87 protein-coding genes (2 of these 87 cut by a window edge) are annotated in these 115,343 nt (G+C 33.0%); 41 read left to right on the forward strand and 46 right to left on the reverse strand.

Going from position 1 to position 115,343, the window contains the following annotated elements:
* Positions 1-645 carry the 3' portion of a cytidylate kinase-like family protein gene (locus ROY99_00440; protein ID MDT3694823.1) on the forward strand. 63 nt of this gene lie to the left of the window's left edge, so 645 of the gene's 708 nt are visible here — the last part of the coding sequence; the start codon falls outside the window, past its left edge; its stop codon occupies positions 643-645.
* Positions 646-649: 4 nt separating this feature from the next.
* On the opposite strand, the gene ROY99_00445 is transcribed toward ROY99_00440, so the two are convergent.
* The 12 genes from ROY99_00445 to ROY99_00500 form a co-directional block, all read right to left on the reverse strand.
* Positions 650-1,525: an alpha/beta hydrolase gene (locus tag ROY99_00445; protein MDT3694824.1), complete on the reverse strand. Its 876-nt coding sequence runs from the start codon at positions 1,523-1,525 to the stop codon at positions 650-652.
* Positions 1,526-1,567: 42 nt separating this feature from the next.
* Positions 1,568-2,503 (reverse strand): alpha/beta hydrolase, encoded by a 936-nt coding sequence (locus ROY99_00450; GenBank protein ID MDT3694825.1) that lies wholly within the window; start codon positions 2,501-2,503, stop codon positions 1,568-1,570.
* 10 nt (positions 2,504-2,513) lie between these two features.
* Positions 2,514-4,061, reverse strand: a complete 1,548-nt coding sequence (locus ROY99_00455) for a hypothetical protein (protein MDT3694826.1) — start codon at positions 4,059-4,061, stop codon at positions 2,514-2,516.
* A gap of 60 nt (positions 4,062-4,121) precedes the next feature.
* On the reverse strand, positions 4,122-5,051 hold the full coding sequence (locus ROY99_00460) for a hypothetical protein (protein ID MDT3694827.1): 930 nt from the start codon (positions 5,049-5,051) through the stop codon (positions 4,122-4,124).
* A gap of 13 nt (positions 5,052-5,064) precedes the next feature.
* Positions 5,065-6,603, reverse strand: coding sequence for an AMP-binding protein (locus ROY99_00465; GenBank protein MDT3694828.1), 1,539 nt, complete (start codon positions 6,601-6,603; stop codon positions 5,065-5,067).
* Entirely contained in the window at positions 6,596-8,113 is a 1,518-nt protein-coding gene (locus ROY99_00470) for a sodium:solute symporter (protein ID MDT3694829.1), read from the reverse strand. The genes ROY99_00465 and ROY99_00470 overlap by 8 nt, the downstream gene beginning before the upstream one ends.
* An 11-nt stretch (positions 8,114-8,124) precedes the next feature.
* Positions 8,125-9,117, reverse strand: a complete 993-nt coding sequence (locus tag ROY99_00475; GenBank protein ID MDT3694830.1) for a ketoacyl-ACP synthase III — start codon at positions 9,115-9,117, stop codon at positions 8,125-8,127.
* Entirely contained in the window at positions 9,114-9,857 is a 744-nt protein-coding gene (gene fabG / locus ROY99_00480) for a 3-oxoacyl-ACP reductase FabG (GenBank protein MDT3694831.1), read from the reverse strand. Before fabG ends, ROY99_00475 begins: the two co-directional genes overlap by 4 nt.
* Before the next feature lie 61 nt (positions 9,858-9,918).
* A complete protein-coding gene (locus ROY99_00485) occupies positions 9,919-10,407 on the reverse strand; it encodes a MarR family transcriptional regulator (protein MDT3694832.1) in 489 nt (162 codons plus the stop codon).
* Between the two features lie 97 nt (positions 10,408-10,504).
* Positions 10,505-11,254: a LytTR family transcriptional regulator DNA-binding domain-containing protein gene (locus ROY99_00490; GenBank protein MDT3694833.1), complete on the reverse strand. Its 750-nt coding sequence runs from the start codon at positions 11,252-11,254 to the stop codon at positions 10,505-10,507.
* A 406-nt stretch (positions 11,255-11,660) separates the two neighbouring features.
* A complete protein-coding gene (locus tag ROY99_00495; GenBank protein ID MDT3694834.1) occupies positions 11,661-12,719 on the reverse strand; it encodes a histidine kinase in 1,059 nt (352 codons plus the stop codon).
* A 9-nt stretch (positions 12,720-12,728) separates the two neighbouring features.
* On the reverse strand, positions 12,729-13,442 hold the full coding sequence (locus ROY99_00500; GenBank protein MDT3694835.1) for a LiaF-related protein: 714 nt from the start codon (positions 13,440-13,442) through the stop codon (positions 12,729-12,731).
* Positions 13,443-13,979: 537 nt separating this feature from the next.
* On the opposite strand from ROY99_00500, the gene ROY99_00505 reads away from it, so the two are divergent.
* Complete coding sequence (locus ROY99_00505) at positions 13,980-15,251, forward strand: OmpA family protein (GenBank protein ID MDT3694836.1); 1,272 nt, start codon at positions 13,980-13,982, stop codon at positions 15,249-15,251.
* A 193-nt stretch (positions 15,252-15,444) separates the two neighbouring features.
* Positions 15,445-15,615 (forward strand): hypothetical protein, encoded by a 171-nt coding sequence (locus ROY99_00510; protein ID MDT3694837.1) that lies wholly within the window; start codon positions 15,445-15,447, stop codon positions 15,613-15,615.
* Between the two features lie 24 nt (positions 15,616-15,639).
* On the opposite strand, the gene ROY99_00515 is transcribed toward ROY99_00510, so the two are convergent.
* The 6 genes from ROY99_00515 to ROY99_00540 all read right to left on the reverse strand — a co-directional run bounded on the left by ROY99_00515 (position 15,640) and on the right by ROY99_00540 (position 22,103).
* Entirely contained in the window at positions 15,640-16,107 is a 468-nt protein-coding gene (locus tag ROY99_00515) for an acyltransferase (GenBank protein MDT3694838.1), read from the reverse strand.
* 27 nt (positions 16,108-16,134) lie between these two features.
* Entirely contained in the window at positions 16,135-17,148 is a 1,014-nt protein-coding gene (locus ROY99_00520; GenBank protein MDT3694839.1) for a Gfo/Idh/MocA family oxidoreductase, read from the reverse strand.
* Positions 17,149-17,181: 33 nt separating this feature from the next.
* Positions 17,182-18,624, reverse strand: a complete 1,443-nt coding sequence (locus tag ROY99_00525; protein ID MDT3694840.1) for a sugar transferase — start codon at positions 18,622-18,624, stop codon at positions 17,182-17,184.
* A gap of 237 nt (positions 18,625-18,861) precedes the next feature.
* Complete coding sequence (locus tag ROY99_00530) at positions 18,862-19,995, reverse strand: DegT/DnrJ/EryC1/StrS family aminotransferase (protein ID MDT3694841.1); 1,134 nt, start codon at positions 19,993-19,995, stop codon at positions 18,862-18,864.
* A gap of 174 nt (positions 19,996-20,169) precedes the next feature.
* Positions 20,170-21,141, reverse strand: coding sequence for an NAD(P)-dependent oxidoreductase (locus ROY99_00535; GenBank protein ID MDT3694842.1), 972 nt, complete (start codon positions 21,139-21,141; stop codon positions 20,170-20,172).
* On the reverse strand, positions 21,105-22,103 hold the full coding sequence (locus tag ROY99_00540; GenBank protein MDT3694843.1) for an SDR family NAD(P)-dependent oxidoreductase: 999 nt from the start codon (positions 22,101-22,103) through the stop codon (positions 21,105-21,107). Before ROY99_00540 ends, ROY99_00535 begins: the two co-directional genes overlap by 37 nt.
* Positions 22,104-23,802: 1,699 nt before the next feature.
* On the opposite strand from ROY99_00540, the gene ROY99_00545 reads away from it, so the two are divergent.
* From ROY99_00545 to ROY99_00630, 18 genes are all read left to right on the forward strand, one after another.
* A complete protein-coding gene (locus ROY99_00545; protein ID MDT3694844.1) occupies positions 23,803-24,414 on the forward strand; it encodes an SLBB domain-containing protein in 612 nt (203 codons plus the stop codon).
* Positions 24,415-24,447: 33 nt separating this feature from the next.
* A complete protein-coding gene (locus ROY99_00550) occupies positions 24,448-27,018 on the forward strand; it encodes a polysaccharide biosynthesis tyrosine autokinase (GenBank protein ID MDT3694845.1) in 2,571 nt (856 codons plus the stop codon).
* Positions 27,019-27,561: 543 nt separating this feature from the next.
* The gene (locus tag ROY99_00555) at positions 27,562-27,975 is read left to right on the forward strand and encodes an acyltransferase (protein ID MDT3694846.1); all 414 of its coding nucleotides are present in this window, start codon (positions 27,562-27,564) and stop codon (positions 27,973-27,975) included.
* Positions 27,976-28,025: 50 nt separating this feature from the next.
* The gene (locus ROY99_00560) at positions 28,026-28,280 is read left to right on the forward strand and encodes an acyl carrier protein (protein ID MDT3694847.1); all 255 of its coding nucleotides are present in this window, start codon (positions 28,026-28,028) and stop codon (positions 28,278-28,280) included.
* A gap of 2 nt (positions 28,281-28,282) precedes the next feature.
* Positions 28,283-30,280, forward strand: coding sequence for an asparagine synthase (glutamine-hydrolyzing) (asnB, locus tag ROY99_00565; GenBank protein ID MDT3694848.1), 1,998 nt, complete (start codon positions 28,283-28,285; stop codon positions 30,278-30,280).
* A 352-nt stretch (positions 30,281-30,632) separates the two neighbouring features.
* Positions 30,633-31,589, forward strand: coding sequence for an NAD(+) synthase (gene nadE, locus ROY99_00570; protein MDT3694849.1), 957 nt, complete (start codon positions 30,633-30,635; stop codon positions 31,587-31,589).
* A gap of 72 nt (positions 31,590-31,661) precedes the next feature.
* Positions 31,662-32,087, forward strand: a complete 426-nt coding sequence (locus ROY99_00575) for a VOC family protein (GenBank protein MDT3694850.1) — start codon at positions 31,662-31,664, stop codon at positions 32,085-32,087.
* A gap of 15 nt (positions 32,088-32,102) precedes the next feature.
* Complete coding sequence (locus ROY99_00580; GenBank protein MDT3694851.1) at positions 32,103-33,014, forward strand: hypothetical protein; 912 nt, start codon at positions 32,103-32,105, stop codon at positions 33,012-33,014.
* A gap of 2 nt (positions 33,015-33,016) precedes the next feature.
* A complete protein-coding gene (locus tag ROY99_00585; protein MDT3694852.1) occupies positions 33,017-34,195 on the forward strand; it encodes a glycosyltransferase family 4 protein in 1,179 nt (392 codons plus the stop codon).
* A gap of 14 nt (positions 34,196-34,209) precedes the next feature.
* Complete coding sequence (locus tag ROY99_00590; GenBank protein MDT3694853.1) at positions 34,210-35,124, forward strand: glycosyltransferase family A protein; 915 nt, start codon at positions 34,210-34,212, stop codon at positions 35,122-35,124.
* Positions 35,125-35,151: 27 nt separating this feature from the next.
* A complete protein-coding gene (asnB, locus tag ROY99_00595) occupies positions 35,152-37,023 on the forward strand; it encodes an asparagine synthase (glutamine-hydrolyzing) (protein ID MDT3694854.1) in 1,872 nt (623 codons plus the stop codon).
* A gap of 99 nt (positions 37,024-37,122) precedes the next feature.
* On the forward strand, positions 37,123-37,983 hold the full coding sequence (locus ROY99_00600; GenBank protein ID MDT3694855.1) for a glycosyltransferase family 2 protein: 861 nt from the start codon (positions 37,123-37,125) through the stop codon (positions 37,981-37,983).
* Positions 37,984-37,999: 16 nt separating this feature from the next.
* Complete coding sequence (locus ROY99_00605; GenBank protein ID MDT3694856.1) at positions 38,000-39,013, forward strand: hypothetical protein; 1,014 nt, start codon at positions 38,000-38,002, stop codon at positions 39,011-39,013.
* 73 nt (positions 39,014-39,086) lie between these two features.
* Positions 39,087-40,379: an O-antigen ligase family protein gene (locus tag ROY99_00610; protein MDT3694857.1), complete on the forward strand. Its 1,293-nt coding sequence runs from the start codon at positions 39,087-39,089 to the stop codon at positions 40,377-40,379.
* A gap of 514 nt (positions 40,380-40,893) precedes the next feature.
* Positions 40,894-42,363 carry an oligosaccharide flippase family protein gene (locus ROY99_00615; GenBank protein ID MDT3694858.1) on the forward strand — a complete coding sequence of 490 codons (1,470 nt, stop codon included), beginning with the start codon at positions 40,894-40,896 and terminating at the stop codon, positions 42,361-42,363.
* An 89-nt stretch (positions 42,364-42,452) separates the two neighbouring features.
* Positions 42,453-43,625, forward strand: a complete 1,173-nt coding sequence (locus ROY99_00620; protein ID MDT3694859.1) for a glycosyltransferase — start codon at positions 42,453-42,455, stop codon at positions 43,623-43,625.
* A 110-nt stretch (positions 43,626-43,735) separates the two neighbouring features.
* Positions 43,736-44,551, forward strand: coding sequence for a polysaccharide deacetylase family protein (locus ROY99_00625; GenBank protein MDT3694860.1), 816 nt, complete (start codon positions 43,736-43,738; stop codon positions 44,549-44,551).
* 46 nt (positions 44,552-44,597) lie between these two features.
* Complete coding sequence (locus tag ROY99_00630; GenBank protein MDT3694861.1) at positions 44,598-45,605, forward strand: peptidoglycan bridge formation glycyltransferase FemA/FemB family protein; 1,008 nt, start codon at positions 44,598-44,600, stop codon at positions 45,603-45,605.
* 153 nt (positions 45,606-45,758) lie between these two features.
* On the opposite strand, the gene ROY99_00635 is transcribed toward ROY99_00630, so the two are convergent.
* Entirely contained in the window at positions 45,759-45,938 is a 180-nt protein-coding gene (locus tag ROY99_00635; GenBank protein ID MDT3694862.1) for a hypothetical protein, read from the reverse strand.
* A 485-nt stretch (positions 45,939-46,423) separates the two neighbouring features.
* Here ROY99_00635 and ROY99_00640 point away from each other — a divergent pair, with 485 nt between their 5' ends.
* The 7 genes from ROY99_00640 (at position 46,424) to ROY99_00670 (ending at position 63,485) form a co-directional block, all read left to right on the forward strand.
* Positions 46,424-48,883 (forward strand): YCF48-related protein, encoded by a 2,460-nt coding sequence (locus ROY99_00640; protein MDT3694863.1) that lies wholly within the window; start codon positions 46,424-46,426, stop codon positions 48,881-48,883.
* Between the two features lie 58 nt (positions 48,884-48,941).
* The gene (locus ROY99_00645) at positions 48,942-50,039 is read left to right on the forward strand and encodes a T9SS type A sorting domain-containing protein (protein MDT3694864.1); all 1,098 of its coding nucleotides are present in this window, start codon (positions 48,942-48,944) and stop codon (positions 50,037-50,039) included.
* A 152-nt stretch (positions 50,040-50,191) separates the two neighbouring features.
* Positions 50,192-52,036, forward strand: a complete 1,845-nt coding sequence (locus tag ROY99_00650) for a polysaccharide deacetylase family protein (GenBank protein ID MDT3694865.1) — start codon at positions 50,192-50,194, stop codon at positions 52,034-52,036.
* Between the two features lie 544 nt (positions 52,037-52,580).
* The gene (locus ROY99_00655) at positions 52,581-55,028 is read left to right on the forward strand and encodes a YCF48-related protein (protein MDT3694866.1); all 2,448 of its coding nucleotides are present in this window, start codon (positions 52,581-52,583) and stop codon (positions 55,026-55,028) included.
* Positions 55,029-55,401: 373 nt separating this feature from the next.
* Positions 55,402-56,958, forward strand: coding sequence for a hypothetical protein (locus ROY99_00660; GenBank protein MDT3694867.1), 1,557 nt, complete (start codon positions 55,402-55,404; stop codon positions 56,956-56,958).
* Between the two features lie 532 nt (positions 56,959-57,490).
* Complete coding sequence (locus ROY99_00665; GenBank protein MDT3694868.1) at positions 57,491-60,220, forward strand: discoidin domain-containing protein; 2,730 nt, start codon at positions 57,491-57,493, stop codon at positions 60,218-60,220.
* Positions 60,221-61,022: 802 nt separating this feature from the next.
* Complete coding sequence (locus tag ROY99_00670; protein MDT3694869.1) at positions 61,023-63,485, forward strand: discoidin domain-containing protein; 2,463 nt, start codon at positions 61,023-61,025, stop codon at positions 63,483-63,485.
* Positions 63,486-63,599: 114 nt separating this feature from the next.
* Here ROY99_00670 and ROY99_00675 read toward each other — a convergent pair whose 3' ends face one another.
* The 5 genes from ROY99_00675 to ROY99_00695 all read right to left on the reverse strand — a co-directional run bounded on the left by ROY99_00675 (position 63,600) and on the right by ROY99_00695 (position 70,321).
* On the reverse strand, positions 63,600-65,390 hold the full coding sequence (locus ROY99_00675; GenBank protein MDT3694870.1) for a DUF362 domain-containing protein: 1,791 nt from the start codon (positions 65,388-65,390) through the stop codon (positions 63,600-63,602).
* A 123-nt stretch (positions 65,391-65,513) separates the two neighbouring features.
* The gene (locus ROY99_00680) at positions 65,514-66,953 is read right to left on the reverse strand and encodes an AMP-binding protein (GenBank protein MDT3694871.1); all 1,440 of its coding nucleotides are present in this window, start codon (positions 66,951-66,953) and stop codon (positions 65,514-65,516) included.
* A gap of 1 nt (position 66,954) precedes the next feature.
* On the reverse strand, positions 66,955-67,413 hold the full coding sequence (locus ROY99_00685; protein MDT3694872.1) for a hypothetical protein: 459 nt from the start codon (positions 67,411-67,413) through the stop codon (positions 66,955-66,957).
* A 266-nt stretch (positions 67,414-67,679) separates the two neighbouring features.
* Positions 67,680-69,800, reverse strand: a complete 2,121-nt coding sequence (locus tag ROY99_00690) for a xanthine dehydrogenase family protein molybdopterin-binding subunit (GenBank protein MDT3694873.1) — start codon at positions 69,798-69,800, stop codon at positions 67,680-67,682.
* Positions 69,800-70,321, reverse strand: coding sequence for a (2Fe-2S)-binding protein (locus tag ROY99_00695; protein ID MDT3694874.1), 522 nt, complete (start codon positions 70,319-70,321; stop codon positions 69,800-69,802). The genes ROY99_00690 and ROY99_00695 overlap by 1 nt, the downstream gene beginning before the upstream one ends.
* 273 nt (positions 70,322-70,594) lie before the next feature.
* On the opposite strand from ROY99_00695, the gene ROY99_00700 reads away from it, so the two are divergent.
* A complete protein-coding gene (locus ROY99_00700; protein ID MDT3694875.1) occupies positions 70,595-73,582 on the forward strand; it encodes a T9SS type A sorting domain-containing protein in 2,988 nt (995 codons plus the stop codon).
* 50 nt (positions 73,583-73,632) lie between these two features.
* Here the strand turns inward: ROY99_00700 and ROY99_00705 are convergent, their stop codons facing one another.
* The 8 genes from ROY99_00705 to ROY99_00740 form a co-directional block, all read right to left on the reverse strand.
* Positions 73,633-76,314 carry a DUF5916 domain-containing protein gene (locus ROY99_00705; protein MDT3694876.1) on the reverse strand — a complete coding sequence of 894 codons (2,682 nt, stop codon included), beginning with the start codon at positions 76,312-76,314 and terminating at the stop codon, positions 73,633-73,635.
* Between the two features lie 491 nt (positions 76,315-76,805).
* Positions 76,806-77,882 carry a hypothetical protein gene (locus ROY99_00710; GenBank protein ID MDT3694877.1) on the reverse strand — a complete coding sequence of 359 codons (1,077 nt, stop codon included), beginning with the start codon at positions 77,880-77,882 and terminating at the stop codon, positions 76,806-76,808.
* A gap of 2 nt (positions 77,883-77,884) precedes the next feature.
* A complete protein-coding gene (locus ROY99_00715) occupies positions 77,885-78,817 on the reverse strand; it encodes a HEAT repeat domain-containing protein (GenBank protein MDT3694878.1) in 933 nt (310 codons plus the stop codon).
* A gap of 20 nt (positions 78,818-78,837) precedes the next feature.
* Positions 78,838-79,401 (reverse strand): RNA polymerase sigma factor, encoded by a 564-nt coding sequence (locus tag ROY99_00720; GenBank protein ID MDT3694879.1) that lies wholly within the window; start codon positions 79,399-79,401, stop codon positions 78,838-78,840.
* A gap of 145 nt (positions 79,402-79,546) precedes the next feature.
* Positions 79,547-81,958 carry an outer membrane beta-barrel family protein gene (locus ROY99_00725; protein MDT3694880.1) on the reverse strand — a complete coding sequence of 804 codons (2,412 nt, stop codon included), beginning with the start codon at positions 81,956-81,958 and terminating at the stop codon, positions 79,547-79,549.
* Between the two features lie 210 nt (positions 81,959-82,168).
* Positions 82,169-83,557: a T9SS type A sorting domain-containing protein gene (locus tag ROY99_00730; GenBank protein ID MDT3694881.1), complete on the reverse strand. Its 1,389-nt coding sequence runs from the start codon at positions 83,555-83,557 to the stop codon at positions 82,169-82,171.
* Positions 83,558-84,875: 1,318 nt separating this feature from the next.
* The gene (locus tag ROY99_00735) at positions 84,876-86,567 is read right to left on the reverse strand and encodes a CotH kinase family protein (protein ID MDT3694882.1); all 1,692 of its coding nucleotides are present in this window, start codon (positions 86,565-86,567) and stop codon (positions 84,876-84,878) included.
* A gap of 142 nt (positions 86,568-86,709) precedes the next feature.
* The gene (locus tag ROY99_00740) at positions 86,710-87,414 is read right to left on the reverse strand and encodes a GNAT family protein (GenBank protein ID MDT3694883.1); all 705 of its coding nucleotides are present in this window, start codon (positions 87,412-87,414) and stop codon (positions 86,710-86,712) included.
* Between the two features lie 555 nt (positions 87,415-87,969).
* On the opposite strand from ROY99_00740, the gene ROY99_00745 reads away from it, so the two are divergent.
* Together ROY99_00745 and porQ are read left to right on the forward strand one after the other, a co-directional pair.
* Complete coding sequence (locus ROY99_00745; protein MDT3694884.1) at positions 87,970-89,328, forward strand: T9SS type A sorting domain-containing protein; 1,359 nt, start codon at positions 87,970-87,972, stop codon at positions 89,326-89,328.
* A 228-nt stretch (positions 89,329-89,556) separates the two neighbouring features.
* The gene (gene porQ, locus ROY99_00750; GenBank protein ID MDT3694885.1) at positions 89,557-90,492 is read left to right on the forward strand and encodes a type IX secretion system protein PorQ; all 936 of its coding nucleotides are present in this window, start codon (positions 89,557-89,559) and stop codon (positions 90,490-90,492) included.
* Positions 90,493-90,630: 138 nt separating this feature from the next.
* On the opposite strand, the gene ROY99_00755 is transcribed toward porQ, so the two are convergent.
* Positions 90,631-91,767 (reverse strand): hypothetical protein, encoded by a 1,137-nt coding sequence (locus ROY99_00755; GenBank protein MDT3694886.1) that lies wholly within the window; start codon positions 91,765-91,767, stop codon positions 90,631-90,633.
* 116 nt (positions 91,768-91,883) lie between these two features.
* A complete protein-coding gene (locus tag ROY99_00760; protein ID MDT3694887.1) occupies positions 91,884-93,377 on the reverse strand; it encodes a glycine--tRNA ligase in 1,494 nt (497 codons plus the stop codon).
* 156 nt (positions 93,378-93,533) lie between these two features.
* On the opposite strand from ROY99_00760, the gene ROY99_00765 reads away from it, so the two are divergent.
* Positions 93,534-94,142 carry a DUF47 family protein gene (locus tag ROY99_00765; GenBank protein MDT3694888.1) on the forward strand — a complete coding sequence of 203 codons (609 nt, stop codon included), beginning with the start codon at positions 93,534-93,536 and terminating at the stop codon, positions 94,140-94,142.
* A 10-nt stretch (positions 94,143-94,152) separates the two neighbouring features.
* Positions 94,153-95,148 carry an inorganic phosphate transporter gene (locus ROY99_00770; protein ID MDT3694889.1) on the forward strand — a complete coding sequence of 332 codons (996 nt, stop codon included), beginning with the start codon at positions 94,153-94,155 and terminating at the stop codon, positions 95,146-95,148.
* Positions 95,149-95,248: 100 nt separating this feature from the next.
* On the opposite strand, the gene amrB is transcribed toward ROY99_00770, so the two are convergent.
* The 4 genes from amrB to ROY99_00790 all read right to left on the reverse strand — a co-directional run bounded on the left by amrB (position 95,249) and on the right by ROY99_00790 (position 99,037).
* Positions 95,249-96,064, reverse strand: a complete 816-nt coding sequence (amrB, locus tag ROY99_00775; protein ID MDT3694890.1) for an AmmeMemoRadiSam system protein B — start codon at positions 96,062-96,064, stop codon at positions 95,249-95,251.
* Positions 96,061-96,633 (reverse strand): AmmeMemoRadiSam system protein A, encoded by a 573-nt coding sequence (amrA, locus tag ROY99_00780; GenBank protein MDT3694891.1) that lies wholly within the window; start codon positions 96,631-96,633, stop codon positions 96,061-96,063. The genes amrB and amrA overlap by 4 nt, the downstream gene beginning before the upstream one ends.
* A 95-nt stretch (positions 96,634-96,728) precedes the next feature.
* Complete coding sequence (locus ROY99_00785) at positions 96,729-97,553, reverse strand: DUF4905 domain-containing protein (GenBank protein ID MDT3694892.1); 825 nt, start codon at positions 97,551-97,553, stop codon at positions 96,729-96,731.
* Positions 97,554-97,657: 104 nt separating this feature from the next.
* Complete coding sequence (locus ROY99_00790) at positions 97,658-99,037, reverse strand: tryptophanase (protein MDT3694893.1); 1,380 nt, start codon at positions 99,035-99,037, stop codon at positions 97,658-97,660.
* 156 nt (positions 99,038-99,193) lie between these two features.
* Here ROY99_00790 and ROY99_00795 point away from each other — a divergent pair, with 156 nt between their 5' ends.
* Genes ROY99_00795 through ROY99_00805 form a run of 3 tightly spaced genes read left to right on the forward strand, consistent with a single transcriptional unit; the run spans position 99,194 to position 100,148 of the window.
* Entirely contained in the window at positions 99,194-99,607 is a 414-nt protein-coding gene (locus ROY99_00795; GenBank protein MDT3694894.1) for a hypothetical protein, read from the forward strand.
* Positions 99,604-99,801, forward strand: coding sequence for a helix-turn-helix transcriptional regulator (locus ROY99_00800; GenBank protein ID MDT3694895.1), 198 nt, complete (start codon positions 99,604-99,606; stop codon positions 99,799-99,801). The genes ROY99_00795 and ROY99_00800 overlap by 4 nt, the downstream gene beginning before the upstream one ends.
* Positions 99,802-99,803: 2 nt before the next feature.
* On the forward strand, positions 99,804-100,148 hold the full coding sequence (locus ROY99_00805) for a hypothetical protein (protein ID MDT3694896.1): 345 nt from the start codon (positions 99,804-99,806) through the stop codon (positions 100,146-100,148).
* Between the two features lie 8 nt (positions 100,149-100,156).
* Here the strand turns inward: ROY99_00805 and ROY99_00810 are convergent, their stop codons facing one another.
* Together ROY99_00810 and ROY99_00815 are read right to left on the reverse strand one after the other, a co-directional pair.
* Positions 100,157-100,480: a type II toxin-antitoxin system RelE/ParE family toxin gene (locus tag ROY99_00810; protein MDT3694897.1), complete on the reverse strand. Its 324-nt coding sequence runs from the start codon at positions 100,478-100,480 to the stop codon at positions 100,157-100,159.
* A 1-nt stretch (position 100,481) separates the two neighbouring features.
* A complete protein-coding gene (locus ROY99_00815; GenBank protein ID MDT3694898.1) occupies positions 100,482-100,754 on the reverse strand; it encodes a type II toxin-antitoxin system Phd/YefM family antitoxin in 273 nt (90 codons plus the stop codon).
* A gap of 234 nt (positions 100,755-100,988) precedes the next feature.
* Here ROY99_00815 and ROY99_00820 point away from each other — a divergent pair, with 234 nt between their 5' ends.
* From ROY99_00820 to ROY99_00835, 4 genes are all read left to right on the forward strand, one after another.
* On the forward strand, positions 100,989-101,543 hold the full coding sequence (locus ROY99_00820) for a hypothetical protein (protein MDT3694899.1): 555 nt from the start codon (positions 100,989-100,991) through the stop codon (positions 101,541-101,543).
* A 23-nt stretch (positions 101,544-101,566) separates the two neighbouring features.
* Positions 101,567-102,697: a DUF4221 family protein gene (locus tag ROY99_00825; protein ID MDT3694900.1), complete on the forward strand. Its 1,131-nt coding sequence runs from the start codon at positions 101,567-101,569 to the stop codon at positions 102,695-102,697.
* Positions 102,694-103,146: a hypothetical protein gene (locus tag ROY99_00830; GenBank protein MDT3694901.1), complete on the forward strand. Its 453-nt coding sequence runs from the start codon at positions 102,694-102,696 to the stop codon at positions 103,144-103,146. Before ROY99_00825 ends, ROY99_00830 begins: the two co-directional genes overlap by 4 nt.
* A gap of 80 nt (positions 103,147-103,226) precedes the next feature.
* Positions 103,227-104,039 (forward strand): YIP1 family protein, encoded by an 813-nt coding sequence (locus ROY99_00835; GenBank protein MDT3694902.1) that lies wholly within the window; start codon positions 103,227-103,229, stop codon positions 104,037-104,039.
* 104 nt (positions 104,040-104,143) lie between these two features.
* Here ROY99_00835 and ROY99_00840 read toward each other — a convergent pair whose 3' ends face one another.
* The 6 genes from ROY99_00840 to aspA all read right to left on the reverse strand — a co-directional run bounded on the left by ROY99_00840 (position 104,144) and on the right by aspA (position 114,351).
* Positions 104,144-105,835, reverse strand: a complete 1,692-nt coding sequence (locus tag ROY99_00840; protein MDT3694903.1) for an ABC transporter substrate-binding protein — start codon at positions 105,833-105,835, stop codon at positions 104,144-104,146.
* A gap of 60 nt (positions 105,836-105,895) precedes the next feature.
* Positions 105,896-108,364 (reverse strand): primosomal protein N', encoded by a 2,469-nt coding sequence (gene priA / locus ROY99_00845; protein MDT3694904.1) that lies wholly within the window; start codon positions 108,362-108,364, stop codon positions 105,896-105,898.
* Positions 108,364-108,906 carry a hypothetical protein gene (locus tag ROY99_00850; GenBank protein MDT3694905.1) on the reverse strand — a complete coding sequence of 181 codons (543 nt, stop codon included), beginning with the start codon at positions 108,904-108,906 and terminating at the stop codon, positions 108,364-108,366. The genes priA and ROY99_00850 overlap by 1 nt, the downstream gene beginning before the upstream one ends.
* 56 nt (positions 108,907-108,962) lie before the next feature.
* A complete protein-coding gene (locus tag ROY99_00855) occupies positions 108,963-110,015 on the reverse strand; it encodes an LD-carboxypeptidase (GenBank protein ID MDT3694906.1) in 1,053 nt (350 codons plus the stop codon).
* Positions 110,016-110,104: 89 nt separating this feature from the next.
* Positions 110,105-112,162, reverse strand: a complete 2,058-nt coding sequence (locus ROY99_00860) for an acetate--CoA ligase family protein (GenBank protein MDT3694907.1) — start codon at positions 112,160-112,162, stop codon at positions 110,105-110,107.
* Positions 112,163-112,491: 329 nt separating this feature from the next.
* Positions 112,492-114,351 carry an aspartate ammonia-lyase gene (aspA, locus tag ROY99_00865; protein ID MDT3694908.1) on the reverse strand — a complete coding sequence of 620 codons (1,860 nt, stop codon included), beginning with the start codon at positions 114,349-114,351 and terminating at the stop codon, positions 112,492-112,494.
* A 252-nt stretch (positions 114,352-114,603) separates the two neighbouring features.
* Here aspA and leuS point away from each other — a divergent pair, with 252 nt between their 5' ends.
* Positions 114,604-115,343, forward strand: the 5' end (the start) of a protein-coding gene (leuS, locus tag ROY99_00870; GenBank protein ID MDT3694909.1) for a leucine--tRNA ligase. 1,726 nt of this gene lie beyond the right edge of the window; 740 of the gene's 2,466 nt are visible here — the first part of the coding sequence; it begins with the start codon at positions 114,604-114,606; the stop codon falls past the right edge of the window.

Here is a 115,343-nt window from a genome sequence, read left to right on the forward strand (position 1 = left end):
GAAGAAACCCGTGAAGTTTTTCCTTGTATTTCTATTTCACGGCAAAGCGGAGCCGGTTCTTATCAAGTTGTGAATAATCTTTTAGAATATTTACAGCAGAACACCAAACAGCCTGAAAATCCCTGGACCTATTTTAACAAAGAATTAATCTCTCAGGTTCTTGAGGATTTTAAATTACCGAAAAATTTCAGCGCATACTTTGTTGAAGATAAATATAATCATATCTCAGATGCTGTTAATGAACTTCTTGGTGTTAAACCTTCTGAATGGACAATAGTTCAGAAAACAACAGAGATTATTTTAAGACTATCCAGATTCGGTAAAACAATTATTGTAGGAAGAGGCAGTGTAGTTATTAATACTAAACTGCCAAATTGTTTTCAGATTAGATTAGTAGCTTCCTTAGATAACAGAATTAAACACATACAGGAAGTATTTAATCTTTCAAAACCTAAAGCATTGGAGTATATTACAAAAGAAGAAACTAGCAGAAAGAAATATCTGAAGTCGCATTTTTTTAAAGATACTGATGATCCGTCACTTTATCATTTAATTTTAAACACAAGCAAACTCAGTTATCAAGAGGCGGCTGAGATAGTTTTTAATTTTGTTCAAAAAAGATATCCACAGTGTTTTAATAAATAAAAGATTATTTATTACTTGCTATAAAATCAATTACAGTCGAGTTGAAAATTTCCGGAATCTCATATTGTAAAAAGTGTCCGCAATTTTCGAGCAATAAAAGTCTGCTGTTTCTTATTTGTGATGCCCCAAGTTTTGCGATTTCTTCGGTGGATGTTTTGTAATGTATGCGGTTAGGAATTAGTAAATCATTTTTACCGAAAAATATTAATGTTGGAATATTAATTTTATTTAATTGATTGAAAACCTGCTCAGCAAGCAATCCGGTTAATGAGTTTGCAACAATCTGACAATGATTAAAAAACTCCTCATCATTTTTGATCGTAATTCTGTCTGCTATCATTTCCTCTGCTTCAATCGGCATCTGATAAAAATTAGTCTTGTAATTAATTCTTATCTGCTCATCAGAGGTATTATAAGAAATTTCCGGAGAGATAATAGATTTTAACTGTTCAATTTCATTGGGTTTAAAAGTTTCAAATCCGGCAGGTGCAGCAAGTATTAGTTTCTTTATAATATCAGGAAAGTTTATTACATAAGATAAAGCAATTTGTCCGCCCATCGAGTGACCGACTAAAGTTATATTATGCAAATCGAGTATTTTAATAAACTCATTCAGAAACTCTCTGTAAAATTCTACCGTTCCATTGTGAATTTGCTTGCTTGATTTACCATAGCCTGGTAAATCTACAGCAATACATCTGAAAGAATTTTTTAAGACAGTAATATTCCTATCCCATGCTTTTAAGTAACTGCCAAGTCCGTGTATAAAAAGTAAAACATCGGATGAACTACCTTCATCAATGTAAGCAACATCGTATTCATAAACTTTAACAAAATTAGTTTTGAATTTGTAATTGATTTGATCAAAAGTCTGGCTCATACAAAAAAGAGACTTCCTTCCTGAGAAGGAAGCCGAAAAAAATTATTTTAGAAAATTGATTACTGCATTATTAAACTCATCAGCTTTTTCAATCATTATCATATGTCCTGTATTGTCAAGCTCAGTAAGTTTTAAATTGTTTATTTTTCCAATTCCATTTTTAAATACATCCTCAGTATAACCGGGGTTTAAATAAGGATTTGGAATTAACCCGTCATTCTTTCCGTAAATCACCATAGTTGAAGTTTTTACTTTATCAAGTTTATCAAAAGTTGGCTCATCAAGCATTGCATTTACACATCTAACAACTGTATAAGCAAACTCATTAAAATCAGCAGCCTTTCTCATTCTCACTCTTTCTTCAACCATCCATTCCCAGTCATCTTTCCAGGAATAAAAATTATTAGATAGATTTCTTCTTATTCCTTCTTCAGTGGTTGATTTAACTGCTTTCATTGTCATCACACTTCTTAACCAATCTCCTTCACCTCTTTGAAACTCTTCAAATCCGGCAGGAGAAGCCAGAATTAGTTTTGATAGAGTGTTCGGATAATTAATAGAAAACATAATTCCTATTTGTCCACCCATAGAATGACCAACAAGAACAACATTCTTTAAATTTAGTTCTTCAATTAGATTTTTAATTTGTTCCGCATAAAAAGATATTGAATAACTGTAATCACCTTTTTGCGATTTTCCATAACCGGGCAAATCAACAGCTATCACTCTAAAGTGCTTCGATAATTCTGGAATATTATAACGCCAGAAACCTGCATTACTTGCCAAACCATGAATCAAGATAAGTGTTTCTCCACTGCTGCCTTCATCAATATATGCAATTTTTGGATTCCCTTTTGTATAATTAACAGAGTAATCATAATCAATATCAGAAAATTCCAGAGCTGGTTTATCCCAATATAAATAGCCAGAACAGCCTGTAAATATTAATGTTATTAGAATTATTATATATTTTTTCATTGCTTTCTCCTTAAAACATTAACCAGCTTAAAGTTGTAAATAAAACCCAGGGGTCTTTTGGTCTTGTGTTAAAATAAGTAGCAGAAGGAGCATTGAAGAAATCACCAAGCGCTAAGTAACCAGCACTTACCCCAAGAGTAAGAAACACTTTAAGATTATACTTAAATTCAAGATTTACTTCGGTACCCATATAAGAACTGCCGCCGGCAGGTGTAACGTTTGATAATGCTGCTGCAAGCCCAATCTTACCGCTAAATTTATTTGGTATAAAATCTTTATAGAAATTAAAGAAAGCGGCTGTAACTCCAAGTCCCATATTAGATATATCGTGAACAACCGAATAATATCTATTAACTACCTGTGCATCGGGGAAAAGTAATAATGCACGATGTGCACTATAAATTCCAACCGGTGAACCATAAACATTACCTGTGATAACGCTATTCAATGTTCCATCGCTTATTCCATTGTCATCACCAGTAGTATATAATCCTTCTAATGAAATTTTATCATTTGCAGTCATTCCATATTTATACTGAAGACTTGCATTTGCACTTAATCCAAAAATACTTGCAGCCTTGCTTGTTACCGTTCCAACACTGTCTATTGTTCCGATATTAGCAACTAAGAATGCATCTGCCCAAAATCTATCAGCAAGAAAATCACGGTTGTAAGCCGAGTGAATTCCTACCCAGCCAACATTTGCTTCATACTTCTGATTAATGCCAGGAAATTTTATACGTGTTGCACCGTTATATTCTGCCAGAGCGCTTGTCAAGCCTTGTCCTAATACACTAATACCGCCGGCATTTTTTCCTTTATCCCAAACATACCATAAACTTCCGCCCAGTTCTAAGAGCGGATGAATTCTTGAATCAACATCAAACATCCATAAAGTTACATCATCATTTTTGCTTATTTCATTTTCCCACAGCTGAAAATAGCTTAATCTGCTTTTTGTAGTAGCTGAAAGATCAGCAAATATACTTGCACCAACAGCTTGTGTCCCCCAAAAAGAAAGTTTATATCCGCTTGTCTGCGCCATTTGAACAGAACTAATATTTGGATCACTTACATTGTCAAATAATCTTTGCAATCCAATAACAGCATTCCAATCAGAATTATCTGGTCTTATTTCAACATTAGCTAACAATGTTTGCAGATTTACCTGTCCGGCATTTATCGCACCACCGCGATTATTACCCACACCATAAGCCTGATCGCCCCAGGTATAATCAATTTTAAATAATCCCCGGAATGTTGCAAATCCATCAAGAATAGATGGTTTATATATAAACATCGGAACAAATCGCTGCTCTGCATAAATTGCAGTTTGAGGAACAGTATTAGTTGAGTTTTGACCAAACAATCTTCCTATAACCTGCCCCTGCAATAAGTCATTTGTTGGGGTAATATTTGAACCGGTCATTCTTGTAAATGAATATCCGATAAATTGAAATTCTTTTGGTACAGGATCTTTTAATCTATTATTATCCTGCGCAAGAAAATCAGCAGTTGTTAAAAATAAAAAAATGTTAATAAGTAGAAATTTTTTCATTGGTTAACCTCCAATGATTGTTAAAAAAAGACGGCAGCAAAACTGCCGTCAGTGGAAAAATTATTGATAAATAAATGTTTGTATCCAGGTAGCTCCTAAAGGGATACTATTATATTTCGTACTGCCAAAACCTTCTGCAGCAGTGGGAGCAGTAAAACCGGTAATAGCAGGTGTTGTTTGTAATACTTCATACTTTAAATCTCTGGTTGTTACTCTGTAAATTCCTGTTGATGTAACAGTAGTAGGAACAGTTTGATTTAATGTAATATTCCTTATAGATGTGCCAGTGTTTGCAGCTGTACTAAAGGTACCTGAATATGTTACATCTACATTGAAGCTGTCAGTTGCAACAACTGTATATGTATTATTGCTGTTAAAAGTAGCAACAATCTTTTTTGTTTTTAAAGTTAATACTAATCCAGGCGCAACATTAGCACCTTCAGAAACCCAGGTGCCTGTCAGCAATTCTGTTGTCGGAGTTGCTGGAACAAAGCCCTGGATCCAGGTCTCGCCAAGTGCAACATTCATATATTTAGTGCTTCCAAAACCTTCAGCAGGTACCGGTGGTGTAATACCGGTTATTTCAGGTGTTGTTTGTACAACTTCATATTTCATCATGCCTTTTGAGTCCACCTGATAAATTCCTTTTGAAGTAACTGAAGTTGGAACGGTTTGGTTTAGTATTATTGAACGGATTGATGTGCCGGTATTTTCTGAAACTGAATAAGTTCCTGAATAAGTAACTTCTGCTCCTGTACTGTCTTTTGCAATAACGGTGTATGTGTTGTTTGAATTAAATGTGGCTACAATTTTAACTGACTTTAATGTTGCAGCCAATCCGGGTGCAATCCCTGCTCCTTCTGAATACCAGGTATTGACAATTTTATCTTGTTCTGCCGGCGGTTCAACAGTATCATCCTTTTTACTTTCACATCCAACATATAAAAATGTTAATGATATGAAAAGAGCCGCTAAAAATAGACGCTTCATAACTTTCTCCTTTTTATTTTTTGTTTGATTTGTTAGTTAATTGATTCTTGTGCATTTGTAGTAATACCTTCTTATCAATTTTTCCTGCTTCGCTTTTAGGAAGCTCGGATAAGAATTCAATATATTTTGGAATTTTATATTTTGCTAGATTTCCTAAGCAAAACTCTATAATATCATTTTCATTTAGCTTTTCATTCTCTTTGATAACAATATATGCTTTACCAACTTCGCCCCATTTTTCATCATCTACACCGATTACTGCTGTTTCTTTAATTTTACTATTTGTATATAAAAAAGCTTCAACCTCTGCAGGATAAACATTTTCGCCGCCGCTTATGAACATATTCTTTTTACGATCAACAACATAGAAATAACCTTCTTCATCTTTTTTTATAAGATCTCCGGTATGAAACCATCCTTCAGTTATAGCTTCGTTTGTGGCTTTTTCATTTCTCCAATATCCAGGTGTAACAACAGGAGATTTTAACCACAACTCACCTACTTCATTAACCTTACATTCTTCCTTGCTGTCTTTCATAACCTTTGCATCAAAATAAAAATTGGGAAAACCAATAGATCCCTTTTTTCTAATCGCATCATCCTGATGAAGTGAAAAGCAGTTTGGACCTACTTCTGTTAAACCAAATCCTTGTCTGATAAAAACCCCTTTATTATGCCAGATATTAATTAATGGTATTGGCATAGTAGCACCGCCGACAATAGCATATCTTACAGATGAAAGATCTACTTTGTTAAAGTATTTAGAATCTGCCATCATCTGCAGCATTGTTGGAACCCCAAATAGTATTGTAGCTTTTTCCTTTTCCATCAATTGTAGGATCAGATCAGGATCAAACTGAGTTAATAAAGTATGTGAAGCTCCGTGATGTAGAAATGGAGTGAACAAAACATTCCATCCGCCTGTATGAAAAAAAGGAGCAAAACTTTGTGTATGGTCAGCAGAGTTCAAGTCTAATCTTAATCCTGTATTTATAGAATTCCAGAACAACATCTTGTGGGTTATGATTACTCCTTTAGATAAACCAGTAGTTCCGGCAGTATAAAGTATCATAACCGGATCATTCTCATCAATCACTACAGATACATTAAATTCAGATTTAAGATTAGTTTCCAGTAAAAACTTTGATGGTTCATTCAGGTTTTTAATAATCTTAACTTTTGATAAGGAAGACAGCTTTGGTAAATGATCAGAAAATTCTTCATCATAAAAAAATACTTTAGGCTCAGCATCATTTATTAAAATATCAAGTTCACGTGGCATTAATCTAAAATTTAACGGAACCAACAATGCTCCTATTTTAATACAAGCTAAAAACAGAATAACATGTTCAGATTTGTTTTTTGAATAGATTGCAATTCTATCGCCTTTATTTATTTTATAATGGTCTATAAGATATTGTGCTAAATAATTTGTGCGATTATTAAAATCAAGGTAACTCCACTGTACATCCCGTTGATGTTCTCTGAGAAACATTCTGTCCGGAGTATAAGCTGCCCATTTATTTAACCAGTCTGTTTGAAAACTATTCATTGACTTTCCTTCTGTTAAACAAATATATTATTGAAGCAACAATAACTGAAAGTGAAATTGCAATAGCTGCTGAAACTCCTGGATTCTGTCCAGTTGCTATACTGAACGGCACTTTAATATTTCCATAGAAAAAACTAAAGTGAACAATTATAGCAACCAGCGAAGCTGTAATAACAGCAGACTTAGGAGTATCCTTTAAAAACATTCCAAACAAGATGGGAACAAAAGCAGCAGAGAAATAAGCATATACACCGTTCTGTGCAAAAATTCCTACGCTTAAATTCGGATTAACAAGCTGGTCGTAAGATAAAATTATAGATATCAGAGCGATTGCAATAATTACTATACGATTTATAATTATCATTGATCTGACATTTTTATTTTCATCTTTTGGCAAATACTTGCCAAACAATGGTTTTATAATATCTGCAGTAATTGAAGTTGAGACTGATTGTATTAATCCTTCAAGTGTTGAAATACCGGCAGATATCAAACCCATTACTACAATCAGACCAACATAAACAGGAAATTCCTTAACAACATAAGCTGATATAACTCCATCAAGTTTTAACGGTGCACCATTAATTGTCAGATCAGGGAAATCAATTCTCGCGTATAAACCTGTTATCACAACAAGAAAGAATAATACCTGCACTATAATACCAGCCGTTAAATATTTGTTTACATCTTTATCAGTTTTAAGTAAAAGTGATTTTGTTATTATATGCGGCTGACATACAATTGCAACTCCGATTACAATCTGCGAAAATATAATTTCAAAATAATCGCGAAACAAAAAACTTGATTCATTAGTTATTTGAGTTAGTTTTGGATCTATTGCTGAGAGCTTATCTAAAAATCCATGGATGCCATCAGAAAAATGTTTGTAACCAGAGCCAAGAAGAATAAATGCAACTATAATCATTATAATTGCCTGCACTGTGTTGGTATAAACCATTGAGTTAGCCCCGCCAAACATCATATAACCAAAAATAAATACTACTATTCCAATCAAAATTGTAAGCTCACTAACATTTAAAGTTCTTGCTAATACCTGAGTTAATCCGACACATATAAGAACTATGAAAGTAATTAATAGAAGTGATAGAAAAGCAAAGAACAGCCCATAACCTTTGCTTTCATATCTGGTTCCCATCCATTGAGCCATAGTTAATGCTTTAACACTACTACCGTGTTTTCTAAATCCTTTTGTCAGCACAATTAAAGAAACCATTGCTGCAGCAGGCATTACAAATGCATAAGAAATAACACCGCTAATTCCATAGAATGCAATGAATCCGGGATTTATGATAAAAGTTGCTGCGCTTGTCATCGATGCTGCTAAAGCCAAACCAACTGCAATTGGTGAAAATGATACATTGCCGATAGCATAATCATTGATGTTTTTTATTCTGATCGCACCGCGGATAACAAAATATAAGATTACTGAACTGTATGCTATTACAAGTATCCAGCCGGCTGTTACTAATTCCTTAGAAGCAATTCCCATAAAGCTTCCTGTTAAAGTTTAAAGATTGATAATGCAAAAGCTAATCCTCCACCGGAACCAATAAATAAAACCATATCTCCCTTTTGAACTAAACCCTTTTTGCACGCATCATCAAAAGCCATTGGAATGCAAGCTGAGCCTGTGTAGCCATAGTTTTGCATTATTGTATGTCCTTTTGATCTATCAACTCCAAGATTATCAAGCGTTTCCCAAATGGAGTTGATATTTAATTGTGTGAAAAAATACTTGTCGATGTTATCAGGATAAATATTTAATTCATCACAAGCATCTTTAATCATCTTTGTCCAGGTTAAAGGATTTATTTCTTTAGGAAATTTTTTGACAAACTTAAGTAAGTGATCTTTTTCTTCAATAACTTTTTGAGTAATAGGCTTGTGTGTTCCGCCAGCGTAAATCCCCATCCAATCACAGTACTGTCCTTCAGTATGTAATCTGCTGATAATAAAGCCTTCACCTTTATTATTTGTAGAAGAAAGCAAAACTCCCGCAGCACCATCAGCAAATAGTGTAACGGTTTTCTTATCCTGCAGATTCAAATACTTACTCATTGCATAAGCACCAATAACAAGAATTTTGTTGTACTTTTTATCTGCTTGAATATATTTTGAAGCGATATCAAGTGCAGTAACAAATCCTGCACAAGCAGTATTAACATCGAAGGTACCTGCATTAACTGCATTTAGACGGAACTGAACAACTGACGAAGTTGAAGGAGAGATGTATTCTGGCGTATCAGTTGCGATTATAATCAGATCTAATTCTTCAGCAGAGGTTTTCCCATCCTCAAGAATTTTTCTTGCAGCTTCAACACAAAGATCTGCTGCTGACTGATTTTCACTACACCATCTTCTTTCCTTTATAGCAAGATTTTCAACCAGCCATGTATCAACATCTTCACCAAGTAATTCATTAAAGTATGAATTAGGAACAACTCTTTCAGGCACATACATTCCGGAAGAGATTATTTGAGCATTTCTAATCATAAGACCAAACCGCCATCAACACTAAGCACTGTTCCTGTAATATATTTTGCTTCATCACTGACTAAGAACAAATATGCATTTGCAATATCTTCAGGATCACCAAGCTTACCCAAAGGAGTTTTCTCTTTAAGCATTTCAATAACTTTCTCGGGAATAGTATTAACCATTTCTGTTGCAATGAATCCCGGAGCAACTGCATTTACATTAATTCCTTTTCTTCCAAGCTCACGTGCCCATACTTTTGTCATTCCAATAATACCTGATTTTGTAGCAACATAATTAGTTTGCCCGAAGTTTCCATACAATCCTACTACTGATGAAGTATTAACAATTCTACCGTATTTATTTTCAGCCATAATCGGAGCTATTGCTTTGGTGCAGTTAAAAACTCCGGTTAGATTAACATCAATCACTTGTTTCCATTGCTCTTCGGTCATCTTAAGAAAAGATGCGTCGCGCGTAATTCCGGCATTATTTATCAGAACATCAATTCTTTTATACTTCTGAACAATTATGTCAGCAGCATCTGTAACAGAAGCCAAGCTGGTTACATTTACTTTTTGAAATTCAATCTTTTTACTGATGTCTTTTAATTCTGCGATTGTATTATCTGCTTTTTCTTCATTAACATCCCAGATAAATACCGTTGCGTCTTCTTCAGCAAATTTTTTAACAGTAGCTTTTCCAATTCCCTGTGCGCCGCCTGTAATTACAGTAATTTTATTTTCCAATCTTTTCATTTATCAATCCTTGTTTTTATTGTTTGAAATATTTCAAACGATTAGTTGAAAAAAATTATTATCAGCCTAAAAGCTTGCTTCTCTCTTTAGTCCAGGATAAAAGAAAATTGTTATAATGATCCTCCATTAATAGATAGAATCTTTCCATCTCAATCATTCTCTTCCCAATTGATTTAAGACTCTCGCTCTTTGATGACTTAATTTCTTCTTTTAGTTGTTTTGCAATACGGGTATTATTCTTAATTAATTCCAAATTGTTTCTGAATGCATGTTCAAACACTTCCGGTTCTATCTCGTAATAATCTTTTCTGTTGTCGTTTGGCATCCAGACTTTTCGGATCAAATGCTTGTCTCTTAATCTTCTTACTATTTGACTGATTGGTCCTTTACTTCTTCCAAGTTGCTTGGTTATTTCGTCTAATGATAATGGTTCCGGAGAAAATAAAAGAAGAGCAATGATATGCCCCATTAACTTACTTAAACCAAATGCCTTGTAAGCATCTCCAAATCTTTGAATAAGTTCTTTTTTTATTTTTTCTTCTGTAGTCATCAGTTTTTACTTTTGATATTTTTCAAACGTTAAAAACTTAGCCCGAATTTCTTTTAAAGTCAAGGTCAAATGCCAGAGAAAGTCATTTTGCAGGATATTAAAGAGTTGACTTTAGTTTTGTAAGTCCTGTTTTACTTACTGGTAATTCTTTACCATTTTTTAAGACTAAGCGGTATGATTCTGTATCGGTTTGTTCGAGATGTTGAAGAAAATCAAGATTAATTATATACGAACGATGAATCCTGACAAACTGATTTTCATTTAAATGGTTTTCAAAATACTTCATCGTTTTCTGCTTTAAGAATCTTCCCTTTTCTGAATTAATCAAAACATAATCATCCTGGGCTTCAATCCATTTAATTTCTTCAACTGGAATTATTGTGATTTTCCCGCTATCCTTTATAACAATTCGTTCAAGAAACTCAATCTTTTCATCTCGCTGTTGAATAATATTTTGAATTGCTGAGTTTTGCTGATATCTATCGCCAAGCTGTGAAACAGCTTTTTGAAATGCATTTGAAAACCTTTCCTCCGAAAAGGGTTTTAAAAGATAATCAACTGCACTTACCTCAAAAGCTTTAATTGCATAATGATCATAAGCTGTTGTAAAAATAATTATCGGAGGATCCTCTAATAGTTCGAGCATTTCAAATCCATTAAGCTTCGGCATCTGAATATCCAGAAAAATCAAATCCGGCTTAAGTTCATTTATTTTTTTAATAGCATCAAATCCGTTTGAGCATTCTGCAAGTATTTCAACATCCGATCTGTTAGCAAGATAGTTTTTAGTAATCTGCCTTGCCAATGATTCGTCATCAACAATAATAATTTTAATTTTGTCTTTCATCCTTTTCCTGAGTTAGTGTGAAATTATTTTTAATTGGCTGCAAATAAGCTAAACCACTAATTAAAAGCACTAATTTTTTATGTTTAAGTAATTCTTTGCCAAAGTTAACAATAATACCTGATTAAAATTTTGAAGCTGATAAATAATTTAGAATTTGTTTACAACACACTGTTAAAATAATTTTATTAAATACTGTAATTTCTGTAAAGTACTTGGTTGGAAGAATAATTTTTCAATATCTTGTTTCAAATAACCCTTACCATGATTTCCCTGAACTCCCGTGTAGATACCGCTCTTTAATGGAATTCGTCTTTATATAATAAATCTGCAATTAAATATCAGCTGGTATTAAATTCATTTAACCTGTCTGCCGTCAGGCAGTTTACCAGTTGTAATTAACTATACTTTAATCAAAAGATTTTACGGGAATAAAAATACTCACAGTAAATTTATTATTCTCTTTCTTTACTTCCATAAGATTATCTTGATGATAGATTAATTTCAATCTATCCTCAATATTCTTAAGACCAACACCTGCCCCTTTTTTATGCGACTCGCCTTCAAAATTGTTACAAAGAGTAATCTTTAGAAAGTCATCTTGTTTTTTACAGGTTAATATAATCTTTACAGTAGTCAGTGTTTCATATACTGCATGTTTTATTGCATTTTCGAACAAAGGCTGCAATATCATACTTGGAATCTCAGCTTTTCCGCATTCCTCATAAAGTTCTTCTATATACTCAAATTTATCTTCAAATCTTATTTTTTCAATATCCAGATAAAGTCTGATATTTTTTAATTCTTCAGTAAGAGTAGTTTTCTGTCTATCATTATTTGCAAGAGTAAATCTCAAAAAGTCAGCAAGTTTTATGATCATTTGTCTTGCTCTTTTAGGATCAATTTCTGTTAAGGCGCTAATTGAATTAAGACTATTAAAAATAAAATGAGGATTAATCTGAAATTTCAGAGATCTCAATTCTGCCTCTGTTACAAGATTTTTTAATTCTGTCTCTTTAACAACTCTTTCTTGAAATCCTGAATAATAAATCACTATATAATAAAATGCAGTCATCAGAAAGTAATATAAAATACCAATGACAAATCTTGATCTGATAGTACTGACAAAGAAAATGTCAAACAGTTCTGTGTCAGCTACTAAACTTATTACGATTAAATAACCCAGCACCATCCATACAATTGAAATTAAAATACCCCCACCCAAATGAGTTAAAATGATTTTTGAAATTTTATTGTTCTCAATCGAAAGATAGACAGATGAATACCAAAAACTGAACCCAAGTATAGCAATCAGTAAATTAAAAACTATTGCATCAACAATAATAATTGTTACATTGGTTTTGCTATAATAGCTGATAAGGTTAAGATAGAGATTTGCAATGATGACAATAAACAATAAATAAAAAAGAATATTCTTTGTACTCTTAAGAATCGGGTTGGTTGACATTGTTTAATGCTAAAAATAAGTTTTTAATTCACCGCCGCCAAAGACTACCAGACCCTTAATAATCAGTGTTTTGCTTAAATCAATTACTCTATTAGGGTCTTTAACACTCTTGTTTGAAAAACCTCCGAAGATTGGAGTAACATTTAATACTATATTCCAATCACTCGGTACGATGATAGTTGTTCCGCCAAAAACAGCAAGCACATCAATTACATTTGTTCCTTCAGCAAGTTTACATCCTTTTAGAATTATTTCAGAACCGCCAAAGATAGCAGTTACATTTCCGCCTTTAAAATTTTCAGAAGTTATTATTTTTGTACCACCTCCGAAAATTGCAACATCATCAATAACATCCTTGCTAATCTGTCCAAAATTATCATTTTCTGCTTCTGCTTTTTTTCTCTGATTAACAATAATATAAATACCGATAGCAACTAAAAATATTGCAAATATTACAGAGCTATTATAATCTATTGAAGGAAATATTCGTGGCAGAATAAAGATAAAACCAAGTCCTGCTAAAATTCCACCAAGTACTTTTCTTGAAGTATTAAATGAAAGATATAAACCTATGACTATAAAAAAGAAAGACCAGGAAAAGAATATACGAGTGAAATTAAAATCAAACACATTAAGTGACTTAAGGAAGAATAATCCGCCCAGTCCAATCAATAAACTGCCGAGCAGAACTCTTTTATCAACTTTATTATTTTTTTCTTCCATTTTTTCAGCTCCTTATTAAGATATATCAATTTCTAATTGAAAAGTAATACAAAGATACCATTAGGAAAAGAAAAAATCGGTAAAATAAAGGGAATCATCGGTAAACGGGTTCTAATTTTTGTTTACTAATTGGAATGAAGAAAGCGGAAAAGTCTAAAAAAAAGGTTGCTTCGGAACATTCATTCTTTTTAATTAAAAGAATAAACACACGAAACAACCTTACTAACCAACAACAATTTTTATTGAAAATTCATTGTCTCAATATATTTTTTCAAAAAACTCAAATAACTTTCACTCTCACAATTTGCTATACGCCAATGTTTGTGCCAAAACAGAAAATACAAACAGTTTAAATATTCCAACAAAAAGAAAAAAATTGTTTGTTTCATTTTGAAAATTTTCTATTATTAAGCAGAGAATCAATCGATGTTATTTTATATAATTAAGTTTTTTCAGTAATTAACATTATATATATTTGCATTAAATTTTAGGAATTATGTTCGATATAATTATTATATGATTAGCCATATAAGAAATATGAATCGCTCTTTTATCCAAATTTTTTTAATCTTTTTATTTGTTGCTTATACTAGAAATATAAATCCTCAACCAATTGGCAATGAAGATAAGTTTATTTATCAAAATTTTATTGTTGCAGTTGATGGCGGAGTTGGATATGGATTTACAGATTATAAGAACAGTTCTCTTGGTCTAACTGCTAAAACTTCATTAGAATACTATCCTTTAATTATTCAAGATGCACGACTTGGGTTTAAAATTTTTGGTGGCGGTTTAAATCTTAAATTTAACGACTCAAGAAACTTACTCTCGAGTAATGATGGACCAAGAGCAATACCCACTGAAGTTACAACAGATGCTATTTTTGTGGGTGCGGGTTTAAACTTTGGATATGCTGTCGCTGACTTTTTCATCCCTTCAATTATGGTTGGAGGAACATTTCTTAATTTCAGTCCAAAAGATAATAATGGAAAAATACTTAACTTTAATAGTTTGGACAGGTACGATAAATCAATCCTTACTTTCACTATAGAAGGTTCTGTTCTCTTTAAAGTTTCAGATCAATTTAGTATAAATGCATCACTTAGTTATCATCCTACTTCTACTGATTACCTGGAAGATGTTTCTGCAGCAGACAACTCAGATTCATATTTAACAGCAATGGTTGGTTTATCCTATGCAATTAGCAGCAAATTTGAATCTGATTTAGATAAAACAACAAAAGTTAATGAAAAACCTCTTACTAAACCCGAAGACATTATTGGGTTCAGAAATGAGGAAGTACACAAAGATTCAAGTAAAACCACCTCTGATGTTGATATTAAATCAACTGATGAAAAAGATTTAACTAAACTTAAAGAGAAAGAAAACGAAGTTATTCCAAAAATTGAAGACAAACCTCTTGATACTCAAAAAGATTTAAATAAGCCTAAGGAAGAAGAAACCTTTTTTCAATTCAACCTTAGAGGTGAAGATTTATTTATTAACAGCTCTTCTAATATTAAACAGAGTGCCCTGATTGTATTAAATGAAATAGCTTTTTATATTCAAAATCAACCGAATAGCAAATGGAGAATTGAAGGTCATATGGACAGCCAGGGTTCTGTTTATACTATTAAAAAATTATCTTATGATCGTGCTAAAGCAGTTTATGATTATCTTGTTTCGCAGGGCGTGTTACCTAATCAAATTGAAGTTTATGGTCTAGGTGATTCTTTCCCGGTTGGCAATAATAACACGACAGAAGGACGCAGCGCTAATCGTAGGATAATGATAATTAGAGAAGATTAAAAATTCAATTATTGATAATATTGATCAGTTGCTTAATAATTTTCTCTCACTAGAAAGAATTATTACCTGTAATATTTACTTACTTTAAATTTACCCGCCATTTTCGACACAATTTCAAAGGGTAGTCAATAGGAATAATAATTGCTTAGTTATTGTAAAGTTTTGAATAGTTAGTAATTAAAGAATTAGAATTATGAAAGATTCAACATTTGAAATTCAACAGAATCAATTGAGTAAATCAATAGATTTTGAAAATAATTCAACACTTCTTAATTATAATAACAAAGGGAAAATCAAATCACGGCTGGGCTTTATTTATTTCTTTGCTTTAGCAGCAACACTTATAATTCTTTTCGTAAAATAAACTATCAGAGTTTCAAACTTATAATTAAATCTTCTTAATTACTTTAGCAGGTACACCTGCAACTATAGTATTTGGAGGAACATCTTTAGTCACTACAGCTCCAGCTCCTACTATAGCATTTTCACCGATTGTTACTCCACAAAGTATTGTAGAAGAAGATCCTATTGATGCACCATTCTTTACAAATGTTTCAACTACATTCCAATCAGATTCAGTTTGAATTGATCCATCAGGATTTGCTGAGCGCGGATATTTATCATTAATAAATGTAACATTATGTCCAACAAAAACACTATCACCTATATGAACGCCTTCACAAATAAAGGTATGAGATGATATTTTACAATTTTTACCGACAGATGCATTCTTCTGTATCTCAACGAAAGTACCAATCTTTGAGTTATCATCAATTGAACAGCCGTATAGATTAACAAAATCAAATATCTTTACATCTTTACCAAGTTTTACATTATTAAGATTTTTCTTTTCCAAATATTCTGCCTGATATGAATTTGATAATTAAAAGTGAACAAGCTCTTCAATTTCAACTATTCTTCCCATTCCCTTTAATGATTTATCGCTTGCTTCTAACAGTTTAACTACTTCCAAACCATCATATCCGTTTGTCAAGGGCTGTCTGTTTTCTTTTATAGCGTCAAGACATTCCCGTGCACCAAGTGCAAGAGCTTCTGTCTGATTTACTTTAGGTGAAAACATATCACCGATTCTATATTGAACCAGTGCTTCATGAATTCCCTCGGTTGTTTTTATTTCAATTCCACTATCATAAACTTTTATCTTTTCAAAATTTTCCATGTCATCATAAACAAGCATCTTCTTTGATCCTCCAACAATCATCCTTCTTATCTTTACTGGTGAAAGCCAATTAACATGAAAATGTGCAAAACAATTATCTTCAAAATATATGCTTATATGTGCGATGTTCTCTTTACCATTAAAGTTGGCAATCCCATTTGCTGATATAGCTTTTGCCTTAAATCCAAGAATGTAATGCATAATAGAAAGATCATGTGGTGCCAGATCCCAAATAACATTAACATCTCTTTGGAATAAGCCGAGATTAATTCTCTCAGAATCAAAATACAGAATGTTTCCAAGCTCACCATTATCAACAAGTTCCTTCATCTTAATAACCGCGCCATTATAGATGAATGTGTGATCAACAAAAATATTAAGATTCTTGGATTCAGCTATTTCTATCAATTCCTCAGCTTCAGCGACATTAGCAGTAAAAGGTTTCTCTATCCAGATATGTTTACCGTTCAACAGTGCTTTTTTAGCAATCTGATAGTGAGTTGCCACCGGTGTTGCAATAACAATAAGATCACTATTACCTGTCAAAGTTTTTTCGCAATCATTAGATAGAACAACACTCGGAAATTTTTGTTTCATCACCTTCAATCTGTCTTCTCTGGTATCGCAGGCTATTAACTGTTCAACATCGGGTTGAGCAAGAAAATTTCTTAGTAAGTTTGGGCCCCAATATCCTAATCCAACTACGGCTACTTTCATTTTAAATCCTTGTTCAAAGTATTTGAAAAATAATTATTTCGCTCCCTTGGAAAAGAGCATAACGGGAACCGTTTGAAACATTAACTGAATATCTAACCATGGAGACATATTGTTAACATAATATAAGTCTAACACTATACTCTCCTGAAAAGTAACTATACTTCTTCCCCAAACCTGCCAAACCCCTGTGCAGCCGGGAATAACACTGACTCTTCTTTTTTGCCATTCATCGTAATTCTCATACTCATAAGTTAAGCAAGGTCTTGGTCCAACAAGGCTCATATCACCCTTTATAACATTGAATAATTGGGGTAATTCATCAAGTGAAGTCTTTCTGATAATTTTCCCAATCCAAGTTACACGACTTTCATTAATTATTTTAGTATCTGTTCCGGTTTTATCAGCTCCATTCTTCATAAATTCAATCATCTTCTTTTTTCGTTCTTCATCTTCACCATTAATTTGTTTCATTGATCTGAATTTATAGAAATCAAATTCTTTACCATCTTTACCAATTCTTTTTTGCTTAAATAAGATAGGACCTGGCGAAGATAATTTTACCATTGCTGTAATAAATCCCATTATCGGAGAAAGAAATAAAATAGCAAAAAAGGCAATTACAACATCAAAGAATCTTTTTAGTCCGAGTGTAAAGTTATCATTATATTGAGGAGAAACATCAATAACCGGAATATCTGAGTACTTTTCTATTTTCAATTTTTGATTTACAACATCTAACAGACTTGATGTCATTCTTATTGGAACATTAAATGACTTACAATAATCAACAACATCAAAAAACTTTTCATACGATTGACTATCACTTGAAATTATTAATTCATCAACTTTGTTATTATCAAGGATCTCCTTAAGATTTTCCAGGTTGCCTAATACTTTTTTACCAGCAACAACAAAATCACCAATCTGTCTTTCATCATCAACAAAACCAAGAATATTTAAACCAAGCGGATTTTCGTAAATTAATTTTGTTGCTAAAAGTTTTCCTGGTTTACCATTACCAACTATAATAACATTTCTTTTAAAACTGCTTTGACTTAGTTCAATAAATAACCACTTTAGTAATTCAACACGAACAATAAACAGTAAACCGATTGATATCAGAAAGAAAAACACAAAAAGAAGTCTTGAGTCTATTATAGTTCTTGAATCGAGTAAAAAAGATAATAGAACAATCTTTAATGAACTATAATAAATTGCCTTTAGTATTTGAGTAAAGTGTGCTGTTCGATTTAGAATAATATCAAGGCGATATAATCCGTTATACTGAAATATCAATATAATGACCAGTGTAATTACTAATACTAAAGAAAGCACCCATGGAATAGAACCATAAAACTCAAGGAAGTTTAATGATGTATTAATTCGAAGAGCGAAAATTGAAATTAAAAATGAGAAGATCAGGATAAAAAAATCGGCTATTCCAAAAAAGTATTTATATCTGTAATTTTTTTTCATAAGGTTAATAGAAATAGTTAAGCTTTCTTGGATATTCAGGAATTGTGCCACCCATTAATTCTTTATTTTCTAATCATTTTCTAAGTTTTATATAAGAACTAATTTCAAAATGAGATTTCAAATACTTCTTATCAAGAGATTTGAGACAACAATTAAGTTTGATTTAGGAAAACTATAATAAAAAAAGCCCGATTTGAATCATCGGGCTGATAGTGATCCTTAATTAGTTTGCAATATCTACTGATTAAAAAACTCTTTAATTTTACCAATTACATAGTTGATCTGCTCATCAGTCAACTCAGGAAACATTGGTAATGATAATCCTGCCTCTGCAATCCTTTCTGAGTTAGGGAAATCCCCTTTTTTATATCCAAGACTTTTAAAACACTCTTGCATATGTAGTGGAATCGGATAATGTAAACCGACATTAACACCATTTTGTGTTAAAAAATCTTTCAGTTTATCCCTTAATTGATTACTGGTATCAAGACTTCCGTCATTTAACTGAATTACATATAAATGATAAACATGTTTTGCATACGACATTTCTTTCGGAGTAATCACCTTTGTTAAATTTTTTAGACCTTCATTATATTTTGCTGCAACAGATCTTCTGGCATCAGTCCATTTACTAAGATATTTTAGCTTTACTTCAAGTACAGCTCCTTGTATTCCTTCCATCCTGTAATTGTGTCCAAGAATATCATGATAATACTTTTGAGATTGTCCATGCTCGCGTAGTTTCTTGATTTTGTTATAAAGTGCTTCATCATTTGTTGTTACAGCTCCGCCTTCACCGTATGCACCAAGATTTTTTCCCGGATAATAACTAAACGAAGCAGCATCAGTTAATCCACCTATTAATTTTCCTTTATATTCTGCAAGATGAGCCTGGGCAGCATCTTCAACCAGAATAAGATTGTGTTTTTTTGCAATATCAATTAATGGATCAAGATCAGCGCTTTGTCCGTAAAGATGAACTGCCACAATAGCCCTTGTCTTCTTTGTTATAGCTTTTTCAACTTTAGATATATCTATATTATATGATTCGGGATGACAATCGACAAAAACTGGTGTAGCACCGCATAAAGTTGCACCCCAGGCAGTTGCAATAAATGTATTAGCCGGTACAATTACTTCATCTCCAGGACTAATACCTAAGCCCCATAAAACAAGGTGATTAGCATCTGTACCCGAGCTTGTACCAAGGCAATATTTAACTTGATGAGCAGCAGAAAAATCTCTTTCAAAATTCTGGACTGATGCACCAAGTATATAAGCAGTGTTATCAAGAACATGCTGAATAGCTGCATTGACTTCTGACTTAATTGAATTATAATTTGCTTTCAAATCTAAAAAAGGAACATTCATTTTGTCTCCAATGGTTTATTCTAAGTCGAAAGAAGATATTTATTGTTATTATTAACAAAGAAAATTTATTTCTTCTTTCAAATCTAATTTTGAATTCTATCTGTTGTAGTTTAATAACAACTTTAATGCTAAAATTTTTTAGTTTAATACTTGTTCGTCAAATAAAATAATTCTTTAGATTTTTGTATCAATAATGGAAGATCCTCTTAGATTTAATGCAATAATCATCTCAATCATTGAATCCAGTGAATAAGATCTGGTCCAGGATGATCTTAATTTGTCTCTGTCTGAAACAAACCCAGGATCAATCACACCTGGATTTAAATCCTGATACTCGGCATTAAGTTTTCGATTACTTAATTCTTCAAATCTTTTAGAGATATCCTCGTTTAATTTTCCATCACCAACAAGAAGGTAACTATCCTGTACACCAACCAAAGTAGAATTAATGATCAAATCAATTGCTTCATCTATATACAAAATGTTTGAAACATGACCTTTATTAACGACAATCCTTTTATTATTAAAAGCGCTGTTAAAGAGCTGTGTTAGCAGTTGAGTTGGCACTTCTCCTAATGCTGAAATGGATCCTAATCTTAAACTAATTACCTGTGTAGATGTCTTATTAAATAAGGCTCTGAAATAATTTTCAGCGGCTATTTTTGATATTCCATAAGGAGTTAATGGTTGTGGAACAGATGATGTTGAAACTGGGTTTTCATTTAACTCGCTGAATATTTTGATAGTAGAAATATTAATAAATTTCTTTGGTTGTTTCTCTTTTAACCAATCCCAGAGAAACTCATGCATACTTAGATTTGAGTTTATCTCATATAGCAATTGCTCTGTAAAGGATTTAGAACGATCAACCCGCCAGTGGAAATTGATAACATAATCAAATTCTTCAAGTTGGATTAAATCTTCTTTTTTGTAAATCTTAACTGGTTTTACTGACGATGCCCATTCCACTCTTTTAGGCATTTCTGGATAGCCTTTTAAGATTATTGGAATTACAATAGCATGCAGTTCCTCCAGTCGCTGGCAAATTTCTCTGCCTAAGCGACCGGTAGAACCTAAAATCAGAAACTTCTTCCCTTGTAAAATCTTGTTTACTCCCAGCTTCTTAATACTTCTTGTTTTAGTAATTCTTCTGGAGAGTAAGGTAAGCTTTTAAACCAGGCAATAGTTTTACTTATTCCTTCTTCAATAGTTGTTTGAGGTATGTAACCAGTTATTTCTTTGAAGTTGGAATTTCCCCCAAGGTGTCTCATAACATCACCAGGACGAGGAGCCTGCTTTTGAATATAAACATTGGGATCAAGTGAGAATTCCTTACAAATTGCTTCAGCTATACTTCTAATAGTAGTTTCTCTTCCTGTACAAATATTTATATTTTTATTAAGACAAGCATTACTATTAGTTACATCAAGTATTCCCTTTGCAGCATCTTCAACATAAATAAAGTCTCTAGTTTGACCACCTTCACCAAAAATAACCAAGGGTTGTTTATTAATCGCCCTAACGATCATTTTAGGTATTAATTCTCCTCTGTAACCCTGCCAGTGAGAATTGGGACCATACATATTAAATGGCCTTACTGTAGTCCAGGGCAATCCGTAAGTTCTTCCGAAACTAAAGGTGTACATATCCTGGGCAACTTTAGACGCTGCATAAGGTGTCTCTGGTAACAGAGGATGCTTTTCATCCATTGGTATATACTGTGCAGTTCCAAATACTTCTGATGAAGAACAATTAACAAACAGTTCAACATTATTATTGCGAGCAACGTTCAAACAATTTAATGTTCCATCTACAATAACATCATTTACTCTTTGTGGTTCTTTAATGGATTGTCGTAAATCAAGAACTGCAAGATGAAAAACAATTTGTTTGTTTTCAAATGCTTTCTTTACATTATCCATATTAGTTATATCACCCTTAATTACATTAAGATTTGGGTTGTTAGCAATTTCTTTTAAATGCAATTCTTTTCCATGTGAAAAATCATCCAATACTGTTACTTTGTTTCCTTTATTGAGCAATAGACGGACTAAATGCGATCCTAAAAATCCTGCTCCTCCAGTAACTACAATATTTTTGTTTTGCAAAACTATTTTCCTTTCATTTGTGATATAAAAAAATCAGTTAATTAAATTTACCAGTTTTCGATTTGAAAATTTTTTTTATAATTTAAAATTAAACGAACAAACTTCCAAAATTACTTCTTATTAAATTTTTTAATCTATAATTTAACTATTCAATCAGTTCATCAGATCATTCATTGTTAAAAGAGAAATAAATATCTGTCTGTATAATTTTATTGCTATAGGAAAATTACCTTTTTCAATCCAAATATTTGAATTGCTTTTAGAGATAAAAGGCACCGGACAGTGAAATCCATTTGGAGCTCTCTTGTCCTATAAAAACAATTGTAATTCCTCTATAGTTTCTTCTTTTTCTTAAAGACTTATGCCATTTACTCTCTAATGCATAGAGAAGGTAAATAAGTTTAATCACCCAGCTATTTCTTAGAGCAACTTCAGTACTACCGGGTAACCAGCTACATATTGCCGAAACTCTCATACACTTAACACTTAATCATCAAGATATTTAAATTAGTTCCCGAAACTGCTCTTTAATTCTCTCCATTTTATTGCTGTAATTGAACGAGTGCAATGATATTTTTCGTTTTATTATATCCTATGAGTTTCATTACTTAAATCATTAACAGTTCATTATTTTGAAACATCAGTATCTGTTTCAACAGAAACTCAACAATTTCTCTTGGATAAGATTAAACCATATTCCTATTGAAGACCCGCCTATCTTTTTACCTTTATTTTCAACAAAACGAGTTTAAACAATATATGCACCAGAAATCAGGTTATTTTTTAGCAATTGCATATAAAGTTTTAATTTAACCAATTTGCTTATACATAATCACAAAGCTTTTATTTATTTTGTAATTGTATTTTCAACCTTAGCTGATCAGATGTTATAACTTTCCGGATAATCATCCTAAAACATAAGTTTTATACCACAAAGAGTTATTCCTTGTGTTGTTGCTATTTACGCATTTAAACTTTAGCGTCGGTGTCAAAACCTTAGTATCAAAGAACATAATTATTGGTATGTATTCCAGAATTTACTACTACACAGTACATAATGTTTAATTCATTACATTTTTTTAGAATTAGGTAAACACACAATTGAAATTAATGACATAGTGTCAAGCATATCCCGAATGACCGAACTAATTACATCTTAAATAAATTTATACTTCCTTTTTATTACCAATAATTGAACCTTCATTAATTATCTCTACAAAATGAAGTTTCTTTTTTCTATTATCTTAATAAAGAAAGTTTTAATATTAATACGAGTTTAAATATTAAGATACGATTATAAGCAAGAACTATGCTAAATAAATGTTATATAAAATCTAAAGAAAGAAACCAATTTTTTAATGCATTTTATTAAAACCTATTGACATTTTATAAAAGAATAATAGAATTTTATGTTTTTTGTTTTAAAATCCTTATTATTTATATAATTTTATTATAGTAATATTATGGTTCACGAAAAAGATATTTTCTCATTTTGATATTCTTGTATGTTTATACACTGTATTGAAAGAGAAATTAATAAGTATTGATGGCATAGATATTGTCTTTGTGTATTAAATTTTCTTTATCAATGCTATGCGTTAATTTTATAAACAAAAGTATGAATTTCAAAGCTGTTTAATAAAGTTATCTTAGTTATTTTTATTAATTATTTATCCATTCAAACTCAATTAGAGAAGTAATGAAATATTTATCAATTTTATTAATTGCAACACTTTCAATATTTAATAGTCTAAATCTCTTTGCGCAGAATCTGAATACTGGTGATGGAATTAGAATTTCTTTTCTTGATATAAAAGATCTTATTACCGGTGATTATTACATTCAGCCAAACGGAATGGTTAACTTGCCCATTATAGGGGCAATTGATACTAAAAACAAAGACTTTAAAGGTTTAAAATTAGAAATAATTTCGCGTTATGATTCTTTATACAAAGATCCTCATTTAAGTGTCAATGCATTATTTAGAATAAATATTCTTGGTGAGGTTAGAAATCCAGGATTTTATTATGTTTCTGATTCTGAGAAATTTACAGCAATACTTGCATTTGCTGGAGGATTAACAGAGACTGCTGATTTAAGTAATATACTACTAACAAGAGACTTTGAGTCAATTGAGATTGATGTGGAAAAAATTATTCAAAAAGGTAGAAATGCTTCAGACTTTGGATTGCAATCCGGAGACCAGATATATGTACCAAGAAGATGGTGGGCAGATAATTCAGGAGTAATTACGACAATAATTTCCATTGTAGCACTTGCCATAACATCCTATGCAGTCTTTTTTCAATAAGTAGTTCAATAATACGAGGAAGAAAACTTAATTATGGCTGAAAAATTTTCTAAGAACAAAGTAAAAGAGAAATCACTTCTAGAAATATTAAACATTGTTTATCAAGGTAGATTGAAAATATTATTATCTGTTGTTACATTCCTTATTTTAGCATTCTTATATAATATGTTTTCTACACCTGTTTATGAATCTACAGCCCTACTTAAAAAAGAAGCTGCAGACAACAAGGGGAATAAAGATGAACTTTATGAAATTGTAAAACTTCAGACATCTGATCTGCTTGAAACAGAAATGGAGCTTATAAAAACTAATGAAGTATTAGGCAGAGTAATTAATGAATTAAATTTGTTCGTTGAGTTGAATGAGATCATTGACCCGAACGGAAATTCACACAAATTGAATAATGTTTTCACTGATTTCCCTGATTCTGGAAATAACTATTCTAGAGAAATTTCATTTAATCTTCCAAAATTCAAAAACTTTCAGTTAATGAATGAAAATATAGAACTAGAATTATTTATAAAAAAAGTGGATGAAAAACATTTCGAATTGTGGAATGCTAAAGAAAATAAGTTGATCACTAGATTGAGTGATTCATCTATGAGTGATTTAGATACATTAAAAGATAATCTATATGCTGATACTCTTGATTTAACTAAATCATTGAAAGAACATAAAAAATGGATGACTGCAAATACCGATTTTGTTCGATTCGAATTTAGCTGGGACAATGCTCCATTGGGAAGTAAAATTGTGTTTAGCATTAAGAATTATCGGAAATTCATATTGAATTTTAGTAAAGGGATTAATGTTTCTAGAGTTGGTCATACAGATGTATTTGCACTAAGTGTCCAGTCATCCTCTCCATTAGCTAGCAAAATAATCGCTGATCATATAATTAATAATTTTAGAGAAGTGAGGATGGAACAGCAAAAGCAAACTGTTCGATACTCATTTCATTTTGTTGATGAGCAACTAACCGAAGTTCAAAAAAAGTTGTTAGATGCAGAAAGCAACCTAAGTAATTTTAAAGGTAGTGGAAAAATAATGAGTATCGACCAAAATACTCAGGAGCTTTTAAACTACCAGAGTACTTTAGAAGCAGAACGATTACAGACTGATCTCCTTCTATCAGATTATAAAGATAAGGCAGCCGAAATGAAGAAGGAACTCGAGTCAAGTGGATTTTTTAATCAAAGTTTTCTTGAACCATCTGGTGAATCACCATTCTCGGGTTTAATGGGTCGACTTTCTGAGCTGGAATTACAAAAACTTGAACTCTTACAGAAACGTACAGAAAATCATCCTGATGTAATTAATATAGAAGAACAAATAAAATTGGTGAAGGAAAAATTAGCTGGTTTTAACCAACACACATTAGTTGCGTACAAAATTATCATCAATACTTTAGAGAATAAACTTCGAAAAATTGATAATTTAATGTCAGGTTTCGATGCCAAAATGAAGCAATTACCAGCACAAGAGACTCAAATGGCGAGATTAGTTAGAGAAAAAGACGTTTATGAAAAAATATTCAAGTTACTATTAGATAAACGTGAAGAGATGAGAGTGGCTGAACTTTCTCAATTACAGGATATTATTATTGTAGATCATCCTTTTATACCTATAAAGCCTATTCAACCCAAAAAAACTCTAAACATGTTAATCGGATTATTCCTTGGTGGATTTGTTGGGATTGTTTCTATTTTCCTTATTGAATTGATGAACTCAAAACACATAGATTTAGATTATTTAGAAGATGAACTGGGAATCCCAATATTAGCGTTGATTCCAAATTTTGATAAATCTATTCTCAGTAAAATGAAGAAATCAAATGAGGGGAAAGATAAGTTTGTAACTCTGCATCCTGATAAAACAGGCATCAGTGAGTCTTATAGGTTATTAAATACAAAGTTATCTAACTTAGATTTCACAGACAAAACAATTATGGTAACTAGTTGTGAAGAAAACACAGGTAAAACTACTATCGTTGCAAACCTGGCTATTACTATGGCATTAAATGATAAAAACATCTTAATAATCGATTGCGATCTAAGAAAAGGTGAGCTTTCGCAGATGTTTGATGTTTTTCATAACTCAACGGGATTAATTGATTTTCTTGAAAAAGGAGGCTCTCCTGGAGTTTATAACAAATTATTAAAGAAAATATTTATTATACCATCTGGTGGTGTAAGAGAAAACTCGGGTTCGTTACTTAGTTCAGATCGGATGAAATCAATTTTTGAAAAGATCAATACATCTGCTTATGATTATGTTATTATTGATACACCTCCCGTGACAAGAGTTGTCGATACACTAGTTTTAGGTAAATATATAAAAAATGCAGTACTAATTGTGCGCCCCAATACCAGTATAAAAGATTCAGTGATTGGTGGAATACAAGACCTGAAACAGGCACAGATTAAGATACTTGGAATTGTCGCTAATGCAACAGAGATTCAGAATTCTTATCGCTATCGCTACAGCTATGGTTATGGCTATGGCTATGGACAAGGAAATTCTCAAGAAAAGAAAGGTAACAAACACTTAGTAAAAAAAATGGGTTCAATAGTACACAATAGGTCTAAAGCTAAATCCTCTTAATTTAAAATCCTATCTTGTTCTGTTTGAAGGAAGACTGAAAGATTTAACCTGTTGCATTCATCATCTTTGATTTTAAAAGCTGTTAAATAAGCAACTTTTTGTTTTCTGGTTTATTGGGATTTAATACTGGAAAAGTTGCCAGCAAAATTTAGTAGGTTTGTTATTTATTTCATTTTGAGAGCAAGAAATTATCATTTTAGAACAAATTATTGTCAATAATAATTCTAGAATTTCGAAATTGTTTCAGTTTCGGTGTATTTCATTTTGGTGTAATAATTAGTATAAGAACTAAAAAATTTCTAAAGGTTAATTAAAGAAATTTCTTATTAATGGTTCTCGTTTCTTCTTTATTAAATATTGATTTTTATTATGATGTGCCTATCATTTGTAATTAATCATTTACTAATTAAAATCAAGCTAGATAATTGTCATCTGGGAAAATAGATTATGATAAAAAGCATTTTTAGCAGGCTATTATTGAGCCTTTCTTTTATTGCTCCCTTTGGATATAGTTTCAGACCATGGTTGCATAAATTGAGAGGGGTGAAAATAGGTAAAAACGTTTGGATAGCTAAATCAGTATACTTGGATGAATTACATCCAGATGATATAGAAATTGGTGATAATTCAATAATTAACTTTAGAACTACTATCTATACACATTCATATTTTGGACCAAGACAAAAAAAAAGCACAGGCAAAGTAATCATTGGTAAAGATGTATATGTTGGGCCGCATTGCCTGATATTACCAGGCGTAAAGATAGGCGATTGTTCAGTTATTAAAGGCGGAACAGTAGTAACACGAAATGTACCTCCAAATACATTTTGGGGTATGCCAAACCCCGGACCTTTGGCAAGAGTTACCGTACCATTAACACCTGGTCACACACAAGAAGAATTCGTAAAAGGACTTAGACCTATTAAGAAAAAAAAGATTGTTGTTGAAGAAGAATAAAATCATTTTGAAAAGATTTATTAAACAAATAAAAAAGGAAGACAGAAAACATGAGCCGAATAAACGCAGTTAGAGAATTTATTATAGAAAATTTTTTGTTCGGAGAAGAAGAACAGTTAAAGCCAGATACTGATTTTTTTGACAAAGGCATTATAGATTCTACCGGTGTGATAGAATTAGTTAGCTTTTTAGAAGAATCATATAATATCTCAGTTGATGATGAGGAACTTATTCCACAAAATCTTTCAAGTTTAAACAACATAGACACCTTCCTTCAGAAAAAGCTTAATCAAAAGGTGGCATAAAGATGTGCGGGATTGCTGGTATAATGAATCTTGGACATCAAAAACCAATTTCTTCTGATGTGCTAAGAAGCATGGTTTCAAATCAGCAACACCGTGGACCAGATGAGACTGGTGCATATATAGATGATAATATAGGTTTGGCTCATGCACGATTAAGCATTATTGATCTTAAGGATGGCACTCAACCCATTTATAATGGAGATAAATCTCTTTGGATAATTTACAACGGGGAGGTTTTTAACTATCCGGAACTAAGACAAAAGTTGATCAATAGTGGTCATAAATTCTATACTACAAGTGATACAGAAGTAATTTTACATCTATATGAAGAAAATGGAATCAATTGTCTGAATGAATTGAATGGTCAATTTGCTTTTGCTATCTGGAACTCAAACAATAAAACACTGTTACTTGCTCGTGATCGGGTTGGAATTTTGCCTTTGCATTACACGATTCAAAACAAGCGGTTATATTTTGCTTCAGAGATCAAGTCAATCTTTGCTAATAAAGATATTGAAAGATCATTTGATCATGAGTCCTTAGACCAGATTTTTACTTTCTGGACTACACTTCCGGGCAAAACTGTTTTTAGTAGCATTAAAGAACTGCTGCCTGCACATTATATGTTAATTTCACAAAACGAAATAAAAACCGGTAAGTATTGGGATTTAAATTTCGCTGCTACTCATGAAGCAGTTAATAAAAAAAACGATGAGTTAGTTAATGAGATTTCAGAAATATTAATGGATTCAGTTAGAATCCGTTTACGTGCTGATGTTCCAGTGGGGACTTATCTCAGTGGAGGTTTAGATTCTTCTGCTTTAACTGAGACTGTTAAAAAAAATTTTAATAATGAACTCAGATCTTTCGGTATTAGATTTGAAAATAAAGAATATGACGAGGGAAGATTTCAAAATGAAATGGTAGATTTTCTAAAGGTCAATCACTCTGAAATTATCGCAACAAATGATTCAATAGGAACTAATTTAGAAAATGTTTTATGGCATACAGAAAAACCACTATTAAGAACCGGTCCAATTCCATTGTATATGTTATCAGGACTCGTTAATCAAAGTAGTTATAAAGTTGTATTAACAGGTGAAGGTGCTGATGAAATATTCGGCGGATATGACATATTTAAAGAAGCAAAGATCAGAAATTTTTGGTCTAAAGATCCTGAGTCAAAACTTAGACCGTTACTGCTTGGAAAGTTATATCCATATATATTTAAAGATGATCGGTTAAAACAAACACTTATCGCCTTCTTTAAAAACGGAATTGATAATCCTGATGATCCATTCTTTTCACACAACATCAGGTGGAAGAATACTTCAAAAATAAAAAACTTTTTTTCTGAACAGTTAAGAGATTCAACAAGAGATTACGACAGCTATAATGAATTGACAAAGTTGTTACCATCAGATTTCTTTGACTGGGATGCAGTAACAAAATCACAATTTTTAGAATCAACAATCTTTCTTAGTAATTATTTGTTATCCTCGCAAGGCGATCGAGTTGCAATGGCTCATTCACTTGAATTGAGAGTTCCATATCTTGATCACAGAGTTATTGAGTTGCTTGCAAAAGTGAATTCTGAAATTAAAATAAACGGACTGAATGAAAAATACTTGCTAAAGCAAATATTTAAAAACAGGTTACCATCAAATATTTTAAAGCGATGGAAAAATCCTTACAGGGCTCCTATTCACAAAGCACTTTTGAACAACAATCTTAATCTAGTTAAGGAATGCTGTTCCGAAGATGCTATTAACAAAACAGGGATTTTTGATCCGGTTAAAGTTTTAAAACTAATTAGCAAACTTGGAAAGTTAGACAGAGCCGGCGAATTTGATGAAATGGCTTTGGTCGGGATTATTTCAACACAATTAATTCACAAAAATTTTATAGAAGACTTTCAGGATATTCCTTCTAAATCGGACAGATTCGATCAATTTTTTGATTACAGATCTGCAAACAAAAGATTAAAAAAAGTTTTATAGATAGATTTTTATTTAAGTATGAATGTATTTGTTTATTTCTTCCAAAATTTAATGTTTTGAAAATGAATTTGATTTACGCTTGATTGGTAATGCATACCTGATAATATTCTTGTTGTTTTAAATAAGGAACAGTAGCAAATGACAATAATATCAGGATAAATAATTTTTCAGAAAATATTATCAACCTGCAGAAGTAAACTTGTGTTATACAAAATCCCTCAAATAATAAAATTCTGGGAAAATCTGTCAGTTAACCAGGCAGAGAAAGACCGGCAAAGATGGCATTGCCTTCAATGAAAAACTAAATAATTTTATAGTTATAAACTGAAATAAAAAAGTAAGGTAAAAATTTATGAATTTCACTAAAGAATCAATCAATATTGATCCAGCTAAAGAATTTGAAAAGATAAGTTCAAAACTTAAAGATGATGTAACTAAAAAGCTTAAGAAAAGAGGAGCAGTTGTTGGAATAAGTGGAGGGATTGATTCTTCTGTTGTTTTGGCAATATGCGCAAAGACTTTTGGACCAGACCGAGTAATTGGTGTAATGATGCCTGAAAACGATTCTAATCCAGATAGCCTTGAGTTGGCAAAGAGACTTTCAGCAAAGTTCAATACAAAATATGTTATTGAAAACATGACAGAAGCGTTATCTGGATATGGCTGCTACAAAAGAAGAGATGAAGCTATCAAAAATGTTTTTCCAGAGTTTAATAGTAACTACAAAGCAAAAATTACCTTGCCAACTAACTTATTGGAGAAGGAATCACTAAATGTTTTCCAACTAACTATTATTGCACCGGATGGAAAAACAAAATCAGAAAGGCTACCTCTTAAAGAGTACTTACAGATTGTAGCTGCATCAAACTTTAAACAAAGAAGCAGAATGAGTATGCTATATTATCATGCGGAAGCAAGGAACTATGCTGTTATAGGGACAGGAAATAAGAATGAGCATGAACAGGGTTTTTTTGTAAAATACGGTGACGGAGGTGCTGATATAAAACCAATCGCTCATTTATTTAAAACTCAAGTATTTCAGCTTGCCGAGTATCTGGAAGTACCGGAAGAAATCAGAAAAAGAACTCCCACAACAGATACTTATAGTGCAGAGCAAACTCAAGAAGAGTTTTTTTATAGAGTTCCTTTTCATATTCTTGATACAGTCTGGTTTGGATGGGAACAAGGGATTCCATCGAAAAATATTGCACAAGCATTAGGGCTGACTGAAGAAAATGTTGATTCGATAATACGCGATACACAGCGGAAAATTAGAACGACAGAGTATTTAAGAATGGAACCGCTTTAGCATTTTATTTTTGCACAATTGAAAAACAAATAATTTAATGCACTTAACTGAACAAAATGATTAGGTTGACTTATGGTTATTGATCATATAGGGATAGTCGTAAAATCAATTGAAAAAGGGATAAAATATTGGGAAGAAGTCTTTGATTATAAACAAATGACTGAAGTAGTTATAAATACAAGACAAAAAGTTAAAGTGGCTTTTTTATGTAAGAAAGATTCTCTTCTCATTAAATTGATTGAACCAATTGATCAAACATCATCCGTTTATAATGTTGCAAGGAAAGGTGGTGGATTACACCATTTAGGTTTTAAATGTAAGGATATCAATCAGGAAATTACTCGCTTAAAAAGTTTAGGAATGCGTGTTATAACAAGTCCTCAACCAGGAGAAGCTTTTGAAAATAATCAAATAGCTTTTTTATTAGGAAATCAGGCAACTAATATTGAACTATTTGATACCGATAAAAAAGCCAGAAAAATGATTTGCAAAGGATAGCCATAAAAAATCATTATGACTAGATTATTTTATTTTTTTAAACCGATCATATTTAGAAGTTTACAACTCTTTCTTAGGAGATTACTGGTAAAAAGGCAGGCAAGGAAGTATAAAGATGTTTGGCCAATCCTTCCAGGTAGCGAAAGAAAACCTAAAAATTGGAAAGGATGGCCTGATGGTAAAGAATTTGCCTTTGTTCTTACACATGATGTTGAACTAAGAAAAGGTCACGACAAATGCAGAGAACTTTTAGAGGTGGAGAAAAAACTTGGATTCAAATCCTCATTTAATTTTGTGGCGGAAAGATATAAGGTTGACAAAGAATTACGGGAGTTTATTGTAAGTGAAGGGTTTGAAGTTGGTATTCACGGAATAAAACATGACGGAAAAAAATTCAAGAACAAAAAAATATTTGATGAAAGAGCTATAAAGATAAATCAGTACATAAAGGAATGGAACATTGTCGGATTCAGAGCCCCTGCAGTACAACACAATCTTGAGTGGATTGGAGAGTTAGATATTGAATATGACTTATCCACCTTCGACACAGACCCCTTTGAACCCCAACCAGATGGCGTTGGTACTATTTTTCCATTCATAGTTGAAAGAAAAACTGGTGAGCCTGGTTATGTAGAATTACCTTATACTTTGGATCAGGATTTTACATTGTTTATCCTCATGAAAGAATCTTCTCCACAAATGTGGATTGATAAATTAAATTGGATTGCCAATAATGGCGGAATGGCTCTTGTAATCATACATCCTGATTATGTGAACTTCGATAACGAGAAAAAAACAGAAGAGTATCCTGTTGAATACTATTCTGATTTTCTCAAATACGTAAATGAAAATTTTAAAGGCAGATATTGGAATGCACTTCCCAAAGAAGTAGCGTTGTATTACAAAAAAATGATTGAGGTGAATTAGTATTGCGAAATAAGAAAATATTAATGGTGGTTTACAGTTATTTTCCTCAGGATGTCAGACCACGAAGAGAAGCTGAAGCCTTGATAAATGCTGGTTATACAGTAGATATGCTTTGTTTGAGACTTCCCGATCAAACCAAATTTGAAAACATATATGGAGTTGATACTTATAGAGTAAATCTTTCAAAATCCCGGTCTTCAAGAAGGAAATATATTTTTCTATATGCTAGTTTTTTTATTCGTTCTTTTTTCTTGTTGAACCGGTTATTTATAAAAAATCGATATGCGGTAATACATGTTCATAATATGCCGGATTTTCTGGTATTTCTTGGTGTAATTCCAAAACTTTTTGGTACGAAAATAATTTTAGATTTACATGACCCCACCCCTGAAATGTTAATGACCAAATTTGCAGAAGACAGAGAAAGTCGGCTGACAAAAATTCTGAAATGGCAAGAAAAAGTAAGCATAAGATTTGCTCATAAAATTATTACAACAAATAAATCTTTTCTAGATAAATTTATATCACGTGGTTGTCCTTCAGATAAAATAAACATTGTGATGAATTCTCCACAGGAGTCTATTTTTAACAAGTTCATCAACAATTTAAAAGAAAAATCAGATGAGAAAAAATATGTTGTTATGTATCACGGCATAATTATTACCAGGTATGGCTTTGAGGAATTATTGAACGCTGTAAATTTATTAAAAGGTAAAATACCTGGATTAGAATTGTGGGTTTATGGCACCGGAGAAGACTTGCCAATTTTTCTTGAGATGATTCAAAAATTAGATTTAAAAAATACTGTAAAGTATTTCGGGCAGGTTTCAATAGAAAAGATAGTGGAGGTTATACCTGAATGTGATGTTGGAATTATACCAAATAGGCTTACTCCTTTTACAAGGATAAATTTTCCTACAAGAATATTTGAGTATTTGTACATTAAAAAACCTGTGGTAGTGCCCAGAACACAGGGGATTAATGATTATTTTGATGAAGGTTCAATTTTTTATTTTGATGCTGGTGATGCAGAAAATTTAGCAAATGTAGTTTACACTATTTATTCTGATCGGGCTATAACAGCGGAGAAAATAAATAAAGGGTATGAGATATATCAAAAATATAGATGGGAGAGCCAAAGTAAGAATCTGATTAAAATTTATGAGGAACTACTTAATTAATTTCCGAAAAGAATATGAACAAAATCAAATATGTTTTGATTACCGCTGCTAAGAACGAAGAATCATATATAGAAAAGACCATCAAGTCGGTTATCAGCCAAACTATTAAACCAGAGAAGTGGATAATTGTAAGTGATGGTTCTACAGATAGAACAAATGATATTGTTAAACAATACAGTGATAAAAATAATTTTATTGAATTAATCGCTCTTCCTCCTAAAAAAGAACGCAATTTTAGCTCGAAAGTGAATGCTCTCAATCAAGCACTGAAAAAGATTGCGGGAATGGATTATGATTTTATTGGTAATCTAGATGCAGATGTTACTTTAGATAAAAGTTATTATGAAGAAGTTTTTCTTTCATTCCATTCAAACCCAAAGCTGGGTATTGCAGGAGGAATTATTCTGGATTGCGTAGATGATAAAGTGAACCCGCAAAACATAAGCCTTAATAGTGTTGCCGGGGCAATACAAGTTTTTCGAAAACAGTGCTTTGAAAACATTGGTTATTATATCCCGTTTAAGTATGGAGGCGAAGATGCGTATATGGAAATTAAGGCGCGGATGGCAGGCTGGGATGTACAAACTTTGACTGAATTAAAAGTACTTCATCATAGACCCACCGGAACAGGTATGGGAAGTTTGTCAAAAGCAAATTTAAGAAGTGGAAAAATGTTTTACACACTAGGATATTCGCCGATCTTTCTTTTAGTGAGATGTTTTTATCGGATATTTGATAAACCAGTTTTAATCGGGAGTACTCTGAATATCTTTGGTTACTTTTCTGCTTTTATTAAGAAGGAAAAATGTCCTGCTGGTGATGTATTCATTAATTTTGTCAGAAGCGAACAAAGAGAGCGTTTAATGTCTCTTTTACCATTTAATAAAAAAAGACCCGTAGTTAAAACTTCTCGTATGATTAAAATATAGATTTAACAAAGATTAGAGAAATGCATAATGTGTGGAATTTGTGGTCAATATTATTTTAAAGAGAAGCATCCTGTATCTATTGAGACAATAAAAAGAATGACTGATTCGATGACTCATCGTGGTCCTGATGATGAGGGATATCATATTTCAGAATCTATTGGACTTGGATTTAGGCGACTCTCTATCATAGATTTGTCCGGCGGGCATCAGCCAATGTCAGATCAGGAAAAATCTGTTTGGGTAATATTCAATGGTGAAATTTATAATTTCCCAGAGCTGAAAAAAGAACTCGAAGGCTATGGATATATCTTTAAAACAAAATCAGATACTGAGGTTATAGTTCATGGATATAAACAATGGGGAACCGATGTTCTTAGTCATTTAAATGGAATGTTTGGATTAGCAATTTGGGATGAAAAAAAAGAACGACTAATTCTTGCCAGGGACCGGATGGGAATTAAAATTGTATATTATAAAATTGAGGATGGACTTCTCTATTTTGGTTCCGAGATAAGAGCAATTAAAGCAGGATTAAATTATAAACCAGATATCAATCCAGCCGCAATCAATCTGTTTTTAAGATACCGTTATGCACCTGCACCACATACCATTTACAAGGGTATTCAGAAATTAGCAGCCGGGACTTGTCTGATTGTAGAAAACGGAACTGCAGACATAAAGCGTTGGTGGAATTGCAAACCGCAACCCTTCGATCCAGTTCCTAAAGAAGCACAGGTTAAAGAAGAACTTCTTGAATTATATCGTCAGACAGTAAAAAGTCACTTGATAAGTGATGTTCCACTGGGTATTCTATTAAGCGGTGGTGTCGATTCCAATATGTTGCTGGCACTAATGAATGAATTCGGTGAAGAATGGAAATCCTTTACTGTTGGGTATGGAGGTTCTTTTTTTGATGATGAATTGGAGTATGCAAAAGAATCAGCAGATATTTTTAATTCACCACATTATTCAATAAAAATAAACCAGGAGCGCTTTGAAGAAACCCTTTCAAAAGTCATTTCAATCGTAGAAGAGCCAATTACATCCTCCTCTATAGTACCTATGTATTATTTATGCCAAAAAGCTAGACAGCGAGTAAAAGTAGTCTTGATGGGACAGGGACCAGATGAATTATTTGGTGGATATATAAGACATCTCGGTGTTTATTATAGCAAATACTGGCGTTTTTTACCAGCGAGGATAAGAAAACCAATCGGTAAATTTCTTTCAAGAGTGTCAAAAAATGAGTCGATCAGAAGGGGGATACATTCACTTGAAGTTCCGGAAAAGATGATTCGTTATCAGCAGGTATTTTCTATCATGTCTGAATCTTTGATAGATGGCTTGTTTCAAGAAAAAGTCTTACCTGAAGGAACCGGTGATTTAATACTTGACTCGTGGAAAGATTTAGAAAGTCTAATTGAAGAAACAGATGATCTTAATGGTTTTCAATATTTGGAGATTCGATCTTCGCTTCCAGACGAACTGCTTATGTATGGAGATAAATTGTCAATGGCACATGGACTGGAAGTTCGAGTTCCGTACCTTGATCAAAAAATTGTGGAATATGTTGAACGATTACCTTCAGACTATCATATAAGATTTGGAAGTCAAAAATGGATTCATAAGCTTGTTTGTTCAGATTATTTACCAAAAAAAATCATCAAACGAAAAAAGCGCGGATTTGCAGCAAACGTTGTCGATGGATGGTTTAAGGAATCACTTTCAAATGAATTTAGCGGTATACTATTGGACAAAAATTCACTTATGTATGAGTTTTTAAAGCCAAAAAAAGTTATATCCTTATATAAGGATCATATTGATGGAAAAGAGGTTAATTATAAAATTTTATTCAGCCTAATTGTTCTTGAAAAATGGCTGAGAGAGTATCACTCTTAGTATATTTTGTCTGTATCATTCAATAACATGGTTTAAAAAATTAGTTAATATTAAATTAAAATTAATAGTGAATTACTCATCTGGTTTTAGAAACAAATTATGAAAACAAAAAAATATATTTTAATATCTGCTGCATGTAATGAACAGGACTACATAGAGAAAACTATTCTTTCTGTTATAAACCAGTCACATAAACCTGAAGAATGGATAATTGTTAGCGACGGCTCCACTGACAACACGGATTCTATTGTCAGTGTTTATGCCTTAGAGAATTCATTTATTAAACTTATAACTAATAATAGAAGAGAAGGTCGCGATTTTGCTTCGAAAGTTTACGCCATTAATATTGGGATAAAAAATATTCAAACATCTGATTATGATTTTATAGGAATTCTTGATGCTGATGTTTCTTTCGATAAAGATTATTATTCATTACTAATTGAAGAATTTAATAAGAACCCAAAACTAGGGATTGCTGGTGGAGACTACTTTGATATTATTAATGGAAAAAAAGTCCCGGTTTACCAGAGCTCTAATAGTGTAAGAGGTGCTACACAATTTTTCAGAAGAGAATGTTTTGCCCAAGTAAAAGGGTTAATACCGATGAAGTATGGTGGTGAGGATGCGGCTGCTTGTTTTTCGGCAAGAATGTATGGTTGGGAGACGAAAAGTTTTCCTAATTTGTTAGTGTTACATCACAGACCAACCGGATATGCTGGTAAAAATATTTTAAAAACAAGGTTGAGAGATGGTTATGTAGAATATGATCTTGGTTACCATCCATTGTTCCAATTTGTAAAATGCATTAAAAGAATTACTCAGAAGCCTATTTTTTTAGGTAGTTTTATTCGATTTATCGGGTTTTGGTCTGCTTACATAAAGAGAGGTAAAAGAGAAATATCTAACGAATTGATGAAATTTATAAGAGAAGAACAAATAACCAGAATAATAAATTTGTAATTTTTGTTGTATTTATATGAATTTTAAAGTACTTATTGATTGTTTTGACATTAACTTTTGGGAAAGTTGTGGAGCAAATTTTATTGATTACAACCTTTATCAAACATGGGCTTACCAGCAGATCAGAACTGAAACTAGTGCAACAAAATTAAGTAGATTTATTGTTGTAAGAGAAGATAATTATCCTGTTATGATGGGCCAAATTAGAATCAAATCCTTAATAAATTTTAAAATTGGTTATATCCAATTGGGTCCGATTTTTCAAAGAGAAAATATGATCGTTAATGAATTACCTGAAGCAACAAAGAATTTGCGCCTAAGCCTGATTGAAAAGTTGGGCCTTGATGTAATTAGAATTAATTTAAATGTTTGGGATGATCATAATGAATTGATTGAGAGTTTCCAGAGAGCCGGATTTACGGAAGCAAAGTATTACAGAAAGTATAAAACATTTCTAGTTTCACTTGAACCCACCAAGGAAGAAATATTTAAAAAAATTGATAGTGAAAATAGAAGGCTAATGCGTAAAGCTGAAAAGCTTGGATTAGAATTTGAGTTTTCTTACAATGAAGATTATTTCCCTATTTTAGATAAAATGTATCTTGAAGAAAAGCAAAGAAAGGGATTTAAAGGTATTGATTTAAAAGAACTTTGGGACACACAAATAAAATTAAACTCAACTGAAAAATTAGAATTAATCGCAGTAAAATATGAAGGTGAAATAATGGCCATTCACCTTTCATCACAAGTGGGTAAAACCGCTCTCGCTCTATTAAATGTTAGTAGTCTTAAAAGTCACAAGCTTAGGTTTGCTAATTACTTATGGTATGTTGCTTATCTTAGTGCAAAAGAAAAAGGCAATAAATATTATGACCTTGGTGGATATGATGAAAAGTTAAATCCGAATGGACATTTATTTAAGAGACGAATGGGTGGCGTACCTAAACAACTTGTGCCTCCTTTAGATTATTACAAGAACATTTTTGTTAAGTTGATCTGGTTTGCGATTTCCAAAAAGTACTACTCTTAGTGTAAATCAAGAACTATTATTGGATCTTAATTATTTATAACTTTATTATATCTAAAATTCATTTAGTTTTTTAATGTCATTTTTTTCAAATAAGCTTCAAACACCAATTAATGCTGTTGATCTTCTGATTAGTATAAATTCTTTTATACTCATTTATATTACTTTTTTTACTACTAACATTCCTTTTGACCCAAGCAATTATGCTGATACATTTGGAGCAGAAACGACTAACATAAAAAATCAGGTTGTTTTTTTATTTCTTTTTTTTTCATCGTTAATTATCTTATTCAAAAGATATGATAGAATCTTTTCTTTTATAAGATCTGAGAAATATCTTGGTTTATTTGTTTTAATATGTTTATTAAGCGCTGTATGGTCAGATTATCCTTTTTTATCATTTAAAAGATCTTTTCAATTATTTGTTATGTTTCTAATAGTCGTAGAAGCATTAGTCAATATTGATCCAAAAATACTATTGAAACAGGTTAAGGTAGTTGTATCATTATATTTATTTTTTAATTTGTATGCATGCCGGTTTATTCCAGCAGCTATTGATCCTGTATTTGGAACCTGGAGAGGAATGGAGGTTCAGAAAAACTGGCTTGCTCAAAACAGTCTCTATTGTCTCTTATCTTCAATTGTAATTTTTAATTTTGATAAAACAAGATACTCAAGACTATACGATTCCGTCCTTATTTTAATTTCTGTTTTAATGATTTATAAAGCTCATAGTTCAACAAACTTGATCATTGTAATTATTATAATATTTATGGGTGTTGTTTTTCAGATTGAGTCGATTTTCAATAATTTAGGGATTGGAAGATCAATTTTGGGTTTAGTGTTTTTATTTATCCTGACCTTCAGCGGAATATTTATTATTTTTTCTTCTGAGATTTTTGGATTAATTCCAGGATATTTTGGCAAGGATACAACTCTATCAGGTAGAAGTGATATTTGGAAATTTGTATGGGATGATATAGAAAAGCGATTCTTGTTTGGATATGGTTTTGCAACTTATTGGATAATGGGTTCTTCAAGATTAGAAATATTTGCCGATTATTTTGAAGGCTTTGTTGTGAACTCAGCACACAACGGTTATCTTGAAATCATAGTTCAATTAGGTTTCTTTGGTTTTATATTTTTTTTGTTTCCCATCGGTGCATATATTTATCGGATGTTCAGATTAAATAGTAATATTGCCATATTGATATTTATTTCAATAATGACACTAAATTATACTGAATCAGTTTTATTTAAAGTCGGTTTAGGAATTACAACTTTCTACTTTATGGCTACATATGTTGCACTTTCAGTTTTTTATTTTAACCCAGAACAGGTTAATCATAATGAGAATAATTCTCCTTAAATTTTTGAGTACTACACTAACTGGTAATTGAAGATTTTTGTTTTGTTTAGAAAAACAAGATTAAAATACAGATTTATAATTTATTATATCTTAAAACAATTTAGCAAAATGGCTTGATATTTGTTATTGTATATTTCTGAAGGAATTCATGCTTGAATAGAGGAATTGTGATAAGAAAATAAATTACAACAATCAATTTATTTCCTTTTGTGTATATCCAAAGTTGTTAAATTCTAAATAAAGAAAGCATGCAAAACCAAATCAGCAAAAGTACGGTTAAAACTAAATAGTTGATTTTTTTAACTCGATCTTGCAATTCTAATTAAGTATAACAAGTGAACAATTAAAATCATATTGTGTCCCCTGTATGAGGTAAATTTATTCTTATATATTTAGTAACCGATATGAAAGTAGAGAAAATATTTGTCTAAATTAAATTTTATTAATTATAGCTGAGTAAGATTGAAAATTTGTTACACTAAGTATTACTGTTACTGTTAAAAATAATAACTTTATGGATAAAAGTTTTAAAAGTGATTTTATTAAAGGTTCAGCAGCAGCTTCCATGGGAACTGTTGTGGCCATGGCTTTTCAGTTCCTGAGCATTGTCATTATTACAAGGTACGTAACAAAAGAGGAATTTGGAATTTATGTGCTGATAATTGCGATCTCTTCATTCCTTGATACTGTCAGCGGACTGGCGCTAGAGCAAAGTCTGGTGAAATTCATTTCGAGTGCCGACAACCTTGAGAGAAGATCGACATTTATTCCGATACTAATAATAAGAATAATAATAATAATTACTGCCGTTATTCTTCTGTTTATATTTGGCAAATCTTTAATGCCTTTATTCGATTTTACAGCAATAGAGTTCTTAGATGTAATTATCATTTTGTTTGTATTGTCAAGCTTAAGGGGATTATTTTATAATTTATTACAAGGGATGAACCTCTTTAAGAAATATGCATCAGTACAAACTATAACTTCTATTATAAGAGTAGCGATTTTACTTATTTTAGCATATTACCATAATTTAACTCTTAAAAATGTTTTAATAGTCGAAATAGCAGCGATTACGTTTACTGTATTGTTACAGATGGTTTTAGTTCCTTATAAAGAAATTTTTCATTGGAATCTGAATCTCAAAAAAATTAAAAAGATTCTCAATTTCAGTTTCCCTCTTTACTTCTCAGGTATATCATATTTTATACAAACCCAGGTAAATGTTTTTATAATCAGCGCGTATTTAAACCCTATTAGTATTGCTAATTACGATATCGCAGGCAAAATTCCTCAAGCAAGTGCAAAAGGTTTTCAATCATTTATTATCGTATTTTTTCCAAATCTTTCGAGACTGTTGTCATTGGGTGAACGCGATTCTGCAATGAAATTAATAAATAAATCGCTTCTGACATTTTCGATTTTAATAAACCTGCTGTTATTGATTTCTTTTCTTTTTAATAAAGAGATAATTCTTTTACTCTTTTCTAGCGTGTATTTAGATTCTGCAATGGCTTTTTCTTTAATGATGGTTGCTTTCTATTTGACTTCAATGTCTAATATAATGGGATATTCACTGGTTTCAGCAGGACTTCCATCTCTGACTTTAAAAGTTAATATTGCTGCCGGAGCGATTAATTTAATAGGAGCATTCGTGATGGTTCCGCTTTGGGGATTTATGGGAGCAGTATACTCAATTCTATTGACCGGTCTTTCTTCACTACTGTTTCATTATTTTTATTTGACCAGGTACGATATGCAGATAGATTTAATTAGTTTTATCAAACCTTCAACGATAACCATTACAGCATTACTTTTCTATTATCTATTTATTCCTAATAACTTAATATTAAAAATCATTCTTTTTATTGTTTATTTGATCGCTATTTACTTCGTGTTGCCAGAAGCAAAAGAGATATTTAACCAGATTACAAAGTATTTGTTTAAGTCTAAATCGGAAGATAAAGGAGAGAGAATTTGGTAATGGATTACATATAATATTTTTCATTGATGGATTAACATTCAATAATTTCAGTTTCGTTTTAAATTATAAATTAAAAGTGAGATAGTTTCATGAGTTTGAATAAAATTAAAGTATTAATGATAGATTCCTGGGTAGGGGAAGGAAACGAATATGCCCTTTACATTTGCAAGGAATTGAAAAAAACTGGTCTTGATATAAGTCTTATCGTACCCGAGGATAACAGGGATAAGGGAACTTATGATTTTCCTTTTCTTCCTCTCTGTCCAACAAAAGCAAAAGATGTAAATAAGATTGATAAAACCTTCAGATATTTCAAATATCTGTTGAATATTATTAAGCTAATACGAAAAGAAAAATATGATGTTGTTCATTTTCAGTTCTTTCGCAGAAGAAGAATTGAAAGTTTATTCTTTGTACTACTCAAATTGTGGGGGATAAATCTTGCTTATACGGTACACGATATTTCACCTTTGGATGAGAGCAAACTCGATCATCTTTTTAATCTAATAGTTTATAAGATATCTGATATTCTATTCGTGCATTCCAATTCAAATAAAAAGACTCTTGCCCAGCAAACAAAGCTTAATGAGGAAAAAATAAAAGTAATGCCTCATGGTGATTTTGACAATTATATTCCGGATAAAATTTTAACAAAATCTGAAGCAAGAAATATTTTTGGCTTGTCCCAGCAGCAAAATGTTATTTTATTTTTTGGAGCAATTAAGGAATATAAAGGATTAGACATTTTATCCAATTCAATTACTTTGGCGTCCAAGAAAATCAAAAACCTGGCATTAATAATTGCTGGTGAGGCTGGTGATGAAGAGACGAGGAATATTGTTATTAAATGCAAAGAAATATTATCACAGTTATCGAAAGAAGTTCAAGTTGTTTTTCATGATAAGTTTATTCCGGTAGCTGAAGTTGCAAATTATTTTATTGCATCTGATGTTGTAGTTTTACCCTATAGAAGAGTTACACATAGTGGAATCCCGCATCTGGCTTTTACTTTTGGAAGACCTATCATTACCTCAAATGTGGGAGATTTTGAAGAAATTATTGATGAAGGCAGGAGTGGTTTTGTGTTACCTTCTAATACTCCGGAAAATTTATCTGAAAAGATAATCCAAATTTTTTCTGATGAATCTAAACTTGAAGAGATGAGAAACTATGTGAAGAATATCTGTGCTAAAAAATATACCTGGAAGGATAGTGCAGAATCATTGATTCCGGTTTATGAGAAAATGACTAAACATAGGTGAAATATTGCTTGTAATGTTAATAAATTCCTTTTATAGTTTTGCTATTTATTCTTCAAAACAATACAATAATTAATTTCTTTTTCCTACATCTTTAATGATAATTGTATAAAATGATCATAAGATTTATTAAAATTTTTATTAGTGTTCTTTATCTTTGTTTTAAGAAAGTTTTACTTTTTGTGTTTAAGACATCCAGCAATCAACATTGTGTTGTGCTGTATTATCACTCTGTATTGGAAAGTGAAAAAGAAAGATTTCTTAGACAGTTAAATTATCTTTCAAGTAAATATTGCTTCGTTTCATTAAATTCTTTTAATTCAATTAATTCAAAGAAAAATCTAATTTCGATTACATTTGATGATGGATTATCCAGCATTTTACTAAACGCATTACCCGAATTAATAAAAAGAAGAATCCCGACAACAATATTTGTTCCTGCTGCCAGGATCGGTGATTACCCAAAGTGGGAACAAAAACGACAGGAAATTTACCATAACGACAGAATCTTAAACTGTGATGAAATAAAGGAGCTTGCAGATCAAGGGATAGAAATTGGGTCACATACTTTACATCATACAGATTTAAGAAATGTAACCTCAGAAGCTGCACGAGAGGAGTTTAATCTATCAAAATCGCTCCTCGAAAAAATCACTGGGAAGGACGTTGTTTCGTTTAGCTTCCCTTATGGTAGTTTTAATGATGAGTTGATAAATCAAGCTTTGGATTGCGGTTATGGTTTTGTTTATACAACGGAACCAGAAATGATTTCTTTGCCCACAAAAAGGAAAGTATTTGGAAGAGTTGGCGTTAACCCGGACGACTCACGTTTGGAATTTAGACTTAAAGCTGCTGGAGCATTTTCCTGGCTGCCAACAGTCAGCAGATGGAAAGCAAAGGTAAAGAAATTTCTATCCTTTCAGTCTTGAATCTTAAAATAAAAACGATTATAACTATAAAACTTTTTCGCATAAAATGATTTTAATAAAAGAAATAAACGACAAAGCATTTTGGCATGCATCTCTGAGGGAATTTGAAGATGCAAACATATATCAAACCTGGAATTTTGCTTCAATAGTTCAAAATGAAAAGAGAGTAAAACATCTTGCTCTTTACTTAAATCAAAATCTGATTAGTTTAGTAACAGTACGCATCAGGACAGTTCCATTCTTAAATCGTGGCATAGCTTACATTTTAAATGGGCCGGTATGGCAGAAAAGAAATCAAGAAATCAACATTCAGATTTTAGCAGATATTTTTGTTGCGTTGAGAGAAGAGTTTGTGGTGAAACAGCAACTTGTATTAAGGATACAACCATTCATTTTTTCTGACATGGTTCCAAATTTAGATTTTGTCGAAAACCTTGGATTTAATCGTTTGAAGAAAATCAGAAGATACCAGACATTAGTTTTATATCTTGACAAAGAATTTGATGAAATAAGAAAAAATCTCAAGCAAAAATGGAGAAACTGTCTGAATCAGTCAGAAAGGAATGATCTGGAAATAGAAGAAGGAAATAACCAGCAGCTATATAATATCTTTCTTGGGATTTACGATCAAATGATAGCACGAAAGAAATTCAAAGAATACATTGATCCTTATAAAATGGGAGAAGCTAATGAGGCATTGGATGATGAATACAAGAAGATAATATTTATCGCATATAAAGATAAATTACCAGTTGCTGGTATAGTAGGCAGCATCATTGGAAATACTGGAATTTATTTACTTGGAGCATCAAATGAAGTTGGTATGAAGACTAAGGCTTCGTATTTACTGCAGTGGGAAATGATAAAATGGTTAAAGCAAAAGGGATGTCAAAGATATGATCTAGGAGGTATTAATAAAGACGATAATCCCGGGGGATATCATTTTAAATCCGGGATTACTGATCAGGAAGTACTAGGTATGGGCACTTTTGAATCATACAATAACAGGTTATCCAAGAATATTACTAGTATCGGAGAGTTTATTAAAAGATAAATTAATTATAGAGTCTTTTAAATATTTTGCGTAACTGAGAATTAGTGTTAAAGGATATTTTTTAATCCCCCATTTAAAAGAATTGATAAATGAGATTATGAGCAATAAGAGCTGTTTCCTCTGTTGGTGCTGAGCGGCTGTTGCCTGTGTTCTTCAGATGGGTGAGTATTTTTCATAACCTGGGTGCTCGGTTAGTTCTGTTACAAGTATCCCTTTAATCGAAGTTCTGATGATCGAAAAGAAGGACCTTCCTGTTCTCATCAAGTCTTGATATGTTTTGGTTTTTTTCCGATCTGCTGTAAGTTGCTCGATCAATACAAGTGTTAGTTCCATATTGTATGTCTCTTTACTGACTACCGAAAGGAAATTTGATTAACGGTTAAGAGTAATTCGTTCTTAAAATAAAAAAGTCTTATAAGATTTTTACCAAGTTAGGGCTGTTCTGCGGAGTTTATCCCGATGACAATCGGGGCTTTACAGCACTTTGCGAATCACTTGCTTTAGCCATTTATACAGAATCATTTACACTCCCGATTGATTTGGAAGAATGGAATTAGTAGGTGTGTTTCATAGTTCAGCTCACACATTCAAAGAAATTTTTAATTGTCTCGTAGTAATTCTCATTTCTCAAAAAATAATTTGATTGATGACAATATTTTAATAATTTGCATATTTTGATGGTATGATTATTGAAAATTTATTTTTATAATTCAAAGAAAAATTTATATAATTGATGAGATTATTTAACCTCTCTATTTCCGAAAACTGGTGATATAATTAAACTCTGTAGAATATACAGGCATTTTAAGGAAGTTAATTTGACAAAATTTTTATTATTAACATTTGTATTTATTCTTTCCTCATTTAGTGGATTTTCACAATGGTATTTGCAGAATCCATATCCTACGGGCAATTCATTTAACGCTGTTAAACTTGTCTCTGCTGATATTGGCTGGGCTGTCGGTAATGCAGGTATGATCCTCAAAACTAGCGATGGCGGTACTACCTGGGAATCGCAAGCAAGCCAAACACAATTTGAGCTTACAGATGTAAGCTTTATTAATGCAAACACTGGATGGATTATCGGTGCAAATGGTTTAATTATGAAGACTACAAACGGTGGAATAAATTGGACTTCACAAGATAGTGAAGTGTCAAATTATCTGCATAGCATATGTTTTGCCGATGCAAATCATGGTACTGTTGTTGGCCGTGAGGGAATAATTCTTAGAACTACTAACGGAGGTAATACCTGGGCTCAAGCATCAAGCCCCACAACTGATGAATTGATTGGAGTTTCTTTTTCAGATACAAGCAACGGTATTGCCGTAGGTAAAGACGGAACTTTAATAAGAACCACAAATGGTGGAACGACCTGGGATTCTGTGTCAAGCGGAACAACACACACATTAACTAGTGTCTTCCTCACAAATAAAGATACAGGCATAGCTGTTGGCTGGGCATCAACTATTCTTCGAACAACTAACGGTGGTACAAGCTGGACTAAGGATTCACTCTCAATCGGTGCATATTTTGAAGATGTTTACTTTACAGATGCGAATCATGGTGTTGCCGTTGGCTGGGGTGGTGTTATAGTTAGAACCACCAATGGTGGCACAAGCTGGGAAGAACCTCCGCATTTAACAAAAACATTAGCCGGTGTCTGCTTTACCAATTCAAATGTTGGAATTGCTGTTGGACTTTACGGTTCAGTTATGAAAACTACAGACGGCGGTGCTACCTGGAACGCAAAATCAAGCGGTGCGCAGGCGAATCTTTATAGTGTATTCTTTACTTCTAAAGATACAGGAACTGCTGTTGGTAATGCTGGAAGAGTTCTTTATACTACAGACGGCGGAACAAGCTGGGAAATACAACTTCCGCCAGTGGAAAATTTACGGGGCGTTTGTTTTTCAAAGCAAAACAAAAGTAACGGTATTATTGTGGGTAACGATGGAAAAATCCTCAAAACTACAAACAGGGGTGCAAGCTGGAATGTACAAACTAACGGAATAGACAATCTGAATTGTGGTTTTTTTGCTGATGCAAATACCGTAATAGTTGTTGGTGAAAGTGGAACAATTCTAAAAACTACTGATACCGGCTCAACCTGGAATTCAATAACAAGCGGAACTACAAAACATTTAATGAGTGTCTTTTTTACAAATGCAAATACTGGCTTTGCAGTTGGCGATACAGGAATAGTTCTAAAAACTACTGATAGCGGAACAACCTGGAATTCAATAACAAGCGGAACAACAAATAATTTAACTAGTATTTTCTTTTCAGATGAAAATAACGGAACTATTGTCGGCTACAGTGGAGTTATCCTTAGAACTACTAATGGCGGAACAAACTGGATTACACAAACAAGCGGAATATCAAAAGAATTGAGTGGCGTTTTCTTTACAGATACAAATAATGGAATTGTTGTCGGTGAATCTGGTACAGTTCTTAGAACGACAGACTCCGGTACAACCTGGGCAATAGAAGAAACTAATACCACTAACTTTTTATTCGGCGTCTTTTTTACTGATGCAAATACCGGAACTATAGTCGGTGAAGGAGGTATAATTTTGAGGACAACAGCTCCGCAGAATTTTATTACAGCTAATTTAAAAGTGTATTTGGAAGGACCTTATACCGGCAGCGCTATGACCACAATACTTAACGCAAATGATCTCATACCGGTAAATTCACAGGCTGCATATGATACGGCAGCTTACGGTTATAGCGCAAGTTTAGTTGATAGCATTCCTAATTCCAATATTGTTGATTGGGTACTTGTTGAATTACGAACTGGAACTGCTTCAAATTCTAAAGTTGGAATGTGTGCAGCTTTCATTAAAAGTGATGGAACAATAGTGGACATTGATGGATCAAGTCCCGTTACATTTTCAGATTTAAGCACTGGAAATTATTATGTTGTTGTTAGACACCGGAACCATTTAGCTATAATGACTGCAGCAGCTATTCCGCTAAGCAGCAGTTCTGTTTTATATGATTTTACAACATCGCAATCACAAGCTTATACGACTGGCGTTAATCCTATGGTTTCATTATCAGGTGGTGGTTTTGGAATGATTGCTGGAGATGCTAATAGAGATGGCAGTAATAATGCTATAGATTTAAATACTTATTGGATACCGCAGAACGGTACTGCTTATGATTATCAGACCAAAACCGCAGATTTTAATCTTGATGCAACAATAAATGCTACAGATCTGAACTTATATTGGATTCCTGAAAACGGAAAGGCGACACAGGTTCCAAATTGATATCATTATTATTGAATGCAAAAGAAAAATTAATCAAATTAGATTAAAGGTAAGAAAAATGAAAAAAATAAACATATTGACGATATTATTTGTCCTGTTACTTACACCCGAAATTTTATTATCACAAACATATGATTTACAATTCATAGAGGAATTAAACAACGGTAGTAATTTTAATGTAAAGGTTCAGATAAGAGCAAGCAGTACTTTTAAATTAGCGGCCTCTAGTATAACATTTAATTTTAATTCTGCTGGATTAAGTACTCCTACACTATTAACAGCGTATAATTTTAGTGGGGTTAATGCAGGTCCGCCACTGACAATTTATAATAATATGACGGTTACCCAACCTTTATCAGGAGTTGCTTCTATAAACATTGTTTACTTACAGCCCAATGATGCATACGCTGCCACAGTAGGGACCGGGTGGATGGATGTAGCTTCAATAGGTTTTACAATAACGAATAGCAATTTGATATCCAACTTGAATTTTAGAAGTGCAAACCCATCGCCTACAGCAGTGTATAGTATAAATGGTACAACAATTACGTTACTCGGCGCTGGAACATGGTCTCCTCTAGACTCTCCCCTTCCCGTCGAACTTTCTACTTTTACAGCAAAATATAAAAACAATTCTGAAGTAGATTTAAATTGGATTACAAAAACTGAAGTTAACAACTACGGCTTCAATATCGAGAGAAAAATTAATGATGGCGAATGGAATACTCTTGGTTTTGTTGAAGGAAACGGAAACTCAAACTCACCAAAGAATTATAGCTTTACAGACAATGAGCTGTTTGCAGGTGGCAGCAAGTTCCAGTACAGATTAAAACAAATTGATACAGATGGTAAATATGAGTACTCAGATATAGTCGAAGTAGAAATACTGCCAGCAAAGTTTGAGCTTTCGCAGAATTACCCGAACCCATTTAACCCGAGCACAACAATAAGATTCTCGCTTCCAAAAGAAACACAGTTAAAAATTAATGTTTATAATATGCTTGGTGAATTGGTGCAAACACTTGCTGAAGGAACTTACGAAGCCGGTTACCATAAAGTAACACTTAATGCTTCCAATATGCCGAGCGGAATTTATTTTTACAGAATTGAAAGCAGTGAATTTTCTCAGGTGAGAAAAATGATCCTTATAAAATAATTTTTTAATGAATATAACTCCAACTGTTAAAGAAGATTCCTATCGCTGATTTTAACAGTGCAGAAGTAAAACCTTTTAAACTATTTTTAATCTGACCCGATTTTAACAAAAGAATTTATGCTTATAGTGTTTTCGGATCACAAGGAGATGGAATGAAGCGTAAAATAGCTTTATTAATAATACTTTTTTTTCTAGGCATCGGTAATTCAAATGCACAGACCGGACCTGTTGTTTCCTTTACCTACGATGATGGATATCCTTCCTGGTGGGATCTTGGATTTCCATTGTTTCAGCAGTACGGATTTCCCGCAGTTGTTTATGTAAATGCAGTACATTGGTGGACTCAAGGAGCAGGATATGATGCTATCAACCACTTATTAGCTTTTCAAAAAGCCGGGTGGGAGATTAGCAGTCATACTTGGGATCATAGCGGAGTTACAGATTCCAGTGTAAGTAAAATGAAATATTGGCTGGACTCTCTGGGATTTCCCAATTCAGGATTTGCAGCACCGGGACACGCCTGGGATCATGCTAAGATTAATATTGTAAAAAAATATCATCCATATTATTGTGGTCATGGATCGCAAGATGGTGGAAATACTTTTCCTGTTGATCTGTACTCTATGAAACGGTTTGGATTGGATAGTGGAGTACCGATACAAGATGTAAGAGATGCTTTGGATGATGCAGTGACGAATAACAAGTGGGTAATATTTTTAGGACATGTAATTGGAAATGATGGTGGCTGGGAACAACCATCAGCACTCTTAGAAGCAACATTTAATGAGGTAATAGCACGTGGGATCCCGGTAAAGACGGTAAGAGAAGTAATAGATGACCTGTTTCCTCCTGGTTGTGTAATTGAGTGCTCGAGAGATTCAATGCAGTTTCCCTTACTTACATCTATTGAACAACAAGTATCGGGCGATACAATGCCGTCTTTAAACACTTCCAACTGGAATGAATACTGGCACAAAACTTCCTGGACAGGACCTCGCTTTATGGGGTCGCCTGTTGTTTACTGCCACACTTCAAATGATACTTTACCTGTTATGAAGTTTTACCGTGATGTTCCAAATGGTGAATACGAGGTTAGAGCTACAATTATTGAGAGAGAGCCTGATAAAACATTTAGGGTGTATTATTCATTTGATTCCTCAAATGTGTCGCAATATAGTGTTGAAGTAACTAAAAATAGTGATGTTTCTTTAGGTACTGTTAATGTTACCAACGGCAAGTTTGCACTATATACTCAAAAAGCCGAAGCGGTTTCAGGTGGTGATGGATATGTAGGATGGGCATTTATAAAGTTGATTACTCAGTCGTATGTTAATGTAAAGGTATTTCTTCAGGGCAGTTATGCTGGAGATGGATCAATGACAACAACATTGAATTCAGCAGGAATGTTACCATTTCATCACCCATACAATGATACTCTGGAAATCTGGAATTACCCCGGCAGCGAAAGAGTATATAATATGCCTGCAGATATAGTTGATTGGGTTCTTGTAGAACTAAGAACTGGTACAGCGGCAAATACAACTGTAGGACGACGAGCAGCTTTACTAAAAAGTAACGGCAGTATTGTTGACCTGGATGGATCAAGCCAGCTAAAATTTAATCGAATAGTTCCAGGAAGTTACTATATAGTTATCAGGCACAGAAATCATCTGCCAATAATGAGCGCTAATCCGGTTAATCTGAGTTTTACAAATAGTACACTCTATGATTTTACAACATCGCAATCACAGGCATATGGAAATGAGCCAATGGCTGATCTTGGCGGAAATGTTTTTGGAATGATTGCCGGTGATGCAAGTGGTGATGGTAGTAATAATGCCACAGATCTAAACACATATTGGATACCACAGAACGGTACTTTATATGATTATCAGACTAAAACAGCAGATTTTAACCTTGATGCAACAGTAAATGCTACTGATTTGAATGCTTACTGGATCCCAGAAAATGGAAAAGCTACACAGGTACCTGATTGAATATTTATTTTAATTTAAAATTTTTACAATTTACTTGGTGAATTGATAGATACACTCACGGAAAGAACTTACGAATCGGATTACCTAAAATAACGTTCTCCGCCAAAGGCGGATCCACCGCCGGCAGAAATGCTTCTTCCCTTTCAAGTGGTACATATATATACAGAATAGAAAGTAGTGAGTTTGTTAAGGTTAAGAAAATGATTCTTCTTCGATAAACCTGCAGCAATTAAGCGTTATAGAAGAAATAGGATAAAATTTAATTCTGATTATTAGAACCTCACAAAGAGTGAGGTTTTTTATTTAGTTCAAATGTTTAAAGACTATTTGACTATGCCTGAAATTGATACCCTTTCTTCAAATGATAACATCAAAGATCAAATTTCCATTTATAATTAAATATTTTTATGGAATGATGATTGTCTGAACCCTTCCTAAACTTAAGATCATTTACTGATTGATTCTATTCAACATTTAATTTTCAGAGTTTTTGATAAATTACTTTTAATGCTTGCATATTTTCGAATCTACCAAAGAGGATTACATGAAAAAGTCATTACTATTTATTTTTCTATTAATTGTTTGCTTCGTTAATGCCTACCCACAATGGACTAACCAAAATCCTGTACCGGACAATAATGACCTCTGGTCTACATTTTTTATTGACGACACAGGCTGGATAGTTGGTTCAGAAGGACTTATAAAAAAAACTACAAACGCTGGTAATGATTGGATTAAGCAAAACAGTGGTACAACAGCTCTGCTTAAGGCAGTAAATTTTGTAAATGAAAAAATTGGTTGGGTGATTGGAGCATCTGGCCTTATTATTAAAACGACAAATGGTGGAATAGATTGGATAACTCAAAAAAGCGGAACCACAGAAACACTAAATTCGTTTGATGTTTTAGATAGTAATACTTTACTTGTTGCGGGTTGTGGTGGAATAATATTAAAAACAACTAATGGTGGCGCATCCTGGATTACTTCGGGCAGTGGTACATCCAAAAATCTTTATTCAGTAAGTTTTGTAAACTCAACAACAGGATGGGCAGTTGGAGGTCTAACAGATAATGAACCACCAACAATAATTAAAACCACTGATGGAGGAATTAACTGGACTCAACAATTTGCGGGTTCTGATATGATTCTTTATTCTGTGGATTTTGTCGATGAGTATAATGGTTTTGCAGTAGGTTCCTGGGGATCTGTTATTAAAACTACAGATGGTGGAAATTCCTGGAACCAGTATTCTGAATTAATATTTAATTCCGGGAAAAGAAATTTTAATATTTCGACAGAATGGATGCCTGATGATTACTTGCCCGGATATTTTAATGTTTTCTTTAAAGATGCAAATACTGGTTGGATAGTTGGGAACCCCAATGGTTATGACTCTAAAATTTTCGAAACCAAAGATGCCGGGATAACCTGGGAGAGAAAATATCGGGCTTGGGAACAAAAACCGTTTTTATCAATGTTTATTAAAGAAGATGGAACAGGATGGGCGGTAGGTGCAGGAGGAGTGATTGCTTTAAAGGAAGAAAATGACTCTGATTGGTCACTACTTTTCAGTGGGTATAGAGATCAGATCCATTCGATTCATTTTGTTGATGAAAACATAGGCTGGGCAGCGGGATACCGTATTGAAGGTAATTCGCCTCATGCAGCTGTCGTATTAAAAACAACTAACGGTGGAAAAATCTGGAAGAGTCAACTGGTAGATTATTCTAATCTATGTATGGTTGATGTTCATTTTTTAAATGAGTCAATCGGGTGGGCATTAGAAGGAAAATATATTCTAAAAACTACAGACGGCGGAGAGACTTGGGCTGAAAAATTTAACTTTGGTAACCCTACATCATCTGTGTTTTTTATAAACCAGGATACTGGTTGGGTTACTAAAGATGATTATAATGCTGGGATTTATAAATCAACAAGCGGTGGTAATACCTGGGTACAAAAGAGTTCGATTAGCTCTACAAGTTTATACTTCTCAGATATAAATAACGGTTGGGCTGTTGGTAAAAGTGGTAGTATATTAAAATCAACGGATGGTGGAGAAACCTGGATAGCCAAAGCAAGTGGAACTTCTAATGATTTGAACTGCGTGAAATTCTTTAACTCGAACTTAGGAGTATGCGTCGGGGATGCTGGAACAGTTTTGTTTTCGACAGATTATGGCGAAACCTGGTTTTCACGAAATGTTGGTACCTTGGAAGCATTAACATCTGTTAGTATAACAAATTTGAATACAATCTGGATTGCTGGTTCTAATAATACGATACTTAAAACAACAGACTTAGGCAGCAACTGGATTTATTATGATATGTTGACGGAAAATGATTTATATACAGTATTTTTTCTCAATGAAGATACAGGTTGGATTGGTGGTGGAAATGGAACAATATTCAATTATCAAACCTATGTTGTGCCAGTTGAACTAATCTCTTTTAATGGATATATCACGAACAATACAGTACAACTTAATTGGCGAACAGCAACAGAGGCGAACAACCATGGATTTGATGTTGAGAGAAGAGTAAATGAATACGAATGGAATACAATTGGTTTTGTAGAAGGAAGCGGTAATTCAACCTCACCGAAAGAATATAGCTTTACAGATAGTGAATTATTTGTTAGAGGAAAAAAAATACAATACAGACTAAAGCAAATCGATAACGACGGCTCATTTGAATATTCAGATATAGTAGAAGTGGAAATCGTGCCTGTCAAATTTGAGCTGTCACAAAATTATCCCAATCCTTTTAACCCAAGCACAACAATAACATTTTCACTTCCAAAGGAAACGCAGCTAAAAATTAATATTTACAATGCACTCGGTGAATTTGTAGAAACACTTGCTGCAGGAACTTATGATGCAGGTTACCATAAAATAACGTTCGATGCTTCTTCCCTTTCAAGCGGAGTCTATTTCTATAGTCTTATGAGTGCTGATTTTGTTCAGGTTAAGAAAATGATTCTCCTTCGATAAACCTGCAGCAATTAAGCGTTATAGAAGAAATAAGATAAAATTTAAAACTGATTATTAGAACCTCACAAAAAGTGAGGTTTTTTATTTTAAAAAATTGAAACATCCTGAAACAGGTTGATAGAAAATAAGTTGGTGAAGTATAAAAGCATTTTTATTTCTATACAAAAACCACTCCTGCATACTTCCGTTTACAAAGAAATTCCATCCCGAAAAACAATCATAAATTGCAGGACCAAAAATAGAATTATTCTGAATAATTTAATCATTACAGTTTTTGTTATATTGTATTCAGATTTGCATATGTTTGCGCATCTGCATTACTAAGCCTCATATTATACTGACAATAAACATATACATTTTTTAAGGAGAAATAATGAAATCACTTCCAAGCTTAACATGTCTTTCACTACTATTAATACTATTACTAATTCAATGCACTCCAGACTCATATTCGTCAAATTACTATGTTGATAAAAATGCCATTGGTCGAAACAATGGCACGTCCTGGGCAAATGCCTGGAAAACTTTTTCTGATATCGAGTGGGATTTGATACAACCGGGAGATACAATTTATATTTCCGGAGGTAAAGACTCTGTAATCTACTATGAAACATTAACGCCTAAATGCAGAGGTACTGAACAAGAAAGAATCACCATCATAGCAGGCAAATATGCGCCTAAACCCACAGGACATTCCGGGAGGGTTATAATAGACGGTCAAGCAGAAACCCGACACGAAAGTATATTGTTCGATGATTATGATGGAACCTCACCTGCTTACGTTACAGTAAAAGGATTTGAATGCCGTCAAGCCACCGCCGGAGTAAATTTTAATATTGACTCTGCTCCTGGAGTTTGTAAAGGTAATATTCTTGATTCTCTTAATATTTATGATTGGTACGATTTAGCTGGCGTACTTTGCTTAGGTAACGCAGATAGTACAATAATACAAAATTGCAGGATTGTTACTTTTGTATATAAAGGAAATCAAACCGATTGTTTTCATTTTAATGGAGATGGAGCTTTATATCCCAGACGTACAATAATACGAAATAACTTTATTGCAAATCGTAATCAAGATCCAAAGGCTCACAATGATGGAATACAAAGTGTACAAGCAGATGGATTCATTATTTATAATAATATTATTATTAACGATTCCGTTTACAGCCCAGAAGGCGGAGGATTGCCATTTATATTAGGAAGTATTGATTATAATTATGATAAGCCAATCCAGCAACGAAATCCGGTAATTTTATATAATAATTTCTGTTATATGGGTGGAGTTTGGTATCCGAATGCAAATATGGGATATACTATGTGGACTCGTTATTACAGTGACCAAGCTCATCAACCACTTACGTATATCATTAATAATACAATTGTTACTAATGGTCCAAGAATGGCAGGGGTTGGTCAGGAATATAAGATCGATTTGTTTATAAATAATATTAATGCAATGTATTGTTTACCCGATGGAATGTATGGAAAGGATTGGAGAAGCAGTAATACTCATGGTTGGCATACTAATTTTTCATCAAGAAGTGCTTGGCGTATGGAAATGCCAATGGATAGTATTAGAAATAACTTGTTCTGGAAGGAGGATAACATGCAAAATTTATTTTCAGGTGGATATATATATAGTACAGCTGGAACTGGTGAAATATCAAATTGGACAGAATGGCGAATTCTGGGAGGAACAGGAATAAATGCTGATCCTTTATTTGTAAAACATTTTGGTCATGAATCAAATCAATTAGATTTAAATGGAGAGTTAAAACCTAATTCCCCGGCTATTAATAAGGGAGAAGATATTCAGCCTTATCTGGATTATTTTCATAAAACCTGGGGAATTCTTCTTCCAAATGAAGGTATTAATGGTATTCAAAGAGACAATACTCCTACTATTGGAGCTTATGAATATAAGTGAAAAGAAACATCAATTAATAATAATTACTGAGGACAGTTCAGAACTGATTTGAATAAATTTGGGTAGTCATGGTTTACAACATCAAAAAACTAATAACTGTAATAAACCTGACTACCGGTCTCTGGCAGGTTAAAGTGCATCCTCAGATAAATTTTCTAAAAAACTGAACGAATAAGTTCCCTATCAATTCTCCTGATTTTTCAGAAGTTTCTAAATAAAAAATTAAGCAAATCGCTTTTTTACTTATAAATCTTTAAGTATTTTTATTATTAAAGAAAGAAAGATTATCTTCAAATTACACTTTCCGTACATCTTCCCTTTCGTAAAAAAAAAGTTCATTGTCAAAAAACATTAAGTAAAAATTACTGAATTAACGATTTTACCGATTGTCTCATTTTGAATGTACCAAATAAATAATGATTCATAACGGCACATATGTTGAGCCTGCTTCAGTAAATAATTAAATAAAGGGACAACGATGAAAATACGGGGATTCTTAATCAACTCTCAAATAAACAGTTTGTTACTAACTGTGGCTTTAATTCTATCATTATCATTCCCACTATCCGCCAGGGATTGGTATGTATATAAAAATGCAACTGGTTCTAATAATGGCACAAGCTGGGCTAATGCTTGGACTTCATTTAGTGCAATAAATTGGGCTTCGATAAGTGCAGGCGATTTTGTTTATATATCTGGTGGCACAGATTCTTTAGTGTATAACGCACCACTTATGCCTAATTGCAGTGGAACTTCTGCTAAATGGATAACGATTGCTGCTGGTAGATATGCTCCTTCACCTTCTGGACATTCAGGTAGAGTAATAATAGATGGTAATAATTATAATGAAGTAGCTATGGTATTTGAAGAAGGCACAGGTTCTAATCCAAATTATATAATCTTTAAGGGCTTTGAAACAAGGAAAGTAGCACACGGCTTCTATTCAAATCTTGATGCTTTCCGCAGAGGTGTTAAAATAGATTCTTGTATGATATACGATTTTTATAGTGCTGGAGTAAGAATTGAAACAGGTGAAGTTGGTTATCAAAATTTAGATAGTCTCTTCATCGAGAATTGCAGAATAATTTCACCAAATTACATTTCAGGTGAATCTGATGGAATACAAGTAAAGGGTGCTTCAAGAGTTTTTATTCATAACAATTACATAAGAATACCTAATCAGCATCCTACTCAGCACGTGGATGCAATACAGGGTTATTTGGGTAATGGATTTGTAATAACTAACAATATCTTGATAAATGATTCAGTCTATAGTCCTGAAGGTGGCGGAATAGCAATTATACTTGGCTCAGAAGGAACTTTACCTGTTATCATTTATAACAATTACTGTTACACAGGTGGCTATTGGATGTCTGGCAGTAATTGGGGCGGAACACTTATGACAAGATGGTATGATCATAATCCTATGCCGCCAACTTGGATATTGCATAATACAGTTGTTTCTAATGGACCACGAACAAGAGGCGTGTGGCTGGAATACGCAACTCCTACTACTACAAGGGTGATAAATAATATCATTGCACAATATGCACCTTCAAGCAGTAATACGCTCAGCAATTTTGATAATTCAACAGGTTCAAATCTTCGAGTTGATAGTATAAGGCATAACTTGTATTACAGAAGCTGGGATAGTAATATTGGTTTTGCAGGTAATTTAGTTGGTTCTGGCGGTAGTCCTACTGGCACACCTTCTGGATGGTCAGACTTTGTCAATAATTATGGAGGCACAGGTGTAAAAGGAGACCCTTTGCTTGTTAATAATATCGGGCACGAGCCTAATCAAGGTATCCTTAATCCAGAGTTACGAGATAATTCACCTGCAAAGAATGCTGGTGAAGATGCTGAGTGGTATATAAATTATCTTAATACAACTTATAACTTAAATGGCAGGTTAAAGTGGGAAAGTATAAATGGAGTACCGAGAGGCAGCACTCCTACCATTGGTGCTTATGAATATAATATAGGACCTGATTTAACTCCGCCCCGAGTAACCGGAGTAACTTTGCTGGACTCTGTAACACTGGTTGTGAATTTTTCAGAAGCGTTAGATCAAGCAACAGCTGAGAACGAAAACAATTATTCTATAACTAATAACATCAATGTTCTTAACGCATCACTATCTGGTGCAAAAGTTACTCTTCAAACATCTCCCCATTCTCCGGGTTCATATGTAATTATGGTCGTTAATGTTGAAGACCTTAGCGGTAATCCTATTGCTCAAAATAATACTGCCGGATACACACTTTTACCACCTGATACGTTAATGAAGTTTCCTATAGCAAATGTAGAAGGAATAATAATAGAGCCTGATCATACACCAGAAAAGACGATTGATGGGCTTGGTGCACTTAGTGGAGACCCTGACTCAAGATGGGCAGCTGAACCAATGCCTGAGGAATTAACATTCGATCTGGGTGCAATCAGGACAGTATGTAAAACAAAGCTATCATTTTATAATTGGAACGCTGGTAGAGTTTACAATTACTCGATTTCAACATCAACTGATCATAATAGCTGGACTACCATTATTTCCCAGACAACATCTGTTTCCAATCAGGAATGGACTGTTGATGAATTCACTGCTGTTAGTGCCAGGTATGTACGGGTTCATTTTATTGATAACAACCAAAGCACCTGGGCAGGACTGTGGGAAGCTGAAATTTGGGGAAATGGCTCAATACCAGTCGAGTTGATTTCCTTTAATGCTAAATATTATGATGGTAAAGTAAACCTAGAATGGATCACAGCAACAGAAACAAATAATCAAGGTTTCGAAATTCAAAGAAAGGACGAAAATTCCGAATGGAAATATGTTGGTTTTGTAGATGGAAGGGGAACAATAACAGAACAAACAGAATATTCTTACATCGATGACATCAACTCGATTCAGTCAACTGATCTTAAGTACCGATTAAAGCAAATTGATTTTAATGGAAACTTTGAGTACTCAAAAGTTGTTGAATTAGTGACAATACCAACTAAGTATGAATTATTACAAAACTACCCTAATCCATTTAACCCAAGCACAACAATAAGGTTTTCTCTTCCAGAAGCAACATATATCAAGATTAATGTTTACAACATGTTGGGTGAACTTGTTGAAACACTTATAGAAGGAACATACGAAGCAGGAAACTATAAAATTGATTTTGATGCAGGTGAGTTATCAAGCGGTGCGTATATCTACAGACTTGAAAGTGAAGGGTTTGTTAAGGTTAAGAAAATGATTCTCCTGCGATAATCTTATCTGTCTCTTTCAAAACTATTTTGTACAAATAGTATTGAAAAAACAAAAGTTCATTTTACATGAAGATTAAAACCTCACGTGGAGTGAGGTTTTTTATTAAAAAAAACTTTTTGAAAGTAAGCAGACAAAAACATTCAAGTAAGAGTAATGTTTATTTGCCGATTTAATTTTGACACTATCACTTAAAAAATATTCTCTGAATGGGAATAAAATTGACTATAATAAAATGTATTACCTTGTTGTTCAAATTTTATAGATTTGCTTTTAAACTTTATGAATATAAGTATAATTGTCTCTATGCATTAGAAAAATATTGTTTTGGTTGGAGTTGTAAATTAAGATAGAATGTGAATCGAAATTATTCTTTGAAAAACATACCTTGCACACAGTCTCTATATCCTCATTTTAAACTTGTTTTACTTCATCAACTTTCAATCAAAAAAAATTTAATGTATAAAAAACATAAAAAACTAAGATTATTGATAAAATAAAAAAAGAAACAAATCACTTTTTTACTTATAAATCTTTAAGTATTTTTATTATTAAAGAAAGAAAGATTATCTTCAAATTGCACTTACTGTGCACCTTTCCTTTCGTAAAAAAATAGTTTTAACATTGGAAAATATTGAGTAAAAATTACCAATTTTGCAATTTTACCGTCAGTCTCACTATAATTGTTTCAAATAAATAATGATTCATAACGGCACATATGTTGAATTTAATTTGTAATTAATAATATAAAAGGACAACGATGAAAGTACGAGGATTCTTACAAATAAACAGTTTGTTACTAACTGTGTCTTTAATTCTCTTATTAGCATTCCCACTATCCGCCAGGGATTGGTATGTTTACAAAAATGCAACTGGTTCTAATAATGGCACAAGCTGGGCTAATGCTTGGACTTCATTTAGTGCAATAAATTGGGCTTCGATAAGTGCAGGCGATTTTGTTTATATATCTGGTGGCACAGATTCTTTAGTGTATAACGCACCACTTATGCCTAATTGCAGTGGAACTTCTGCTAAATGGATAACGATTGCTGCTGGTAGATATGCTCCTTCACCTTCTGGACATTCAGGTAGAGTAATAATAGATGGTAATAATTATAATGAAGTAGCTATGGTATTTGAAGAAGGCACAGGTTCTAATCCAAATTATATAATCTTTAAGGGCTTTGAAACAAGGAAAGTAGCACACGGCTTCTATTCAAATCTTGATGCTTTCCGCAGAGGTGTTAAAATAGATTCTTGTATGATATACGATTTTTATAGTGCTGGAGTAAGAATTGAAACAGGTGAAGTTGGTTATCAAAATTTAGATAGTCTCTTCATCGAGAATTGCAGAATAATTTCACCAAATTACATTTCAGGTGAATCTGATGGAATACAAGTAAAGGGTGCTTCAAGAGTTTTTATTCATAACAATTACATAAGAATACCTAATCAGCATCCTACTCAGCACGTGGATGCAATACAGGGTTATTTGGGTAATGGATTTGTAATAACTAACAATATCTTGATAAATGATTCAGTCTATAGTCCTGAAGGTGGCGGAATAGCAATTATACTTGGCTCAGAAGGAACTTTACCTGTTATCATTTATAACAATTACTGTTACACAGGTGGCTATTGGATGTCTGGCAGTAATTGGGGCGGAACACTTATGACAAGATGGTATGATCATAATCCTATGCCGCCAACTTGGATATTGCATAATACAGTTGTTTCTAATGGACCACGAACAAGAGGCGTGTGGCTGGAATACGCAACTCCTACTACTACAAGGGTGATAAATAATATCATTGCACAATATGCACCTTCAAGCAGTAATACGCTCAGCAATTTTGATAATTCAACAGGTTCAAATCTTCGAGTTGATAGTATAAGGCATAACTTGTATTACAGAAGCTGGGATAGTAATATTGGTTTTGCAGGTAATTTAGTTGGTTCTGGCGGTAGTCCTACTGGCACACCTTCTGGATGGTCAGACTTTGTCAATAATTATGGAGGCACAGGTGTAAAAGGAGACCCTTTGCTTGTTAATAATATCGGGCACGAGCCTAATCAAGGTATCCTTAATCCAGAGTTACGAGATAATTCACCTGCAAAGAATGCTGGTGAAGATGCTGAGTGGTATATAAATTATCTTAATACAACTTATAACTTAAATGGCAGGTTAAAGTGGGAAAGTATAAATGGAGTACCGAGAGGCAGCACTCCTACCATTGGTGCTTATGAATATAATATAGGACCTGATTTAACTCCGCCCCGAGTAACCGGAGTAACTTTGCTGGACTCTGTAACACTGGTTGTGAATTTTTCAGAAGCGTTAGATCAAGCAACAGCTGAGAACGAAAACAATTATTCTATAACTAATAACATCAATGTTCTTAACGCATCACTATCTGGTGCAAAAGTTACTCTTCAAACATCTCCCCATTCTCCGGGTTCATATGTAATTATGGTCGTTAATGTTGAAGACCTTAGCGGTAATCCTATTGCTCAAAATAATACTGCCGGATACACACTTTTACCACCTGATACGTTAATGAAGTTTCCTATAGCAAATGTAGAAGGAATAATAATAGAGCCTGATCATACACCAGAAAAGACGATTGATGGGCTTGGTGCACTTAGTGGAGACCCTGACTCAAGATGGGCAGCTGAACCAATGCCTGAGGAATTAACATTCGATCTGGGTGCAATCAGGACAGTATGTAAAACAAAGCTATCATTTTATAATTGGAACGCTGGTAGAGTTTACAATTACTCGATTTCAACATCAACTGATCATAATAGCTGGACTACCATTATTTCCCAGACAACATCTGTTTCCAATCAGGAATGGACTGTTGATGAATTCACTGCTGTTAGTGCCAGGTATGTACGGGTTCATTTTATTGATAACAACCAAAGCACCTGGGCAGGACTGTGGGAAGCTGAAATTTGGGGAAATGGCGCTACTGAAGTTGATCCATCCAACAATAACTTACCTTATGAATTTGATTTGGAACAAAATTATCCTAATCCGTTTAATCCATCAACAACTATTAGCTTTACAATTCCAACATCTTCACTTGTAACACTGAAAGTTTTTGATATTCTAGGAAATGAAATCCAAAATCTGATAAATGAACAAATGCCAGAAGGAAACTATAAGATAGAATTTAATGCTGCAAATCTCCCTAGTGGTATATATTTTTATAGATTACAAAACGAAAGCTTTATTAGAACAAGAAAGATGGTGCTTTTAAAATAATGCCAAATGTCTCCTCGGGTAAGTTGATCTAACAAAAACCCGAGGAGAAAAATGGAATTGAATAGATCAGAAATAAATCACAGAGAAATGGTATTATTTAAATATACCTCGAAACTATTTGGCTAAAATCATTTTCTTTGCATCAATATAATCTCCAGCTTTTATTTTGTATAAATAAACTCCGGAAGGAATATTAGAGCCATCGAATTCGTATTCATAGAATCCGGGTTTCATCTGTTCTGCCACTAGTGTAAAAATTAATTCTCCTACTGCATTATATATGCTCAAGTTTACAAATGATTCTTTGGGGATTGCAAACTTTATTCTGGTTCGGGGATTAAATGGATTGGGATAATTCTGACTAAGCGCAAATTTTTCTGGCAGATTAAGATCAATCCTTATAATATTTGAATAAGAATAGGCTCCATTTAAATCTATCTGCTTAAGTCTATAATAATTTTCATTACTGGTTAAAGCTGTATCCCTGTAACTATATGTTTTGGCTTGTGTGGTTGTTCCAGAACCGGGAACAAATGCTATTTTCTCAAATTTCACCATGTCATTACTTCTTTCAACCTGAAAACCATAGTTATTTGTTTCAGTTGATGTTCTCCAGTTTAAAATCACACTGCCATTATCTGCATAAGCAGTGAATGCTGACAGCTCAACTGGAATAATTGAAAGATTATAAACTGATATTTCTGAAGAATCTATAGTAACAGCAAAACCAGAATCGTGCATACAGTTTACCCAATTGTTTAAGCACTGGTTATACGCTCCGCCTATATTATCAGGATTAGTTCTATCAGGATAATATGCTACTGGAGTTAGCATATATTTTGCAGCATACCAGGATGCAGCAAAAGGATCAGTAGAACCTAAAAGCATATTTAATTGAATTGCGATATTTCCATAATTACGTTCAGGATTGGTCCAGGCTGCATCAATTATTGTTAATTTGGGAAATGTTACTTGCATTACTTTTGCAGGTAATGCATATTCACTAAAAAAATAGTTGAAGTGCATTTGGTCACCACCTCCATAGCGTTCGTTTTGATATGCAACAGTAAGAACACCTATCCAGTTCTTTATCGCTAGTGTTGCACCAGTCCAGCCATGTGCTTTTAAGACCGGAAAATCAACTATGCATAAACGTTCGTGATTATAAGTTTGAGAGTTTTGGTCCCAGATTCCATATTTTAATGAAATATAATGATTACCTGATGGTGATAGGAACTTTGGATATGTAATTTTAGAAGTCGGATCATAAGGATATCCATCATTATAATCACCGTCTGAATATTCTGTTACTACATTATTCATTATGTTTTTCCACTCGAATAAATAAACAGGATATCCCTTTGAATAGAAGGTGTTTATAACATCTAAAATGCATTGCTCTGAATCTTCAGAGTTATTATCGTCTTCTCCTGTTGATGCCCATTGTGTATTATCACCAACCAGAATTTCACCGGTAAATCCATCAGGATGATTTAAGATCTGCCAGATTAAACCCTTGATCCGGTCAGTACTTGTTGTATTTCTAAAATCCCATTGAAAGCTTCCTTTAATTATTACAATATCGTCTGAACCGACAATACCAAAAGGTCTGGAAGATGTTCTGTGTAAATAAGTACCTTGTGTCTCCATCAATAAAAGTAGTGTGTCAATGGCGGGATCAACCAGATACTGATCCGGTACAGTGGAGTCACCAGCAGCTAATGAACCAGCTGTTGGGGGAATATCTTCCAAAACAAAAACTTTTGATACTGGATTATTTACTTCCCAGGCAGGTAATGACTGGGGCAGAATGTTAACAGTTAAGAATAATTCAGCAATGATTAACATCCAGCTTGATAATTTATTATTTTTTTTCTGATATATATTTTTGCTTAAAGATTTCATTGCAGTTCCTTTTTCAATTATAAATAAAAATTAACCACTCATTTGCCTGATGTATTCAGAAAACACTTTTTTTGTACTTAGATATTTTAATCATTGGTATCTCCTTACAATAGTAATGCAAAACTAATCACCATCAAACATTTCCTTGATTTTATTATAATCGTATTTACCATTTGTATTTGTTGGTATCTGGTTTGCCGATTTTATAACCAATGATTTAAAATTAAGCTGATACATTTTCATAACCTCTTCTTTTACTTTAATCTCTGTCAGATGATCATCTGAATGAACAAGAATTTGAAGCAAATCATCTTTTCCTGTACAAGCAGCAGAGATTTGAAAATGATTCTCTATCATTTTCTGAACTTCATCTAAATTTATTCTTAATCCAAAAATCTTAATAAACCTTTTCATTCTGCCAGTTACATAAAAGAATCCATCTTCATCCTTATAACCAAGATCTCCAGTAAATAAAACTCCATTCAATTCATCACCTTTGGAAAGATCAGTTAAAGTTTCAGCATAACCAAGCATCACATTATCGCCTTTATAAACTATCTCACCAACTTCTTTCGGTCTTGATACTTCAACACCATCATTCATTATATTTAATTTGCCGCCGGGTATAGGAATTCCGATCGAACCAATCTTTTCGCTTAATTTGTCATACGGCACGTAGGTTATCCTTGCAGTAGCTTCAGTTTGTCCATACATTACAAAAAACTTTTTATTATTTGCAGTCGCATACTCATTAAACTGTTTAATAAACTCTTCGCTTAATTTACCTCCGGCTTGAGTAAAATATTTTAATGTTGGAAGATTAATCTTTTCAAAGCCAATTCTTTTTAGCATTGTATAAGTATAAGGAACACCTGCAAAAGATGTGCACTTATATTCATTGAACAAATTCCAGAAATCTCTGAAGAACACCGTCTTCTCAGTTAATACAATTGTTGAGCCTTTTAAAAGATGACTATTAATTATAGATAGCCCGAAAGAATAATTGAATGGAAGAGTTGTAATCGGTCTTTCATTCTCATTGATATTAAGATACTCGGCAATTGAAGAAGCATTTGATTGAATATTCTTATAAGATAACTTGACAAGCTTTGGTGACCCGGTAGTACCCGATGTAGATAGAAGAACTGCAAGGTCCGGAAATATTTCAGGAGATTGCTTTTCTTCCCTTTCAAATAAATGTAGTGAGTGATAATCGAAATAATCTGAATATCCTGCCGGTGCTTTAGGACTAACAGAAATAATAAAATCCGGTTTATAATTGTTTATTAAACTATTTCTTATTTCCTCATTAAGTTTTTCATCAAGAAGTAAAACCGCACTACCGGATTTAAGCAGGGCTATATATAAAACAACAGATTCCAGATTGTTTGTTGTAAATAAAAAAGTTAATCCTTTATGGGATAATTTTGTTTTTTCAGATATTGTATCGGATTCAAGATCCAATTCTTTATATGTTAATGATTTTTTATTTGCAGTATCAATAAGAGCAACGTTATCTGCAAAAAGTTTAATGTTAGACCAGAAATTATTTGATTGATGCATTTTATAAATCCCTGAGTTTAATTGAGTAGTTCAAATAATAAAACATCCATAAACCTGTTCCCGTTATTCTCAGTAACTCTTCTATCAAATCCGATTTAGGCATTGTAATTATTCTGCCATCAGTTAACAGATCAAGCAGTACAGCACATAAAATAAATCCCATTGATAAAATTAATATGATAAAATTGGTTTTAATTATTTCAAGTCTGAAATATATAAAATGAAAGATGAAAATGATTGATACAACAATGTAAGTTAGTGTATTTGGAATACTTAATTCTAACCTAAGAAAGTGGTGGAGCTTTAGGATTATTATGAGTATTAAAATTAATGTTACTGAAAATGAAGAGATTAGGAATTTTAGTTTTGGAGAAGATAAATTACCCTTGAGAAAAATCGTGTAAAGAATAATCACTAATGTAATCGTAAGAAGAACAGTTTTAATTGATTCAAATTCCATTAAAAACCTATGTAAATCTTCACTACTAAAATAACAATACTAAAATAACCAACACAGGAATCCTCCATTTATATTTGTCTCTTTTTCATAAAATTACTCGATGTTTATTTATTTGCAAATTAGAATGAATGTCTATACAGCACACATAGAAATGTCTATGAAGACAGCTGTAATAAATATATGAATATAGGTCTAACAAGAACAGAGTAAGACAGATAAGCTGTACGAGGTTATTAACGATCTAATCTGATTAAGAGCTTGTGTAATCAACTAAGTTTTACTGGTAATCGTCTTATTCTTTTACCAGTGGCTGCAAAAATTGCATTTGTTAAAGCAGGTGCACAAGCTGCAATCCCAACTTCGCCAACACCGCCAACTTTATAATTATTTTTTATGTAATATGTTTCAATCACTGGTGTTTCGTCATAAGCAAGCATTGGGTAATCATCAAAGTTGCTTTCTTTTACGCCGCCGTGATTAATTGTAATCTCACTCTTTAATGCAGCCGAAAGAGCAAAAACAATTGCGCCTTCCAATTGTGCTTCCACTGTATCAGGATTAACAACTATTCCACAATCTATTACAGCTGTGTATTTATCAATCTTCAGTACATTATTCTTTACTATTACTTCAGCAATCTGTGCACAATAACTTTCATAACCCGAAAAGATTGCAATTCCCATTCCCCTGCCTTCGGGATATTTTTTACCGGTTTTCCATCCAGCTTTTTCTACTGCAACATTCATTACATTAGCCAACCTTGAATCTGCAGGAAGCATTTCTTTTCTGAATAAATAAGGATCTTTACCAGCAGTATAAGCCATTTCATCTATAAATGATTCCACTGCAAAAGGATTCTGTGAATTATAAACAGCTCGCCACCATGAGATTGGAACGTGTGTTGGAATCAAAGTACCCTCAATTTTAATATTTGGTATCTGATATTGTAAACCAACTGTGCCTTCAGCAATATCTGATTTTTCTGCTGTTAGATTTTTATTAAACCTCATTTGCATTATTGATGGAGCAATTACGTGATGATAAAACTTTGCCGGCTTTCCATCTTTTGTAACTGATCCTTTAAGGATATTTATACTCGGCGGACGGTAAAAACCGAATTTCATATCTTCTTGTCGCGTCCATGTAAGTTTAACAGTTTTGCCGCAGGCTTTTGATATTTCTGCTGCTTCAACCGCATAATCATTCACAAGTCTTCTTCCAAATCCGCCGCCCATTAAAGTAATATGTACTGTAACATCACTTTCAGCAATTCCTAATGCCTTTGCTACTTCGCTTTGAGCATTCTGTGCATTCTGAGTGGGAGTCCATAATTCAGCTTTTTTGTTTTGATACTTTGCAACACAGTTCATTGGCTCCATTGGTGCATGTGTGATAAAGGGGACTTCATACATTGCTTCAAGTTTAATTTCGTCATCAATATCAGTTTTAATATTACCACGACTTTCAAATTCTGAGCCTTCTTTATTAATATGCTTAATCATATCATTTCTGATATCTTCTGTTTTTACATTTGCAAAAGCTCCGGAATCCCATTCAACTATCAAAGCATCTCTGCCATTAAATGCATGCCAGGTTGTATCTGCAATTACAGCCACTCCATTTGAAATCTGAACAACATCAACAACACCGGGCATTGATTTAGCTTTGCCTGCATCAAAGCTTTTAACTTTTCCGCCGAATGAAGGACATCGGCTTAAAGCAGCATAGAACATTCCTGGAACAACAATATCAATTCCAAAAACAGCTTTACCATAAATTTTATCCGGAGTATCAACACGATGAACTCTTTTACCGATAAGTTTATAATCTTTTGGGTCTTTTAATTTTACATCTGTTGGAACAGGCAGTTTAGCAGCATCCTCGACCAGCTCTCCATAAGAAAATTTATTTCCATTCGATCTATTAATCACAAATCCATTTTCTGCATAACAATTAGAAACGTTTATATTCCATTTATTTGCTGCCGCCAGTATCAGCATTTCCCTTGCGGTTGCACCAGCAATACGCAATGGTTCCCAGTTTCTTCTAATACTTGTACTTCCGCCGGTTGACTGGCTGCCAAACTTTTTATCAGCATCAGACTGCTCAATAATTATTTTTTCCCAATCAACTTCCAGCTCCTCTGCTACAAGCATTGGCAAAGCAGTTTTAATTCCCTGCCCCATTTCAGACCTATGGAAAATAATTGTAACAACACCATTTGAATTAATTTTAAGAAAAACACTTGGTGAAAATATTTTGGGATCATCACCAACATTTAACAAAATATTATTAAACGGTACAAATGAAGCAAGTATTAGTCCACTGCCGCTGATACTGACAACTTTAATAAATTCTCTTCTTGTCTTTTTATTAAAACTTCTCATTACCGTTTCTCCTCTACAATTTTATCTATAGCCTTTCTAATCCGGTTATAGGTACCACATCTGCAAAGTACGGTTGACATAGTATTATCAATTTCCTGCCGTGCAGGAATTTTATCAGAGTTAAGCATTGCTGCAAGTGTCATTATTTGACCCGGCTGACAGTAGCCGCATTGAGAAACCTCAAACTCTATCCAGGTTTTAAAAATTGGATGATCTGGATTTTCAGCTAATCCTTCAATCGTCGTTATTTTTTGGTTAACTGCCTCTTCAACAGATACGATGCAGGATCTTTCAGCTTTACCATTTAAATGAACTGTACACGAACCGCAAAGACCTTCTCCACAGCTATATTTGGTTCCAGTAAGATTAAGATTATCTCTTAAGACCCAAAGCAGCGGTGTTCCGCTTTCAACTGTTACTTCATAATCTTTTTTATTGATGTTTAATTTGTATTTCGGCATAGCTTTTTGAAGTTTTGATTTTACTGTTATTAAGTTAAAACCTTCTGATTTTAAGTTCAACAGTTTTCATTCCAAAATTATTTTTTGCCAAACGAAAAATTTGTTTACTATCTATTAACATATACCAAACAGCAAAGATATTTTTTCAAAATGCTATTAACAAAAAAGTAATTTTTTAAGATTTCGAAACATATTTACAAGTCTTTAAGTGGATTTATTGGGTAAAATTCCTTATGTTGCCCGAAGCTAATTTGAACTAATTATAAACCTAAACAAAACCTTAATGTATCTTTATAATTCATATAAATTCATAAACTATTATTAGAGGGAAATATGCGCAAATTAATTCTTACAGTTTTAACTGTGGTCTTTTCAATAAGTTTAGGCTACTCTCAGGTTACCACCTTATGGGAAAAATCTGTAACTGCCGGATCAAATCCTTTCTGGAATACGGGTAGTTTAACCAGAGGAATAAGCTTTGGTACTGTTGGCGGTAATAATTATTTCTTCGTTGTAACACGTAATGCCAGCTTAGGTGGAAAGCAAATCATTTATTATGATGCTTTAACCGGTGATTCGCTTGGTCAACTTGATAATACTGGTATAACTGGTGGTGTGGCGGTTGTAAATGATGTAGAAGTTTCGTCAGATGGAAAAATATTCGTATCAAATATGACAACCAATGCTTCTGCAGATGCATTTAAGGTCTATAAATATGATTCGCTATCAGCAGCTCCAGTCGTAGTTATTTCTTATAATACTTCCGCTGAGCGATTGGGTGATAAATTTACTGTAGAAGGTTCAACCGCAGATAATTCAATTATAATCTGGGCAGCTGACGCAGTAGCAAACTCAGGTGTAGTTCATAAATTTACAACAACTGATAATGGGGTTTCATTTACTTCAACTATAGTTGATATCGGCTCACCTGCATCGGCTTCAAGTGCTGCTGTTGGACCATTGTCAGATGGTTCATTTTACTGGAATTCTCATGGCTCTGCCGCTTCTAAATATGACAACACAGGAACACTTATCGGCAGCATTCCAACTACAGTGTTAGGCACTGGTGGAAGTGCTATCAGAAACTTTGGAACCTTCTTGGGTAGTGAATACATTGTTGCAAATGCATTAGGCACCGGAATCGAAAATGCAAAAATAATTAAAGTGCCGGGTGGCGTACCTGCAAGTGCAGAATTGTTTGCACAAACTCCAATGCTTGGTACAAATTCAGCTGGCGGCTTAGGTGATGTTTCGATTCAAAAGATAAACAATTATACTTTTAATGTTTTTGTATTAAGCACAAACAATGGATTCGGTGCGTACCAGGTTGATTTAAGAACTCCATTGGCAGGTGATTACTACATCCCGCAAGGGGCAAATCCAAAAGGGTTCGCAACAATTTTTGATGCAGTAGCATCATTAAATATCAATGGAGCTTCAGGCACAGTAAATTTCTTACTTGATGCTGATACTCTTAGAGAAAATTCTTTTACGTTCAATGCTAATTTGTCAACTGTTAACAATGTAGTTGTAAAACCAGCTCCGGGTAAAAATGTTGTATTAATAGTTACTCCTGGTGCTTCGATGGGAAATGGCAGCCAGATGATCGGGTTTGATAGAGGTTATGTAACATTTGATGGAAGTAATAATGGATCATCTACTCAAAATTTGATTGTTACAACTGAGACGAATGATGCACGAGTTCCATTTGGATTAAATACTTCAAATGCTGATACAGTAACAATTAAAAACTTAATCATAAAAAACATTTTTGATGTGGCACTTAATTTTAGATATGGTGTTGTAATTAATGATAAGAATGATGTTTGGGGACTACATGTTGAAAACTGTCAGATTGGAACACCTGAGAAACCTGTAAGACGTGATGGTATTGCACCCTGGGGAAGTTCAGCACCTAATCAATTTAGATTAATTAATAATGAAATTTACTGCGGAACTCGCGGTGTTGCTACTTTGTATCTGATTGATTCTGATATTATTGGTAATAAAATAAATATACTTCCAACAACAGCGGCAGCAACTGATGCTTATAATCATGGTATATATATAACCGGTGCTAATGGTACAATCAATATTAATGAGAATTACATTAATTGTCTTGAGAAAACTGTCAATGCCACCTCGTATTTAATCGGAATTGCATTTGCAGGAAACGGCAACACAGCTTCAGATGTTATAAACGTATTTAATAATATGGTAAATGTTGGTGCCTCAAATGAAACACGCAATGTTTATGGAATTGGCTTACGTTCTGCACAACCAATGGGTAACTTAAAAATTTATCATAACACAATCGTAGTAAACGAAATGAGTTCACCATTAGTTAGCTATGCTATTGGTAATCATACAAATGGAACTGGCTCAGTTAATCTGGATCTATTAAATAATATAATTATCAATAACCACACAGGCAATTCAGGTTCTGCTGTTATTGGATTAAATACTCCATTGACTGTAACTTTAAGTTCTGATTATAATGTGATTCTCGCTAATTCAATCTTAGTCAGTTATCAAGGAACAAATTATACAAATCTTGCTTCCTGGCAAGCAACTGCACAGGATTCTAATTCAATTAGCAAAGTCGTTAATTTTGTTTCCGCAACCGATTTACACTTAGCCGGTTCTTCTAATGGAGATGTTGATCTTGTCGGAACTCCAATTTCTGAAATTACAATTGATATTGATGGCGATCTTAGAAGCACGACCTCACCTTATAAAGGCTCTGATGAAGCATCACTGCCAATTCCTGTTGAGTTAACTGCTTTTAGTGCTACCTGCGATAACGGAGTTGTAATCCTAAAATGGACAACTGCTACTGAAACGAATAATAAGGGATTTGAAATTCAAAGAAAAGTTAATGATGAATTTGAAGTTTTAAGCTTTGTGGATGGTATTGGTACTACTACATCACCTCAATTATATAGCTTTACTGATAGAAGCGTTTCCAGCGGAGTTTACAGCTATAGACTAAAGCAAGTAGATTACAGCGGTGCTTTTACATATTCAAATACAATTGAAATTAATGTTACCGCACCTTCACAATTTGAATTAACTCAGAATTATCCTAATCCTTTTAACCCAACTACAAAGATCAACTATGCAATTCCATTTGATTCGAAGGTTACAATTTCTGTTTATTCTGTTACTGGCGAATTGGTTGCAGAATTAGTAAATGATTTTGTTTCTGCGGGAGCATATAGTGTTGATTTTGATGGAAGTAATCTTGCCAGCGGAATGTATATATATAAAATGACTGCAGGTAATTTTACTAAAACAAATAAAATGATGCTGATGAAGTAAACGGTAGGCAGGTTAATAATTAAGGCACGAGAGATCGTGCCTTTTTTATTTTAAATATCCAGCCAGTAAGAAAACTTGGCAAGTAATATATTATCAGATTCTGATCTTAAAAGATTTGAGAAATCATTCGTAAAGTTTAATCTGCCGGGATTATCAAAATTAGTACGGCTGTTAGTCCACGCAAAATAAAAAACAGAGCCGGGAAAAACTTCCCATCTTAATACTACATTACCGCGTAATGATTTAAAGTTAAAATCAGGATTGTTTATGCTGAACTGCTCTGCAGAACCGTTTCCATCAGGATCAATTAAATATGAATCATCTTCTTTATTATAATTAATCTCAGAGCCATTACTTCCGTAAATTAAGACATCCAGAGTCGGAGGATTAATTATTTCTTTAAATCCTTCATAATCCCCCATTGCAATTAACGGTTGAATATAAAGCTGCAAGCTTAAAGTTGGAGTAAATATCCAGTTTAATCTTATGTTTGCAGATATAGTTTCCTGCCTAAGATCTGCAAAAATGTAACGCTTATTGTAAGTGCTTGCAGCAAGCGGATCTGAAATATTTTTAACCCATTGAAATAATGTTTTGTTTATCGAGTATTCCGGTCCTATTGTAAAACTTATCTGCGAACTTGGCTTCCATTCAAGATCAAGACCAAGGCGTTTTTCATTGCTGTTAAGTGCATTCTGCCCAAAACTAAAGTAAGGATACACAATTATTTTTTCACGGCTGTCTGTATAAGCATTTATGTTGATTGAATAATTTTCCGGTATATTAAGTTTTGGTCCGCCTCTTGTCAGCGTGGTTGATACTGATTCAAAATTATAGTTTGAATTAAAACTTACACCACAGTAATTAAGAAATTGAGTGCTTGCAGCTAAATAAAATCCTTTTCTTGCGATATTACCTTCATAATCAGAAGTTATATTATAAGCCAGATAAATATTTTTTCTTCTGAAAATATCATCCGGTTCGAACCAGCGATATCCGGTAAGAATATGTCCGTTAATTCTATCAGCAAACAATTGAGAGCCAAGATCATTGTATTCAAAGCCAGGGGAAACCAAACCAACTGCAGCATTAACATAAAAATTGCCTTTTTGTTTGTTCAACATAATACGAGTAAAATATCCGCTGATAGAGGTCATTGAAGAATCAAGAGGCATATAGGTTTTATCAGGTCTTTGCATATACCGATAAGGTTGTTTCTGTAATCGTAACATATAATCTTCTGAACCTGAAGTGTAAGAGCCGATAAGCATACCTGTTAAAACATAAGTCTCATCTTCATCTAAAAATGTCCAGCCATCCAACCCCAAAGTATATGCCTGATTGCTTAATCTTGCAGAGAGGTTTTTATCTTTAAGTTCTCTGTTAACTGAAGTAAAGATCATTCCTACAGCTTGCCTGCCGGAATTAAATTCCTTTTGTGTTCTTAAAACACTGTAATGAGTTAACGGTTCAACTTCTTCTTCAACTTGCTCACCAATATCTGTATGAATTACAGCAAAAGTTCTTTCAGTAACAGAACTTAATAAACCAACAGACCAGCTTTCATCAATTTTTCCGGTAAGTTTGGCAGCTCCAAGTATTCTTGTTTCAGATGGATAATTTATATAGCCCTCACCGGATACATTTCCCTGTGGTAATCTTCCGATTCTTCTTGAATAAAATAACTCCGGTACACCAAAATTAAATCCCCAATTATTATTAGCACCTCCGAATCCAAAAGAAAAGATATTGGAGCCTTCTATAAAGAAAGGGCGTTTCTCGGTATAAAATGTTTCAAAGGCTGAAAGGTTTACAATTGCAGGATCGACTTCTACCTGTCCAAAATCCGGATTGAATGTTGCATCCACATTAAGATTACTTCCCAGACTAAACTTAAGATCAGCACCAAATGAAGTTTTATACTGATTTGATTTATAGAAAGGGTCATCAGGATTATGGATAAGATATTGTGCCTTTTGAACAAAATAAGGAAGCAATTCAAATCTTTGTTTTTGTTTTATTCCTTCTAATCCAATAAGATCTGCAAACCGGGAAACAAAACCGCTTTCATTCTTTGGGACCATCACATAAAAAGACATTTCGTGTTTGCGCTTGATATCACGATTAAGATTAATGCCCCATGTCATTTTATCTGATTCATTAAATCTTAATTGGGTAAATGGAATTCTAATTTCAACATTCCATCCGTTTTCATCAACAGTGGTTTTATTTTCCCATACTCCATCCCATGAATTATCGTCCCAACTATCATTAAAAAAAGTTCCATCTGCAACTGAACCACCGGCATTTACGGCAAAAAAATAACCGGTTCTATCATCATTATATGTATCCAGGTAAACGAAGAACCAATCAGACTCAACAATATTATCTCTCCGCATCAATGTAACATCTATTGAATCTGGGCTGGAATCCCAAAATCTCCCGCTTATATAAATATTATGATCATCGTGTGAAACCCAAACTTCCGATCTTTCGGAAACAGGTTTTCCTTCATGTGGATCCTTTTGAGTGAAGGTTGTAATTGCAGGAAGAGAATATACCTGCTCATTGAGAATGCCATCAACAACTATCTCCTCAGTCAGTTTATAAGATTGAATTGCTTGAGTTGAATCGTTTTTTGCTGCAAGAATATTTAATGATATTAAAAGTATAAAAGTAACAGTAGTAAAATATTTTTTCATACTTTTGTTGTTTGTTTTAACTTCAGACATAATTGTTTTCTATATGGTGGTCCGGTATAGATTAATTAAATTATATTTTGTGCAATAATAAATTGATCAGTAGATTATTCCTGATGTATTTACTGATAAGGAGGAAATAACTGATAAACGGTTTAGTTAAAAAATGTATTGACTTACTAATTCAGCCTGCAACTGACTTTAATACAATTTTTCAAAAGTCTTTTTTATAATCTGTTCACTCTCCGATAAGCCCGATAAAACAATCACAACTTCTGTTATCCTGAGCGAAGTCGAAGGATGACATTTTCTTCTTACACTTTTCAGAAATTTCAAAATTAATTCACTCTCCGATAAGCCCGGTGAAACAATTACAACTTCTGTTATCCTGAGCGAAGTCGAAGGATGATGATTTGGAATCCCGCTACTTTTACTCCGCAGCTAACACAGATACTGAAATAAATTCACATTAATCTTTGGTTAGTGCAGAATACCCACACCAATTATTTCTTCAGAGGTTTCTATTATTTTTTATTGATTTTTATCTTGCCAAAACCGCTATTCAATTCTATTACAGCCCCGCCGCCGTTAAGTACGTACTTTTTTATAAGATTGTTTTTTTGCAAATTAACTTTAATAGCTTCAAAATCTGATCTGATCAAATTAACTTTTTCAGATTCATTAAGCTTTGAGTTAACATAAACAGATGCAACAATACTAACTTTTGCTTCCAAAGGTATTTTTAAAGTGATATCACCGCTTGCTGTATTAAACTCACTATGGCTTTTATCAGTTGGGTTTAATTCAGCATAAATGTTACCTCCGGCAGTATTTGCTTCAATTGAGCCGGAAATATTTTTCAGATTTATATTACCGCCCGCTGTATTGACTTCTACTTTTCCAGTTGCGCCTTCAAGAATAATATTTCCGCCGGCTGTTGATAGTTCAGCATCCCCTGAAATTTTACCAACCGAAATATTACCGCCAGCTGTAGAAACTTCAGCACTGCTTTCAATATTACCAATTGAGACATTACCGCCTACGGTGCTTACGCTAGTGTTACTCTTCAAATTACCTATTGATATGCTGCCGCCTCCACTTGCTATTTCCGATAAGCCGTTTACATCTCCAACTGAAATATTTCCTCCGGCAGTAGATAAAGAAAGTCTTTCGCCTGCATCATCCATTTTAATATTGCCGCCGCCTGTAGCGATTACAATTTTCCCGGAGATATTTCCATCTATTTTAATATTTCCACCTCCAGTTGATAAATCCACATCTAAATACATTGGTATTGATAACTCGATATAAAAATCATCTGATTCTTTTCCTTTAAACTCAAGTTTAATTGTTTTGCCTGTCTGTTCAATAGTAAGGTTTTTGAGATCGTTCTCATCAACATTAACAGCTTTTAAGTATGCCTGATCTTTACTCCATACAGTAACATTAATATTCCCGTAAGTTGAGATTATTTCCACTCTATCTCCTTTAGAAACATTAAAGGATTTTTCCTTATCAGCAGCATAGGTAAATACCAGAAAGCCATACATAATGAACACAATAAGTGTCATCAGATTCATTAACCAATTTTTTAATCTCATCTTTAATACTCCTTTATAATATTTCTTAACTGATATCTCACGTAATTATTTTGATCCAACTGTATTTTATCTTTTAGTGTTGTTAAATCAGACTCATCAAGCTTAATACCCTTTTTTGAAGTTTCCATCAAGCTGTTAATTGCATCAATCCTGATTCCTGCTGATGTATCATTTAACAAAACATAGATAAGAGCATCTTTTATTTCTTTATCAACACTAAGTTCGTTAAATGATTTTATAGCTTCACGCCTTACTCCCGGATTATTATCATACTTTGCAACCGATATTAAAGCGTTCTTCAGCTCATCGTCATTTTTGTGCTGACTACTTGCATTGATAACATTAATAGAGTTTAGTCTTGTACCTGGATTTTTTTCATTCAGAATCGCATAGATTAATATTTCCCGGACTCTTGAGTCATTAATATTTCCTTTAATTCTTCCCGACTTAACCAATTCGTATGTAAATTCAATTTCACCATCATCCGGGTCTGCGTCAAGAAAATTAATGTTCTGTGTCTTTGAAAAATCAGCAAAGTTTAATCCCACTTTAGAATCATTAACAGCAGGGTCTTTGAATATTAAATAACCGATAAATAATCCAGCCAACAAAACCACAGCACCGCCAAATGCAATTCCAATTGGTTTGATCATAAAAGATGAAAACACCTGGGTTAATACTTTTATTATTGATGTTTTATTTTTTTGGGCTTTCAGATAACCGCGCAATTCTGCTCTGGCTTCAAATAACAACTTATCCTCAAACTCATTGTTTTCATTCTCATTAATGCTGTTAAATATTTTTTTAAATAGTTCAAAATGAGTTTTACATTGCGGACATCTAATAAGATGCTGTTCCAATAATTTTTTATCAGCTTCATCTATTTCATTATAAAAGAAATACTGGATTAACTCTTCATATTTTTCATGCTGCATATTTTCACCTTTTTTGGAATTTAGAATGCACCTGCAAGCTTTAATTGTAATTTTCTAACCGCATCAAATAAGTATTTTTTAATTGTACCTTCTTTACAGTTCATTATTTCTGCAATCTCTTTAATCTTATATCCTTCGTAGTGCTTTAACAGGAAACTCATTTTCTGATTTGGTGAAAGAGATTCCAGTGCCTTATTAATTTTAATTTCAAATTCTGCTTTTTCAGTAATTACTTCAGGTGTAAGGTCTTCACTTCCTGAAATCTGAGAAATAGGTGATGCTTCATCATCAGCATCAATGGTAATCTGATTAAACCTATTCTGTTTACGCTTATAAGTAATGCACATATTTGTTGCTATCCTGAAAAGCCAGGTGGAGAACTCACTTTTAAATTGAAAGCCTGATAAATTTTTATAAACCCGGATAAAAACTTCCTGATAAATATCTTTAGCATCATCAGGGTTAGCAGTGTATTTTAATGCCAGCCGAAGAACCATTTTATCATAACGATAAATCAGTTCTTCGAATGCAAGAGCATCTCCTCTTTGAGCTTTAAGGATTAATTCATTTTCAGTTAAATGCATTTACAATTTCTTTTATCTTTTCATTAGACCTTAGAAGATTAAAAAAGGTTGTGATACCTATGAATATTTTTTTACTGCTTTTTTGTTAATAAAATAAAACCTGCATTTGTGGTGCAGGTTCAATTAAAAATATATTTAGTAATGTTTACAGACCTGTTGGGATGTCAATGTTATCATTAGGTCTTTGGCTTTTCTTGAAGTTATTAAAATTGTAACTGAACAATAGTGTAACTACAGGAGCTTCAGGTTTAATGAGGGCGCTGCCCGTAAAGTTTGAACCAATTGTGTTTATATTGAAATCAGTAGCTCCGAATAAGTTTCTTGCCTGCAATGTAAGCGACATTGCTTTATCAAAGAAATCCTGCCGAAATGACGCTGCGATAAATGCAAAGAGATTAGATTCTGACTGTGCATCGACAAATTTCATTGTGTTAACAGAAAACATTAATCTTGTATCCGAAGAAAAACTGAGCGTGGAGTTTAATCTTACCGACCAATTAAAGAAATCTTTTTCAACACTTGCACCATTAACTTTTCCATCAATATAACTCTGAAATAAGTTTATTGATGGATCAAGTTTTAAGAATTCTGCTATCGAAAAGCTTGTCGAAATCTCTGCTCCATATACATCCGAGTTTCCATAATTATCATACATTATATTAAGCGTACCGTTAGTATCAACTGAGAATGTCTGAGAGAATGAATCTTTTGATTTTCTGTAATAAGTCTGAAGCGAAACAAACACACTGCCATAGATTTTCTGATAGTTCAGTTCCAGAGCATCAATATATTCAGGCATCAGTTTTGGATTACCTGAAATAGTTATACTTGGATCAGAATAAAACGGAAATGGGTTTAACAGATTATCATTTGGCCGGTTAATTCTGCGGCTATAACTTAATTGCAACTGATGATCATCTATCTTTCTTGAAATATTAACAGATGGGAAGTAATCCATTTTGCTGAATGCAAAAGAATTCGATAAAGTTTTCTGATCAAGAAATCTATCCATATATTCACCGCGCAAACCAAGCATATAGCTGAATCCAGCTATCTCACCGCTAAAAGAAACAAATCCTGCATAAACATTATTCCGTAAATTAAACTTATTTGTTAATACCGGATCAATATCAAAATTATTTATAGATTGATTAAATATTTTGTTCGTAAGATCAAAATTTCTGAATGCAAGGTTGGATTGTAATCCTGCTTCAAGTTTTGTTATATCATCAAACCTGTGAGTGTAGTTAAGTTTTGCTCTTCCATCATTTCTTACAGAGTTATTAGTAAACATAATATTGGAAAGAAGATCAGTAACAGATGTGAAAGTTTCATCCGTCTGATTCTCAATAGTCTTTTGTTCGTTATCAACAGTAACATAATTATGAGTAAGCTCTAAGTAAACATCATTTATGTTAGGACTGAACTTGTACTGGTATGTAAAAGTTGAATTGATATATCCAACCGGAATGTTCTGTCCATTTCTTATTCTTGAATAATTTGATAATCCAACCCCCAGATTTGTTACGCGGGAGTTTAACGAACTTACAACATCTACAATACCAATTCCCACTGATAATCCTAAATTGTTTTTATTATCCGGTATGTAATCTGCACCGGCTCTAAATGAGTATTGTCTTCTTTTATTCCGGATATTTACATCAGATCTATCAAATAAATTCTGATCATTGATTACAGAGTTTCTTCTAATATCTTGTTCATTGGTAAAAATGTTATTGCGGTAATCAAATCCTGTTGTAAGATTCCATCCATCAGTATTATAGCTGAAAGATAAATCGCCATTATATTTATCACCGGTACCGCTGTTTAGATTAACAATTGCACTCATGGACAAATCTTTCTGGACTTTTAAATTAATGTTGATGATTCCACCGGAACCTTCAGCATCATATTTTGATGATGGATTTGTGATCAATTCAATATTATCAATACTGTTTGCAGATATCTGCTTTAATGCATCTGCACCTTGCAGCGGATAGGGTTTATTGTTTACAAGCACAGTAAAGTTTGAGCTTCCCCGCAAATAAACTGTTCCATCAGGATCAACTCTAACAGAAGGCTGATTTTCTAAAACGTCAAGAGCTGTCTGACCCTGTGCATTCAGGTTTTGTGATACATTAATTATTTTTTTATCCAGGTGTAATTCCTCACTTGCCTTTTCACCAATAACTTCTGTACCTGTAATTTCATAAGCAGTCTTAGTTAAAGAAATTTTTCCCAGATCAACCCTCTGCTTATTGTCCGAAAGATCAATAGACGTAACAAATTTTGTGTTATAACCGACAAAGCTGATCTTCAAATAATATTTTCCATCAGATAGATTTGTAAGTCTAAATGTTCCATCAGATGAAGATGATACTCCGGTAATGAATGAGGAATCGGTAGAATTATGTAATGTAATATTTGCAAATGGCAGACCCGAATTTGAGAGCGAGTCAATTATTATTCCGTTAATAGTTTTACCCTCAAGCGGTGTTGATTGCTGTGCATTTACTGTAAATGCAAGTAATAATACTGTAAACAAATATCTGAACATATTTTCTTCCTTTCTAACAAATATGATTTCTGGATGTGAAAATATTATTCAGTAAATAAGTTTTATATTTTTTTGTTGTAAGCGGTTAAATTGTTTTTATGAGCGGATTATTCTGCAAACCAATTTGCAATTCTTATTTTTTGTATTGATTTGGGTTAACAAGTACTTAGTATATAAAATGAATGCCGGGCAATTAACCCGGCGAAAAAATTATTTTAAAAGTATCATCTTTTTTGTTTGGACATATACTCTTCCCGAATTTGTCAGTGGATCAAATGTTCTTAGCTGATAAAAATAAATTCCGGATACCAGTTGATTGATGCCGGATTCTGATCTGAATTCAACTTCATAATTCCCTGCGGGTTTATATTCATCAATGAGTGTAGCAACTTCATTTCCCAAAACATCGTAAACTTTTAAAGTAACAAATTGCTTATTACCTATTTCATAACGGATATTGGTAGCAGGATTAAACGGATTGGGATAATTCTGATATAACCGATATTCCCGGATAGATAAATTATCGTCCTCAACATCTGTAGGGATATAAGATTTTTTATAAATCTTAGCGCCTCCTACCATATTTTCATATACTCCTGCATACATATCAAGTCTTTCATCAACTGTTCTAGGTGATACAACCCTTCCTGTCAGAGCAGATAGTTTTGGATTTTCCGGCAGTCCATTATTTTCCTTATTAAATCCTGCAAGCGGATCAGAGGTTGAATAAAAGCCATCACTAAAAGTTGCAACACCGTGTCTTTTTTCGTTAAGGTTTTTAAGAGCCCAAACTGCCATTCCAGAAACTTCTCCTCCAAAAACAGCTAATAATGTTAAAGTTAAATATTGACTGTTACTGAATGACTCATACAAATTTCCATTTTGTGTACCGACATTCAATCTGACATCATCTCCTTTTCCTGCATTAATTGGATAATCAAATGCAAGATATACCGTTGTATCCGATGCAGGTATTCCGTTTGTTGCCAACCAGCTATCTCCATTGTTTGTTGAAATAAAAACTCCGTTAGTTGTAGCAGCAGCAATTAATCCGCTTGAGTCAATTTCAATATCACGCACCCAGGAATTCTGAGGTAATCCATTACTTGAGCTTTGAAATGTTGAACCTGAATTTGTTGATCTGAGAATTCCGTCTCGAGTTCCTAAAAACACAAAATAATCAGGATTTCCTTCTTTAACAGCAATAGAAAAAATGTTATTACCTGAGGGAACCGAATAACTTGGACCTTGCCATACATCTCCTCCGTCTGTTGATCTGTAAAGTCCTTCATTTTGAGGATAGTACCAAATGCTGGCATATAAATATCCATTAAAAGCTTCTTCAATTGTTCTGCAGATGTATGCACTGGAAACATTCTGCCAGCTCTGACCATCATCTGTTGATTTCCTTATTCCGCCTGCAGTGTTTGGCCAATTAAAAGATCCAACTCCGGCAATTAGATCTCCATTGCTTCTCACTAATAAATCTGTAATACCTCCTCCGCTCGGGGTGTTACCGGTTTGAACCCAGGTTTGAGATTGAACTATTGAACAGAATACAACAATCTCAAGGATTATTAACAAATACAAATGTTTCATTTTGCCTCCTTTTTTTGAATTGTCTGCTCAATACAATAAGATGAGAACAATATTGATTGCATCTAAAATAATATTGCTTCATATCAATTGTCAATGTTTTAGTAATAATTAATTCACCTGAATATTTTACTAAAGCACTTTAAGTATTTGAATATTGCCCTGCTAATAGTCTTGTAATGAATCTCTGTGCAATAGAACTCAATCAACGAACTCACCCTAAATTACTCTCTTAAAAAGAGAGGGACTTATTCCCCTTCTCTTTCTAAGAGAAGGGGCGAGGGGATGAGTTGTTTACTTTACTTCAACAATTAAAGTTATTTTTTCAGATAGTTATCTGGAATTGTTGTTTAATGATAATATTATTTTACTTTATCGATAAATCTTTGCGTTATAGAACTCAATCAACGAACTCACCCTAAATTACTCTCTTAAAAAGAGAGGGACTTCTCCCCTTCTCTTTCTAAGAGAAGGGGCGAGGAGATGGGTTGTTTACTTTACTTCAACAATTAAAGTTATTTTTTCAGATAGTTATCTGGAATTGTTGTTTAATGATAATATTATTTTACTTTATCGATAAATCTTTGCGTTATAGAACTCAATCAACGAACTCACCCTAAATTACTCTCTTAAAAAGAGAGGGACTTATTCCCCTTCTCTTTCTAAGAGAAGGGGCGAGGGGATGAGCTGTTTACTTTACTTCAACAATTAAAGTTATTTTTTCAGATAGTAATCTGCAAGTGTGGTTTAATGATAATATTATTTTTCTTTATCGATAAATCTCTGTGCAATAGAACTCAATCAACGAACTCACTCTAAATTACTCACTTAAAAAGAGAGGGACTTATTCCCCTTCTCTTTCTAAGAGAAGGGGCGAGGGGATGGGTTGTTTACTTTACTTCAACAATTGAAGTTATTTTTTCAGATAGTTATCTGGAAGTGTGGTTTAATGATAATATTATTTTTCTTTATCGATGAATCTTTGCGTTATAGAACTCAATCAACGAACTCACCCTAAATTACTCTCTTAAAAAGAGAGGGACTTATTCCCCTTCTCTTTCTAAGAGAAGGGGCGAGGGGATGAGCTGTTTACTTTACTTCAACAATTAAAGTTATTTTTTCAGATAGTAATCTGCAAGTGTGGTTTAATGATAATATTATTTTTCTTTATCGATAAATCTCTGTGCAATAGAACTCAATCAACGAACTCACTCTAAATTACTCACTTAAAAAGAGAGGGACTTATTCCCCTTCTCTTTCTAAGAGAAGGGGCGAGGGGATGAGTTACAACCTACCTACTCTTTACTTTGTTCTTTTTATCTTACTTGTTCAAAATCATTTTTCGCGTTTGAATAAATTCACCAGTTTTTAATTGATAGAAATAAACTCCGCTTGAAAATTTAGAAGCATCAAAAATGACATTATAATTTCCTGCTATTTTATATTCATCAATGAGTGTAGCAACTTCATTTCCCAAAACATCGTAAACTTTTAAAGTAACAAATTGCTTATTACCTATTGCATAACGGATATTGGTAGCAGGATTAAACGGATTTGGGAAGTTTTGTTCAAGGATAAATTTTTCAGGTAGCAAACCGCTGTCCTGATTTACAAATGTAGGTTCACCAATCATATTATTATCCATCCAGGTAATTCGGCTTGATATCCAGTTTTTTAAATAATTGATTTCATCAGTATAAGTTTGTCCCACAAAGTAATTAGGCCAAACCCAAACACCAAGCACAGGCCATTTAATAAAGTTTCTGGTTTTGGCTTCATCCAACAGCACAACAAGTGAGTCAATCAGATTATTTACTACCTGCGCATTGAATACATTTACTTTTGTCTGCTGCCAGCGGGCATAAACTATATTTTGAAAGTTTTGATCATCAAAAAGTTTTCTCCACCAAAACGGAGTAAAAAAAATTTCATTAGATAACATATTTTGATAATTGGTTAAATATTCCAATTCCCAGTTATTGGTAGTCCATCCATTATAGTAATCTGCATTGCCAAAAGCTAAATTGAAATCCCAGACAGGTCCTGCGAAGATTTTTGGATTTCGGCTATCCCTGTCCTTGTACAAATATGTGCTAAGCCTGTATGCATCCACATTTTTTGCAAATTCATTCACAAGAAAAAATTCTGCAAAAGAACTTATATCCAGATATTTTGGATAACCAGTTGCAGAATCAGAAATATTTGAACTACTGCTCATCATAGATTCAAACTGAAATATTTTATTCTGTATGTAATTTTTCTGTTGTAGGACGATATTGCTTGGTCTGGGATAATGGTACTGATAAAATATTCTAATTGGTGAACCTGGAAATGGATGATAGCCAGAATACCATCCGTCATTGTCTTCCCCATCTGTTTTATCAATTTTAATTATATATCCACCGGTCAGAGCATCTCCGCTAATATCACCGGACTCCAGTTTTTTAATATTAACTCTGTTCGCATCCCGTTTTACTTTTTCTAATAAAACATACACTCCTTTATAATCTCCGTTCAACACTAACTCACAATACATTGATCTGCTTGCATATCTGCCGAGCAAATTTGAAATCTTATAAGCTAAAACATCTCTCATTAAACTTTTATCATTATATGGAGCGAATAATATCCAGTCGCTTTCTTTTGGAAAGCCAAGTAAAGAAACTGAAGAATCCTCACCGCTGATATCTCTTGTTTCAACTGCATATTGCTTTTTAGGAAACATCTGCGATGAAGAGCCTCTTAATTCAATCCCGATTTTTCCATTATAATTATTAAAAGGATCTGTAAGATTATTTCTGATTCCTGATCCATTAAAGATAATTCCCATATCTGCTGTTATTTTCTCATCATTTGGAATAACCTGTCCATGTGTATCAATTACTACAATTGGTAAATTTGAAGATGTAAACTCAACCACATTCTCATTAGTATTAATTAAATCCTGCCCATAGGTTATTTGCATACAAATTAGAAAAGAAAGAGATAAGAATCTTACAAATCTTTTTTTCATTTAAGCCTTTATAAAGTTAGTTAGTAACGCAGTTTAAGTTTCAATATAATCTTTACTCGAAAAAAATTCGTTTCGTCTGTAAGAAAATATAAATGAAGTAATACAATTAAGCTGATTAGTAAACTAATCGGAAGATTCAATATCATTCAATTATTAAACTCATTCTCAGGATATCATAATAATTTCCCTCAACAAAACATTCTTTTCTTAACACACCTTCAATTTCAAATCCTAACTCTTTGTTGATAGTAATGTTTCTGATACTGTTCTCAATTGTATGAAGATAAACTTTCTTTAATCCCAGATTTCCAAAGCCATATTTAATCCATAATGAAGTTGCTTCCTTTGCATAGCCTTTTTCTCTGTGTTCAGTTTCACCGATAAGTTTTCTCATTTCTGCTTTATGGCTTACATCGTCACAATCCAGAAAACCCATTAAACCAATAGGAGTATTATCAGTTAAAGTTATAATGCCTAAAATATTTCTGTCATTATTTACTAATTGATCAATAGTTTTATCACGCGAATAAGAACTGGAAAGCAGAAACCATTTTCCTATATCATCCTTTAACCACTTTTTCACCAACTCAAAATCATCTTTAAATAATCTGATTTTAACTTGTTTACCGACTAAAGGCAGATTAACTTTTTTTATTTTTTTATAATCATCAACTTTATTACTTAATTCGCCCTCCCCCTTTTTCTCCAGAGATACATCCATCAAAGCATTCATTAATTTTATATAATCTGATTGTTTAAGATTAAGTTTTGATGTTTCCTCAATTAATGAATTAAGAATCGCATCAATTTTTAAATCGTTTAATATCTTTGTTTCAACGTCATTCATTCAATACTCCTATTAAATAATACGGATTATTTCTCATCTCAAATTATCGAAATATTTATATATTTCCAGAGTGTTCAACAATTACCTTGATCTAGAAAATAGCTGATTAGGTATTTTTATAATTCAATTAATAATAAAATAAAAAGATAAAAATAACTTACCCATACGACGCATATCTGTCAAAAATTATAAATAGTTATTATCACCATTGTATTGAAAACAGAAACAGAGATTCGCTGAATAATTAGCAATAATTTTTAACTATTAAAAATATTTTAATTGCCTCTTTTTAATACTGCACAACCATCAATTATTTCAGCGGTAATAAAAGAACAATATGGTTGGAAGCTCTTCTCAAGATAGTTACAGATTCAACAATGATAATGCAGCAGAGATTTCTATTGTAAAAATTTTTTGTAAGAATTTCTTTAATTAGATTAAAAATATTTTTTCTACTGTCTTGATGTTAAAAAACAAACAGGTTACCTTGGTATAGCTTTTGCCTCTAAATGCATTCATTTGAGTTGAGTTGTAAAATCTAAATAAGGAAACAATATGAGAAATAAAATAATTTTAACAATGGTAATCTTCATCGGAATGAGTTCAGCGTTTTTTCCTCAAGGTCATTTCAGAAGCGGAAGGTTTTTCCATCATTCTACAGGCGGCTGTATTTGGGGTCCTAATAGCAGCAATACAAGCATTCCAAATGAAATTAGTTTGTACAATATTCAAAATGCTTATACCGGTAATGATGCGGTAAGTATGAATGAAATGTGGTTCCCAAATAACGATAATGAATGGTACACCTGGCATAGGATATTTGATAATCTAGATCCGAATAACAATATATTCCAATACTTTCAGAGTAATAAGATAATTGTAATAAAATCCTGCTATCCATCATCTTCAATAGTTGGAGTTGGCAGCCCACAGGATACTCTTAACAATCCATCTCTAAAGACGATATACAATTACAAATGGCACTGGAGAAGTATAGTACAAATAATGAAGCAGAACCCGGATAATTTTTTTGTAATCTGGACTAATGCACCGTTAGTTCCAAATGCAACAAATTCTCAGCAGGCACTATTGTCAAAGCAGTTTTGCATTTGGGCAAAAGACACTTTGGCTGCAGGACTCGATTCTGTATTCGGAGAATTTCCACCAAACGTATATGTATTTGACTTTTTCCATAAGTTAGCAGATTCAAATGGTATGCTTCAGTTGCAATATGCAGCAAGTGCTAACGACAGCCACCCAAATAGTACAGCAACAGAATTGGTAGCACCTCAATTTGTAGAGGAAATCTTTAATGCTGCTATTGTGTATGAAGGAATAATTCCCGTAGAACTAACATCCTTTACAGCAGATTATAACGATTCCGAAGTTATACTTAGTTGGTCAACTGCAACTGAGTTAAATAATCAAGGTTTTGAAGTTGAAAGAACAGATAATTCTAAAATTACAGAATTACAATATTGGGAGAGAATAGGCTCAGTTCAGGGTACAGGCACCTCAACCGTTCCTGTAGAATATTCTTTTGCTGATAAAAATATAACAACAGGAAAATACAATTACAGATTAAAGCAATTAGATTTTAATGGCAATTTTCAATATTCAAATGTGATTGAGATTGAGGTTAATAAAAAGTTTAATTATTCCTTAGAACAGAATTATCCAAATCCGTTTAACCCAACAACAAGTATTCAATATGCAATAGCCAGTAAGCAATTTGTTCTATTGAAAGTTTACGATGTTTTAGGAAATGAAGTTGTAACATTAGTAAATGAAAATAAACCTGCCGGTAATTATAATGTCATTTTCGATGCTTCTAAACTTTCAAGCGGAGTTTACTTCTACACACTGAGAACCGGAGAATTTTCTAAAACTAACAAAATGATCTTAACCAGGTAATTCTTAAATAGTTCAAAGACAGGCTGTTTATTACAGTCTGTTTTTTTTATAATACTCAGAAAATTGACTAAAGAATTTTATTATCACTTAATCTATCATTCCAATTCCTTATACTCTAAAGCAAAACATTAACAAATTTTTATTCATATATTTAGCAATGTGAAAGCAATTTGCCCTTGCCTTTATTTTATGATATAGTTAAATAGCTATCGAATTTTTGGAGAACTAATGAACAAGATAACTCTTTTAGCGGTTTTCGTATTTATTTTTGGAAGTCTTTCTTATAGCCAAAACAGCACTTTTGAATTTTTAAGACTTGATGGTAGTGCACGTGCCGCATCACTCGGAGGAAGTTTTGTATCAAATAACGATGATCCTGATGTAATATTTTATAATCCTGCTGGTATTTCCCAGCTTGAGGGTAATCCTGCTTCATTATCTTTTGTAAAACATCTGATGGATATTAACCTTGCAAGTTTATCCTATACAACAGAATACGGTGGTATAGGACGTTTTGGCGCGGCGATAAAATATATAAACTATGGTATCTTTGACGGATATGATGAGTCAGGAGCAGCAACTAAAGAATTTGGTGTTAACGAAATGGCTTTGGTTATTGGTTATGCAAACAAACTTGATGAAAATTTTTATTATGGTGCTAATGTAAAATTTATTTATTCAGGAATTGAGGACAGGTCTTCTACTGCAATGGCTGTTGATCTGGGATTACATTACTCAATTCCGGATAAGAATTGGTATTTTGGATTTGCTGTGTTAAACCTAGGCGGACAGCTTTCCAGCTACTATTCTACAAAAGAACAACTTCCGCTTGATATTGCTATCGGAGTCTCCAAAAGTCTTGAGAACTTACCTGTCAGATTATCGGTTGATTTTCATAAATTAAATCAGGATAGAGATGATTTTATCGAAAGATTCAGGGCGTTTACTGTTGGTGCAGAGTTTACTTTAAGTAAAATATTAAAGCTTAGATTTGGTTACGATAATGAGAGAAGAAAAGATTTTAAAATTGGAACTACCGCTGGTATAGCAGGTTTTAATGTAGGATTGGGTGTCAGAGTTTCTGATTATCAGTTTGATTATGCTTATTCTGCTCTTGGTCCTGTTGGCGGTTTACATAGAATAGGTATTTCTACTTCACTTTAATTTTTGACCCACTTAAATTATTTGTAACATTTAGTCTGTCGAAACTTGACATTTAATAAATAGAATGTGTACTGGTTTTTGCAGATAATATTATCCTCCTACATTACTTATAACAACAAACAATATTCAATTCCCAATTTACTGATTCAGATTTCTTAAGCTATTCTCGGCAATCGAGTGAGACTTTCCATAATCTTTAATTTTTAAAATCTTTTCATAAAGTCTTATTGCTTCAGATTTTCTACCCATTGTTTCCTCAATCTGTGCAAGATAAATATAAGCATTAACCTGAAAGCCGGATTCCTCGCCGGCCTTATCAATCTTTTGTGATTCCTGAATACATCTCTGGAAATAAACTTTAGCTGAATCAAGATATCCATTATTTCTTAAGTTAGTGCCGATATAATAAGCAGCCTCACGGATTGAGCCAGGAGTATTATATCCTAAAAAATCCTCATCAGCTTTTTTTAATACGCTGTTAAATATTGAATCAACTAACTTAAAGTCACCTCTTCTTACAGCAATTCTTCCCCGCCATTTTTCAAAAGAAGGATTATCAGGAAAATTCTCAGTCAGCATCTTAGCATAATCATCTGCAAGTAGTAAGTTGTTTTCATAGCGATAATATAGTGTCATTAAAAAATACTGAGCTTCGTATTTTGCAAACTTTCCGTTAAAGGCTGTGTTTTTAAGCTGCTGAATTCCTTTTTCCTTATCACCGCCCGGAAAGAAAATCATTAATGGTTTGAGAAGAGGGTATTCATTTGGAATCACATCTGCATAATAATTATAGATTCCAAAACCCAATTGTACATCCATATTATCCGGATCAAGTGCTGCTGCTTCTTCAACTATCGGTAAAGCTTCACGGCCATCATCAGCAGCTTTTAACCAGCTTTCTCTTAATGCTCTTAATCTTCCCCTAAAACCTATTGCACCTCCTTTGAAAAAAAGTGCATCAACATCTTCAGGATTTTTTTTCAGAATCTGATCACACTGATAAATAACATCTTCCAGCTTCTGGAAAAATATTTCATCATAAGATTCATTATCCTGATCAAGCATAATTTTCCACCAATCGATCATCGCTAAAAAAAATCTTCCTGACGGATGTTGTGGATAATCCGCCATAACAGAACGAAAAGTCTTTTCTGCTTCAGTAAACTTAATGTTATAGATTTGCTTGATCCCTTCATTAACTCTTGAATCAAAATCTGAAGTTTGGGCAAAGACAGCAAGACTGAACAAAAAGATTATTAGAAATACTTTTTTCATATTACCTTAAAAATTTACAACACAATTTTTTAATGATTGATGATATAAACAAGTGCAAAACAAAAAGGCGATTATTAAAATCGCCTCATTAAAAATTTAACACTTAACATTCAACATCAACCAAGTAGTTTATCACTCAAATATCTTGTTAGCTGATCAATCGCAACTCTTTCCTGCACCATTGTATCTCTATCACGGACAGTAACTGTTTTATCTTCCATTGTTTGAGTATCAACAGTTATACAAAACGGAGTTCCGGCTTCATCCTGTCTTCTGTACCTTCTTCCAACTGCGCCTTTATCATCATAAAAAACTTTAAAATTACGTCTTAAATCTTTTTCTATTTCGCGCGCAACTTCAGGCATTCCATCTTTATTAACTAATGGAAAAATTGCAGCTTTTATTGGTGCTAGTTTAGGATGAAATCTGAGTACAGATCTCATTTCTCCATTAACTTCTTCTTCATAATAAGCATCAACTAAAAATGCCATAAAACTTCTGCTTGCGCCGGCAGAAGTTTCGATTATAAAAGGAACAAATTTTTCTTTGCTTTCATCATCAAAATATTTTAACGATTTACCTGAAAACTTTTCGTGTTGGGTCAAATCAAAATTAGTTCTGTTATGTATTCCTTCAATCTCGCCCCAGCCGAAAGGAAATTCATATTCAATATCAGTTGCATCTTTTGCATAATGAGCAAGTTTATTTGCCGGATGATCGTGGTAACGAAGCTTGTTTGAAGTCATACCCAATGACTTGTACCACTCAAGCCTTGCAGATTTCCAGTATTCATACCACTTTTTATCTTCGCTTGGATTTACAAAATATTGCATCTCCATTTGCTCAAATTCTCTTGTACGGAAAAGAAAATTCTTTGTATTAATTTCATTACGGAAAGCTTTACCAATCTGTGCAATACCAAACGGCAGTTTTTGTCTAGCAGAACTTTGAACATTTAAAAAATTAACAAAGATACCTTGTGCAGTTTCAGGTCTTAAATAAACAACACTTCCGCTGTCTTCAACAGGACCAATAAATGTTTTAAACATAAGATTGAATTTGCGTGCATCAGTAAAAGTATTTGCGTTGCCGCATTGCGGACAGTTTATTTTAGAAAGTAGCGTTTTACCAACTTGTTCATCTTCTAACAAAACATTAAACGGGTCTTCATCTCCGGGCTTATTAATAATGTCTTCAATCTTACTTAGCACATTAGCATTTTCTTTAAAATCATTTTTTAATTCAGCCAAAGCTTTTTCTTTTTTCTTTTCGTTAATAGAATCACCCAGCACATCAAGACGAAACCGGGACTTACATTGTTTACAGTCAATCATTGGATCGGTAAAATTTTCAACGTGTCCTGAGGCTTCCCAAACTTTGGGATGCATAAGAATTGATGCATCAAGTCCTTCAACATCATCGCGGTAAGTCATAAACTTCCACCATTCTTCTTTAATATTTTTAAGCAGTTCAACCCCAAGTGGTCCATAGTCCCAACAGCCGTTTAATCCTCCGTAAATTTCACTTGATTGAAAAACGAATCCCCTTCTTTTTGCAAGGGAAACAATATTTGCAACTGCCTCAGCAGGTTTCAATTTTTTATCGCTCACAAAACACCTTAAATATTATTCAATTTTTGTGTGTGAATATAGTAAAACAACTTGAATTTTTGATAAATTTTTGTTTGTGAATTACTATCCATTCCTTAGCTTTGGAAAGATAAATCAACATATTATTAAAGGTCACATCAAAAACACTGATGAGCTATGTTTAAAAATTTTTTACCTAAAGAAGAAAAGTACTTTGATAACTTCCGAACAATGATTTTCCATATTGAAGATATGGCAAGATATGCGGTTAAGATATTTGAATTTGAAGATGTTCAAACTCATATTTTAAAAATGAAACCGCTGGAAGAATTATGCGACGAGATTACCTATAAAATTACAAACCGGTTAAACAAAACTTTTATTACTCCATTTGACAGAGAAGATATCTTTGCACTGACAAAAAGACTTGATGATATCAGTGATATGCTGCTTGGCGCCACTATTAGGGTTGAAACTTTTCACATTAATAAAAAAATTGATTATGCTGATAAATTGGCTGCCATAATTCACAGCCAGGTAAAAGAACTTGATGCTGCTATTCAGGATTTAAAAGTAAAAAGAGTTAATGAAATGAAAACCGTAAAGTCTCTTGAAAGAGAAGCTGACCGGGTTTATCAGCAGGCAATTAAGGAATTGTTTGAAAAAGAAAAAGATGCTATCGAATTAATAAAGAAAAAGGAGATAATCGATTTGCTTGAAGATACTTCTGATAAATGCCAATCCACTGCAAATGTAATCACATCAATTTTTATAAAGAACACATAAAGATAATTTAATGGAAGTTGTAATACTGATTATTGTTCTTGCACTTGTATTTGATTTTTATAATGGGATGAATGATGCTGCAAACTCAATTGCCACAATTGTATCCACAAGAGTATTAACTCCTTTGCAAGCTGTTGCGTGGGCTGCCTCTTTTAATTTTATTGCTGCCTTTATTTTTGGAGTCCACGTTGCCACAACTATAGGAACAGGTATAGTTGACTTAAATATTGTTGATAATTTTGTTGTACTCTCAGGTTTAGTCGGTGCAATTATATTAACAGCAACTGCAACACATTTAGGTTTACCGATTAGTGTCTCTCATGCAATAATTGGAGGTTATGGCGGAGCAGCGCTTATTAAAGCCGGCATTGGCGGGTTGATAATCAGCGGATACACAAAAGTAATTATATTTATTTTTCTCGCTCCGATAATAGGAATGGTGATGGCATTGGTTTTTTCTATCATCACAATGTGGATTGTAAAGGATATGAATCCACGCAAGGTGGATAAGCATTTTAGAGGTTTACAATTAGTATCTGCAGCAATTTACAGTTTAAGCCATGGTTCCAACGATGCTCAAAAAACAATCGGGATAATAACAGTTGCATTATTTACAAACGGAGTTCTTGGCTCCACATTTTATATCCCCATATGGGTAGTGATTTTAAGTTACGGTTTTATTGCCCTTGGTACTTTAATTGGCGGATGGAAAGTTATTAAAACTTTAGGTATGAGGGTTACAAAGCTTACTCCTTTTGGCGGCTTCAGTGCTGAAACCTCAGCAGGATTAACAATAATCTGGGCAACATTATTGGGTGTACCAGTTAGTACAACACATACAATTACTGGCTCTATTATAGGTGTTGGTTCAATAAAAGGTTTTTCTGCAGTACGATGGGGAGTAGCAAGAAATATTTTATGGGCTTGGGTTTTAACAATTCCGCTTTCGGCAATCTTTGCTATGGGAACTTATAAGCTTATAACTTTTATCGCAAGTCATTTTTAAAACTGGTTAAGAAATAATAAAACATCTTTTAAGTTTACCGAAAAAAAATTCGGTTACTCAATAGAATTGAAAGAGATAAGTCCGGATTTTTGAAGCTCTTTTAACTGTAAACCACAGCAGATAAATATCCAACTACTTCTGATTTATCTCCGGTAACATCTCCGCTATCACTTCTGTCAATTACCAGGGATTTGTTTATATTTTTTAATGATGCTGCTTTCATCATAACTGCAATAGGACCGCCCCCACAGGCTTCACATTCTTTGTCATCTAGATCCTTCAGCAGCTGCTCAAAATCAAATTCGTTGATTCTTTTTTCCACAACTGAATCTAAAACATTTGCTTCATCTGAATCATAAAAATGAGACATATCCGAGCTAGCTACCACAAGAGTATTTTCATCAGCAGCAGAGGCAATTTTTTCTGCAAGATGATCAACAAACATTTTACTTTGATCACCCATAACTATTGGAACGATTTTGAATTCATTTAATACTGATTGAAGAAAAGGTATCTGAACTTCCAACGCGTGTTCTTTTCTATGTCCCTGAATTCCTCTGAAGATTATTTTACTGTTTTCAATAAGTTTGTTACTCATCAACTGATCAAGCTCTACAATACCTAAAGGGGTTTGATAAGCATCTCCATCATATATTGTGATGCCGGGAAAATATTCTGCGTGGCTCGGTGATATCACGATCACTGTTTTATATGTTTTATCTCTTAATAAATTATAAACATAAGCTGCGGTTTTACCTGAATAAACATAACCGGCATGAGGAGCAACTATTCCAAAAATTTTATCAAAAGATTTTTCAGTTTTAGCAGATTGAAGTAATAAAGCTATATCCTTCTGCAACTTTTCTTTATCTGCTGAATAAAAATATCCTGCTACCTGCTGATGCCTGATTTTCATATTGTATCTCCTTTTACTTCTGTTTCTTCTTCAGAAAATATCTCAGCGGAAAAAACCTTAATCTTTAGCATTCTTTCTTTCCAGAAATCTCTGTAATAACCTGCCTTGTTACAGAGTGCTGAAAGAAATTCATCGCGGTTCATTTTATGTTCAACTGCAACTTGAGGAAGTAATAAACCCCCGCTCCCTTCATCAAGATATAAACCATGTGTTCCGATAATTATTTCATCGTAATTTTTTATTGGAGTAAACTCAGATAAGATTGAAATTTCAATTTTGATTTTTTCAAGTTCAGATTTTTTTACAGCAGAAAATCTTGGATCGTTTACAGCAGCATGGATAGCCGCGGAGCTGATGGTTTGAAATAATGGTTCTCTTCCTACTATATATCCAATACAACCGCGCAGCTTTCCATCGGCAGTCAGAGTTACGAAAGCACCGCGTTTTTCTTTCAATAAAGGATATTTATTATAGTCCGGTTCTTCTGGCTTTTTGCCATCAAACAAAGAACCTATCGATTGACGGGCTGCAGAAAGAAGGATATTTTTTTCTTCTGATGATATTTTCATATAGTTAAACTTGAAGTCATCACAAGTCAAGCAAAGTGATCTATAATAAAACAGGTTGCTTCTTCCCGATTTCATCGGGACTGGCAATGACATACTTAAATAATTTTATGAACAATCAACTTTGTCTTATCAACAATCAAAAAAAGAAAATTATCTTTAACAAAAAAAGATTCCGGTATTAAATTAGCCAAATTTTTATCCAAAGTTTCTTCCAGAACAATTTTATTTCTTAACCTATCGTAAGCACAAAAAATATTATTTAATGAATTATTCCTACTTACCTCGTGAAAACTGTATAAGAGTAAATCATTCAGTTCGATGAAACTTATTTCTCCCTTGATTACCCTGCTATCAATTAAATCTTTTAAATATTTATTGTAATCTTCAATTGTATCATCAGTACGCTTAAAGTATGATGGGAATAAATAATTCTGTTTCCAAAATTCTTCATCAGATTTCTCTTTAATCTGCTTTACTGTTGAAATATCAGTTCCTAAATCCTCAATAATATCACCTGATAAATAATCAAGGGAGTAGTAAATACTTGATTCAAATCCCTGCTTAAAACAATAAACCTTATCATCATAAACAGAAGAAAATCTCAAAGAATCATTACTCCATAATATCTCCTGAGTTTTTATATCAAATGCAATTATGCTTTTGTGATCTGGCATATCAGGTTTGCCATAAAGATGAAAGTAAATGATATCTTTGTATATAGATTCAATACCGCACCAGTTCTTTTCATCAAGCTGCCATTGGTTAAATACTTTTTTTCCTGATTCAATATCAAAACAACAAAAGAAAACTTCTTTAGAAACCGGATCCCTTTCCTCCAATACAACTTTGTTTTCAGCCGTTGGAAGAATCCTCCAGATTTGCTTTTTGTTATCGTGTTTGTAAAGTTTTTTTATTTTCATTAAAATCTTATGTAATTGTCATCCTGAGCGAAGATGAAGGATGACATTCAAAAAAAAAGAAAAGTCACGTTTCAACTCCGATCAGTGTGACACTTTATTCAATTTTACTTTATCGGTTCAAATCGTGCAGTAAAATGTCTCAGCATCGGTGCTTCATAAGTTATTCTATAGCCTTTTAGCTTATCACGATTTTTATATACTTCAATTATAATTTCAATTAAATAGTCAATGTGGCTTTGAGTATAAACTCTTCTTGGAATTGCCATTCGCACAAGTTCCATAATACCAGGGATCAGTTTTCCATTTTTATCATATTTACCAAACATTACACTTCCAATCTCAACAGCTCGAACGCCGCCTTCAAGATAAAGCTCGCATACAATTGATTGTCCCGGATACTGATCGGGCGGAATGTTTGGTAAAAATCTTTTTGCATCTACATAAATCGCGTGTCCTCCTGGCGGCTCAATAATCGGAACGCCGGCAGAAACTAATTTTTCTCCAAGATACTCAACACTTCTAATTCTATATTGCAAATAATGTTCATCAAGAATTTCAAGTAACCCTTGAGCAACAGCTTCAAGATCGCGCCCGGCAAGTCCGCCATAAGTTGGAAATCCCTCAGTAACGATTAAAAGATTTCTGCAATTCATCGCAAGTTGTTCATCATTCAAAGCTAAAAATCCGCCAATGTTTACTAGTGCATCTTTCTTTGCACTCATTGTGCATCCATCAGCATAAGAAAACATTTCCTGAGCAATTTCTAGCGGAGTTTTATTCTCGTATCCTTTTTCTCTCATCTTAATAAAGTAAGCATTTTCAGCAAAACGGCAGGCATCAAGAAAAAGCGGGATTCCATATTTATTACAAACTGCTTTTACATCTTTAATATTCTGCATTGATACAGGCTGACCGCCGCCGGAGTTATTTGTAACTGTTATCATACAGAGTGGAATGTTTTCCACTCCTTTTTCTTTGATGAAAGCTTCAAGCTTTTCGATATCCATATTTCCCTTAAAATCCGCACGAATCTCAGGATGTTTTCCAACTTCGTTTAAAAGATCAACAGCTTCAGCTCCGCTGAACTCAACATTTGCACGTGTTGTATCAAAGTGTGTATTGTTTGGAATAAACTTTCCTGCACCGCCAAGAATAGTAAATAATATTTTTTCAGAGGCTCTTCCCTGGTGAGTTGGAATAATATACTTCATATTTGTTATACTTTTTATCACTGCTTCAAAGCGGTAAAAACTTTTTGAACCTGCATAAGATTCATCACCTTCCATAATTCCAGCCCACTGTTTTGCACTCATCGCAGAAGTTCCACTATCTGTTAGCAAATCAATTAACACATCATCCGCTGGAAGCAGAAATGGATTGTAGCCTGCATCTTTGAGAAGTTTTTCTCTTTCTTCTCTTGTGGTAAATCTAATCGGTTCAACTGATTTTATTTTGAAAGGTTCGATAATGGTTTTAGGTTTCATAAAACATCCATAATAGAAATGAGTAAATTTTTTCTTAAGCAAATTTACAAATCATTATTGTAAGATTGATTTTTGATAAAATTTATATGTAAAGCATACTTGACATTTAGTAAAGAATACTATAAGTTTGTTCTGAGAATAATTAAGGAGTTTGAAATGAAAAATTTTTCTTTTACATATAAATCAATCATTCTATTTTTTTCAGCAGTTATGATATTTCTTCCGGTTTTAATACTTGGTCCATTTGGTCACGAGATTATTAATTCCGGAAAGCAGGAACTACTTAGATTAATAATCCCGATTCCTTCACTGCTTGCTGCTATTGGCTTTATTTATTGCACACTTGGTTATCATTTTCAGATCATAAAAGGAGATGAACTAAGATTCAGAATTCATCTTGAAGCTTTGAATATTGCCTTTACTACTTCACTTGTTTTTTTGTTTGCACTAGTTTTTGTTTTTCTAAACTTTAATCCTACTCTGTTAAACTACTTAATAATAATTCTTGCTTTCATATCAATTATCGCTTACATAGTTGGAATTGAAGTAGTAAAAAGGAAGTACAGATGAAAAATGTACTTCACATATTGCGTGCAGAAAAAAGATACTCGCAGGATGATCTGGCTAAACTTGTTGATGTATCCAGACAAACTATTAATGCAATAGAAAGAGAAAAGTATGATCCAAGTTTGCCCTTAGCTTTAAAGATTGCAAAAGTATTTAATAAAAAAGTTGAAGATATATTTTTTTTAGAGGAGAAATAAAAATGATATTTAGATTTTGGTATGAGTTTGTTTTTGGTATAATAACTTTACTGTCTGTTTTAATTTTTGGTCCAAAAGGATTTGCAGCAATTGTTCCTATGGCACTTCTCCCAATAATTATGCGTATTAAAAAAATTAAACCAGACGAAAGAGATAATTATTTATTTTACAAAAGTACTCAGTATATTATCAATGCCATTGTAATTTTAATCTTTGTGGGAATTTTTGTTTTTAGAGTACAATTAAACGATATAGCAAATATAGATGGTAAGTTATTAGGTATTATCGCATCCGTTTTTCTAATAATGGTTAGTTCATTAAGATTGTTTATGTATTATAAGAGATAAATTAAAATTTATCTTAACAATCTTATACTTAATATCTCTGCGATAATTCTTCTTCCATCCAGAATGGAATGAATATAAACTGAGTTTTTTTCTATCTCGTAGATGATTCGGTATGGTTTATAATGGATTTCTAAATAACTTTTAATTCCTGTATCAATCAGTTCAGGAGGAATATGACCGCGCTTTGGATATTTTTCGAATTTATAAAACGCATTTTCCAAATTATCAATTAGTTTGTCAGCAGTTTGTTTACCATCGTTTGATGCAACGTAACCAAATATTTCTTTCAGATCCATTTTTGCTTGCGGATCAATTACAACTTTGTACTTCATATCATAAATCAGTATTTAATTCAGCACGAATTTCAGCAAATGTTTCTTTAATCCCTTTAGCATTTTTACTTTTTTCTCTTGTCATAGCCAGTAATTTCAACATAGCTAAAGTTTCCTGATTTTTTTCAAAAATTTTTATATCCTGCACAATTACTTTAGCCTCTCCATTTTGGGTAATTACAAAAGTTTTTTGCTGTTTATTAATTTCATCAATTAAGTTTGCCGCATTTGCTTTTAAGTAACTGATTGATTTTACTGATTCACTGAGTCGCATTTGTTAGCCTTTTTTTGGTCTAAATACAGTCTTAAAATCTGTTTCAATCAAGTTCTGAGTTGTACTATATTCTGTTATTAAATGAAAATATATTCTTGATTCAAAATAATTTTGATAAGTTTCTATAAATAACTTACTCGTACAATATTAATTATTAAATGATTTGTATTTAATAAATTTGAATTATAGATTGAATTGAGGTTAAAATTTTTCATGATATTTTGGAGGTATTCAATGAAAATAATACGTGTATTTTTAGTTATTATTTCTTTTGCTTTGTTCTCTTTTTCTTGTACTGAAATAGTATCGCCCCCTGTTGATAACCAAATAAATAAGACAACAATTAACAACAAAATTCCGATTCATATAACTGAAGAATTAGTTTCTTGGCGTATGCTTTACGGATGGTATGAGTGGGGTTATGGAATGATGTGGATTTGTCTGCCTATCGAAGTCAATTGTATGAGCGAAGTTGTTGTTACAGGTAGACCTTCAACGAATGAGTTTACCTTATTTAAAAATCTATTTAAAAAAAATAAATCAAATATTTCAGTTGCCTCTGGCATTAAATTAAAACGGTTTTTCGATAATTGCGGTTTCAACACTTTTTTAAAAGGTCTGAATTCAAAATCAGAATATATTGACCTTTTAAGAAGTGGAACAATTAAGATTGTTGAAACTAATAATGAACAAGCAAATAATCTGATTTATATTGTAATTGATGAAAAAACAGATGAAAATAAATTTTCTTCTGATGATGCTTTACTTGCGGTTCAAATAATACAATAAATTATATCAAATAATAATAATCAATGAAATTTTTTAACCTCATATTTATTTTACTCATATTAAACTATGGTTGTTATAAAAAGCAAGATAATATTATACTTGATAAAATTGGCGATGTTGAATTAGAAATATCCAACAAGGAAACTTTAACTTTTATACAAAATCTCGTTGTTGATGGAGAAAATTATATAACAACTTTAGATACATCAATAAATACTATAAATTTTTATAATATTCACACAAACAAAAAGAAATCAAGCATTAATCTAAATAGTATTTATAATGTAATTATCCCAGGTAATAATGACATTTTAGCAGTCAATTTGGATTCGCTAATTGTGATAAGCACTCTTCTAAATAAAATAACTTTAGTTGACAAATTTGGAAATAAAGTAAACGAATGGAATATTGATAATTCTCCGGATTATTCAATTCTTTCAATTGCTCCTGGAAGTAGAGGTATTTTTAAAGACAACAAAATCATTTTACCAACTTATAGAAGAGGTATTCTCATAGATGATTATCTATCCTTAAATAAATATTATGAATCAACTACTAATGTAATATTGAATCTGCGTTCTAGTAGTTCTAAAGAATTGAAATTCTTTGGACATTTTCCAAAAGCATACACGAAAGAGTCTAAAAACTTTTATAATTTTTTCCCATCATTTTCCATTGATAACGAAAACAATATTATCCTATCATTTAATAAAGATCATCATGTAATAATATACAATAAAGAGGGAACACTTATTAAAGAGAAAATGATTAAAAGCAAGTATATAAATGAGTTCAACGATATAAAGCTTAATGACTCAAGAAATTTCAATTATTTAAAAAAATATATTTTGTCTGAACCATCCTATGAGAGAATAGTTTTTGATGAATATAATAATCTGTACTATAGAATAGTTAAACTTCCAATAAATAAACTAGAAAATGCAGATGGGAGCTTCAAAACCACTGAAGACATCGATTATTCTATTATTGTCCTCGATGAAAACCTAGATATATTAGATGAAATTTTAGTTGATTCCAAAAAATATTATGTGCCTGGTTTAATCCCAACTAAAAATGGAATTCTACTTCCATCAATTGGTAAAGAGGGAAAACATATATTTTCTGGTGATATTTTTAAGGTAACAATAAAATGAGAAAAATATTTTTAGCATTATTTTTTGTATCTATTATCATTTCTTGCGTTGATAAACACGACGATATTACAGATAAAAGAACAAAAATCTTTTCTTCTTATTTGAAAAATAATTTCAGTTTAAACTTTCCTGTTGGTCTGCATTATTATATTCTTGTCTCTGATTTTGGCTGTCATGGCTGTAAAGTAAAAACTGTAAATGATTTATATAGTTATATTGATTTAAATCGTAAAAAATACTTTACTATTATTTCTGCGGATCAGAATTTAATTCCGGATTCATTAAAAATTAAAACAGAGTACATAAATGATTCTGAAAAAAAACTTGAATCATTAAATCTTGATTTAGCAAATGTTACACTAATTGAAGTGAAAGATAAAAAGATAACACTAATAAAATCCTTTAATCCAAATGATCCACCAATAACAGATTTTATTAAACTTCGTTAATCCACTATTTTCTTATTGCCTTTTGATTGAATCATAAATACTTTTCTGATGTGTCATTTCAAAAATAAACAGGAGAAGCAATGGAAACTGAAGATACCTTACAACCACAAGAACCAAAACAAGAAATTGAGGAGTTATCACACACAGATAAAATTGTTGGTGTTATTTCTGAGCCATCCAATCTTTTTTCTAAACTTGTTTTCTTTCCAACTAAAGCGACTGATTGGATATTGCCGCTGCTAGCTTTAATTATTGTTGCAATCATTTCAACTTTTATTTATATGTCTAATCCGGAAATTAAATATGAGATGCAGCAGCAGCAAGAAAAAGCAATGCGTGAACAGTTTGATAAAATGGTTGAAAGCGGACAAATGACAAGAGAACAAGCTGATCAACAAATGGAACAATCTGCACAGTTTGTTAATAATCCAATGTTTTTATATCTGATTCCGTCCATTAGTGTCTTTATTATAATGTTTTTGTGGTTTTTTGTCCTTACTACTTTAGCTTTTTTAATAGCTAAATTTGCACTCAAGGGAGATGGAACATACAGTCAGGCTATGACTGCAATGGGTTTGCCGCTTTATATTTCTGTACTTGGAAGCATAATTCTGGTAATTGTAGGAATGCTGATGGGTAAAATGTTAACTGGTTTAAATCCAGCTTCATTAACAGGTATGGATTTGAAGACACTTCCGGGATTCTTACTTAGCAGATTAGATCTGTTTACAATCTGGTTTTATATCGTAGTTGGAATTGCATTTGCAAAGATGTTTAAATCGGATAATGTGAAAAAATACGTTATAACTTCATTTGCTGTATGGCTGATTTTTATGTTTATCATTTTTGGTTTAGTTCAGGCTGTACCTCAGCTTGGCGGAATGTTAAGATAAAGTTTTCATAATTTTTAGTGTTTTGGTGGCGAGCAGAATTTTTTTCACTAAAAGAGTAGTTAAACCTTCGGGGTTTTAAATACCTCGAAGGTTTTAATAACAACCTACTTTTCGATTTTCCAATCCCAAGCATATGTAAACAAACCAAGCGGTGAAAATTTTATATTATTTATTCGCTTGTTGTATGCGATAATGTTATCCTGCCAAAAAAGAACAGTTATTGGTTCAGTATCCCTAAATATTTTGCTAATAGTTTTATATGTAGTTATATACTTATCCTGGCTATCAGTGGGATTTAGATTGCTCAAAAGTGTATTAACATCATGATTGTTGTAACTTGAAAAATTAAACATTCCTTTTTCAGAGTTCGGGTCGCTGAAGTTATCAAGATTAATCGGAATTTGGACAGTCCAGCCCGAAAGCCACGCATCGTATTTTTTATTTATTAATCCATCAATAAATCCGCCTTTATCTATAAAGATTATTTTAGCTTCAACTCCCACTTCTTTCAAATTGTTTTTTATGATATTTGCAGCATACTCCCGAATTGGATTTCCGATATTTGAATATATCTCAAATGAAAACTCAATATTGTTCTTTTCAAGCGTTCCATTTCCATTTAAATCTTTCCATCCCTCTTCCTCAAGCATCTTTTGGGCAAGTGATGGGTTATATTCAAAATTAAACAATGAAGAATCTAAATATGATTTAAAGACCGGAGAAATCGGTGAATCATAAATCTGTCCTGACTCCCCGATTATCGAATTAAATATCTCATTACGATTAATACTGATTGAAAGAGCTTTTCTAACTTTTGCTGATCCGAAAAACTTATTCGCTTTGATTTGTTTTTGCTGAAATGCTGCCGGATCAATATTATTCCAGCCCAAATAATCAAAATCTCTTCCTTTAATTGAACCGACTGTTATCTGATCGAAGTCTTTAAGTTTTTTAACTCTTTCGGCTTCTAAATTTTCTATTAAATCAATCTCACCCGTTGTTAATTGAGTAAACATTGAAAAATCATCTGCAATAATTTTGAAGATTATTTCCTGAATGTTCTTCTTGTTGAACAGATAACATAAACTGTCAGCAACAAGATGAATCTTTTGATCGCGGTCCCATTTAAGTAATTTAAACGGACCACTTGTAATTGGTTTATAATTAAGCTCACTTGTTTCAATGTTTTCTCTTAAAACATTTTTGTATGCATGAGCAGGAAGTATTGCAAAATTAAAATCCAGAAAGGAGTATTGTTTAAAATCTTTAAAGAAGATTGTTAAACTTTTTTCAGAATTTTTTCTAAACGATTTATTAAAATCAATATGCAGATTTTCATCTGTAAAAAAATTTCCGAACAATCCGTACAACCGGCTGTTTACTACGGGATCAGAATATACATCGAAAGAAAATATAATATCTTCGATGGTTATTGGTTCACCATCAGACCAAAATAGATTATCTCTTAGATTAAAAGTTATCAGATTAGAATCAGGCTTAACAATCCAGCTTTCAGCAAGCATTGGCTCAAATTCTATCAAACCTAAAGAGTCGTTCCATTTTTCAATCGCAGGTTTTAAGTACAAAAGATCTGTCAGGTGTCCTTCTTGTAAATCAAAAGCAAACATAGGATTTAATGTCGCAACATCGGCTGTAATACCAATTACAACAATATCTTTATTCTTTCGGACATCGCGGCTGCACTGAGTGAAAACCAATATTCCTAAAAGCGATAACAACATAATAAAATACTGAACAGAGGTATTGGCTTTAACTTTTAATATTTTATTGAGCATTTTCGGGCTCCTTTTTGAATTCTTCATTAAAAATATTTTCCGGATAAACATAATTAATTTTTACATTATACTTTGAGGATCAACGTCATAAAATAAATTTACATCTCTATAGCGTGATTTCTTATTAAACTCAGTCCACGAATCTAATATAGCTTTCCTTAAAATTGCTCCGCCGGGGTCTTTATCTTTAAAACTCTTTATTAAAATATGATAGCGGTAATTGTTCATTAGTTTGAATATCTGTGCAGTAGTTGGATCGGATATCTTAAGAAACTTTTTATACTTAATTATTTCTTTGTAAAAATCAGTAATTGCACCTTTAGCTTTATCAATATTTTTATCCTTTGATTCAATCAATGCAATTCTTGTAAAAGGCGGATAGCCCATTTTTTCTCTGTCTGCTTTTTCTTTTGTATAAAAACCAGCATAGTCATTTTCAAATACCTTCTTAAGAACAAAGTTTCTCTCGTTATAAGTTTGTATTATAACCTCGCCTTCAGCCTTGCTTCGTCCGGCTCTTCCGGAAACCTGTGTAAGAAGCTGAAATGTTCTTTCATCAGCACGAAAATCAGGAAGCCACAAAGTTGTTTCAGCAGAAATTACTCCAACCAATGTAACCCGTGCAAAATCCAATCCTTTAGAAACCATCTGAGTGCCTACAAGGATATCAATTTCACCTTTACTAAAACTAAGCAGAAGATTACTCAGATAAGCTTTTTTTGTAATGGAATCAGAATCAATCCTTTCAACTTTTGCCTTAGGAAAATAAAACTGTAATTCATCTTCAACTCTTTCGGTTCCTGTTCCGAAATACTTTATATTTATTGAACCACAATGAGTACAGGCACCCGGAACAGGTTTAATCAATCCGCAATAATGACATTGTATTTTATTTTGATTTATATGATAAACCATCGGCACAGAACAATTTTCACACATTTCAACTTCACCGCAATCGCTACAAAATATTTGTGTAGAAAAGCCTCGCCTGTTTTGCAGAATGATAATACCTTCTTTTTTCTTTAACCGATCTTCTATTTTATCAAGTAAAACTTTTGAGAAAACAGTTTCATTTTTAGATTTATTTTTTTCGTGAGCAATGTTTACAAATGTAATTTTTGGCAGTTTCACATCATCAATTCTATTTGGAAGTGATAATAATTCATACTTGCCAACCTCAGCGTTATACATACTTTCAATAGATGGAGTTGCAGAACCAAGAACAACAGGACAATTAAAAATGCTACCAAGTACAACGGCTGAATCACGCGCATTATACTTCGGAATCATTTCAAAGCTTTTATAACTTGCATCATGTTCTTCATCAACTACGATTAAACCAATTTTATCCAATGGGGCAAATAAAGCTGAGCGGGCGCCTATAACAACTTTTGATTTTCCATTTAACACTCTGCGCCACGAGTCGTATCTTTCTCCAGCCGACATACGGCTGTGTATAACAGTAACAGTATCACCAAAATTGTTAAAGAACCGCGATGTAATTTGAGGAGTTAAAGAAATTTCGGGAACAAGGATTAAAACCGATTTATTTTTCTCAATTGCTTTTTTTGCCAGTTCAATATAAACCTGAGTTTTACCGCTTCCGGTTACCCCGTGCAGTAAATATGTTTTAAACTCACCTTTAGTCAGAGATTTGGTAACTTCATCAACAACTGTCTGCTGATCTTTTGTAAGAATTAATTGTTGATGCTTTTCTTCATAGTGTTCTTTAAATCTTCTGTCAACTTCCTTTTCAAATATTTTAACTAAGCCTTTTTGCTCTAATCCGGTTAATGATGATTGAGAGGATTCTGTTTTATGCAGAAGTTCAGCAGCCGGAAAAGCAATATCCTTTGCTTCGATCAATTTCAATAATATTTTAACCTGTTTCGGGGAATTTCTATCAAGCTCAGGGAACAAAGAATAAATTTCAGCAATGGTTTTGGCAAGTTTAACATATCTGACTTTTTTTATTTTAACTGCTGCTTCTTTTAACTCATCTACAACAGTTATTGCACCCTGATTGTGTAATTTTCTTATCTGTGAATAAATATTTTTTTTCTTTACAGCTTTTTGAAGGGAGGCAAAACTTATTTCAGTTTTTTTAGACAGCTCAAGAAGGAGTTTGAAGTTTACAGAATCTTTTTTTTTCTCTTTTAATAACAGTTCACTAACATATTCTTTATCAACAACAATTTTCCTTTTTGTCTCAACATCTGTTCCCTGAGGTACGAGCAGTTTTAATGCTTCGCCAAGCGAGCATATATAATATTCAGCTAACCATTGGTAAAATTTTATTGATTTTTTTGTGAAGACAGGTCTATCATCAAGGATATCGGTTATTGGTTTTACTTCATCCCTTTTTAATGAGATTGAATCAGGAATATTTATAATAAATCCTGTTAAAGTTCTTTTTCCAAAAGGAGCAACAGCCCTTACCCCGACTTTTACATATTCTTCTAATTCCTTAGGAACTGAATAAGTAAATGCTTTTCTAAATGGGCGCTGAAAAACAACTTCAACAAACATCAATCCTCTTTCTCATAAAACTTTGCAAGTGAAGTTAGTCCTTCACCATTCGTTTCATCACCAAACATTTTAAACTTTAAGACTTTTATAGATTTATCCCAGATGATTCTCTGATAATCTTTGGTTCTGGAAATCTGACCATTTGTAGAGATAATACTATCTGTCGGCGGAATTGTTAAAAAATAATACGGTGCTTCATATTGCATTCCTTCAACTCTATTTATATCATCAAAGTTATACTTTACAATTGCATTTAGCTTTTCATCCTTTACTTCAACAGTGCGTAAAACAATATACTTCCCTTCAGCTTTCATATCATCTATAAACTGCTGACTTTTTAAACCATGCTGAAGAATATTATTTGCTTCTTCAATAATTTTATCAGGTGTAGTTGCATCAGTGTTTATATCTTCAATGAAAACAGTTGCTGTTCCTGTTCCATCATCATTTACATTAACTTCATAAGATACTGCGTTAAATATAATACAGCCGGAAAACTGGGTTAGGCTTAGTATTGAAATCAAATAAATTATTCTTTTCAAATTATTTCTCCTTTTATCAATGACTCAAAAGCATTAAAGTATATTTTTTCGTTTAATTAAATAACTGCCTTTTCTAACAAGGACAATGTTTGATTGTTTGTATCAAGCTGAGCTAACGCACCAAACGGTATTGTAAATTTATCTACAATGTGCCCAAAAGACATTCCGTACACAACAGGTATTTTAAGATCACCAAGTCTTTCTTTTAATACTTCCATTAAAGTAAACGTTTTATCAAATGATGGATCTTTCAACTTGCTCTCACATTTGCTGAAAATACCCATCATAACTCCGGCAGCGTTTTTAAACTTTCCGGATTGAATTAATTGTGTAAGCATTCTATCAATGCGATAAGGCTCTTCTCCAATTTCTTCAATAAAAATTATTTTACCTGAATAATCAACATCAAATTCAGTTCCGATAAGCGAAACCATAATGGATAAATTTCCTCCGACTAATCTTCCGGTGCCTTTGCCTTTTACAATAGTAGTAACTCCATATTTGTTTTCATCTGTTCCGTCCTCAGAATTTTTGAATAATGAATTTTTTTTAGGCTCCATCAAGACTCTTTTAAAATTGTTCACCGAGTAATCATTAAAAGTTGATGTACCAACAGGACCATGAAAAGTTATCAGACCTGTTTTCTGATAAATACCATACAACAAAGCAGTAACATCGCTGTAACCAATCAGCACTTTTGGATTAGCTCTAATTATTTCATTGTTCAACATTGGAAGAATGCGGGCACAGCCATAACCACCGCGGGCACATACAATTCCTTTAACAGATTTATCTTCAAACTTTTCAATTAAATCTTCAGTACGGTCTTTATCACTACCGGCAAAATATCCGGTTTGCATCAGTACTTTTTTAGAATAAGTAGTTTCAAATCCAAGTTGAGTAAGATTTTTAACAGATTCCTGCAAATCATCTTCGGAGATATAACTGCCTGGTGCAATAATAGCGAGTTTATCTCCCGGTTTTAGTCTTGGCGGCTTTATAACTGGTGGCTCATCAAATAAAATACTTTTGGGGAAACTCAAATGAGGTAAAACTGCCGCTCCAATTGAAGCAGCGGAAACTGATGTTATAAATTTTTTTCGGTTCATAGTTTAATTTAGGAATGATAATTTGAAAATGCGAGTTTGAAAAATAAAACCTTCGAGGTTTTGGATGTACAGCCTCTAAGGTTAATAATCTAACACTTAATTCTTACATCAACAGCAAAAATTTTGTTTTCAGATGTTATCATTAGTGGATTTAAGTCAACCTCCATAATTTCTTTATGATTTATCATCATTTGTGCAAGATTTTTGATAATAGATTTTATCGTGTTAATATCTGCAGATTCCTCACCCCGGACACCTTGAATAATTTTTCCGATTTTTGTTGAGTTAAGCATTTGATCAATATCGTTTTCTGTTAAGTAAGCAGAACGAATAACTGTATCATCAAGATATTCTACATATTTGCCGCCGGAACCAAACATAATCATCGGGCCAAAACTTGAATCGCGGAAAGCCCCGACTAATAATTCAAACTTAGTGGTCAAAAAAGGCTGAATCAGAAATGAATCAAGCTGTATGTTTCTGCTGCTAAAATCCCAAATCATTTTTTCACAAGTTTTAATAAGCTCAGATTTGGTTTTTATATTAAGCACAACCCCTTTCAAATCAGTTTTATGGATAATCTTTTCACCAACAGCTTTAAGAACTACGGGAAAATGTATTTCCCTTTTATTCAATTCATCAATGCTGTGCATTTCATTTTTTACAACCGGCAGATGATAATGATTACACAAATCATTAACATCGCTTTGAGTAAGAAACCGTCCTGCTTTATTTAACAGATTAAAATCTTTAATTATCTCATCAGGATAAACCCTGTTAGAGTCCGGTCTCCTTCCCCAGTATTTCAGAAGATTATTAATAACTACCGCCGGGTCTTCTGGTCTCCGGAACAATGCACGTTTGGTTTTTGATTCAACTCTGTACTCCTGCCAGAATTCTGGCAACGGCATAACAACCTGAAATATTGGTTTCTCTGATTTTATTTCGTTAATTCCTTCGATTACAGGTAAAGCTTTAACCATTATCGGTTCTACAAAGACCGAAATAACTGAATCAACATTTTCATCCTGAACAAGAATTTCATTTACAGCTTTAAACTGTTCTGCTGTTCCGCCTGGAAGAAGATCAACGGGATTATTAACGCTTCCTTCCGGATGAACTATTTCTTTAAGTTTTAATTTTGTTTCCTGCGAAAGATCAGCCAACACGAGATTATTTTTTTCAAGAGTATCAACTGTTAGAATTGCCGGTCCGCCTGCATTTGTTACAACCGCAACACGGTTACCTTTCGGTGCCGGAAATTCTTCAAATCCTTTTACAGTATTGAACATATCGTTCAGATCATCAGCACGAATAATTCCAAACTGATTTAATACTGCATCAACTACCTTATCACTGCTTCCTAAAGCGCCCGTATGTGACGAAGCAGCTTTAATACCGCTTGATGTTCTTCCTCCCTTTACAACAATAACCGGTTTTGTGATCTTTTGATCAATAAAATATTTTATAAACTTTTCACCATCAACAAAACTTTCAAGATAGTAGGTGATAACATTAACATCTTTACAATTCTGCCAGTACTCCAGCAGATCATTCTCGTTTACATCAGCTTTATTTCCAACGCTGATAAATTGTCCGAAACGAATATCGGTTTCGCGTAATGAGTTTAATACAGCAGCACCGATAGCACCGCTTTGTGAGCAGAAAGCCATTGTTCCTTCCTTTGGTTCTTCTGCTACAAAAGTTGCATTCATCTTAACCGAAGAAAGTGCATTAATAATCCCCATACAATTTGGTCCAACCAATCTTGCATTAGAATCATGAATAATTTTTAAAATTCTTTCCTCTGCATCTGCCCCTGCTTCTCCTGTTTCTTTAAATCCGGCAGTGATCAGTATAATAGCCTGAGTTTTTTTAGCAATCAATTCTTTGATTGTATCTTCGACAAATTGCTTTGGCACCATAACAATTGCAAGATCAATTCTATAATCTATTGAACTGATTGTTGGATAACATTTAAAGCCGAGAATTTCATCTGCCTTTGGATTTACAAGAGCTAAATCGCCGGTATAACCGTATTGTTTTACTGATTTGGTCAATTCGTAACCGAGGCTTTTTGGTTTTGAAGATGCACCAACGATGCAGATTGTATCGGGGTAGAAGTATTGATCAAAAACGGAATCCATATTTTACCAATCTTTATTTTTTTTGATATACCAAAATTAAGGTAAAGAGATGAGAAATTGAATGTTGTCTCAAGATTATCCGATTATAATTTCTGTTAATTATAAGCATAACTCTAAAAAAAAATTGCACGATAAATAAACGCGCAAATTATTAGGGAGAATGTTTGTTAAATTTTTTAACGTTTGTTGTAGGAACAATGATATTTCATCCGCAAAAAATTACCCGCGTTTACAAAATAGCAGTACTGCCGCCCAGACTGTTATGTGTACCGCGGGTAATTATTAAAACCGTCTTATCATCCAAATTAATGAAGAGATATGTTTAACCCCTATCTTGGTCTTATCATATTCTCAGGCTTAAGTAAGTCATCAAGCTCTGCTTTTGATAATAACTTCTGCTCAAGCACTAATTCATAAACTCCGCGATTTGTTTCGAGAGCCTCTTTAGCAAGCTTAGTACAAGTTTCATAACCAAGTGCCGGATTAAGTGCAGTAACAATTCCGATACTTCCTTCAACAAGTTTTCTGCATCTGTCTTTATTTGCAGTAATGCCGTCGATACATCTTACTTTAAGTGTCATCATTCCATTCTTAAGCATTTCAATAGATTCAAATAAACTTTGAACAATTACAGGTTCAAAAACATTAAGCTCAAGCTGACCTCCTTCTGCGGCAAGTGTTACAACTAAATCGTTTCCTATAACTTTAAATGCAATTTGTGTTACAACTTCTGGTATAACCGGATTAACCTTACCAGGCATTATAGATGAACCTGGCTGCATCGGCGGCAGGTTGATCTCGTTAATTCCGGTTCTTGGTCCTGATGATAACAATCTTAAATCATTGCTGATCTTTGAAAGTTTAACAGCTAACCTTTTAACAGCGGAAGAGAACATTATAAATGCACCTGTATCCTGTGTAGCTTCAACAAGATTTTCTGCAAGCACAATATCCAATCCTGTAGCTTCTCTTAAATGTGTAACAACTTTAGCTGAGTAATCAGGATGAGAATTAATTCCGGTTCCGATTGCTGTGGCACCCATATTAACTTCTAAAAATAACTTTGCATTTTGTTCAAGCCTCTTAACTTCTTCATTCAGCATAACAGCATAAGCTTCAAATTCCTGCCCGAGTGTCATTGGAACCGCATCCTGCAATTGAGTTCTTCCCATCTTAATTATACCCGAAAACTCATCTGCTTTTTTTCTAAATGATTCTATCAGCTCCTGCAGAACTTCTACTAACTTTTTCTTTGAGTTGATTAAGGCAATTTTAACTGCAGTAGGATAAGCATCATTTGTGGATTGAGACAAATTAACATGGTTATTAGGGTGACAATATTTATAATCACCTTTTTCATATCCTAAAATTTCAAGAGCACGGTTTGCGATAACCTCATTAGCATTCATATTTGTTGATGTTCCGGCACCGCCCTGAATCATATCAACCACAAAATGTGAGTGTAATTTTCCGTTTATTATCTCATCACAAGCCTGAACAATTGCACCTGATATTGGTTTGGATAAAAGACCCAGATCATAATTAGCCTTTGCAGCAGCTTTTTTAACCATTGCAAGTGCTTCAATAAGAACAGGATAAAAATCTAACGTTACTCCGCTAATGTTAAAATTTTCCAGTGCCCGCAGTGTTTGCACTCCGTAATAATACTCGTGCGGAACTTCGCGATTACCAAGTAAATCATGTTCGTTCCTTGTTCTGCCAGACTGATATTGAGCAGCGATATTTATTACCCGTGTATTTGCAGCACTCATTCTTCTTGAGATAACTCTTCCAATGCTTGAAAGAATCGCTACTGCTGTTTCGTTGTCCTCTTTCATTAATTGTTTGAAACTATCTCTTGATAAAATAAAAATTATAGAATCAATTGTGGCACGGGCTGAGGTTGAATGCGGTGAATCGTCCATCAGTGCACCTTCACCAAGAAAATCATACTTGCTAAAAATTGACAGCCGCTTTTCTCCTCCATAAGGTGTGCGTTTAAATAATTCAACTTCGCCATCATAAATTACAAACAAGTTCTGCCGGATATTATTTTCATTAAAAACCATACTGTTAGCAGAAAAATTTTCAACTTTTATTTTCTCACATATTATTTTTAATTGTGAATCGTTAAGTTCTTTAAATAATTGTATTTGTTTTAAGAATTCTTGTATTTGTGTTTTTTCCATATCACTTCCTATATATTATAAATTACTGTTGTGCAAATTTACTCTTATTTTCATTTAAACTTATTTGAACTGATTAATAATAAATGACCGGCAGTAAACATTTTTGCTGTACATCATAAACAGAGACTTATGATTGCAGATAAAAACGATTATTACGCTTACTACAAACCACAACACATATAAAATTCAATTTGAAATCCCTTCTCAAATAGCTAAATTTGGCTTCATTTTTCAATAATTATCAAATAATAAATGAGATATCCATTTTCAGAAATAGAATCCAAATGGCAAAAATTTTGGGAAGATAACAAGACTTACAGAACCGATCTTACTAAAACAGATAAAAAACTTTATACTCTTGTAATGTTCATTTATCCATCCGGTGCAAAACTTCATATCGGGCATTGGTATAATTACGGACCAACTGACAGCTGGGCAAGATTTAAAAAACTTCAGGGCTATAATGTTTTTGAACCTATCGGCTATGATGCTTTCGGATTACCTGCAGAGGGTTATGCTATTAAAACAGGAATTCATCCGCAGGATAGTACATTAAAAAATATAGAAGACATCCGTGAACAGCTTAAAAAAATGGGATGTATGTATGATTGGGATGTAGAATTAATGACCTGCGCTCCGGAATATTACAAATGGAATCAATGGATTTTTCTTCAGATGTTTAAACGCGGATTAGCTTACAGAAAAAATGCTCCTGTAAACTGGTGCCCGAAAGATCAAACTGTTTTGGCAAATGAACAGGTAATTGATGGATGTTGTGAGAGATGCGGAACACAGGTTATTCAAAGAAATCTTTTTCAATGGTTTTTTAAAATAACTGATTATGCTGAAGAACTTCTTGAAGGACATAAAAAAATTGACTGGCCTGAAGAAACAATCTTAAAACAAAAAAACTGGATAGGGAAAAGTGAAGGTGCAGAGGTTACTTTTAAGATAGTTGATAACGATGAAGATGAAATAAAAGTTTTTACTAC

This window comes from Ignavibacterium sp., from assembly GCA_032027145.1.
Lineage (GTDB): Bacteria > Bacteroidota > Ignavibacteria > Ignavibacteriales > Ignavibacteriaceae > IGN3.

What these genes read in the sequence shown, in the direction of transcription:
- ROY99_00655 (MDT3694866.1), top strand. Translation starts at nt 52,581, where the DNA reads ATGAAAAAGTCATTACTATTTATTTTTCTATTAATTGTTTGCTTCGTT.
- ROY99_00530 (MDT3694841.1), bottom strand. Translation starts at nt 19,995, where the DNA reads ATGAATGTTCCTTTTTTAGATTTGAAAGCAAATTATAATTCAATTAAG.
- ROY99_00795 (MDT3694894.1), top strand. Translation starts at nt 99,194, where the DNA reads ATGAAAAATTTTTCTTTTACATATAAATCAATCATTCTATTTTTTTCA.
- ROY99_00495 (MDT3694834.1), bottom strand. Translation starts at nt 12,719, where the DNA reads ATGTCAACCAACCCGATTCTTAAGAGTACAAAGAATATTCTTTTTTAT.
- priA (MDT3694904.1), bottom strand. Translation starts at nt 108,364, where the DNA reads ATGTTTGTTGAAGTTGTTTTTCAGCGCCCATTTAGAAAAGCATTTACT.
- ROY99_00520 (MDT3694839.1), bottom strand. Translation starts at nt 17,148, where the DNA reads ATGAAAGTAGCCGTAGTTGGATTAGGATATTGGGGCCCAAACTTACTA.
- ROY99_00490 (MDT3694833.1), bottom strand. Translation starts at nt 11,254, where the DNA reads ATGAAAGACAAAATTAAAATTATTATTGTTGATGACGAATCATTGGCA.
- ROY99_00825 (MDT3694900.1), top strand. Translation starts at nt 101,567, where the DNA reads ATGAAATTTTTTAACCTCATATTTATTTTACTCATATTAAACTATGGT.
- ROY99_00745 (MDT3694884.1), top strand. Translation starts at nt 87,970, where the DNA reads ATGAGAAATAAAATAATTTTAACAATGGTAATCTTCATCGGAATGAGT.
- amrB (MDT3694890.1), bottom strand. Translation starts at nt 96,064, where the DNA reads ATGAAAATCAGGCATCAGCAGGTAGCAGGATATTTTTATTCAGCAGAT.
- ROY99_00860 (MDT3694907.1), bottom strand. Translation starts at nt 112,162, where the DNA reads ATGGATTCCGTTTTTGATCAATACTTCTACCCCGATACAATCTGCATC.
- ROY99_00720 (MDT3694879.1), bottom strand. Translation starts at nt 79,401, where the DNA reads ATGCATTTAACTGAAAATGAATTAATCCTTAAAGCTCAAAGAGGAGAT.
- ROY99_00800 (MDT3694895.1), top strand. Translation starts at nt 99,604, where the DNA reads ATGAAAAATGTACTTCACATATTGCGTGCAGAAAAAAGATACTCGCAG.
- asnB (MDT3694848.1), top strand. Translation starts at nt 28,283, where the DNA reads ATGTGCGGGATTGCTGGTATAATGAATCTTGGACATCAAAAACCAATT.
- ROY99_00830 (MDT3694901.1), top strand. Translation starts at nt 102,694, where the DNA reads ATGAGAAAAATATTTTTAGCATTATTTTTTGTATCTATTATCATTTCT.
- ROY99_00650 (MDT3694865.1), top strand. Translation starts at nt 50,192, where the DNA reads ATGAAGCGTAAAATAGCTTTATTAATAATACTTTTTTTTCTAGGCATC.
- ROY99_00575 (MDT3694850.1), top strand. Translation starts at nt 31,662, where the DNA reads ATGGTTATTGATCATATAGGGATAGTCGTAAAATCAATTGAAAAAGGG.
- fabG (MDT3694831.1), bottom strand. Translation starts at nt 9,857, where the DNA reads ATGAAAAGATTGGAAAATAAAATTACTGTAATTACAGGCGGCGCACAG.
- ROY99_00470 (MDT3694829.1), bottom strand. Translation starts at nt 8,113, where the DNA reads ATGGGAATTGCTTCTAAGGAATTAGTAACAGCCGGCTGGATACTTGTA.
- ROY99_00725 (MDT3694880.1), bottom strand. Translation starts at nt 81,958, where the DNA reads ATGTTCAGATATTTGTTTACAGTATTATTACTTGCATTTACAGTAAAT.
- ROY99_00755 (MDT3694886.1), bottom strand. Translation starts at nt 91,767, where the DNA reads ATGAAAAAAGTATTTCTAATAATCTTTTTGTTCAGTCTTGCTGTCTTT.
- ROY99_00820 (MDT3694899.1), top strand. Translation starts at nt 100,989, where the DNA reads ATGAAAATAATACGTGTATTTTTAGTTATTATTTCTTTTGCTTTGTTC.
- ROY99_00690 (MDT3694873.1), bottom strand. Translation starts at nt 69,800, where the DNA reads ATGAGAAGTTTTAATAAAAAGACAAGAAGAGAATTTATTAAAGTTGTC.
- ROY99_00810 (MDT3694897.1), bottom strand. Translation starts at nt 100,480, where the DNA reads ATGAAGTACAAAGTTGTAATTGATCCGCAAGCAAAAATGGATCTGAAA.
- ROY99_00730 (MDT3694881.1), bottom strand. Translation starts at nt 83,557, where the DNA reads ATGAAACATTTGTATTTGTTAATAATCCTTGAGATTGTTGTATTCTGT.
- ROY99_00450 (MDT3694825.1), bottom strand. Translation starts at nt 2,503, where the DNA reads ATGAAAAAATATATAATAATTCTAATAACATTAATATTTACAGGCTGT.
- ROY99_00645 (MDT3694864.1), top strand. Translation starts at nt 48,942, where the DNA reads ATGAAAAAAATAAACATATTGACGATATTATTTGTCCTGTTACTTACA.
- ROY99_00485 (MDT3694832.1), bottom strand. Translation starts at nt 10,407, where the DNA reads ATGACTACAGAAGAAAAAATAAAAAAAGAACTTATTCAAAGATTTGGA.
- ROY99_00630 (MDT3694861.1), top strand. Translation starts at nt 44,598, where the DNA reads ATGATTTTAATAAAAGAAATAAACGACAAAGCATTTTGGCATGCATCT.
- ROY99_00735 (MDT3694882.1), bottom strand. Translation starts at nt 86,567, where the DNA reads ATGAAAAAAAGATTTGTAAGATTCTTATCTCTTTCTTTTCTAATTTGT.
- ROY99_00815 (MDT3694898.1), bottom strand. Translation starts at nt 100,754, where the DNA reads ATGCGACTCAGTGAATCAGTAAAATCAATCAGTTACTTAAAAGCAAAT.
- ROY99_00680 (MDT3694871.1), bottom strand. Translation starts at nt 66,953, where the DNA reads ATGCATCAATCAAATAATTTCTGGTCTAACATTAAACTTTTTGCAGAT.
- ROY99_00475 (MDT3694830.1), bottom strand. Translation starts at nt 9,117, where the DNA reads ATGATTAGAAATGCTCAAATAATCTCTTCCGGAATGTATGTGCCTGAA.
- ROY99_00700 (MDT3694875.1), top strand. Translation starts at nt 70,595, where the DNA reads ATGCGCAAATTAATTCTTACAGTTTTAACTGTGGTCTTTTCAATAAGT.
- amrA (MDT3694891.1), bottom strand. Translation starts at nt 96,633, where the DNA reads ATGAAAATATCATCAGAAGAAAAAAATATCCTTCTTTCTGCAGCCCGT.
- ROY99_00460 (MDT3694827.1), bottom strand. Translation starts at nt 5,051, where the DNA reads ATGAAGCGTCTATTTTTAGCGGCTCTTTTCATATCATTAACATTTTTA.
- ROY99_00605 (MDT3694856.1), top strand. Translation starts at nt 38,000, where the DNA reads ATGAATTTTAAAGTACTTATTGATTGTTTTGACATTAACTTTTGGGAA.
- ROY99_00785 (MDT3694892.1), bottom strand. Translation starts at nt 97,553, where the DNA reads ATGAAAATAAAAAAACTTTACAAACACGATAACAAAAAGCAAATCTGG.
- ROY99_00590 (MDT3694853.1), top strand. Translation starts at nt 34,210, where the DNA reads ATGAACAAAATCAAATATGTTTTGATTACCGCTGCTAAGAACGAAGAA.
- ROY99_00615 (MDT3694858.1), top strand. Translation starts at nt 40,894, where the DNA reads ATGGATAAAAGTTTTAAAAGTGATTTTATTAAAGGTTCAGCAGCAGCT.
- ROY99_00715 (MDT3694878.1), bottom strand. Translation starts at nt 78,817, where the DNA reads ATGCAGCATGAAAAATATGAAGAGTTAATCCAGTATTTCTTTTATAAT.
- asnB (MDT3694854.1), top strand. Translation starts at nt 35,152, where the DNA reads ATGTGTGGAATTTGTGGTCAATATTATTTTAAAGAGAAGCATCCTGTA.
- ROY99_00445 (MDT3694824.1), bottom strand. Translation starts at nt 1,525, where the DNA reads ATGAGCCAGACTTTTGATCAAATCAATTACAAATTCAAAACTAATTTT.
- ROY99_00835 (MDT3694902.1), top strand. Translation starts at nt 103,227, where the DNA reads ATGGAAACTGAAGATACCTTACAACCACAAGAACCAAAACAAGAAATT.
- ROY99_00790 (MDT3694893.1), bottom strand. Translation starts at nt 99,037, where the DNA reads ATGAAACCTAAAACCATTATCGAACCTTTCAAAATAAAATCAGTTGAA.
- ROY99_00505 (MDT3694836.1), top strand. Translation starts at nt 13,980, where the DNA reads ATGAATCGCTCTTTTATCCAAATTTTTTTAATCTTTTTATTTGTTGCT.
- ROY99_00455 (MDT3694826.1), bottom strand. Translation starts at nt 4,061, where the DNA reads ATGAAAAAATTTCTACTTATTAACATTTTTTTATTTTTAACAACTGCT.
- ROY99_00580 (MDT3694851.1), top strand. Translation starts at nt 32,103, where the DNA reads ATGACTAGATTATTTTATTTTTTTAAACCGATCATATTTAGAAGTTTA.
- ROY99_00765 (MDT3694888.1), top strand. Translation starts at nt 93,534, where the DNA reads ATGTTTAAAAATTTTTTACCTAAAGAAGAAAAGTACTTTGATAACTTC.
- ROY99_00625 (MDT3694860.1), top strand. Translation starts at nt 43,736, where the DNA reads ATGATCATAAGATTTATTAAAATTTTTATTAGTGTTCTTTATCTTTGT.
- ROY99_00560 (MDT3694847.1), top strand. Translation starts at nt 28,026, where the DNA reads ATGAGCCGAATAAACGCAGTTAGAGAATTTATTATAGAAAATTTTTTG.
- ROY99_00525 (MDT3694840.1), bottom strand. Translation starts at nt 18,624, where the DNA reads ATGAAAAAAAATTACAGATATAAATACTTTTTTGGAATAGCCGATTTT.
- ROY99_00855 (MDT3694906.1), bottom strand. Translation starts at nt 110,015, where the DNA reads ATGAACCGAAAAAAATTTATAACATCAGTTTCCGCTGCTTCAATTGGA.
- aspA (MDT3694908.1), bottom strand. Translation starts at nt 114,351, where the DNA reads ATGGAAAAAACACAAATACAAGAATTCTTAAAACAAATACAATTATTT.
- ROY99_00840 (MDT3694903.1), bottom strand. Translation starts at nt 105,835, where the DNA reads ATGCTCAATAAAATATTAAAAGTTAAAGCCAATACCTCTGTTCAGTAT.
- ROY99_00610 (MDT3694857.1), top strand. Translation starts at nt 39,087, where the DNA reads ATGTCATTTTTTTCAAATAAGCTTCAAACACCAATTAATGCTGTTGAT.
- ROY99_00770 (MDT3694889.1), top strand. Translation starts at nt 94,153, where the DNA reads ATGGAAGTTGTAATACTGATTATTGTTCTTGCACTTGTATTTGATTTT.
- ROY99_00600 (MDT3694855.1), top strand. Translation starts at nt 37,123, where the DNA reads ATGAAAACAAAAAAATATATTTTAATATCTGCTGCATGTAATGAACAG.
- ROY99_00660 (MDT3694867.1), top strand. Translation starts at nt 55,402, where the DNA reads ATGAAATCACTTCCAAGCTTAACATGTCTTTCACTACTATTAATACTA.
- ROY99_00805 (MDT3694896.1), top strand. Translation starts at nt 99,804, where the DNA reads ATGATATTTAGATTTTGGTATGAGTTTGTTTTTGGTATAATAACTTTA.
- ROY99_00550 (MDT3694845.1), top strand. Translation starts at nt 24,448, where the DNA reads ATGGCTGAAAAATTTTCTAAGAACAAAGTAAAAGAGAAATCACTTCTA.
- ROY99_00675 (MDT3694870.1), bottom strand. Translation starts at nt 65,390, where the DNA reads ATGAAATCTTTAAGCAAAAATATATATCAGAAAAAAAATAATAAATTA.
- ROY99_00635 (MDT3694862.1), bottom strand. Translation starts at nt 45,938, where the DNA reads ATGGAACTAACACTTGTATTGATCGAGCAACTTACAGCAGATCGGAAA.
- ROY99_00510 (MDT3694837.1), top strand. Translation starts at nt 15,445, where the DNA reads ATGAAAGATTCAACATTTGAAATTCAACAGAATCAATTGAGTAAATCA.
- ROY99_00500 (MDT3694835.1), bottom strand. Translation starts at nt 13,442, where the DNA reads ATGGAAGAAAAAAATAATAAAGTTGATAAAAGAGTTCTGCTCGGCAGT.
- porQ (MDT3694885.1), top strand. Translation starts at nt 89,557, where the DNA reads ATGAACAAGATAACTCTTTTAGCGGTTTTCGTATTTATTTTTGGAAGT.
- ROY99_00710 (MDT3694877.1), bottom strand. Translation starts at nt 77,882, where the DNA reads ATGAGATTAAAAAATTGGTTAATGAATCTGATGACACTTATTGTGTTC.
- nadE (MDT3694849.1), top strand. Translation starts at nt 30,633, where the DNA reads ATGAATTTCACTAAAGAATCAATCAATATTGATCCAGCTAAAGAATTT.
- ROY99_00740 (MDT3694883.1), bottom strand. Translation starts at nt 87,414, where the DNA reads ATGAATGACGTTGAAACAAAGATATTAAACGATTTAAAAATTGATGCG.
- ROY99_00545 (MDT3694844.1), top strand. Translation starts at nt 23,803, where the DNA reads ATGAAATATTTATCAATTTTATTAATTGCAACACTTTCAATATTTAAT.
- ROY99_00705 (MDT3694876.1), bottom strand. Translation starts at nt 76,314, where the DNA reads ATGTCTGAAGTTAAAACAAACAACAAAAGTATGAAAAAATATTTTACT.
- ROY99_00620 (MDT3694859.1), top strand. Translation starts at nt 42,453, where the DNA reads ATGAGTTTGAATAAAATTAAAGTATTAATGATAGATTCCTGGGTAGGG.
- ROY99_00685 (MDT3694872.1), bottom strand. Translation starts at nt 67,413, where the DNA reads ATGGAATTTGAATCAATTAAAACTGTTCTTCTTACGATTACATTAGTG.
- ROY99_00465 (MDT3694828.1), bottom strand. Translation starts at nt 6,603, where the DNA reads ATGAATAGTTTTCAAACAGACTGGTTAAATAAATGGGCAGCTTATACT.